102 protein-coding genes and 1 pseudogene (1 of these 103 running past the window's edge) are annotated in these 115,343 nt (G+C 47.7%); 78 read left to right on the top strand and 25 right to left on the bottom strand.

Translation table 11 applies throughout. The features are described 5' to 3' along the window. The first annotated feature begins 108 nt into the window (after positions 1 to 108). Positions 109 to 243: a hypothetical protein gene (locus GON05_RS39785; protein ID WP_258567530.1), complete on the top strand. Its 135-nt coding sequence runs from the start codon at positions 109 to 111 to the stop codon at positions 241 to 243. Further along, positions 194 to 1,426: a polysaccharide lyase family 7 protein gene (locus GON05_RS39935; protein WP_157322078.1), complete on the top strand. Its 1,233-nt coding sequence runs from the start codon at positions 194 to 196 to the stop codon at positions 1,424 to 1,426. Before GON05_RS39785 ends, GON05_RS39935 begins: the two co-directional genes overlap by 50 nt. 4 nt (positions 1,427 to 1,430) lie before the next feature. On the opposite strand, the gene GON05_RS22915 is transcribed toward GON05_RS39935, so the two are convergent. After that, positions 1,431 to 2,315: a helix-turn-helix domain-containing protein gene (locus GON05_RS22915; RefSeq protein WP_157322076.1), complete on the bottom strand. Its 885-nt coding sequence runs from the start codon at positions 2,313 to 2,315 to the stop codon at positions 1,431 to 1,433. Between the two features lie 167 nt (positions 2,316 to 2,482). On the opposite strand from GON05_RS22915, the gene GON05_RS22910 reads away from it, so the two are divergent. The 5 genes from GON05_RS22910 (at position 2,483) to GON05_RS22890 (ending at position 7,381) form a co-directional block, all read left to right on the top strand. Continuing rightward, on the top strand, positions 2,483 to 3,622 hold the full coding sequence (locus tag GON05_RS22910; RefSeq protein WP_157322074.1) for a fatty acid desaturase family protein: 1,140 nt from the start codon (positions 2,483 to 2,485) through the stop codon (positions 3,620 to 3,622). Next, complete coding sequence (locus tag GON05_RS22905; RefSeq protein WP_157322072.1) at positions 3,612 to 3,929, top strand: MocE family 2Fe-2S type ferredoxin; 318 nt, start codon at positions 3,612 to 3,614, stop codon at positions 3,927 to 3,929. The genes GON05_RS22910 and GON05_RS22905 overlap by 11 nt, the downstream gene beginning before the upstream one ends. A 39-nt stretch (positions 3,930 to 3,968) precedes the next feature. Beyond that, positions 3,969 to 4,916 carry an aldose epimerase family protein gene (locus GON05_RS22900; protein WP_157322070.1) on the top strand — a complete coding sequence of 316 codons (948 nt, stop codon included), beginning with the start codon at positions 3,969 to 3,971 and terminating at the stop codon, positions 4,914 to 4,916. Between the two features lie 233 nt (positions 4,917 to 5,149). Continuing rightward, a complete protein-coding gene (fdhA, locus tag GON05_RS22895) occupies positions 5,150 to 6,364 on the top strand; it encodes a formaldehyde dehydrogenase, glutathione-independent (protein ID WP_157322068.1) in 1,215 nt (404 codons plus the stop codon). A 138-nt stretch (positions 6,365 to 6,502) separates the two neighbouring features. Next, positions 6,503 to 7,381 carry a TolB family protein gene (locus GON05_RS22890; RefSeq protein WP_157322067.1) on the top strand — a complete coding sequence of 293 codons (879 nt, stop codon included), beginning with the start codon at positions 6,503 to 6,505 and terminating at the stop codon, positions 7,379 to 7,381. Here GON05_RS22890 and GON05_RS22885 read toward each other — a convergent pair. Next, positions 7,362 to 8,174, bottom strand: coding sequence for a CPBP family intramembrane glutamic endopeptidase (locus GON05_RS22885; RefSeq protein ID WP_157322066.1), 813 nt, complete (start codon positions 8,172 to 8,174; stop codon positions 7,362 to 7,364). The genes GON05_RS22890 and GON05_RS22885 overlap by 20 nt on opposite strands. A gap of 226 nt (positions 8,175 to 8,400) precedes the next feature. Here GON05_RS22885 and iolD point away from each other — a divergent pair, with 226 nt between their 5' ends. From iolD to GON05_RS22830, 11 genes are all read left to right on the top strand, one after another. Beyond that, on the top strand, positions 8,401 to 10,266 hold the full coding sequence (gene iolD, locus GON05_RS22880) for a 3D-(3,5/4)-trihydroxycyclohexane-1,2-dione acylhydrolase (decyclizing) (RefSeq protein WP_157322065.1): 1,866 nt from the start codon (positions 8,401 to 8,403) through the stop codon (positions 10,264 to 10,266). A gap of 18 nt (positions 10,267 to 10,284) precedes the next feature. Then, positions 10,285 to 11,193, top strand: coding sequence for a myo-inosose-2 dehydratase (gene iolE, locus GON05_RS22875; RefSeq protein WP_157322064.1), 909 nt, complete (start codon positions 10,285 to 10,287; stop codon positions 11,191 to 11,193). Between the two features lie 7 nt (positions 11,194 to 11,200). Then, positions 11,201 to 12,211, top strand: a complete 1,011-nt coding sequence (gene iolC / locus GON05_RS22870; RefSeq protein WP_157322063.1) for a 5-dehydro-2-deoxygluconokinase — start codon at positions 11,201 to 11,203, stop codon at positions 12,209 to 12,211. 42 nt (positions 12,212 to 12,253) lie between these two features. Then, entirely contained in the window at positions 12,254 to 13,699 is a 1,446-nt protein-coding gene (locus tag GON05_RS22865) for a CoA-acylating methylmalonate-semialdehyde dehydrogenase (protein WP_157322062.1), read from the top strand. A gap of 43 nt (positions 13,700 to 13,742) precedes the next feature. After that, entirely contained in the window at positions 13,743 to 14,621 is an 879-nt protein-coding gene (fba, locus tag GON05_RS22860) for a class II fructose-1,6-bisphosphate aldolase (RefSeq protein ID WP_157322061.1), read from the top strand. Beyond that, a complete protein-coding gene (gene iolG / locus GON05_RS22855; RefSeq protein WP_157322060.1) occupies positions 14,618 to 15,661 on the top strand; it encodes an inositol 2-dehydrogenase in 1,044 nt (347 codons plus the stop codon). Before fba ends, iolG begins: the two co-directional genes overlap by 4 nt. A 23-nt stretch (positions 15,662 to 15,684) precedes the next feature. Then, positions 15,685 to 16,503, top strand: a complete 819-nt coding sequence (gene iolB / locus GON05_RS22850) for a 5-deoxy-glucuronate isomerase (protein WP_157322058.1) — start codon at positions 15,685 to 15,687, stop codon at positions 16,501 to 16,503. Positions 16,504 to 16,586: 83 nt separating this feature from the next. Continuing rightward, positions 16,587 to 17,597, top strand: a complete 1,011-nt coding sequence (locus GON05_RS22845; protein WP_157322056.1) for a LacI family DNA-binding transcriptional regulator — start codon at positions 16,587 to 16,589, stop codon at positions 17,595 to 17,597. A 116-nt stretch (positions 17,598 to 17,713) separates the two neighbouring features. Next, positions 17,714 to 18,697, top strand: coding sequence for a formylglycine-generating enzyme family protein (locus GON05_RS22840; RefSeq protein WP_157322055.1), 984 nt, complete (start codon positions 17,714 to 17,716; stop codon positions 18,695 to 18,697). Positions 18,698 to 18,731: 34 nt separating this feature from the next. Next, positions 18,732 to 18,902, top strand: a complete 171-nt coding sequence (locus GON05_RS22835) for a hypothetical protein (protein WP_157322049.1) — start codon at positions 18,732 to 18,734, stop codon at positions 18,900 to 18,902. 186 nt (positions 18,903 to 19,088) lie between these two features. After that, positions 19,089 to 20,240, top strand: coding sequence for a Gfo/Idh/MocA family protein (locus tag GON05_RS22830; protein WP_157322047.1), 1,152 nt, complete (start codon positions 19,089 to 19,091; stop codon positions 20,238 to 20,240). Positions 20,241 to 20,261: 21 nt separating this feature from the next. Here the strand turns inward: GON05_RS22830 and GON05_RS22825 are convergent, their stop codons facing one another. The 5 genes from GON05_RS22825 to GON05_RS22810 all read right to left on the bottom strand — a co-directional run bounded on the left by GON05_RS22825 (position 20,262) and on the right by GON05_RS22810 (position 23,393). Continuing rightward, entirely contained in the window at positions 20,262 to 21,137 is an 876-nt protein-coding gene (locus GON05_RS22825; RefSeq protein ID WP_157322045.1) for a helix-turn-helix transcriptional regulator, read from the bottom strand. A gap of 89 nt (positions 21,138 to 21,226) precedes the next feature. Beyond that, a complete protein-coding gene (locus GON05_RS22820) occupies positions 21,227 to 21,976 on the bottom strand; it encodes a hypothetical protein (protein WP_127450214.1) in 750 nt (249 codons plus the stop codon). A 41-nt stretch (positions 21,977 to 22,017) separates the two neighbouring features. Then, positions 22,018 to 22,194 (bottom strand): hypothetical protein, encoded by a 177-nt coding sequence (locus GON05_RS38870; RefSeq protein ID WP_164819425.1) that lies wholly within the window; start codon positions 22,192 to 22,194, stop codon positions 22,018 to 22,020. Between the two features lie 168 nt (positions 22,195 to 22,362). Further along, the gene (locus tag GON05_RS22815; protein ID WP_127450213.1) at positions 22,363 to 22,695 is read right to left on the bottom strand and encodes an S-Ena type endospore appendage; all 333 of its coding nucleotides are present in this window, start codon (positions 22,693 to 22,695) and stop codon (positions 22,363 to 22,365) included. Between the two features lie 131 nt (positions 22,696 to 22,826). Further along, positions 22,827 to 23,393, bottom strand: a complete 567-nt coding sequence (locus tag GON05_RS22810; protein ID WP_338114150.1) for an S-Ena type endospore appendage — start codon at positions 23,391 to 23,393, stop codon at positions 22,827 to 22,829. Positions 23,394 to 23,605: 212 nt separating this feature from the next. On the opposite strand from GON05_RS22810, the gene GON05_RS22805 reads away from it, so the two are divergent. The 3 genes from GON05_RS22805 to trhA all read left to right on the top strand — a co-directional run bounded on the left by GON05_RS22805 (position 23,606) and on the right by trhA (position 26,086). Further along, positions 23,606 to 24,700 carry a glycosyltransferase family 2 protein gene (locus tag GON05_RS22805; protein ID WP_157322040.1) on the top strand — a complete coding sequence of 365 codons (1,095 nt, stop codon included), beginning with the start codon at positions 23,606 to 23,608 and terminating at the stop codon, positions 24,698 to 24,700. Continuing rightward, complete coding sequence (locus tag GON05_RS22800; RefSeq protein WP_157322038.1) at positions 24,697 to 25,329, top strand: glycerol-3-phosphate acyltransferase; 633 nt, start codon at positions 24,697 to 24,699, stop codon at positions 25,327 to 25,329. Before GON05_RS22805 ends, GON05_RS22800 begins: the two co-directional genes overlap by 4 nt. Positions 25,330 to 25,441: 112 nt before the next feature. Next, the gene (gene trhA / locus GON05_RS22795; RefSeq protein ID WP_157322036.1) at positions 25,442 to 26,086 is read left to right on the top strand and encodes a PAQR family membrane homeostasis protein TrhA; all 645 of its coding nucleotides are present in this window, start codon (positions 25,442 to 25,444) and stop codon (positions 26,084 to 26,086) included. A 25-nt stretch (positions 26,087 to 26,111) separates the two neighbouring features. Here the strand turns inward: trhA and GON05_RS22790 are convergent, their stop codons facing one another. Then, positions 26,112 to 27,005, bottom strand: coding sequence for an AraC family transcriptional regulator (locus GON05_RS22790; protein WP_157322034.1), 894 nt, complete (start codon positions 27,003 to 27,005; stop codon positions 26,112 to 26,114). A gap of 269 nt (positions 27,006 to 27,274) precedes the next feature. Here GON05_RS22790 and GON05_RS22785 point away from each other — a divergent pair, with 269 nt between their 5' ends. Both GON05_RS22785 and GON05_RS22780 read left to right on the top strand, forming a co-directional pair. Beyond that, a complete protein-coding gene (locus tag GON05_RS22785; RefSeq protein WP_157322032.1) occupies positions 27,275 to 27,943 on the top strand; it encodes an HAD family hydrolase in 669 nt (222 codons plus the stop codon). A 118-nt stretch (positions 27,944 to 28,061) separates the two neighbouring features. Next, positions 28,062 to 29,471: a HEAT repeat domain-containing protein gene (locus GON05_RS22780; protein ID WP_157322030.1), complete on the top strand. Its 1,410-nt coding sequence runs from the start codon at positions 28,062 to 28,064 to the stop codon at positions 29,469 to 29,471. Positions 29,472 to 29,559: 88 nt separating this feature from the next. Here GON05_RS22780 and GON05_RS22775 read toward each other — a convergent pair whose 3' ends face one another. The 4 genes from GON05_RS22775 to GON05_RS22760 all read right to left on the bottom strand — a co-directional run bounded on the left by GON05_RS22775 (position 29,560) and on the right by GON05_RS22760 (position 36,290). Further along, the gene (locus tag GON05_RS22775; RefSeq protein WP_157322028.1) at positions 29,560 to 30,417 is read right to left on the bottom strand and encodes an AraC family transcriptional regulator; all 858 of its coding nucleotides are present in this window, start codon (positions 30,415 to 30,417) and stop codon (positions 29,560 to 29,562) included. 59 nt (positions 30,418 to 30,476) lie between these two features. After that, on the bottom strand, positions 30,477 to 31,745 hold the full coding sequence (uraA, locus tag GON05_RS22770) for a uracil permease (RefSeq protein WP_309491768.1): 1,269 nt from the start codon (positions 31,743 to 31,745) through the stop codon (positions 30,477 to 30,479). Positions 31,746 to 31,812: 67 nt separating this feature from the next. Beyond that, positions 31,813 to 34,725, bottom strand: a complete 2,913-nt coding sequence (locus tag GON05_RS22765) for a DEAD/DEAH box helicase (RefSeq protein ID WP_157322026.1) — start codon at positions 34,723 to 34,725, stop codon at positions 31,813 to 31,815. Further along, positions 34,722 to 36,290 (bottom strand): SWIM zinc finger family protein, encoded by a 1,569-nt coding sequence (locus GON05_RS22760; protein WP_157322024.1) that lies wholly within the window; start codon positions 36,288 to 36,290, stop codon positions 34,722 to 34,724. Before GON05_RS22760 ends, GON05_RS22765 begins: the two co-directional genes overlap by 4 nt. A 127-nt stretch (positions 36,291 to 36,417) precedes the next feature. Here GON05_RS22760 and GON05_RS22755 point away from each other — a divergent pair, with 127 nt between their 5' ends. Beyond that, positions 36,418 to 37,110, top strand: coding sequence for a polysaccharide deacetylase family protein (locus GON05_RS22755; RefSeq protein WP_157322023.1), 693 nt, complete (start codon positions 36,418 to 36,420; stop codon positions 37,108 to 37,110). Between the two features lie 99 nt (positions 37,111 to 37,209). Then, positions 37,210 to 37,587, top strand: a complete 378-nt coding sequence (locus GON05_RS22750; RefSeq protein WP_127450193.1) for a hypothetical protein — start codon at positions 37,210 to 37,212, stop codon at positions 37,585 to 37,587. An 82-nt stretch (positions 37,588 to 37,669) separates the two neighbouring features. Here GON05_RS22750 and GON05_RS22745 read toward each other — a convergent pair whose 3' ends face one another. Next, positions 37,670 to 38,449 (bottom strand): 3'-5' exonuclease, encoded by a 780-nt coding sequence (locus GON05_RS22745; protein ID WP_157322021.1) that lies wholly within the window; start codon positions 38,447 to 38,449, stop codon positions 37,670 to 37,672. 48 nt (positions 38,450 to 38,497) lie between these two features. Beyond that, positions 38,498 to 39,649: an MFS transporter gene (locus GON05_RS22740; protein ID WP_157322019.1), complete on the bottom strand. Its 1,152-nt coding sequence runs from the start codon at positions 39,647 to 39,649 to the stop codon at positions 38,498 to 38,500. Between the two features lie 510 nt (positions 39,650 to 40,159). Here GON05_RS22740 and GON05_RS22735 point away from each other — a divergent pair. The 4 genes from GON05_RS22735 (at position 40,160) to GON05_RS22720 (ending at position 47,000) form a co-directional block, all read left to right on the top strand. Beyond that, positions 40,160 to 44,062, top strand: coding sequence for a polysaccharide lyase family 8 super-sandwich domain-containing protein (locus tag GON05_RS22735; protein ID WP_246239350.1), 3,903 nt, complete (start codon positions 40,160 to 40,162; stop codon positions 44,060 to 44,062). A gap of 136 nt (positions 44,063 to 44,198) precedes the next feature. Continuing rightward, positions 44,199 to 45,101, top strand: a complete 903-nt coding sequence (locus GON05_RS22730; protein WP_157322015.1) for an SMP-30/gluconolactonase/LRE family protein — start codon at positions 44,199 to 44,201, stop codon at positions 45,099 to 45,101. Positions 45,102 to 45,105: 4 nt separating this feature from the next. Further along, entirely contained in the window at positions 45,106 to 45,918 is an 813-nt protein-coding gene (locus GON05_RS22725) for an MBL fold metallo-hydrolase (protein WP_157322013.1), read from the top strand. A gap of 221 nt (positions 45,919 to 46,139) precedes the next feature. Next, a complete protein-coding gene (locus GON05_RS22720; protein WP_157322011.1) occupies positions 46,140 to 47,000 on the top strand; it encodes an AraC family transcriptional regulator in 861 nt (286 codons plus the stop codon). Positions 47,001 to 47,185: 185 nt separating this feature from the next. Here the strand turns inward: GON05_RS22720 and GON05_RS39780 are convergent, their stop codons facing one another. After that, the gene (locus GON05_RS39780) at positions 47,186 to 47,320 is read right to left on the bottom strand and encodes a hypothetical protein (RefSeq protein WP_258567529.1); all 135 of its coding nucleotides are present in this window, start codon (positions 47,318 to 47,320) and stop codon (positions 47,186 to 47,188) included. Between the two features lie 58 nt (positions 47,321 to 47,378). Further along, positions 47,379 to 47,558: a hypothetical protein gene (locus GON05_RS22715; protein WP_157322010.1), complete on the bottom strand. Its 180-nt coding sequence runs from the start codon at positions 47,556 to 47,558 to the stop codon at positions 47,379 to 47,381. A 264-nt stretch (positions 47,559 to 47,822) separates the two neighbouring features. Between GON05_RS22715 and GON05_RS22710 the strand changes: the two genes are divergently transcribed. The 17 genes from GON05_RS22710 (at position 47,823) to GON05_RS22630 (ending at position 65,305) form a co-directional block, all read left to right on the top strand. Continuing rightward, positions 47,823 to 49,784 carry an ABC transporter substrate-binding protein gene (locus GON05_RS22710; RefSeq protein ID WP_157322007.1) on the top strand — a complete coding sequence of 654 codons (1,962 nt, stop codon included), beginning with the start codon at positions 47,823 to 47,825 and terminating at the stop codon, positions 49,782 to 49,784. Between the two features lie 100 nt (positions 49,785 to 49,884). Continuing rightward, positions 49,885 to 50,883, top strand: coding sequence for an ABC transporter permease (locus GON05_RS22705; RefSeq protein WP_127450180.1), 999 nt, complete (start codon positions 49,885 to 49,887; stop codon positions 50,881 to 50,883). Beyond that, a complete protein-coding gene (locus GON05_RS22700) occupies positions 50,880 to 52,040 on the top strand; it encodes an ABC transporter permease (RefSeq protein ID WP_157322005.1) in 1,161 nt (386 codons plus the stop codon). The genes GON05_RS22705 and GON05_RS22700 overlap by 4 nt, the downstream gene beginning before the upstream one ends. A gap of 12 nt (positions 52,041 to 52,052) precedes the next feature. Beyond that, a complete protein-coding gene (locus GON05_RS22695; RefSeq protein ID WP_127450177.1) occupies positions 52,053 to 53,087 on the top strand; it encodes an ABC transporter ATP-binding protein in 1,035 nt (344 codons plus the stop codon). Further along, on the top strand, positions 53,084 to 54,109 hold the full coding sequence (locus GON05_RS22690; RefSeq protein WP_157322004.1) for an ABC transporter ATP-binding protein: 1,026 nt from the start codon (positions 53,084 to 53,086) through the stop codon (positions 54,107 to 54,109). The genes GON05_RS22695 and GON05_RS22690 overlap by 4 nt, the downstream gene beginning before the upstream one ends. Beyond that, the gene (locus GON05_RS22685) at positions 54,106 to 54,504 is read left to right on the top strand and encodes a hypothetical protein (RefSeq protein ID WP_127450172.1); all 399 of its coding nucleotides are present in this window, start codon (positions 54,106 to 54,108) and stop codon (positions 54,502 to 54,504) included. The genes GON05_RS22690 and GON05_RS22685 overlap by 4 nt, the downstream gene beginning before the upstream one ends. Then, positions 54,488 to 54,943, top strand: a complete 456-nt coding sequence (locus GON05_RS22680; RefSeq protein WP_157322002.1) for a hypothetical protein — start codon at positions 54,488 to 54,490, stop codon at positions 54,941 to 54,943. The genes GON05_RS22685 and GON05_RS22680 overlap by 17 nt, the downstream gene beginning before the upstream one ends. A gap of 27 nt (positions 54,944 to 54,970) precedes the next feature. Then, complete coding sequence (locus tag GON05_RS22675) at positions 54,971 to 55,792, top strand: sugar phosphate isomerase/epimerase family protein (RefSeq protein WP_157322000.1); 822 nt, start codon at positions 54,971 to 54,973, stop codon at positions 55,790 to 55,792. A gap of 50 nt (positions 55,793 to 55,842) precedes the next feature. Then, positions 55,843 to 56,601, top strand: a complete 759-nt coding sequence (locus tag GON05_RS22670; protein ID WP_157322331.1) for a DeoR/GlpR family DNA-binding transcription regulator — start codon at positions 55,843 to 55,845, stop codon at positions 56,599 to 56,601. A gap of 71 nt (positions 56,602 to 56,672) precedes the next feature. Then, positions 56,673 to 57,632 (top strand): AraC family transcriptional regulator, encoded by a 960-nt coding sequence (locus tag GON05_RS22665; RefSeq protein ID WP_157321998.1) that lies wholly within the window; start codon positions 56,673 to 56,675, stop codon positions 57,630 to 57,632. Positions 57,633 to 57,653: 21 nt separating this feature from the next. Further along, positions 57,654 to 58,643 carry a Gfo/Idh/MocA family protein gene (locus GON05_RS22660; protein WP_127450165.1) on the top strand — a complete coding sequence of 330 codons (990 nt, stop codon included), beginning with the start codon at positions 57,654 to 57,656 and terminating at the stop codon, positions 58,641 to 58,643. 19 nt (positions 58,644 to 58,662) lie between these two features. After that, positions 58,663 to 59,463, top strand: coding sequence for a sugar phosphate isomerase/epimerase family protein (locus GON05_RS22655; RefSeq protein ID WP_127450163.1), 801 nt, complete (start codon positions 58,663 to 58,665; stop codon positions 59,461 to 59,463). 31 nt (positions 59,464 to 59,494) lie between these two features. Further along, positions 59,495 to 60,943 carry a sulfatase family protein gene (locus tag GON05_RS22650; RefSeq protein ID WP_157321996.1) on the top strand — a complete coding sequence of 483 codons (1,449 nt, stop codon included), beginning with the start codon at positions 59,495 to 59,497 and terminating at the stop codon, positions 60,941 to 60,943. Then, a complete protein-coding gene (locus tag GON05_RS22645; RefSeq protein WP_157321994.1) occupies positions 60,937 to 61,932 on the top strand; it encodes a Gfo/Idh/MocA family protein in 996 nt (331 codons plus the stop codon). Before GON05_RS22650 ends, GON05_RS22645 begins: the two co-directional genes overlap by 7 nt. 24 nt (positions 61,933 to 61,956) lie before the next feature. Next, on the top strand, positions 61,957 to 62,496 hold the full coding sequence (gene cysC / locus GON05_RS22640; RefSeq protein ID WP_127450158.1) for an adenylyl-sulfate kinase: 540 nt from the start codon (positions 61,957 to 61,959) through the stop codon (positions 62,494 to 62,496). Beyond that, positions 62,493 to 63,884, top strand: coding sequence for a sulfatase family protein (locus GON05_RS22635; protein WP_157321992.1), 1,392 nt, complete (start codon positions 62,493 to 62,495; stop codon positions 63,882 to 63,884). Before cysC ends, GON05_RS22635 begins: the two co-directional genes overlap by 4 nt. A 14-nt stretch (positions 63,885 to 63,898) precedes the next feature. Beyond that, the gene (locus tag GON05_RS22630) at positions 63,899 to 65,305 is read left to right on the top strand and encodes a sulfatase family protein (RefSeq protein ID WP_246239345.1); all 1,407 of its coding nucleotides are present in this window, start codon (positions 63,899 to 63,901) and stop codon (positions 65,303 to 65,305) included. Between the two features lie 472 nt (positions 65,306 to 65,777). Here GON05_RS22630 and GON05_RS22625 read toward each other — a convergent pair whose 3' ends face one another. Then, positions 65,778 to 66,710 carry an NHL repeat-containing protein gene (locus GON05_RS22625; RefSeq protein ID WP_157321988.1) on the bottom strand — a complete coding sequence of 311 codons (933 nt, stop codon included), beginning with the start codon at positions 66,708 to 66,710 and terminating at the stop codon, positions 65,778 to 65,780. 185 nt (positions 66,711 to 66,895) lie between these two features. Between GON05_RS22625 and GON05_RS22620 the strand changes: the two genes are divergently transcribed. Further along, entirely contained in the window at positions 66,896 to 67,708 is an 813-nt protein-coding gene (locus GON05_RS22620) for a phytanoyl-CoA dioxygenase family protein (RefSeq protein ID WP_127450145.1), read from the top strand. 76 nt (positions 67,709 to 67,784) lie between these two features. Continuing rightward, entirely contained in the window at positions 67,785 to 68,519 is a 735-nt protein-coding gene (locus GON05_RS22615; RefSeq protein WP_181646176.1) for a nucleotidyltransferase domain-containing protein, read from the top strand. Positions 68,520 to 68,567: 48 nt separating this feature from the next. Here the strand turns inward: GON05_RS22615 and GON05_RS22610 are convergent, their stop codons facing one another. Further along, positions 68,568 to 70,298, bottom strand: a complete 1,731-nt coding sequence (locus GON05_RS22610; RefSeq protein WP_157321984.1) for a sigma-54 interaction domain-containing protein — start codon at positions 70,296 to 70,298, stop codon at positions 68,568 to 68,570. 230 nt (positions 70,299 to 70,528) lie between these two features. On the opposite strand from GON05_RS22610, the gene GON05_RS22605 reads away from it, so the two are divergent. Together GON05_RS22605 and pruA are read left to right on the top strand one after the other, a co-directional pair. Next, positions 70,529 to 71,443, top strand: a complete 915-nt coding sequence (locus GON05_RS22605; protein WP_157321982.1) for a proline dehydrogenase family protein — start codon at positions 70,529 to 70,531, stop codon at positions 71,441 to 71,443. A 27-nt stretch (positions 71,444 to 71,470) separates the two neighbouring features. Continuing rightward, positions 71,471 to 73,039, top strand: coding sequence for an L-glutamate gamma-semialdehyde dehydrogenase (gene pruA, locus GON05_RS22600; protein WP_157321980.1), 1,569 nt, complete (start codon positions 71,471 to 71,473; stop codon positions 73,037 to 73,039). Positions 73,040 to 74,218: 1,179 nt separating this feature from the next. Here the strand turns inward: pruA and GON05_RS22595 are convergent. Further along, positions 74,219 to 74,866: a transcriptional regulator gene (locus GON05_RS22595; RefSeq protein ID WP_157321978.1), complete on the bottom strand. Its 648-nt coding sequence runs from the start codon at positions 74,864 to 74,866 to the stop codon at positions 74,219 to 74,221. Positions 74,867 to 75,383: 517 nt separating this feature from the next. On the opposite strand from GON05_RS22595, the gene GON05_RS22590 reads away from it, so the two are divergent. The 6 genes from GON05_RS22590 (at position 75,384) to murI (ending at position 81,265) form a co-directional block, all read left to right on the top strand. Further along, positions 75,384 to 76,466 carry a lactonase family protein gene (locus GON05_RS22590; RefSeq protein ID WP_157321975.1) on the top strand — a complete coding sequence of 361 codons (1,083 nt, stop codon included), beginning with the start codon at positions 75,384 to 75,386 and terminating at the stop codon, positions 76,464 to 76,466. A 1-nt stretch (position 76,467) separates the two neighbouring features. Continuing rightward, complete coding sequence (locus GON05_RS22585; RefSeq protein ID WP_157321973.1) at positions 76,468 to 76,785, top strand: MGMT family protein; 318 nt, start codon at positions 76,468 to 76,470, stop codon at positions 76,783 to 76,785. A 94-nt stretch (positions 76,786 to 76,879) separates the two neighbouring features. Next, positions 76,880 to 78,880, top strand: a complete 2,001-nt coding sequence (locus tag GON05_RS22580) for an MASE4 domain-containing protein (protein ID WP_157321971.1) — start codon at positions 76,880 to 76,882, stop codon at positions 78,878 to 78,880. A 151-nt stretch (positions 78,881 to 79,031) separates the two neighbouring features. Beyond that, entirely contained in the window at positions 79,032 to 79,562 is a 531-nt protein-coding gene (locus GON05_RS22575; protein WP_157321969.1) for an ATP-dependent Clp protease proteolytic subunit, read from the top strand. Next, entirely contained in the window at positions 79,549 to 80,457 is a 909-nt protein-coding gene (locus tag GON05_RS22570) for a Cof-type HAD-IIB family hydrolase (RefSeq protein WP_246239287.1), read from the top strand. Before GON05_RS22575 ends, GON05_RS22570 begins: the two co-directional genes overlap by 14 nt. A 31-nt stretch (positions 80,458 to 80,488) precedes the next feature. Continuing rightward, positions 80,489 to 81,265 carry a glutamate racemase gene (gene murI, locus GON05_RS22565; RefSeq protein ID WP_157321967.1) on the top strand — a complete coding sequence of 259 codons (777 nt, stop codon included), beginning with the start codon at positions 80,489 to 80,491 and terminating at the stop codon, positions 81,263 to 81,265. Positions 81,266 to 81,347: 82 nt separating this feature from the next. Here the strand turns inward: murI and greA are convergent, their stop codons facing one another. Further along, a complete protein-coding gene (greA, locus tag GON05_RS22560; RefSeq protein WP_127450125.1) occupies positions 81,348 to 81,818 on the bottom strand; it encodes a transcription elongation factor GreA in 471 nt (156 codons plus the stop codon). 153 nt (positions 81,819 to 81,971) lie between these two features. Between greA and GON05_RS22555 the strand changes: the two genes are divergently transcribed. Both GON05_RS22555 and GON05_RS22550 read left to right on the top strand, forming a co-directional pair. Next, positions 81,972 to 83,957: a stalk domain-containing protein gene (locus tag GON05_RS22555; RefSeq protein WP_157321965.1), complete on the top strand. Its 1,986-nt coding sequence runs from the start codon at positions 81,972 to 81,974 to the stop codon at positions 83,955 to 83,957. A gap of 437 nt (positions 83,958 to 84,394) precedes the next feature. Further along, complete coding sequence (locus GON05_RS22550) at positions 84,395 to 86,146, top strand: sensor histidine kinase (RefSeq protein WP_157321963.1); 1,752 nt, start codon at positions 84,395 to 84,397, stop codon at positions 86,144 to 86,146. Positions 86,147 to 86,197: 51 nt separating this feature from the next. Here the strand turns inward: GON05_RS22550 and GON05_RS22545 are convergent, their stop codons facing one another. After that, positions 86,198 to 86,707: a metal-dependent hydrolase gene (locus GON05_RS22545; protein ID WP_157321961.1), complete on the bottom strand. Its 510-nt coding sequence runs from the start codon at positions 86,705 to 86,707 to the stop codon at positions 86,198 to 86,200. Positions 86,708 to 87,007: 300 nt separating this feature from the next. Here GON05_RS22545 and GON05_RS22540 point away from each other — a divergent pair, with 300 nt between their 5' ends. From GON05_RS22540 to GON05_RS22510, 7 genes are all read left to right on the top strand, one after another. Further along, a complete protein-coding gene (locus tag GON05_RS22540) occupies positions 87,008 to 87,277 on the top strand; it encodes a late competence development ComFB family protein (RefSeq protein WP_127450117.1) in 270 nt (89 codons plus the stop codon). Between the two features lie 227 nt (positions 87,278 to 87,504). After that, positions 87,505 to 88,536: a BMP family lipoprotein gene (locus tag GON05_RS22535; RefSeq protein WP_127450115.1), complete on the top strand. Its 1,032-nt coding sequence runs from the start codon at positions 87,505 to 87,507 to the stop codon at positions 88,534 to 88,536. A 90-nt stretch (positions 88,537 to 88,626) separates the two neighbouring features. Then, the gene (locus GON05_RS22530; RefSeq protein ID WP_157321959.1) at positions 88,627 to 90,126 is read left to right on the top strand and encodes an ABC transporter ATP-binding protein; all 1,500 of its coding nucleotides are present in this window, start codon (positions 88,627 to 88,629) and stop codon (positions 90,124 to 90,126) included. Then, positions 90,119 to 91,186 (top strand): ABC transporter permease, encoded by a 1,068-nt coding sequence (locus tag GON05_RS22525; RefSeq protein WP_157321957.1) that lies wholly within the window; start codon positions 90,119 to 90,121, stop codon positions 91,184 to 91,186. The genes GON05_RS22530 and GON05_RS22525 overlap by 8 nt, the downstream gene beginning before the upstream one ends. Continuing rightward, the gene (locus GON05_RS22520; protein ID WP_157321955.1) at positions 91,170 to 92,093 is read left to right on the top strand and encodes an ABC transporter permease; all 924 of its coding nucleotides are present in this window, start codon (positions 91,170 to 91,172) and stop codon (positions 92,091 to 92,093) included. The genes GON05_RS22525 and GON05_RS22520 overlap by 17 nt, the downstream gene beginning before the upstream one ends. Before the next feature lie 21 nt (positions 92,094 to 92,114). Then, the gene (locus tag GON05_RS22515) at positions 92,115 to 92,792 is read left to right on the top strand and encodes a sulfite oxidase-like oxidoreductase (RefSeq protein WP_157321953.1); all 678 of its coding nucleotides are present in this window, start codon (positions 92,115 to 92,117) and stop codon (positions 92,790 to 92,792) included. 1 nt (position 92,793) lies between these two features. Beyond that, positions 92,794 to 93,516: a nucleoside phosphorylase gene (locus GON05_RS22510; RefSeq protein WP_157321951.1), complete on the top strand. Its 723-nt coding sequence runs from the start codon at positions 92,794 to 92,796 to the stop codon at positions 93,514 to 93,516. Between the two features lie 131 nt (positions 93,517 to 93,647). Here the strand turns inward: GON05_RS22510 and GON05_RS22505 are convergent, their stop codons facing one another. Continuing rightward, positions 93,648 to 94,295 carry a response regulator transcription factor gene (locus GON05_RS22505; protein WP_127450103.1) on the bottom strand — a complete coding sequence of 216 codons (648 nt, stop codon included), beginning with the start codon at positions 94,293 to 94,295 and terminating at the stop codon, positions 93,648 to 93,650. Next, on the bottom strand, positions 94,292 to 96,616 hold the full coding sequence (locus tag GON05_RS22500; protein WP_157321949.1) for an ATP-binding protein: 2,325 nt from the start codon (positions 96,614 to 96,616) through the stop codon (positions 94,292 to 94,294). Before GON05_RS22500 ends, GON05_RS22505 begins: the two co-directional genes overlap by 4 nt. 74 nt (positions 96,617 to 96,690) lie before the next feature. Here GON05_RS22500 and GON05_RS22495 point away from each other — a divergent pair, with 74 nt between their 5' ends. From GON05_RS22495 to GON05_RS22480, 4 genes are all read left to right on the top strand, one after another. Beyond that, positions 96,691 to 96,876: a hypothetical protein gene (locus GON05_RS22495; protein WP_157321947.1), complete on the top strand. Its 186-nt coding sequence runs from the start codon at positions 96,691 to 96,693 to the stop codon at positions 96,874 to 96,876. 224 nt (positions 96,877 to 97,100) lie between these two features. After that, positions 97,101 to 97,271: a hypothetical protein gene (locus GON05_RS22490; protein ID WP_157321945.1), complete on the top strand. Its 171-nt coding sequence runs from the start codon at positions 97,101 to 97,103 to the stop codon at positions 97,269 to 97,271. Next, positions 97,261 to 97,635, top strand: coding sequence for a hypothetical protein (locus GON05_RS22485; RefSeq protein ID WP_157321943.1), 375 nt, complete (start codon positions 97,261 to 97,263; stop codon positions 97,633 to 97,635). Before GON05_RS22490 ends, GON05_RS22485 begins: the two co-directional genes overlap by 11 nt. 166 nt (positions 97,636 to 97,801) lie before the next feature. Next, complete coding sequence (locus tag GON05_RS22480) at positions 97,802 to 99,568, top strand: methyl-accepting chemotaxis protein (protein WP_157321941.1); 1,767 nt, start codon at positions 97,802 to 97,804, stop codon at positions 99,566 to 99,568. A gap of 55 nt (positions 99,569 to 99,623) precedes the next feature. Here GON05_RS22480 and GON05_RS22475 read toward each other — a convergent pair whose 3' ends face one another. After that, the gene (locus GON05_RS22475; RefSeq protein WP_157321938.1) at positions 99,624 to 100,841 is read right to left on the bottom strand and encodes a PASTA domain-containing protein; all 1,218 of its coding nucleotides are present in this window, start codon (positions 100,839 to 100,841) and stop codon (positions 99,624 to 99,626) included. Positions 100,842 to 101,307: 466 nt separating this feature from the next. On the opposite strand from GON05_RS22475, the gene GON05_RS22470 reads away from it, so the two are divergent. The 3 genes and pseudogenes from GON05_RS22470 (at position 101,308) to GON05_RS40120 (ending at position 108,259) form a co-directional block, all read left to right on the top strand. Then, positions 101,308 to 102,960 carry a hydroxysqualene dehydroxylase gene (locus GON05_RS22470; protein ID WP_157321936.1) on the top strand — a complete coding sequence of 551 codons (1,653 nt, stop codon included), beginning with the start codon at positions 101,308 to 101,310 and terminating at the stop codon, positions 102,958 to 102,960. A gap of 103 nt (positions 102,961 to 103,063) precedes the next feature. Next, positions 103,064 to 107,752, top strand: a pseudogene (locus tag GON05_RS22465) (AAA family ATPase); the annotation flags it as partial. Between the two features lie 54 nt (positions 107,753 to 107,806). Then, positions 107,807 to 108,259, top strand: a complete 453-nt coding sequence (locus tag GON05_RS40120) for a sensor histidine kinase (RefSeq protein ID WP_397369258.1) — start codon at positions 107,807 to 107,809, stop codon at positions 108,257 to 108,259. A 67-nt stretch (positions 108,260 to 108,326) separates the two neighbouring features. On the opposite strand, the gene GON05_RS22460 is transcribed toward GON05_RS40120, so the two are convergent. Continuing rightward, a complete protein-coding gene (locus GON05_RS22460) occupies positions 108,327 to 108,665 on the bottom strand; it encodes a L,D-transpeptidase (RefSeq protein WP_127450087.1) in 339 nt (112 codons plus the stop codon). Positions 108,666 to 108,803: 138 nt separating this feature from the next. On the opposite strand from GON05_RS22460, the gene GON05_RS22455 reads away from it, so the two are divergent. From GON05_RS22455 to GON05_RS22430, 6 genes are all read left to right on the top strand, one after another. Next, complete coding sequence (locus tag GON05_RS22455; protein ID WP_157321932.1) at positions 108,804 to 109,970, top strand: iron-containing alcohol dehydrogenase; 1,167 nt, start codon at positions 108,804 to 108,806, stop codon at positions 109,968 to 109,970. Then, positions 109,967 to 110,890: an EamA family transporter gene (locus GON05_RS22450; protein WP_157321930.1), complete on the top strand. Its 924-nt coding sequence runs from the start codon at positions 109,967 to 109,969 to the stop codon at positions 110,888 to 110,890. The genes GON05_RS22455 and GON05_RS22450 overlap by 4 nt, the downstream gene beginning before the upstream one ends. A gap of 190 nt (positions 110,891 to 111,080) precedes the next feature. Next, complete coding sequence (locus GON05_RS22445) at positions 111,081 to 112,001, top strand: ABC transporter permease (protein ID WP_246239286.1); 921 nt, start codon at positions 111,081 to 111,083, stop codon at positions 111,999 to 112,001. Positions 112,002 to 112,017: 16 nt separating this feature from the next. Further along, entirely contained in the window at positions 112,018 to 112,923 is a 906-nt protein-coding gene (locus GON05_RS22440) for a carbohydrate ABC transporter permease (RefSeq protein ID WP_157321926.1), read from the top strand. A 59-nt stretch (positions 112,924 to 112,982) separates the two neighbouring features. Next, positions 112,983 to 114,527 (top strand): ABC transporter substrate-binding protein, encoded by a 1,545-nt coding sequence (locus GON05_RS22435; protein WP_157321924.1) that lies wholly within the window; start codon positions 112,983 to 112,985, stop codon positions 114,525 to 114,527. A 26-nt stretch (positions 114,528 to 114,553) separates the two neighbouring features. Beyond that, positions 114,554 to 115,343 carry the beginning of an AraC family transcriptional regulator gene (locus GON05_RS22430; RefSeq protein WP_157321922.1) on the top strand. 1,436 nt of this gene lie beyond the right edge of the window, so only the first 790 of its 2,226 coding nucleotides appear in the window; it begins with the start codon at positions 114,554 to 114,556; the stop codon falls past the right edge of the window.

Below are 115,343 nucleotides of genomic sequence, written 5' to 3'. Positions count from 1 at the left end.
ATTCCGTTCACCTTCAGCACGCCTCACGCCTGTTTAACTGAATGAATCGCATTGCGTACTGCTTCGAACACAGAACACAAAAGTTAATCATTCACTAGGAGGATTATTATGCGAAAAAAGATCCTAAAACCCATTCATTACTTAGTCATGCTTTCCTTGCTGTTGTCGACCGCACTCATTTTCATTCAGCAATGTGACGTCGGTAACGGCCGCATCCATTGCGATCACCAATCCTGGCTTTGAAAGCGATGCAACCGGATGGACGAAAGTCGGCTCGGCTGCGATCTCAACGAGCGATCATCACTCGGGAACTCGTTCGGCGAAATCCACAGCTAACGGTGGCGGTTATAAGCAAACCATATCCGGTCTTACAGCAAACACCGATTATACGCTGAAAGCCTGGGTTCTCGGCCAAGGCGTGATTGGCGCTAATACCTTTGGCGGCAGTGAAGTTACGGTTGGCGGCAATACTTCAACTTGGACGCAATTTACTGTCAACTTTACGACAGGAGCGACGAATACCAGCGCCGTCATTTTCACTAGAAGCACGGGCTCTTCCGATGTACGCTTTGATGATTTTACCCTTGACAGCGGCACTAGCTCGACCCCAACGCCTACAGCAACGCCTACAGCAACGCCTACAGCAACGCCTACCGCAACGCCAACAACGACTCCAACACCAACGCCACCTACAACTCCAACACTTCCATCTGATGTCCTATACTTGAAAAATTGGAAAATCACTTTGCCGATTCCGAAGCAATCCGGCTCTACTAGCCCATTAGAAGTTTTACAACCAGCGTTAAATACGTATTCCATCGACCCTTGGTTTAAAGTTGTGCATGATGCGGATGGCTATGCCGTTCAATTTCGCGCGAACCATGGCGCTGTGTCAACATCAGGGTCCAGCAATCCTAGAAGTGAGCTGCGCGAGATGAAGGATAACTATACGACTGGAGACTCCAGCAATCAAATGTCTTGGGGCAGTAATGACGGGAAAACCCATACGATGTACATTAAGCAAAAAGTGACGCATCTGACAACGGTGAAACCGCAAACGGTCGTTGGCCAAATTCACGATGCCGATGATGATGTGACTGTCTTCCGTGTCGAAGGGAATAATCCTGGCGGGGTTTCCACGACGGCCAAAATTTACATTACAGACGGGGACAATACGCATGGTTATTTGCTCGACAGCAACTACACGCTGGGAACTTTATTTACGGTTAAAATCATTGTAGCCAATGGCGTTATTTCCTATGAATACAATGGTCAAACTGTGCCATACACGCAAACGAAAAATGTAACGGGCTGTTTCTTCAAAATAGGGAACTATACGCAATCCAATGATTCAACTGCGCCTGGCGAAAGTCCGGACGCCTACGCAGAGAACTGGGTGTACGACTATTCGGTCACACACCAATAAGCGGCTATTGATCCGGTGTGTCTTTGAAAAGCGTAGCGCAAAATTGACTAAGACTCATACCTGTTTTTCGCTTGAAAATTTTCCCGAATGCATGGATATTCGTGTAGCCGACCCTATTTGCGATTTCGCCAAATGATTGCCCGGATTGGAGCGCCAGTTCTTTGGCCTTCTCCAATCGGACCCAGACCAAATATTGCACGGGTGACATGCCGAATGCCGTGCGAAATTGCGTAATGATGTAGTTCCGGCTCCAGCCTGTCAGCTTCTCCAGATCTTGATGCGTAAATCCGGCCTGCAAGTGGTTGGAGATATAGTTGCGTATCAGAATGAGCTTCGCTTTGTTAGCATCTTCTTTTTTCGAAGGGCTGACAGCGAGCTCTTTTTTTTGTCTAGATATCTGAAGCAAAACCTGTGTCAGCAGACTTTGACAGAGGAAGTGGTCCGTTACCTCCGGCATCCGGTAATGATGTACAAGTTCAGTCAGCTTATGCTCGATAGTGTGATTTTGGTAATTCCCCATGTAATGAGGGCCGATTTCATTGGAGTTATCCAGGATTTGTTGGACGGGGAAACCCGATTCACCGAAATGGAAAACAAGCGAGATGCAGACATAAGGCTCATTCGGGCGGGTGGTGACATAATGGGTCTCGTTTGGTCTGTGAAAGATCAAATCTCCGCGTTCCGTCACATAATCATGCCCGCTAATATGATAATCTGCGATTCCTTCAACCACATACTGAAGTTGATATTGCTTCAATGAGCGCGGTTTCAATTTCCAGCCGTTAGGGGCATGGAACATATGCGCAAGCGTAATATACGGCGGGAAATAATACTGCTTTAACTGTTCAAGCGTTTCGCTTGGCTCCATAAAATAAAGCTTAGTCGTCATCGTTCGCCTCCGCATGATCCGTCCGAGTGCCTATTTCCATTATACAAATTTATGGGAATCTACCATAGTGTGATTTTGGTAACCATTTTGTTACTTTGGGATAAATACTTCCCTAGGGCGGGTCTGTACAATGAAAGCATAATCATCAAGGAGAAGGAGGCGCTCAGATGTCTTCAGCCAATGGAAGAAGAGATTACAGCCTTACAGGCAAGGAGAACCAGCGAGCTCAAGATCGAGGCCTTGTGACCACCGAATGGTACACATCTCCTATTCCTCGTCAGAGGATGAAGGAGTTAATGAAGCGTAAAGACGGGCCGGCCATACGGGATACCCTTATTTTATTCGCGCTTCTCATAGGCACTGGCATCCTTGCGTATTATTCGTGGGGAACGTGGTGGGCTGTTCCAGCATTTTTTATCTATGGCACCTTGTACGCATCTCCGGGAGACTCACGTTGGCATGAGTGCGGGCATGGGACGGCTTTTAAAACACCTTGGATGAATGAAGTGGTGTATCAGATTGCGTCCTTCATGGTGCTGCGGTCTGCAACACCTTGGCGCTGGAGCCACACGCGACATCATAGCGATACGTATATTGTGGGGCGTGATCCCGAGATTTTTATGGAAAGACCACCGATTTGGCGCATTCTTGTTATGGAAATTTTTCATCTGTATGGCGGACCAAAGGAAATAAAACGCTTTTTTCTGCATTGTGCAGGGAAAGTGGATCGTACCGAAAATGAATACATTCCCCTGTCAGAGCGCCCCAAAGCATATCTGGAAGCACGCATATACCTGCTTATTTTAGCCACTGTTATCGGACTTGCGATTTATAAAATGAGTTTTCTTCCGCTAATGTTTATCGGCCTGCCGACGTTCTACGGTACCTTGCTAATGCTGTTATTTGGATTATCGCAGCATTTGGGACTGCATGAAGATGTCTTGGATCATCGTTTGAATACCCGCACGGTATATCTGAATCCCGTGTTTAGATTTCTCTACTGGAATATGAATTATCACGTTGAGCATCATATGTTTCCCATGGTTCCTTATCATGCCCTTCCTGCGCTTCATAAAGAAATGCAGGGAGATTGTCCGAAGCCGTGCAGCAGTCTGGGCGCTGCGCTCAAAGAAGTCATGATCGCGCTCATCAAACAGGGCAAAGATCCATCGTATACGATTGTGAAGCCGCTGCCCAGCACGGCGCGTCCTTATTATTATGGACCGGGGACTACGTCCGACCCCAATGAACGGAAAAGCACGGACACAAAATCTGCAATGACCGGAGGAATGACACATGGCGCCTGAGGAGTGGATTGAAGCATGCAGAGCGGACGAGATTGAACAGGAAGACGTGATCCGGTTTGATTACAGCGAGCGTTCCTTCGCGATATACCGAACGGATCGAAATGACTACTATGCGACGGATGGTTTTTGTACTCATGGGAGGTTTCACCTGTCAGAGGGGCTTGTCATGGGTAACATCATTGAATGTCCGAAGCATAACGGGAGATTCGATGTTATTACCGGGCAAGCGAAGAGGGCGCCGGTATGTATTGATCTGAAAACATATCCCGTGAAAGTAGAAGCGGGGAAAGTTTTCATTAGGCTCTGAGAGCGTAAGGGAGCATCGGGTTTCGGGAGGAGAATGCGTGTGAAGGACAGGAATGCAGCGAAGGTTCAGACAGGAACATATAAAGGGAACCTCTCTTTTGTCATAGAAAATGAGCAGCTCAAAGTAGAACTCATCCCGCAGCTTGGAGGGAAGCTGGTCTCCATGATGTATAAGCCAACGGGAAAAGAGTGGCTGCTTGATTCAGGTACGCGTCCTCTCAAGCAGCCGGAGTTTGGCTCCACCTTTACGGATTGGGACATGAGCGGGTGGGACGAGTGTTTTCCAACCATTATTGCCTGTCCTGCGGGCGTAGATGAACCTATTCTTTTGCCGGATCATGGAGAGCTTTGGTCTCTTCCAGGGAGCTGCCAGATTGAAGAGGGGACGGTTAACTGTATCATTGAGAGTCCGCAGTTGCCCTACCGTTTTTCAAGACGAATATCAATGGCAGACAGAGACAAGGTCAAGCTGGCGTATCGTGTGGTGAATGAAGGAAATAAACCGCTCCCCTTCCTGTGGGTCCCGCATCCTCAGTTTGCAATTACAGAGCGGACACGCCTGCTTCTTCCAGACTCTATGGAGCGTATGTTGTGTGTTTTTGGAGGTGAAAAACTTACATCCGGAAATTCCTATTCCTGGAAGGGAGTCTCACGGCTTACACCCGAAGCAACTGGAGATGCGCGCAAGTTTTATTACGAAGGGAAAGTAACGGCTGGATGGTCAGGTTTGTATGAGGAAGTAAGCGGTAACTATTTCATTATGTCTGTATCGGCTGACCAAGTTCCCTATATCGGCATTTGGATCGACGAAGGGATGATAAATGATCGTGTGACGTGTGCCTTGGAGCCAAGCATCGGCTATTATGATTCACTGGAGAAAGCGATAAGCAATGGAACGGCGCAGGTCATTCCGGCAAAAGGTTGTTTCGAATGGGAAATGGAGCTTTCTCTCGGTGTCGGTGAGTGGTTAAGGGCAGTTCAACCGTAGATTTATGGACAAAATGCCTACAGAAGGAGCAGGTGTAAGTGTGGATACAACTTTGTTGCGCGAAGCTGTATACTTCACTGGGCTTGTCTCATATAATGGAAATAGATGGAATGGGTGTTTGGTCTGCCTATTTATACGTTTGTGAAAGCGTTTCCCCTATGCAAAAAATGATGAATGTTCCACGGATGTTCGAACGACGAAAGTGACATTTCAATTTTGGGAGGAATACGAAGATGACAGGAAACAGAGCAGTCGTTTATAACAAACCAGGCAGTGTAGAAATCCGGGATACGGCTTATCCGGATCTAATTTTACGTGATGGTCCAGGCGTGAATCCGTTGAACGTTGGACGTAAATGTGAGCATGGTGTCATTCTGAAAGTTGTCACGACGAACATTTGCGGCAGCGACCAGCATATGGTCAGGGGCAGGACGACGGCGCCGTCGGGGCTTATTTTGGGACATGAAATCACGGGTGAAGTTATTGAGGTTGGTCGGGATGTGGAATTTATCCGAAAAGGGGACCTGGTCTCTGTTCCGTTCAATATTGCGTGCGGACGCTGCCGCAATTGCAAAGAGCGCCATACGAATGTATGTCTGAATGTGAATCCGGATCGTCCAGGCTCTGCTTATGGCTATGTGGATATGGGCGGTTGGGTAGGCGGTCAGTCCGAATACGTCATGGTGCCCTACGCAGATTTTCAACTGCTGAAATTCCCAGACAAAGCGCAAGCGATGGAAAAAATTCTGGATCTAACGATGTTATCCGATATTTTCCCAACGGGCTACCATGGTGCAGTTAGCGCCGGTGTCCGTCCTGGCTCGACCGTATACGTTGCTGGTGCGGGTCCTGTCGGTTTGGCGGCAGCGCATTCCGCACAACTGCTGGGCGCAGCAGTCGTTATTGTCGGCGATTTGAACGCCGAGCGGTTAGCTCAAGCGAAAAGCTTCGGCTGCGAGACCGTCAATTTGCGTGAACATGCGAATTTGGCTGAGCAGATCGAGCAAATTTTGGGCACGCCGGAAGTGGATTGCGCGATTGACTGCGTTGGCTTCGAAGCCCACGGACATGGCAAGGCGCATGGCGAGGCGCCGGCGACTGTGCTCAACTCCATCATGGAGGTTACGCGTGCGGGCGGCAGTCTGGGTATTCCAGGGCTGTATGTGACAGGCGATCCTGGCGCTGTGGATGAAGACTCCAAGATCGGCACGCTAAAGATCCGGTTCGGGCTCGGCTGGGCCAAATCGCATACGTTTGTCACCGGCCAAACGCCGGTCATGAAATACCATCGTGACTTGATGATGGCGATCCTCAGCGGCAGAGCGCAAATCGCGAAAGCGGTGAACGCGACGAAAATCTCTTTAGAGGAAGCGCCTAGCGCGTACCAGGAATTTGATCGCGGTGTTTCGCGAAAATTCGTGATTGATCCGCATGGGCTTGTGAAGTAGATGGTTTTGTTAAAGACATCCTCAGTCGGTGGACTGGGGATGTCTTTTTGGGCTGCGGAAAAGCAGGCAGGTTTAAACATGCCTACATCGAAGTATTAAGAGATGAAATTGCATCCTATAGACTACGGAGGAAAGCAAATGAATACATTAAAAGAACCGCTGACGAATAAAGGCCGCAACGTGAGGAGCATCCTTGAGGTCGTCGATATCTATACGGGTGAGCGCACGCAGCTGGCTTATTACGATTACCTAATTGAGGCTCCGAATTGGACGAGTGACGGTAACCGACTTATTTTTAATAGTCTTGGCCGCCTCTATTCTTTTGATATCTTGGAAAGTGAAAGCACGCTAATCGATTCGGGATACATTGATCATTGCAATAACGATCATGTGCTATCGCCTGATCAAACGCAGATTGCAGTAAGTCATCATACGCAGGAAGACGGCCAGTCTCGCATTTACATCGTACCGCTGGAGGAAGGGCATCCGGTTCTCGTTACCCCCATGGCGCCGAGTTATTTGCACGGGTGGTCACCAGACGGCAGTGAGCTAGCCTACTGTGCAGAACGGAACGGACAATATGACATTTATACAATCCCTGCTGCCGGTGGTGTGGAGAAACAGCTGACGGATAGTCCTGGACTGAATGACGGTCCTGAATATTCGCCGGATGGCAAGCATATCTGGTTTAATTCCGTGCGATCGGGTCTGATGCAAGTATGGCGCATGAATGTAGATGGCAGCGAGCAGACGCAGATGACGTTTGATGAAAGTAACAACTGGTTTCCGCATGTGTCCCCCGACGGTGAGCTTGTTGCGTATATCGCTTACAAAAAAGGCGATGTTGAACCCGGCGATCATCCCCCGAACAAGCAGGTGGAAATACGCTTGATGCCAAGCGGTGGCGGCGAAGCTAGAACACTGGTTCAACTGTTTGGAGGACAAGGCACGATTAATGTCAACTCTTGGTCTCCGGATAGCAGCAAGCTGGCGTTTGTCAGCTACGCATTGATTTGACCCTGATTTTGTATAACCATAAACCAATTAATCCCGTAATCACCATGCTAAACACTCCATCGGGACTTGGCATCATCAGAAATGAATAACCCTCATGAATTACGATAAATTTTTTTGAAATTAAAGTATCGATAAAAGCATTACCTATGGTATGCATGACTACGGCTGGCCAGACACTATTCGTCAACAGCCGTATTTCGCCATATACAACGGACAAGATGACGACGCCAAGCACCAAACGCGGTAGCAAAGTGATCATGTTTTCTGTCGGTTCTACAAAAAGGAACAAGTAGGGAAAATGCCACACGGCCCAAATGAGGCCAACGTAAATATGAGAGAGCAGCATGTTCCAGCCAAGCGCATACACTTTTGGAGCTAAATAGCCTCTCCATGCAAATTCCTCAAATATGTTTTTGATGAAGCTGGGCAAGATCGCCATTCCAACTGCAGAGAAAAATAGGGGAGACAAGGGTGTTGTATCCAACAACGTGCCATGGCCAATTAGAAGGATTATGCATGCACAACAGGGGGAGAACAAGGCGCTGACCATGTACAGGAAACTATGTTTTTTGAAATCCGGGCGTACACCAAAGTCATGCCAGCCGTCTCCGCAAAAAACACGAAGTAGAGTCATCGCCAGAAGCGGTGTGACAATCCAGATGAGCTGCCCCAGGCTGCCGTTGGCATCCGTGCCTGTTTTTAAATCGACAAGCCGACCTACCCACCCGCAGCTGATTGCAAGGAATGAAAAAAGTAGAATGTTCCTGAACCTTTTATCGGAAATGAACTTCATCATCGCTTCCCCTTAGCTTGAATATATATGTAAAAAACTTATTTTCTCATGCAGATAAATAGACTTTTATTAGCTGTAAAAATGACGCTGGAAAATAAATGTTGAAGCATTTGAAATCCTGTAGTAATATCAAATTAAGCGCTTAACCTCGATGGGGATTAAGTGCTTAAAACAGGAGAGATTAAGCGCTTAATCCCTCGGGATAGCAAAGGAGATCGAGATACCCATGAGCACAATCCGTTTAACGATGGCACAGGCTTTGCTTCGATTCTTGGACAGTCAGTACATATCAGTTGATGGTAGAGAGCAGAAGTTTGTTGAAGGTGTTTTCGGTATTTTTGGGCATGGCAACGTGACGGGCATCGGCGAAGCGTTGGAACGAAGTGCGGGCAGTCTTACTTATCGGCAAGGTAAAAATGAGCAAGGCATGGTGCATTCTGCAATCGCTTTCGCCAAACAGCGGAATCGGCAGCAAATCTATGCCTGCACGAGCTCGATTGGCCCGGGCGCATTAAATATGGTCACAGCCGCAGCAACAGCAACGGTTAACCGCATTCCGGTGCTTCTGCTGCCGGGAGACAATTTTGCCTCCAGACAGCCGGACCCCGTGCTGCAGCAATTGGAATCTATTCAGGATTACACGATATCGGCTACGGATGCTTTCAAAACGGTAAGCAAATATTGGGACCGGATCGTCAGACCGGAACAATTGATGACAGCTGCCGTTCAGGCTATCCGCGTTTTAACGGATCCCGCTGAGACCGGAGCAGTAACTTTGGCTCTGCCACAGGATGTACAGGCGGAGGCGTATGATTATCCTTTAGCTTTCTTTGATAAGAAAGTTCATTATATCGATCGTCGGCCAGCCGCAGAGGGCGCGGTCAAACGCGCAGCGGAGCTGCTCAAAGGCAAGCGTAAGCCGCTCATCATCGCCGGCGGCGGCGTGCTGTACGCTTCCGCTTCGCAGGAGCTTGCTGCGTTCGCCGAAGCTTTCGGCATTCCCGTAGCCGAAACGCAAGCCGGCAAAAGCGCGCTGCCTTGGAACCATCCGCTGCAGGTTGGCGCAATCGGCGTCACAGGGTCGCTGGCAGCCAACCGGCTAGCGCAAGAGGCGGACGTCATTATCGGCGTCGGAACGCGATATTCCGATTTTACAACATCGTCGAAATCGGCTTTTACCCATCCTGACGTGCAATTCGTCAACATTAACGTCAGTGGATTTGATTCGGCGAAGTTAAATGGTGTGGGAGTTACCGCAGATGCGAAAGATGGTCTTATCGCCTTACGGGAAGCGCTTACACAGACCGCTTATAGAACCGCATACGAAAACGGGGAAATTGACGGGCTCAGACAGCAATGGACTTCTGAAGTGGACCGCTTATACGCAGCTGAGCATGAGGCTGGACTGGCACAAACGCGTGCATTGGGTGTCATTAACGCGGCGATTGACCCATCCTCGGTGATCGTTTGTGCGGCAGGCAGCCTGCCGGGTGATTTGCATCGATTGTGGCGGCCGGTCGAGCCCAAAACCTATCACATGGAGTATGGCTTCTCCTGTATGGGGTACGAAATTGCCGGAGCCTTCGGGGCTGCTCTGGCGGAACCTGAACGCGACGTATACGCCATGGTAGGCGACGGCAGTTACCTAATGATGCATTCCGAGATGGTCACCAGCCTGCAAGAAGGGCGCAAAATTACCGTGTTGCTATTTGATAACCACGGCTTTCAATGCATTCACAACCTCCAAAGAAGTCAAGGCAGTGACGGCTTCGGTAACGAATTCCGCTACCGTACTGAAGCAACAGGCGGTTTGACGGGTGTCTATATGCCAATTGATTTTGCCGCGCATGCTCGCAGCTTAGGGGCTAAGGCTTATAAGGCCAATACAGCTGAGGAGCTTCAGACAGCGCTGCAGCTGGCCAAACAGGAGAGTGTAACTACACTCATTGAAATTTCTGTTGTTCCAGGTACGAATACCGATGGATATGAATCCTGGTGGAATGTAGGCGTACCAGAGGTTTCCGTTTCAAGCAAGGTGGTTCAAGCGCACGAAAACATGAAGGCCCGCATTCAGGCGGTCACGATAATTTAGCGAGAGGGGATACGCTGCATGGGAAAACAACCTTTTAAACTTGGCATACATCCAATTAACTGGGTTGGCGAAGATGTGAGAGAGCACGGTGCTGACACCACATTTGAGCAAATTGTTGACGACATTCAGGCTTTAGGGTTGACGGGAACCGAGATGGGACGGAAATATCCGACAGATCCGACCGTTCTAAAGGCTGAGCTTGCGAAGCGCGGCATTCAGCTGACATCGCAGTGGAAATCGGTGCTTTTTTCCGACCCGGCTTACCGCGAGGCGGAACTTGAAGCATACCGCAAACATGTGGAGTTTCTTCATGAGATGGGAAGCACCGTCATCTCCACTTGTGAAGTGGGAGGTTCACTGCACTTTGATCCGCGGCGTACGCCTAACGAGAAGGAAGTGCTGCGTTTCGATGAAGCAGCCTGGCGTTCGCTGGCAGAAGGTCTGAACGCAGCCGGAGCCATCGCTCAGGAATATGGCCTGAAGCTGACGTATCATCATCACGGCGGAACGGCTGTAGAACAGCCGGAAGAAATCGATCGCTTAATGGAGCTGACCGATCCGAATCTGGTGTACTTATTGTTTGATACAGGCCACGCGTATTATGGCGGAGCCGACCCGCTTGCGGTTTTGCGTAAGCATTACGATCGTATCGCATATATTCATTTAAAGGACATTCGGCAAGAAATACTCGACCAAGCTCGCGCATCGAACGCCGATTTCGTGACGTGCATTCGGCAAGGCGTGTTCACGGTACCGGGTGACGGATGCCTGGATTTTGCTCCGATTTTCCGGGAACTGTTAGAACGTAACTACAGTGGTTGGGCGATGCTCGAAGGCGAGCAAGATCCTGCTGAACATCCAGCATACGAATACGCGAAGAAGTCACTTGATTTTATCCAAACGCTCATATCCCAAGAAAGCAGGTAGAGAAGCCATGACTTATGTATCTTTTCCGACGAATAAGCCGCTTGATTTTGTAGCTATTGGACGCTTGTGCATCGATTTGAATGCGAATGAAATTCATCGCCCCATGGAAGAAACGATGACGTTTACGAAATATGTCGGCGGATCGCCTGCGAATATCACGATTGGAATGTCGCGTTTAGGTCTGAATACGGCTTTCATCGGGAAAGTGGCTAACGATCAAATGGGCCGTTTTATTACCGATTATCTGCAGCGCAACAAAATTGACACTGCCGGTGTTGTAACGGATACAACTGGAGCCGTAACGGGGCTTGCTTTTACAGAGATTAAAAGTCCTACCGATTGCAGCATTCTGATGTACCGTGACAACGCAGCCGACCTGAAACTGACGCCTAACGAGGTGCAAGAAGAGCTGATCGCCCAGGCTAAGGTGCTGCTTATTTCCGGGACGGCGCTTGCCAAAAGCCCATCGCGAGAAGCCGTATTCCAAGCATTGAATTATGCCAAAAAGCACGGCGCCGTCATCGTCTTCGATCTGGATTATCGCCCTTATACATGGACATCACCGGAAGAAACGGCGGTTTATTACAACCTTGCCGCTGAAAAATGCGACATCATCCTCGGAACGCGTGAAGAGTTCGATATGATGGAATGTTTCGAAAATAACGAGTCCTCCGACGATAAAGTTACGGCTTCCAAGTGGTTTAACCATTCGGCGAAAATCGTCATTATCAAGCATGGGAAAGAAGGCTCTATCGCTTATACACAGGATGATGAGGGGCACCGGGCAAAAAGCTTCCCGGCCAAAGTCGTCAAAACCTTCGGAGCGGGAGATTCCTATGCTGCAGGATTCCTGTATGGCGTTATGCAAGGCTGGACGCTTGAAAAGAGCATGGAATTCGGAAGCGCGGCCGCATGTATCGTTATTTCCAGCCATAGCTGCTCGGATGCCATGCCGACCGTTAACCAAGTAGAAGATTATATCGAACGCTGCAATCGCAATGAAATTACTGCCTCATAGGCGATATTTAGAAACCAGGCAACTTTGAAAGGGGAAACCACAATGACACAAGTATTGAAAAACTTGATTGGCGGAGCATGGGTAGAATCCACTGCAACGCAGAATGAAGCCGTGATGAATCCGGCAACCGAAGAAATCATTGCTTATGTGCCGTTTTCAACAAAAGAGGATGTGAATCAAGCGGTTCAAGCGGCAAACACTGCTTTTAAAACATGGAGCGCTACACCTGTTCCGCGCAGAGCCCGCGTGCTGTTTAAGTACCAGCAGCTCCTGGTTGATCATTGGGAAGAACTGGCGCGCCTCGTAACCAAAGAAAACGGCAAAAGCTACACGGAAGCTTACGGTGAAGTGCTGCGCGGGATCGAGTGCGTCGAGTTCGCAGCGGGTGCGCCGAATCTGATGATGGGCAAGCAGCTTCCGGATATCGCAACGGGGCTGGAGTCCGGCATGTATCGCTATCCGGTTGGCGTTGTTGGCGGCATCACGCCTTTCAACTTCCCGATGATGGTGCCTTGCTGGATGTTCCCGCTGGCGATTGCTTGCGGCAATACGTTTGTTTTGAAGCCGTCCGAGCGGACGCCGCTGCTGGCTAATCGTTTGGCGGAGCTATTTATGGAAGCTGGCTTGCCGGAAGGTGTACTGAACATCGTTCATGGCGCGCATGATGTAGTGAACGGCATTTTGGAGCATAAAGACATTAAGGCGGTTTCATTCGTAGGGTCACAGCCTGTTGCAGAATATGTGTATAAAACGGCTTCCGCACACGGGAAGCGGGTACAGGCGCTGGCTGGCGCCAAAAACCATTCCATCGTTCTGCCGGATGCGAACCTGGACCTGACGGTTAAAGAAATTATCAATGCTTCCTTTGGTTCTGCAGGCGAGCGTTGTATGGCATGTTCGGTAGTTGTCGCGGTGGGAGACGTAGGCGATAAGCTTGTAGAGAAGCTAGTGGAAGCTGCGGATAAAATTACGATCGGCAACGGCAACGAAGAAGGCATCTTCCTTGGCCCTGTCATTCGTGGACCGCATAAGGATCGTACGCTGCAATATATTCAGATCGGAGAGCAAGAGGGGGCTTTGCTGCTGCGCGATGGACGTAAAGATGTGGCTGCGGGCGGTGAAGGCTATTTCGTTGGGCCAACAATTTTTGACAATGTGCAGTGTGATATGAAAATTTGGAAAGACGAAATTTTTGCCCCTGTGCTTTCTATTGTGCGGGTAGATTCCCTAGAAGAAGCGATCGATTTGGCTAATCGTTCGGATTTTGCGAATGGCGCTTGTATCTTCACGGATAGCGGAAGCGCTGTAAGACAATTCCGGGATACGATTGATGCCGGCATGCTCGGTGTTAACCTTGGCGTACCCGCGCCAATGGCGTTCTTCCCTTTCTCGGGATGGAAGAAATCTTTCTACGGGGATCTGCATGCGAACGGCACGGATGGCGTTGAATTTTATACACGGAAGAAAATGGTGACCGCACGCTGGTAATGTAGGAAGAAAACGTGATGGAGACAGAGAAGGAGTGGAAGGTATGGCGCTGGTTTCGATGAAAGACATGCTGCAAAAGGCGCTTGAAGAGCAGTATGCCGTTGGACAATTTAATTTGAACAACCTGGAATTTACTCAGGCAATTCTGCAAGCGGCCCAGGAAGAGAAGGCACCCGTCATTCTCGGTGTCAGCGAGCCTTATATTCCTTACATGGGCGGGCTTCCCTGCATTGTAGGAATGGTCAATGCGCTCATCGAGCATTACGGAATTACGGTGCCGGTTGCCCTTCACCTGGATCATGGCACAACTTATGAGGTGTGTGTACGGGCGATTCATGCCGGGTTTACCTCTGTGATGATCGATGCCTCGCACCACACATTGGAGGCGAACATTGAAGTGACACAGCGGGTCACTCAGATGGCTCATGTCCTTGGGGCAACCGTTGAAGCAGAGCTTGGAAGAATCACGGGACGCGAGGACGACTTGGTGGTTGATGAAGCCGAGGGGATGTATGCCGTGCCGGAGGATTGCGTCAAGCTGGTATACGAGACCGGGATTGACTGCTTGGCGCCTGCGCTAGGTTCCGTGCATGGGCCCTACCGGGGGCAGCCTAAATTAGGCTTTGACCGCATGGGCGAAATTCAGCGACTCACGGGTCTGCCGCTTGTTCTGCACGGCGGCAGCGGCCTGCCAGAGAGCGAAATTCGGCAAGCGATTGCTTTGGGGACTTCTAAAATCAATGTCAATACAGATAACCAATCGGCCTGTACAGCAGCGATTCGCAGCTATTTACAAGAGCATCCGGAAGCTTACGATCCGCGTAATTATTTGATCCCGGCGCGGGAAGCGATCAAGGCTTCTGTGAAGGCGAAAATTCGTTTGTTTGGCAGCGATGGAAAAGCGGGAGGACATGCACAATGAAGAAGATCAGAGTTGGCATCATCGGAGCGGGACGAATTGGAAAAATTCATACAGATAATTTGTTGAAATTGCCTCAGGTAGAAGTTATTGCGGTAAGTGATTTATTTGCCGGAGAGGAACTTACAGCTTGGGCAGCGGAAAGAGGCATCGACCAAGTCGTACAGGACAGCCAGGTGCTGATCGCCAATCCCGACATTGACGCTGTGTTTATTTGCTCGTCGACGGATACACACGTACCTTTGATTAAGCAGGCGGCGAAAGCAGGCAAACATATTTTCTGCGAGAAGCCGGTTTCCATGGACATTACGCAAACGGAAGAAGCGCTGGAAGTGGTGCGTCAAGCCGGCGTTCAGCTGCAAATCGGATTTAACCGCCGGTTCGATCATAACTTCAAACGTGTGCGCGAGCACGTGCAGAGCGGAACGATTGGAGATCCTCACATCGTGAAAATTACATCGCGCGATCCGAATCCTCCGCATCCGGATTACATTAAGGTTTCCGGCGGCATTTTCATGGATATGATGATCCATGACTTTGATATGGCCAGGTTCGTAACCGGCAGCGAAGTGGAAGAGGTGTATGCACAAGGGAATGTGCTGATCAATCCGGTTTTCGCTGAGCATGGCGATGTGGATACGGCGATTGTGACGCTTCGTTTCGCAAACGGTGCGCTTGGCGTCATCGATAACAGCCGCCAGGCTGTATACGGTTACGATCAGCGAGTAGAAGTATTCGGCTCCAAAGGCAGCGTCGCTGTGACCAATGATCATCCGAATACGGCGGAAATTGCCACAGCCGAAGGCATTATGCGGGATAAACCGCTGCATTTCTTCTTGGAACGCTACAATGCAGCCTATATCCTTGAGACACAGATGTTCATTGATAGCCTAGTGAACGGTCATCCCCTCCCGGTTGAAGGCTTTGACGGACTGCAAGCAGAACGCATCGCCTTGGCTGCGAAGTTCTCTCGAGAGTTGCAGCGTCCGGTAAAAATCAGTGAAATCAGCGAGCTGTTGTCGCAGCAGTCAGTAGCTCAATAATGCAGTAGGGAGGCAGGGATAACATGTCGGATTCCAATCTGATCGTTAAAGCCCATGAGGCAGATAAAGAGGGGGTCGTCCTCACGGTCACTCCCGAGTCTGCAGGGTGGGAGTATGTAGGGTTTCAAGTTGTTAAGCTGGCCGAAGGCCAGGTTCTGCGTCGTGAAACAGGCAGCAATGAAATCTGCCTGGTCCTTTTAAGCGGGAAAGCGGACGTTTCCACCAAGCTCCAATCGTGGCAAGGAATCGGGGAGCGGATGAGCGTTTTTGAGAAAATCGCTCCTTATTCGGTGTATGTGCCGAATGAAGATGCGTACGAAGTTAAGGCTCTTACAGACGTGGAGTTGGCGGTATGCGCCGCTCCCGGCTTTGGCACCTACCCGGCCCGTTTGATTGAACCGGCGCAGGTTGGCATCGAGGCTCGCGGATATGGCAATATCGAGCGTCGGATTCATAATATCCTCCCTGAACAGGAGTCAGCGGACAGCTTACTCGTTGTGGAGGTTTTTACCCCGGATGGACATTGGTCCAGCTACCCACCTCATAAGCATGACCGGGATTCGCTGCCCGATGAGTCACTGCTGGAGGAGACCTATTACTTCCATGTTCAGCCTGAGCAGGGCTTCGCCATTCAACGCGTGTATACGGATGACCGATCTTTGGATGAGACGCTCGTTGTTCGTGACGGTCAAACGGTGCTGGTGCCGAGAGGTTATCATCCGGTGTGTGCGCCGCCTGGGTACGAAGTGTATTACTTGAACGTCATGGCGGGGCCTACGCGGACGTGGAAGTTCCATAATGATCCCGATCATGCTTGGCTCATGACCAAACCTCGCGAATAACGGCTGTACGACCGGGTTGCAACTTGGATGCCTTCTAAGCATAATAGAGACTAATGTGGAAGAAACAACGATGGGAGAAGCAAATGAAGGCAACCATATATGATGTAGCCCGTGAAGCCGGTGTATCGATTGCGGCCGTTTCGCAGGTAATCAACGGAAAAGGTAAAATCAGCGAGGAGCGCCGCAACGAAATTTTTCTCGTGATGGAACGGTTAAATTATCGACCGAGCGTTATAGCCGCAGCTTTGACTGGCAAAAAGACATACACTCTCGGGCTGCTGGTCCCCGATATTTCAAATCCTTTTTTTGCTGAAATCGCGCATGCGGTTGAAGATCAAGGACATAAGCTTGGCTATAGCATTGTCATTTGTTCAACGCATAACGAAGACGAGCGAATTGAGCGGTATTTAACGCTGCTGCAGCAAAAAAGCGTGGACGGCATGATCATCGGTACCGGAATGGATAATTTGGAACTTTTATCGCCTTTGGTCGATAAGTCGATTCCCATTGTTTCCATAGCCAGGGAGATGGCAAGTCCCTATGTACAAACCGTGCATGTAGGTGACTTCGAAGGAGGCAAATTAGCTGCGCAGCATTTGCTTGAGCTTGGACATACCCGGATTGCTGTGTTAGCCGAGCATCTGAAGGTCAGTTCTTCCCGCGAGCGCATTCGCGGGTTCCGTGAAGCGCTGGCGGGCGCGGGGCTCGAACTGCCGGACGCCTCGGTGAAGTCCGGCGGCTACGATCTGCTTCGCGACGGCAAGCGCCAAACGATGGAGCTGCTCCAGCAGGAGGGGCGTCCTTCGGCGCTCTTCTGCTGTAACGATCTGCTCGCCATTGGCGCGCTGCAAGCGGCCAAAGCATTGGGTCTGCGCGTGCCGGAGGACGTGTCGATCGTCGGCTTCGACGATACGATTTTGGCTTCGGTCACAGACCCGCCTTTGACGACGATCGCCCAGCCGATCGAGGCGATGGGGAAGCTGGCGGTTGATCTTGTGATCGCGCAACTCGCGAACAAGGCGGACGCCAAGCCGGAGCAAGTGCTTAAACCGGAGCTCGTTGTGCGCAAATCTACCGGAGCGGTAAGCAAGTAAACACGCAGGGACCAGTCGACGATTGTCGAATGGTCCTTTCTTGTTTACTTGGAAGGTGATATTCTTGTCTTATAACGTTGTTTTGGCATTCATTATAAAATGGGGGGGAGATTTTTATGGAAGCTAATAAGTCCTGTTGTTCAGCAAGTCGAGATTCAGCTACACAAGCTCACTCCGACGCTCCGACACCTGTTCAGGCTCAGACTCAAGCAGTTGAACCTAACGATCGTCAAGTTTCGGACAAGTCCGGCATGATCTATCTGGAGGGGGGCACGTTCCTGATGGGGACGGACGACCAAGAGGGCTTCCCAGCCGATGGTGAAGGACCGGTACGAGAGGTGACCATCAAGCCTTTTTACATAGATCCATGTACGGTAAGCAATGCGGAATTCAAGCAATTTGTTGATCAAACGGGGTATCGCACCGAAGCGGAGTCGTTTGGTTGGTCGTTTGTTTTTCATCTGTTTGTCTCCGAAGCCACAGCTCAAAAGGTGAAATCCGCTGTGCAGCAAACACCGTGGTGGTGGGTTGTCGAGGGAGCCGATTGGCAGCATCCAGAAGGGCCGGACTCCAATGTGGAAGACAGATGGGATCATCCAGTCATTCATGTGTCCTATCAAGATGCGCTAGCTTATTGCAAATGGTCGGGCAAACGACTTCCTACAGAAGCTGAATGGGAGTATGCTGCTCGAGGCGGTTTGGTGCAAAAACGCTATCCCTGGGGCGATGAACTGAAGCCGGGCGGACAGCATAGATGCAACATTTGGCAGGGGAAATTCCCAATTAAGAATAACGCAAGCGACGGTTATGCAGGCACCGCGCCGGTTCGAGCATTCGAGCCTAATGGCTACGGATTGTATAATGTTTCGGGCAACGTTTGGGAATGGTGCTCGGACTGGTTCAGCCCGGATTATCATGTGAAAGCCAAACGAGTGAACCCGGCAGGGCCTCCGTCCGGTCAAGCCCGTGTGATGCGTGGAGGCTCCTATCTGTGCCACAAATCGTATTGCAACCGTTACCGGGTAGCTGCGCGAAGCAAGAACACACCGGACAGCTCGACAGGAAATATTGGATTCCGCTGCGCTTCGGATGCTGAATAGAGACGATGCTTCACGATAGGAGGTTCGGCTGACTGTGATCAAGTGTAGACATTGTTTCAAAATGACAGATCTTCAATTGCAGAAATGTACGCATTGCGGAGTGGTGCTCGGTTATTCCGTCGCTGAGAAATTCGATCTAATGGCTGAATCGGTTGAGCATGCACTGAAAAAGGAATTGGAAGCGAGAAGAAAGCTGAAGCATTGAAGCGTTTAAAGGAAATAGTCACATGAAAGGTCGCCTACAGGGCGGCCTTTTTGGCTTAGTAGATCATCACGTTAGAATTGTCCGCTGTCCAACCGCAAAATAGTCGTATTTTTGCACAAGATGTGTGCACATTTTGCAGGCGAATATTGGTAAGCTTGAACCAATAAGCTGAAGGAGGAAATAAGCATGCTCAAAGTAGCTATTATTGGTGCAGGAGCTATATCGAATGCACATATCGAAGCCTATTTGAAATTTCCGGAGCGCTGCCAAATTGTGGCGATTAGTGATATCTATGTGGACAAGGCGCAGGAACGTATTGACCAACATGGGCTGAATGCCAAGGCTGTCAAGGATTATAAAGAATTGCTCACGGGGGAGATTGACCTCGTTTCCATTTGTACACCACCGTATACGCATGCTTCATTGGCTGTTGAATTTATGGAGGCTAACACGCATGTCATGGTGGAGAAGCCGATGGCATCTTCGCTCGAAGAGTGCGATACGATGAATGAAGTGTCGCAGCGCACAGGCAAGCTGTTGTCCGTTGTGGCTCAAAATCGGTTCAAAACGCCGATGATGAAAATGAAGTCTGTCCTGGAAAGCGGACTCATGGGGAATATTTTGCACGTGCAGGTCGATTCGTTCTGGTGGCGCGGTCATTCGTATTATGATCTCTGGTGGCGGGGCACATGGGAAAAAGAAGGCGGCGGCCCGACACTGAACCACGCTGTGCATCATATCGATGCGCTGCTGTGGATGATGGGCAGCCCGAGTGAAGTGCAGGCATTCATGAGCAATGTTGCACATGATAATGCTGAAGTGGAGGATCTTTCGATCGGTATGCTGCGCTACGCAAATGGATCGCTCGGTCAATTGACCTCTTCTGTTGTTCATCACGGGGAGGAGCAGCAGTTGATTTTCCAAGGCGCTAAAGCACGCGTCTCCACACCTTGGAAGGTGAAAGCATCCAACTCGAAAGCGAACGGTTTCCCTGAGCCGAATCCAGCATTGGAGTCACAGCTGCAGGCTTTCTATGATGCCCTGCCAGACGTTGTGCATGAGGGCCATGCGGGCCAAATCGATAATGTGCTTACCGCCATTGAGACAGGAGCGCCTCTCTTAATTGATGGGAGCAGCGGCAGACAAACACTTGAATTAATTACAGCTATTTATAAATCGGCGAGCACTGGACAATTGGTAAAATTCCCGATCGGCCCTGAGGATGCTTTCTATACCCGTGAAGGTGTTCAGGCGAATGCAACCCATTTCTATGAAAAAAATAAGTCGATCGAGAATTTTGCAACGACTGGCATCTCGACAGGAAGCAGCTACAAATAAGAATGCTGCTTGCCATGGCTGTCAGCGCTGCTTCTGCCATTGCAGGCGAAATTGATGGGGCGTGCTGCCCATACGGCTTTTAAACATTTTACAGAAGTAGGAACTGTTTGTAATCCCGATGTTTTCGGCGATTTGTGCAATCGACTGCTCGGTTGAAGTTAACAGCATGACAGCTTGCTGCATTCTACGTGCGGTCACATAATCGGAAATGCTGCTGCCTGTACATTCCTTGAATAGATGAGAGAGATGGTAAGGGGACAGGTGGAGCTCGCTAGCCATGTGCTCAAGTCGAAGCGGTTCCGTGTAGTGCCCTTCGAGCCAGCCGAGAATGCGCTCAGCCTGATGCTTATGGCGCGTGTGGCCGGAGTCGAACTGGACATCGCTTCGTTCCCATATTTGCCGCAAAGCTCGGAAAAAAGCAACGAGGAATAACGAGAATTCCTCCAGCTCATCTTTTTTCGCTAACGTCGGTATTTTCTCTTCCAGACTTGGAAAAAGGGAAAGCAGCGGCTCCGGCTCGCCAATTTGGTAGATGCATGGCGCAGGCAGCTTGCTAGTGTGCATTTGCTTGAAAAATGTAAGCAGCTTCGGCCATCTCTCAAAATAAGATTCATAGAGATAGGGCTCGAAGTGCACAATCGAGCGGATGAAAGGCGTGTCGGGACTCACTTGGATATGGTGCAGCTGATAGGGCTGGAAAACGCAAAGCATGCCGGCGGTAACCTCATAGCTTTGTTGATCTACAATCAGCGTGCCTTGCCCTTCGTGTACAAACAAAATCTCTACGCCTTGATGAGCATGAAACGTGCCATGAAACTGTTCGTTGCCGATCGTTTGACGGCGGTACGCAAAGTAAAGCGGGCTTTCGCTGAAGCTAAGATTCTGAATATACGTCATCTGAAGCACGTCCCTCTGCTGCCGCGGCAGCGTTAAAAGAGCTTAATCCCAGCTTGCTGAAGCTGATGGATTAAGCTTTTTTGGTTTTCTTATTCCGCCGTTACCTTTTGCATTTTGGCAGGATTGTTGATTTTGTAAGCTACAGGATGCTTGCTAAGCTTCTTGGCTACGATTTTGCACTCGAAGGTGACGGTATCTCCGACTTCGAGCTCAAGCTTTTTGAGCGTGTTGCTGTGACTGGACCAGGCTGTGCCGATTTCCATGGCGGGATCCGTGATGGAAACAGCCTCATAAATAATAACTTCATCATCATTATCGGAGAAGTTGTTAGGGACGGTTGTAAATTCCTGCACCGTAGCGATCATTTTAACTTTATCTTCAGGCAGCTCCAGCTTCGGCGCCTTTTCTTTTTTTGGTGCTTTTTCTTTCGGCTGCTTTGCTTTCGGAGCTTTCGCTTGTTCAGCTTCCTGCTCGACAGGAGCGGCGTTGTCTTCTACAGCAACGGGAGCTTCGGCTTCAGACTCTGCCGCGTCAGTTCCAGTCGTCTCGTCTGCAGCAGTCGTCAATCTTTGGCTGTAATTGGCTGCCTGCATCTCCTTCAGATAGGAGGGGTGAATGCAGTGCAGCTGTTTATTGTCGAATGCAATGACAGCGGTCATTTTATCTACCAAGCCGACGATGTCGCAAGACAAGTTCATGCCATTGTTTTTGTAGTAAAAGGTTTTCGTTTTGGCCGCTTTCTCAGAAAGCAAGCCCCATTCTTTACACTGCTCCAATTGTTCGGTTTCGTCTTCGAAGGTTGTGTAGGTTTCGGGCTGAATGGTGAATGCATGTACCATGTTCGTGCCGCCTTTCTATGTATTTATGGTAGAAGGTTCTTTTATTGTTCTAATCGGAAGTCATCCGTTTTCTCGCCGTCTTCCCATATTTCCACAAACAGGGCTTCGCTATTATCGAAATCAGCGGGCGTGAACGACAGCGCTTTCTCCTCGTCTGTGCCTACATAAACATTTTCCATTTCTTCGCCGTCGAAAGAGAGGATGACGTAAATTTTCATGTCAAAATGCCTCCAAATAAGTTGATATGGCTTATTATAACACAATCGTCCAAAAGTTCGCATGAGGTGGCTTTTTTAGTTGGCATGAAAAAAACAAGCTGCCTTCATGCCTTCCGGCAGCTTGTTTTTTGGTCGCAGTTATCCGAAGAGATGAAGTGTATGGCGAAACTAGTAGTGAAGAGAAAGACCGTATTCTCCTGCAGCTGAAGACGTGTTATTCAGGAGAGCTACAAAACCAATGTCGCCGTAAGTTCTTGTAAATGTACTGCCCACTGGCACCGTAAATGAATCAATTGACGCTCCAATGGAGTTGCGAACGGTCACATCTACGTTCCCTCCACTTATGGCTCTCACAATAACAGAACCGCTAATTGGCAGTGGGGGAATTGCTGGAGCTGAAGAATCAATCGCGTAGACGGTTAATGACATGCCGGCAGTCAATAAAAACGTTCCGCAAATATCGTCATTGAAAGACTCCCTGTTGTTGCATAGACAAGGCATACAATCATCTCCTACGGGTCTGAGTTTTGAAAGTCATTACCTTACTATTAATGCAACAGGTTTATGGTTGGTATAGATACTAACATAGCAACTTGTCTATATTCAGAAATATGTTCATATACCTAGCAACTCTATGATGTACAGGTGATTTGTTCCGTTTCTTCTTTTACTAGATAAATTTCTTCTTTAGGCGGGGTGTCACAAATGATCTGCGGCCGAGGCTTAACGACGGTTATTTTCTTCTTAGGACGCTTACGTTTTTTTATCGTATAAAAATAATGTGCGGTGATAGAGTATTGGCCAACGCTTTTAATCTCTGCTGAACTTGAGGAGCTTATTTCTAGGCTTGCGACAGCACCCAATGTAATGGATTTCGTTTGATTAAGCTCCGTTAGTGTAAACAAGGTGCGATTGGAAATCCCATCCCCTTTTGTATCAGCTTTCACCGTTAACGTACAATGCGGACTCTGGTTCCGTACCGTAATCGTTCCAAAGGGAAGATTGCGCCCCGTATTGGCTGTCCGCCAATATTGCACGCTTTCGCCATTGCTTGCTTGTGAAATACTGCCGCAGATTTCATCCGTGACGAGTCGTTTTTGAAGTGGAGATGCTTTCCTCTTTCTACAGATGAATCTTTTCGTTCGGCAAATTTTGCATGATTTTCTAACATGTCTTTTATGACATGGCAAAGAAACCACCTCCTATCCTATACACCAATCTATGGATAAAGCCCCGGAGATGGTTGGACGACTTGACTAATGAATACATCCATGTTTGTTTCCAGTACCTATCGCACTGGCTTAAATTCACGCCAAAGTTCATATACTTCAATACAAGCTCGAACGCCAGAGTAGAGCAGGGAGTTACTTAGCAAACGGCTGCGGGGAATCGGATTGAGGGGGTTACTAGGATGTTGGTTGCAGTTATTTGCGTAGTCGGGTGTCTTTGCGGGTTTATACTGTTCAGGAAAAATGTGCTTCGGCCAGGTTATGTGCCAGGTGCAGATCAAGTGAAGCTGTCCGTCATTATTCCAGCTAGAAACGAAGCGTGCAATTTACCTCATCTGCTCCATGCGCTCAAAATACAAACCCTGGAACCCTTTGAAATTATCGTCGTAGACGATTTTTCGGAGGATGACACGAGGGAGATCGCGGAGAGTTACGGCGTTACCGTTATCTCCAATCCCAGCCTTCCAGAGGGGTGGACCGGCAAAAATTGGGCCGTATGGAACGGCTACTTACAGTCCTCTGGGAATATGATCGCCTTTCTTGACGCCGACATTCGATTAGTGCCACGCGCACTGGAAATATTAATCATGGCTAGGCAGCAAGCCGGAGGCGTTATCTCGGTCGTGCCATTTCACTACACGGTAAGTTTCGGTGAAAGGCTGGCTCTCATTTTTAACTTCTTAGGGGTGTTTGCTTTCACCTCACCCATTGAGAAAGACAGTCCGAATAAGGGGCTGTATGGTTCCTGTATTTTAACAACTAGAGCAGATTACGAAACCATTAAAGGTCACGAGAGCGTCAAAGGGGAAATGTTGGACGACTTGAACCTCGGAGCCGCCTTTCGCAAAGCAGGTATCCAAGTGACGAATTTCATTGGTTATGGTCTCGTATCCTTCCGTATGTATGCGCAGGGGATGAGAAGTCGAATTCAAGGCTTTGGTAAAGGGGCCGCTCTCGGAACATCCAAACTGAAAGGTGGGACTATCGCGCTTATTGCCCTGTGGGTAATCGGTCTCGTTGCCTCCGAAACATTCTTTTTATTTTTGAACACGTCCTGGTGGCTCCCTTTATTTATGGGCTATTTGATCTACATGATGCAGCTGTTTTATTTTGTCAGGTATGTGGGGAAGTTTGGTGTCATTATGCCCATTTTACATATTTTTTCAACGATTTTTATGATTGTTGTTATGCTGTATTCCGTTTATCAAGTGGTGTTTCTGGGCCATGTAGCGTGGAAAGGAAGAAATGTCAAAGTAGGAAGCAGGCGGGAGCTATGACCATCGTATGGACGGCTTGCGCTTTTTTATCAGGCGCTCTGATGTTTTCTTATTGGCTTGGACTCCTGGCCAGACATAATCTCAAACATGTTGGCGATGGCAATCCAGGGGCATTAAACTTGTGGAGAGCAGCGGGTTATCGGACCGGGCTTGTGGGCATTATTCTCGACTTTTTAAAAGGGTACCTGGTGCTGGTTTGGATCTTGGGATTTAACTTGGACAATACGCGTATTCAAGGTTACGCATTAATTCCTGTTGCGCTGGCACCGATCGTAGGGCATGCTTTTTCGCCATTTCTCAAAGGGAAAGGCGGCAAAGCGATTGCCGTTACCTTCGGTGTTTGGAGCGCGCTGACGAAGTTTGAGGCTTCCCTTGCATTAGCGATCATATTGGCAGTTAGCGTAGCAATAACGAAGCTGGCGACACGAGGAAAGTCTATTTCCTCCTCGGCGGATGGCTTACAAGTGGTAATAGGCATGCTGCTTTTAGGTGTGTATTTGTATATAGGTGGCTATGTGGGAGCCATATTGTGGGTGTGGCTGGGGAATGTTGTGCTGATTGCGTATAAGCATCGGAAGGAGCTTGCCTTTTATTTGACAAAAAAGCAGCCCAAGCCAGGCGGTGAGTAGATGCTGTCAGCAGGCAGCCGGTAAGGAAAAAGGGGTCACGACGATCTGATTACATACTAGTCCCGACTAAGGGTAAAACTAGGAAACAATCAGAGAGGAGTGACCCCTTCGCATGGATGAAAGCTTTCGTTTAAAAGAGGAACGCCTAAACGCTTTAAGCCACGGAATCGGCGCGGCGCTAAGCGCCTTCGGTCTTGTGCTGCTCCTTCAGCGAGCCGCCTTGTTCGAGGATTTTGCTTATACAATTAGCAATACGATTTACGGCTTATCCTTTTGCTTGGTGTACCTGTCCTCAACACTCCTGCATTGCTCACGTTCGCGCAAGTGGGGGGAGCGTTTCGAAATGCTGGATCATGCGGCTATTTTCATCGCCATTGCGGGTTCTTACACACCATTTTTGATGATTACTCTTCAGGGCACGTTAGGCTACTCTATGCTGCTGCTGGTCTGGGTCCTTGCTTTGGGAGGTGTTCGCTATATTAAGTTTATCATTCGGCGATTTATCCCTTGGGGTCTGCTCCTCTACTTGCTGCTGGCCGGTTTCATGGCTTCGTTGATTGCTCCACTACAGGAAAGGCTTCCTCTAATGGCTATTACTTGGATCGTCACTGGCGTTATTCTGTACAGTATCGGATTATTATTTTTTCTATGGCGGAAATTGCGCTATCATCATCTGGTCTGGCATGTGTTCGTTGTTGCGGGAAGCAGTTGCCATTTCATTGCCGTCTACGCGTACGTGATGCCCGCTGTACTTTAATTTACGGATGATATGCCTTGAAAAATCAAGTAGACAACAGTCTCCTCCGAACTTCTGAAGGCGGATAACTCTTATATTTTTTATAAAGCTTTGTAAAATAGTTCGCGTTCCCACAGCCGATGCTTTCGGCAATCTCGGTTACGGTCCATTCCGTTTCACGCAGCAAACGATCCGCTTCGTTAATGCGCAGCCAATTGACAAAATCTACAAAAGTTCGTCCGGTCAGCTTCTTAAACGTTTTGCAAAAATGGTACGGATTGAGGTTGACCATCCTCGCAGCTTGATCAACGGAGAGCGGCTCTGCAAGATGAGCCTCAATGTGCTGAATTAACGGCTTAAATGACTCGGAATGCCGCAGAGGAGCGGGTTTATCCACGAACTTGTCCGGCAGAAATTGTCTGGAGAGCAACGCGAAAAGCAGATGAAAATTATGCTTAATGATAAGCTCGTAGGCCGCGGCCGCGTGCTCAAACTCATAGGTTGATTCACGAAGGAGCCTCCGGAATGGGGCTCCTTGTTCGTCGTTTGCGCCAATTTTAGCAGGCAGTTGCGCGCGTCCATCCAAGAAAGGCAGCATGTACCGCTCGTAGACAGGATCGGGATGCAGCATGCGGAGCAGAGAAGCGTTGAAGACAACGGCTACGAACTCCACATCTTCGTCGGAGGCATTATAGCCGACATGCAGCGCCCCGGCAGGGACGAACAGCAGGTCGCCGGCGCTCGCCTCGTAAGGGCGGCTATCGATATGAAATTGTGCTTTGCCTGCCTGCATATCAATGATTTCGAAGTGCTCATGCCAATGGAGATATAAAATATTGTCGTCCTTTTTGGCCGCCCGAGATCGATTTCGGTAAAACCGAATCGGATAGTTGCTGTCCCAGAGAGGTGTTTTCTCCCTTAAATCTTGGGGATAAGTCATGCGCAGCCTCGCTTTCTAGTTGTCGGAGAAATAAGGTTATTTGAGCAAGATCAGATAGATTTATAGAATAAATTGCTGATTGTGATAAGATTGTGCCTTCATTTTAGAGCAAGATTGGTGTGGTTTCAAGAGTAGAAAGGATTTGGGTCTATCTGAGAGAATAAGTACTCATCAAGGTACTTAGGAGGTAAATATGAACAATTTATTGGATGTTGAGAAACAGCTGGAGCTTTCTTGGCTGAATAAGCCAGAGCAGTGGGGGTTTACAGATGAAGGCTAAACCAGAGAGCCCCTTTGGCCTTAAAGCCATTATTTTTGACTTCGACGGTTTAATTATGGATACAGAAACTCCTTGGTACTACGCTTTTAAAGACATTTATCAGGAACACGGAGTTGAGCTTTCACTTGAACTTTGGTGTAAAAATGTAGGAACTACTTTTGATGAGTTTAATCCTTATGTTTATCTGGAGACCTCTATCCAAAAGCCTTTGGATCATGAGTTTATCAAACAGCTGTCTCACGAGAAGTATACTGTCTATTTAGGAGAAGCGAAGCTGCTTCCCGGTGTGCTTCATTTATTGGAAGCAGCCAAGTCGAGAAGTCTGCGAATCGGATTAGCGTCTAGTTCAACACGTGCTTGGGTTCACAAATACTTGAAGGAACAAGGAATCTTCTCTTATTTTGATGTGATTCATACAGCTGATGATGTCAAGCGGGTGAAGCCTGATCCTGAGTTGTATACATTGACGCTGGAAAAGCTTGGCGTAGCAGCCGGGGAGGCTCTCGTCTTTGAAGATTCACCTAATGGGTTGAAGGCCGCCAAGGCAGCTGGTATCCGATGCGTAATCGTGCCGAATGATGTTACACGGAACTTGGAATTTATCGCACATGATTTGAGAGTTGCTTCCCTGGATGAAATCGATTTGGGTGCATTTTAAGTGGCTATCTTAGTTTTGTGCTAGCTCTGATTAAGAATGTCTATTAAGTATCTCATTTGATTTTTCTATAATAAGGGTAAGGTTACAGCATTCAAAACACGCCAAGGAGGCAGGAACAATGCAGGAGAAACAACCTTTACTTTTGACAGATGAGCAAATGAGAGAATTTATTACGAATGGGTGTCTAATTCTTAAAACGGATTTTTCCCATGCGTTTCATGACAATCTGCTTGAGCAATTAAATACGGTGTATGCGGAAGAGGGGAATCCTGGAAATAACTTGCTGCCGCGTATCCGAGAGCTGCAAAAAGTATTTGACCATCCCGTTGTTACTGGCGCATTAACGAGTGTGTTAGGTCCAAATTATATGATGCATGCGCACAGACATGGGCATTTCAATGCGCTACCTACTGCTGGCGGCTGGCATAAAGACAGCTATTGGGGTTATGACCGCGTGCGCAATCATCACCCGAACTGGGCAATGATTATGTATTTCCCGCAGGATACACCGGTAGATTTGGGGCCGACAGGCATTATGCCAGGCACGCAAAATCACCAGAAGCGGGCATTCGAAGCGAATGAGCATCCGGCTGAAGTTTTGGCAAGCGGCGAGGCAGGCACTTTCGCGTTGATCCATTATGATATCTGGCACCGTTCCACTCCGAACATTCTTGGAAAACCGCGTTATATGTTGAAGTTTGAGTTCATGCGTACCGAGCTGCCTAAACAGCCAAGCTGGAATAATCAAGAGCGCGAATGGAAGAAGCCTGCGAACCTGCTTGCACCGCTTGCTGCGCACGACTTGATGTGGGAAGAGACTTGGAACTGGTTATCCGGCGAACTCTGCTCCTTGGCAGGAACGGCTTCGTCCGAACCGCAGGAAGTTCAGGAGTTGGCGGGGAAATTGAGCGGTGATGAAACGATCGCCATCAATGCTTCTTATGATCTTGCACGTAGAGGGCAGGCTGGCGTGAATGCTCTGCTGGATGGACTCCGCAGCGATGATGTTCATGTATCGCGAATCTCTGCGTATGGTTTAGCTGTTGCTGGAAGCGAAGCGGTTGACGGGTTGATCGCTGCCCTGAACCATGAGAATGTAAATACAGTAACACACGCTGTGTTTGCGCTGGGCGAATTGAGCGGGATAGCAGCCAAAGCGGTTCCGGCTCTTACAGAGCTGCTTGATCACCCGGAGGACAAAATCCGCAGCGCGGTTGTTGATGCGCTCGGTTTTATGAACTCGCCTGTAGAGGATGTCGTTGCCAGCTTAACCCGCGGTCTTCAAGATCAGAACGCGCAAGTGCGCTTCATGTCCAGCTTATCCTTGTCCCGTCTGGGCGCTTCGGCAGAATCGGCTGTTCCGCAATTGGAAATTGCGCTGGACGACGAGAACCGATACGTTCGTGCACATGCTGCGGAAACGCTCCATTACATCGGCACAGATCGGGCCAAAAATTCGCTGATCCGCTTCCTGCTGAACAACCGCTGGTGCTCCACGACGACAAAGGCGAATGCCTTTTATCCGTAAGCGGCAAGAAATTGCATAGGCACGTTGATATACGAAGAGGCCGTCTCTCAACCATATTTCATGGTTTGGAGACGGCCTCGTTTTTTATTTATGGGTTATTTTCAATCGTTTTTGGTCTCAAATCACGGAAAGCCGTAGGCTTAAACCCGGTCTGCTCTCGGAACATACGGGAAAAATACGATAATTCCATCCCTAACGCGTCAGCGATTTGCGAAACGTTCAATTCTGTCGTCATCAGCAAATCTTTGGCTTTTTCGGAACGCAGATGATTCATGTATTGGATAGGCGAGTAGCCCGTGAATTGCTTGAAAGCATTGATAAAATAATTAGGATGGTAATGCGCAATGCGAGAAAGTGTATCCACGGACACATTTTCGGCAATATGCTGTTCCATGTACAGCAAAACTTTGTTCATTTTTTCAAACGTAGGCGTGGAGGTCAGGTTCAGCTTGACGGATTGATTTTGCTCAATAAAATCGGCAATAAACGTCATCAGAATTGAGTACGCTCGAAACTCTGAGGTGATGCTGTCGCTCTGGCTGTAAGCAATCAATTGCTCGAAAGCTTTCACGAGCTCTTCCGGATTCTGAACTTTCAAGCAAGGCGAGGTTTGCAAAATTTGAAACAAATCCAAATCTCCGATTTTGGCCGAAAAATGGCACCAATACTTGCCGAACGTATTGTCGCTTATCGTGCCATAAGCCTGGTCGCTTCCGGCTGGCAGCAAATACAGCTCCCCGGGTTTCGGGTAGTAAGTCTGACCTCCGATCCTGACATAGCCTTCACCTTCGCGGATAAAATAAAGTCGGTTAAACGGACAGGCGGGATTCTCATCAGTCCAGGATTTTTGGACTTTGGTATAGGCCGCGTAGGATAGATCCAACTTCGCCTTGGCGAGATATTTCTTCCAGAACGTGCGTTCGCTATCGTTCATTGCGTTCTTCATAGCCTATATTCCTTTCACGAATATTCGGGCATTTTATGAAATCCTCTCATGAAGCTTAATTACTCGTTCGTTAATTTTAGCTTATCCAGCAGTTTGAAAAACAGGCTAAGCACAATAGCAACGATCGTGGCCAACGCCATACCCTTCAATTCAAAATTCCCCAGCTTCAACGTTGCACCGCTAAGGCCGATGACAAGAACCGTCGTTGTCAGAATCAGATTCATCGGTTTGGAATAATCCACTTTCGTCTCTACGAGCATCCGAATACCGGAAGCAGCGATAATACCGAACAGCAGCAAGGAAACGCCTCCCATGACAGCTGTAGGAATCGTTTGAATCAAGGCTGAGATTTTCCCCACAAAAGAAAGCACAATCGCCAGGATCGCAGCTCCGCCAATGACCCAAACCGAGTACACACGGCTGATCGCCATGACGCCGATGTTTTCACCGTACGTTGTATTTGGCGTGGAACCAACCAAGGAAGACAACATCGTTGAGATCCCGTTTCCGAGTAAAGATTTGCTTAGACCCGGGTCTTTGGATAAATCTTTGCCCACCATATTGCTGGTTACGATTAAGTGGCCGATATGCTCTGCAATGACAACAAGTGCCGCAGGGGCAATGATTAATATACTGGCTAAATCAAACGTTGGTGAGTAGAAAGTAGGAAGCTGAAGCCATTGAGCGGCATTTAAAGTTTCTTGAATATGTACTAAACCAAGCAATGCGGCAAGTACGTACCCCAAGATGATAGCTACAAGAATAGGGATAACCTTCAATAGTCCTCGAAATACGATGGAACCAACCACGCCTACTAAAAAAGTGAAAATAGAAACCGTGATCACGGTCATATCGGGAACCCAAGCTTCCTTGGCATCGGCAGGAGCGATAATGCCGGCCATTGACGCTGCTGTGGGCACTAACTCCAGCCCGATAACGGACACGATTGCGCCCATCGCGGCAGGCGGGAAGACAACGTCAATCCAGCGTGTTCCCACGAAGCGAATCAATAAAGCGATAATCGTAAAGATCAGTCCCACGACGAGAAAACCGCCGAGTGCCGCACTATAGCCTTTTTGACCTAGGACGACGAAAACAGGCGAAAGGAAAGCGAAGCTGGACCCCAGGAAAGCGGGAATTTTGCCTTTTGTGATAAAAATATAAAGCAGGGTGCCGATCCCATTCATCAACAATATCGTAGCCGGATCGACATGGAAGAGAATCGGTACAAGCACGGTGGAGCCAAACATCGCAAATAAATGCTGCAAACTAAGGGGAATGCTTTCGCCTATGGAGGGGCGTTCATCAACTTGAATGATACGAGACACGGTAGTAACTCCCTTTCTGTTTCTTCTCGTTCGATATCTTATCACAAAACGTGCTCGTAGGTAAGCCTTACCAATCTTTTCGCAGCGCAAATAAATCATGCAGCTCTTCATTCGAGAGCTCGGTAATCCAGGCTTCGGAGGTGGAAATTACATTTTCGCTCAGACTCATTTTACTTTCGAGCATTTCGTCGATTTTTTCCTCAAGCGTGCCCAAAGAAATAAACTTATGCACTTGTACATTCCGTTTCTGCCCCATCCGATAAGCACGGTCTGTCGCTTGGTTTTCTACGGCTGGATTCCACCATCGGTCAAAGTGGAACACGTGGTTGGCTGCTGTCAAGTTGAGACCGACGCCGCCTGCTTTGAGCGACAGAATAAAGATACCAGGTCCATCCGCCCCTTGGAACTTGTCAATCATCTTGTCGCGTTCCTGCTTCGGCGTGCTGCCGTTCAAGTACAACACGGGTTCGTTCCGTTGTGCCTGCAAAATATCGGCCAGCAGCTTGCCCATGCTGACATACTGCGTGAAGATCAGGCAGGAGTCGCCTTCATCCCGCAGCTCGCCAACCATCGCAACGAGCCGTTCCAGCTTGGCTGAACGCAAGACGAAGCCTTCCCGGCTGTCTTCGTTAAGCAGGCTCTCCTCGGAGATGGGAGCTTCCTTGGTCAGCAGAACGGGGTGGTCGCAAAGCTGCTTCAGCTGCGTTAACGCAGAGAGGATAGCGCCCTTGCGCTCCATACCTTCCAGCTTTTGCATACGCTCCATGAGGTTTTTGACCGCTTGCTCATATAGCGCGCCCTGCTCGGCAGTCAAGTTCAAGTAGACCTTCATCTCCTGCTTATCCGGCAAATCGAGCTGGATGGCGGGATCTTTCTTTTTCCGGCGCAGCATAAAAGGTTTCACGAGCTTCTGGAGCTGCATCGTCCGCTCCTCATCTTGGTGCTTCTCGATCGGATTCGAGAAACGATGCTGAAACCCGCGCTGATTTCCCAAATAGCCGGGATTCAGGAAGTCATAGATCGACCACAGCTCGGATAACCGATTTTCGATCGGTGTGCCGGTCAGGGCGATACGATGTTTGGCTTGCAGTGAACGCACGGCGGCGGACTGCTTGTTTTGGGCGTTTTTAATATTTTGCGCTTCGTCCAGACATAGGGAGCTCCAAACCGTCTCCTGCAGCGTTTCTTGCTCCATAAGAGCGGTTGTGTAGGAGGTCAGCACAATATCAGTGTCCTTCAGAGCCTCGGCAAGCGCTTCGCCGCTTAGACGGCCTTTGCCGTAATAAAGCAGAACCTTGAGATCCGGGGCAAAACGGACGAGTTCCTTCTGCCAATTGCCGAGTACAGAGGTGGGGCAAATCAGCAGAGCAGGCTGCTCGGATTCAGCTTGGTGATGCAGCAAATAGGTGATGAATTGAATGGTTTTCCCAAGGCCCATATCATCGGCAAGGCAAGCGCCAAGGCCGAATTTTCTTAAATACGTTAACCACGTAAAACCTTCATGTTGATAGCTTCTCAATTCAGCACGCAAGCCAGTTGGAATAGGAATCTCCTGCAGTTCCGACGGCTGTGCAAGCTGACGCAAAAGGCCCATCAAATGTGCGTTTAGCTCAACTTCCAGTTTGATGCGTTCTTCGTTCTCAGCGTCATCCTCAGGCGATGAACCTCCCTTAGGGGCGTTCTCTTTCTCTGCTTCATTCAGCAGGTGAAGCTGGAAAATATCCAGCAAGGATAGACCTTCTTGCGGGTCAACGCTGGCCATCAGCCTGCGAATTTGCTCCAGCAGCGCCGGGTCCAGGTAGACCCACTGGCCGCGGAAGCGGATGAGGCGCTCATTGCGCGAAAGCAGCGCAGCGAATTCGGCTTCGCTTAGATCCGCTTCGCCAATGGCAATCCGCCAGTCGAAGTTGACCAAGGCGTTCAGCCCGAAGAGCGACTGCCTTTTGCCGCCAGCTTCGGAGGATACCTTCGCGCGCAGCCGCGGCTTTCGCTTGGAGGCAGCTTCCCACCAGCCGGGAAGCATCACATTCCAACCGCCGTCCAGCAGATGCCGGCTGTCTGTCGTTAAAAACGTCCAGGCCGATTCATCGCTTAGCGGCCTGGATAAGAGCGCCAAGCCGCTGCTCCCGCTGGGCAGGCTTTCGGCCAGGCTGGCTGCCCAGCCGGGCGACCGTTCCAGCACGTAGGGACTCCAGCTGCTGTCCCAAGTTCCTGCTGCGGTTCCGTCCGCAGCAAGACGAATCGGGGCGAGCACGGATCGATCCTGCTTGTCCTGCAGGACAAGACGTAGTCTCCACGTGTCGTCCTCTTCATCAGGTTCCAGCAGCTGCAGCGCAGGTCTGAACGGAGCCGTGTCAGGCCGCCAGCCTAAGGAAGCGAGCCATTCTTCCTCCGTCAAGGTGACTGGCGAAGCTGAGCGTTGGAACAACGCGGGGTAGTCGCGGCGAAGATCGGAAATTGCCGCTTCGCTTGCATAGTGCTCCGCGGTGACAACGGCGGAGAACGCTGCGCGCAGCCCGGCCAGACCTTGACCAAGGGCATCGAGGCTTTGAGCTGCTGCCCAATTAAACGATTTCAGCGCATCGGATTCGGCATCCCAAGTCCAACCCAGCGTCCCTTTGCGGAAATCGTGCAAGCTTGGTACATAACGGCCAGCTTGTGCTTCTTGGTAAAGAAGTGGCGCTAGCTCGCGCATGGCCTTCATACCTTCATTTCCATCCTCAAAGTGCAGGATTTCCATGAAATCTGGTTCCGTGAAGTAGGGAAGCACCATATCCGCAGGGAGCACGACGACCGAGATGTCACCAGCCTGCTGCAGGTCCAACACAGTGCCGTAATAGGAGGATTCGTGCCAAGCGAACATGAGATTTCGCAGCTTCTCGCCAGGCACATCGCGGTCGTCCAGAAATCCCCAGAATAAAGCGTCACCGCTTTCTGTTAAGGTCATGCTCACTTGTAAATTGTGCAATATTGCGTTCATCCGAGCAGCTTTCCTTTCCTAAGTTCCTCTTGCAGCGCCCGCAGTCTGCTATGCCGTTCAACGAAACCTACAAAAAATGCTTCCCAACGACCGGATTGCTTCATTTTCTTGTACACTTTTTCAAGTCTTTTCAAAAGTCTAACAGCAGCTTTATAGTCGTGGCGGTTTTTTAAAGCAACGTAATGGTTCACGGCTTGATGATAATAGGGTAAAAGCAGCTGTGGCGCTTCTTTTTCGATTGGCTGAAGCACGCTGACCCGGTGAAAAAGCGGGTCATGGCCTTGAAGGATCTGCATTTCGAGCCAAGCCTTCCATTTGCCTTGCTCGTAGAGGACATTTTCAATGAGAAAGTAGGAACGCGGCAGAAGACTCTCAAATGCTTGCCACATCAGCTCCTCGGCTTCAGGAAAATGAGCGACGGCTTTTTGCCAATAATTCGCGTAGGTATCGAGTTCACGGGTTCGCGGATTGTTGAAGAAGATGGCCGTTTCGGTCAGCCAGTCTACAAGCTCCTTCCAGTTTGCGTTATCCTGCAGATGGTCGAAGAACGTAACGAAAAGGTAGGGAGGTGTGTCTTTGAAGGTTGGCCCCTCTGCGAGTGCTGCCCAAGCGATCTTCGGTTGTGACATCAGCAGGTGCAGGTAGGCTTTCGCGGCTGAAACCGATGGCGTAGCGGCAGAGTCATCTGTTATCGATGTCTTAAGAGCTTCAATTTCCTTCGGGGCGTAGGATAAAGCCGCTGTGATTCCTGAAGCCATCCATTCGTCCCAAAGCGCGCAGTAGACTCCAAAATCTTGATAACTGTGCCCTTTCTGAGCGGCCATCTGCGTTCTGATATAAGCGAACGTTGTCTCAAGGCGCTCGCTGGACTCAGAAAGAGCTAGTCGGCTACCCTTCTCTTTTAGCCAGTCCATAATCTCATCGTAAATCTTGTAGGCTGCTGATGACGTAAAGAAGCTCGTCACGCCCTGTGTGTTTTGCCCTTTTACTTTCCTTAGAAGGAATAATGCTTGATGCAGCTCGAAAAAGCTCCGATCCTGGTCAGAAAAAGGAATGGCAACGTTCATTAAGGTGCTTAAATGGCTACGCAACTGCTGAGCGTAAATGCCTTGATCGTAGGTCGGTTTTATGGAGAGGGTGTATTGATCCAGAAACTGCTGCCAATCACTAACAGACATTGTAGGCAATTTCATCATGGCGGATTCCGATGTTGCTTGCGAAGCCGCGCGTTTGAGCTGCATTTTTGCATTCATAATCTGGGTCGCCGGGTATCCGAGACGGTCCGCTAGTTCCATCATGACAGCAGCTTGGTGCTTGCAAGCGCCATGAACGGGGCATGTGCAGCTGCCTTCTTTCAACTTATTTAGGTTAAGCGAAACGCGATAGGCTTCAGATCCATCGACTTTGGCCTGCACTAAACGAGCGTCGGATATGCTAAGGGAGATAACTTGTCCTTGTTTAAAATAGGTAAACCCTCTGGAAAGGGTTACGTCCGTATAGGTTTCAGCCACATATTCGAGCAGCTTCAACCACTCTTCATCATTTAAAACAGTAGAAGTGCTCATAGGAAGGCTCCTTGCTAATGAATAGAGTATCTAATAACCTTATTAGTATAAATAGTGCAGCTAATATTGTAAATTTTGTTTCTTATTTAAATGGTTTTTTTGAAATTTGGGAAGGTAAGGTGAATAAATGAGAAAAAGAATAGTCATAATTGGAATAGGACTATTTATTGTCTTTGTTCTATTGTTTTGTACAAGGAAATGGATGAATGCTAGAAGTTTCCAAGTTTTCGGCGGGTTAACCAGTCATGTGCAGACGAATGAAAAAATTGTGGCGTTAACGTTTGATGATGGACCGTCGGAACAAACAGCTTCAATTGTAGCCCTATTGGGTAAGTATCAAGCAAAGGCTACTTTTTTTCTAATAGGAAGCGAGCTTGAGAAAAATAGAGAAGCCGGGCAGTTGATTACGAAAGCGGGGCATCAGATTGGGAATCATACCTTTTCACATCAGCGAATGGTTTTCAAAAAGCCGTCTTTTATCCGGGAAGAAATTGAAAAAACGAATCAATTAATCCGCGAGACGGGTTATGAAGGTGAAATTGATTTTCGGCCGCCAAACGGTAAAAAGTTGATTGGCTTACCTTATTATTTACATAAGCAGCAAATTCAAACGATTATGTGGAGTTTGGAGCCGGACACGAATTTTCGTACGCCTTCCGACAAGGTAAATGAAGTCGTTCAGCATGTGAAGCCAGGCTCTATCATTTTGCTTCATCCTATGTACGATAAGACGGAGCTTCTTGCGATAGAAGGCATTCTGGATGCTTTGACGAAAGAGGGCTACACCTTTGTGACTGTCAATGACCTACAAAATAGATAATGTTCATTCAGCATGAGCCACATTGACAAAAGATACTGTAACATTTATAATTACAGTATAGCTAGTGAGTGATAAAAATAACGCTAAAGGCGGTGCTGGATGATGAACTATCAAATCAGTGATTGGGTTACAGCCACTACGAATCAAGATGAAATGTTGCATGGGTATGTAGAATCCATGGATGTGCTTGGAGGTTTGACTCGCATTTACGTGATTGCATCCGACCGTGAATCGACGATTGGGAAAGTCATGGAAGTCAGCAACCAAGACGTTAAAAAATTGCCGCCAAGTTCCTTGGATATAGAAGAGCAAGTGAGAAGCTTGATCGATGTCTCCCTCGCGGTGAGAGACGAAATGTGGTTCCTTGAATTGACGGGCAAACTGCTGGCGATTCAACAAAATGAATCCAAGCGCAGCGAGCGCGATCAACTTCCGTCCCTAACTTTCAAAAACCGCTTAGGCGTTGATCAGCTATAATGAAAAGCCAATCCATGACATGTGAAACATGTCGAGTGGATTGGCTTTTTTTGGTTGATGGAGAGTGAGTGCCCCCGTACATTTACTGTACAGGTGCCTTTTTCACAACCTGCGGCCCTTTTACCATTTCCGCCTCAAACAGGGCTTGCAGCTCGGTAATTTTCCTTGGATCGGTAAGAGCCATTTTATCTTTAAAATACTGTTCCACAACGAGTTCCCAAGTAGGCACGATTTTCTGGGCCGTAATGGAACGGATGGCTGTCTTCAGAAGCCGGCGTTCCTTTGCATTGCTGTAGACATCTACGTATTGCTGCGTCCGTTCAAAATCCAGCTCCTGAAAGATCGCTTTGAACACAAGCGATGTCATCCGCGCATCATCCAGCGCTCTGTGGGCGGAGCCTTCCGCCTCGATCTGCAAATCAAGCAGGGCGGCCTCGACGCTGACGTCATTCGTTACATTTTTATAGCGGATAAACCCTTTCAATAAGTCAAAATAGTTGGCATTCATCCAGTACGCATCATCCAATTTGTGCATTCTTGTATCGAATACAATGCGTTTCAAATCTTCCCCGCCCCATGTAACAAGCAGAAAAGCTTCACTCCGATTCAGCCAGCTGATGAAATCCGCAATGACACTGCGAAAGCCGGCGGCGCCGTCAATGTCTTCTTGCGGAATGCCTGTTTTCTTTTTAATAAAACTGTTCAATTTAGAAAAATAAACCGGCTTGATCAGAGAGGAGAACTCATCGACCGGCTGAAGGGAGTCATTAAGGCGCACTGCCCCAATCTCGATGACCTCCATGGGTAAATCGCTCGCAAATTTGCGGCCGTTAAATTCGATATCCAAAATAATGTAGTCCATGCTGCTTGCCCCCGTTCTTTCTATTCCTATCATTTTAGCAGAAAATGTTTAGGCTGCCATCTTGGCTTTTCCGTAGATTGCGCTTAGTACTAGGCTGAACAACAGTCCGATAAAGGACATACCGGAAATCCACAAGTAAAGTGATTTACCGCCAAAGCTTTCATAGAACCACCCGCCCAGATAAGAGGCAACAATGCCGGATACGCCGAAGAACAGCAAAGCAAGAACGGTTTGACCGGTCGCTCTCCACTCCTCAGGTACAATACGGTATAAATATTGAATCGCCGCGGAATAAAAGATTGGAAACGTGAAGGTTTGCAGAAGCTGTAAGTAAACAAGTACATGAGGTTCTGTTATCCACGAGGACAATAAAAAGCGAATGAAGTAAAAGAACGCAGAAAATGCGATGATTTGGAGTTCCTTCCCTTTACGCAGCCACCAGAAACTTAGCGCAAAAACAAGAATTTCACTGCCTGCGGCTAAAAACCATGCTTGTCCGACCAGCTCAGGACTGCCGCCTAATTTTCGTATATATACGCCTAAAAAAGTATCATTAATTCGTTGCGGAACGGCAACAATAAAGATTAACACCATAAACCAAATTGTCTCTTTATTTCCTAGGAAATTACGCAAGCTTTTTAATGTGATGGGTTTGCCAGTCACTGGTGCATCTGGAAGTGCTAGACAAATGATGAGGCTGATGACGCCGATCCCTCCGAAAAGGTAACCCAAGCTGTTCAAGCCCAAATATTGAATCGCGTATCCAACGGCCAACGACATGACGGCATAGCCAATCGCACCGAAAGTCCTTATGGAACCATAGCTAACTCCATTCACTTCCGCTGTTTGAAAGTTCAAGCTTTCCGTTAACGGATCAAGCGGCATAAGGAAAAAGTACAAAAACATCGTAAACAGAAGCAGTACAATGAAACTATTGGAGGTATATAAAAAATATCCAACAATACTTGAACACACTAATAGAAGCAACATGACTTTCTTAATGGTTCTGGTCCTGTCACTAATCATGCCCCAGAGCGGCTGTGAGAAGATCGTAATGATTCCTCCTGTACCGATGATCAGGCCGATTTTGGTCGCTGGAAGCCCTTGGGCATCCAGATAAACAGGGAGAAAAGAAACGAACATGGCAAGCAGGGCAAAGTACAAAAAATTAAATGAACGTAAAAGATTTGAAGAGCTCATTATGACCGTAACCTTCCTAGTTGAAATAACTTATGTTTGTTGTAAAACTACATTCTAACACGATGCACGAAAGATTCCAAAAAGAAAAATGTCTCAGTTGCAAAAGAGGGACGAACTTGTTACGGACTCAGGAGCCGTTATTTTGCCAAATTCAGCGGAATTTGAGGTGCTAACGGACTGAGTGGACGTTTTTTATGGATTTTTCGCAATCTGAGGTGTTTCCATGACTAATAGCGACTCTGGAGTCCGTTAGATGCGAATCTTAACTCAAAAACAGCAAATAGCGTCATCTCAGTCCGTTAAGCGTCGTTAGGCGACGAAATAGGCTTTTTTTGCTGAGTCGGCTTTTTTTATTATCATGAATCGGCGTTTTTTATATAACCAATTGCAAGAATTGAAGATTGCTTAGGGAGAGACCTGTCTTTTATGCTAGAAAAGCTGGTATTAAGCATTCTCCAGAACTTCTTTTCTCGCATGAAAAAATGTCGATGAGGTGATCGTTTGGGAAAAATGACAAAACTGCTATCTGTCAGTATGGTGTCGAGTCTTCTAGTATCTTTTGTGCCCTTTTATGAAAGCGCTTATCCTAAAGCAGAGGCCGCCGCAGTCAACCTGCTCAGCAACGGCGGCTTCGAACAAACAACGACGACGCTGGATGCGAGCTGGAACGGCATTACAAGTCTTGCACCGGTCGGGTGGGGCTTATGGATTCCGACTGGAAGCGGCAAAGCACCCAATCAAACGGTGAATGTCTCCCTAGATTCAACTGTTTTTCATGAAGGGAGCAAATCGATTTTGTTTGACGCTTATGCAACAAGCAGAGTTTCTGTCAATCAAAGCGTGTTGACGGTTACGCCAGGCAAATCCTATCGGTTGAAAGTATGGGTGAAAACCGATAATGTCACGGGGACTGGTGCTTATTTTAGAACACAGTACTATAATACAAGCAAAGTAGGTGACGGCCCTGCATCCGCGAAATTGCTCGGTACGAAGGATTGGACGATGCAGCAAGTTTTTATGACAATTCCGGCAAATGTGACGAAGCTGGTGATCGAGCCGTTTCTGGAAACAGGCAAAGGGAAGGTATGGTTTGATGATATGAGTTTGGAGGAATATAACGGAGTTACAGGTATTACCTTGAATCAAAGTGCGTTTTCTATGGCTCAGGGGGCGTCAGTGGCGTTAGCACCAACGTTTGTTCCAGCGAATGCGGCGGACAAAACGGTGATTTGGAGTTCATCGAACCCCAATGCGGCAGTTGTAGATAATAACGGAAATGTAACCGGTGTAGGGCTAGGCTCCACGACGATAACGGTGTCGACACCAGATGGCACAATCAAGGCAGAATGTCTCGTAAACGTTGAATCTGCAGAGCTTTTTCAATCCTATGCGCAGATGCGGGCCAAATGGTTCAACAAGCTGACAGGCGGTACAAATTATGATGCCGCTGATCCAGATATTTCAGCTAACTTGGCCAAAATTGCCGATAGCGTTACGAATGCCGATTCGACCGGTATCTGGGATACGCTTAATAAATCCGCAGATCGAACGCTGGTCTGGAATGATTTGGCCAGCACGACAGATTCGGCGCAAGTCACGACTTCGTACAGCAGATTGAGGACGATGGCGCTCGCCTATACGCTCAAGGGATCGAGCTTATATCATAATGAGGCGCTTAAAATCGACATTTTGAACACGTTGGATTGGCTGAACGCTAACCGTTACAACGAGTCCAAAACCGAGTACGGCAATTGGTGGGACTGGGAAATCGGCGCTCCGCAAATTATGAATGATATCCTCGTGCTGATGTATGAACATTTGACACCTGCTCAAATTATGAAACATATGAAAGCGATCGATCGATTTGTCCCTGATCCGAAAAAGCGCACGTTGAATAACGTCGTTGAAACCGGCGCCAATCTGCTGGACAAAGCGCTTGTTGTTACGATGCGGGGCATCATCGGCAATAACAGTGCGAAAATTACGCAAGGCCGCGACCCGATTGGTCCCGAATTTGTTTATGCCATTCATGGAGACGGCGTATACGTAGATGGTTCATTAGTGCAGCATACGAATATTGCGTATACAGCTGGTTATGGCGCTGTTTGGTTAAGCCGAGCGGCTGACATGACATATGTCCTTAATGGCTCTCCATGGCCTGTAACGGATCCTAACGTTAACAACGTCTACAAATGGGTTATGGACACGTTTGAACCTGTTATTTACAAAGGACTTTACATGGATATGGTGAATGGCCGGGGTATTTCCAGACAAGCTACAGGCAGCGCTAGAAGTACAATTACCACTTTGCTTCGATTAGCGGAAGGAGCGCCTGCAGACGTTGCGCTTTCGATTAAGCGGATGGCGAAGGAATGGATTTTGAGCGATACGACCTACGCTAATTATGTGGATGGGCTGCCGATTTATGAGTTGGCGCTGATTAAAGAGCTAATGAGCGACTCCACGATTCAGCGCAGAGGAGAATTAGAGCGGAATCAAGTATTTGCCGGCATGGATCGTGTCGTTCATTTGCGTGACGGATATGGCTTTGGATTAAGCCTTTTCTCGAACCGGATTTCTGCTTTTGAAAAAGGAAATAACGAAAATCTCAAAGGCTGGTACACGGGAATCGGCATGACGTTCCTGTATGATCAGGATCTTAACCAGTACCGCAATGACTTCTGGCCGACTGTGGATTCCTTCCGTTTGCCAGGCACAACGACGGATCAGTCGGGGAAAGGCGTGACCCCAGGCGAGTGGACTTCGTACATGAACGCTAAAAATTGGGTGGGCGGCTCCACCATCGACGGCTTATATGGTGCCGCAGGCATGGATTTTTCGATGGATAAAGTGACGGGCAGCACGCTGCAAGGCAAAAAATCGTGGTTCATGTTCGATGATGAAATCGTCGCTTTAGGAGCAGGAATTTCGAAAAGCTCAGCGGCGAACACGCCGGTTGAAACGATCATCGATAACCGGAAACTGAATGACGCGGGAGACAATGTGCTAACGATTAACGGTTCAGCGCAACCGAATCAATTGGGCTGGTCAGGAACGCTAAATCAAGTGAACTGGGCTCACATAGCCGCTAATGTGGCGAATTCGGATATCGGTTATTATTTCCCAGGGTCAGCAACCGTCTATGGCTTGCGTGAAGCGAGAACGGGGAGTTGGCAAGAGATTAACAGCGGCCAATCGAATACGCCGATTACGCGTAATTATGTAAGCTTGGCTTTCGAACACGGGCAAAATCCGACGAATGCCTCCTATGCTTATGTCATGCTGCCACACAAGGATGCTGCGGCAACAGCGGCGTACAGCCAATCGCCGAACGTTGAGATTTTAAGTAATACAGCCGATGTGCATGCCGTGAAAGAAAAGCAGTTGGGCATTACAGCGGCAAACTTCTGGAACCCGGGTTCCGTGGCTGGCATTACCTCCAGCAATCCGGCGTCTGTGATGGTGAAGGAATCAGAGACGGAGCTTTCCATCGCGGTATCCGATCCAACTCAAGCGCAGAGCATGATTTCACTTGAACTGAATAAAACGGGGTTGCAGCTCGTTAGCAGTGACAGCACAATTTCTGTGCAGCAAACATCACCTGCTTTAAAGCTTGATATTCAGGTTGCAGGTTCATATGGTAAAACGCATGTCATTACCTTCAAGAAAGACAGCGCAGCTCCGGTAACGACAGATGACGCGAAATCCGGGTGGCAGCGCACGGCGCAAACGGTGACATTAACGGCAAGCGACGCTGGCAGCGGCATACAAACAACGATGTACAGCCTAGATAATGGTGCCTTCGCAGAAGGAAACACGGTATCCGTTACGGAGGATGGCGTCCATCAAATTCGTTATTACAGTGTCGATCAAGCCGGCAACCAAGAGTCAGTCAAAACGGTTGAAGTCAAAATCGATACCAAGGCGCCGGTCATTTCTCCTTCCGTCACGATGGATGTTTATTGGACGGATGGCGGCAGTCTAACCTTCAACACGAGCGATGAAGTAAGCGGAGTGGTTGCCAAGTCAGTTAGCATTGACGGCGCTAACGTTAGCGATCCTTATACGTACAAACCTTTTTCGCTTCGTATTGGTGAGCATCAAGTTAACGTAACGGCAACGGATGCTGCCGGGAATGAAGCGGACGTGAGCTATGTACTTAAGGTGCATATGGACGTCATGCATTTGGATGAAGCGGTTCGTTATGCTTACCAACAAGGCTGGATTACGAACCAAGGCATTTATAACAGCTTGCTAATGATGGTTGAGGCGTTGCAAAAGCACTTGGATGACAAAGGTGTCAAGACGGCATTGAACGCTCTCGAACAGCATGTTCGAGCGCAATCAGGCAAAAAAATCGACAGCAATTTTGCAGCATTTTTACTGGATGCCATTTCATTTCTGAAGGCATAAACAAGATCATCGGGTTTTCCTGAAAGTCATGAAGATGACAGAGGGAAAGCCCTTTCTTTTTTTGTGGAAAGGCATTCCTGCTTCTTCCAATTCGTACGAGGACGGTTTACAATAACGGAAGAGGAGTTGATGTCTAATGGATTCGAAGAACGTACAGCTGGTTCTGGACGCTAAAGCCACTCTAGGTGAAGGCCCGAGCTGGAATGAGGAAGAGAAAGCGCTTTATTGGGTTGATATCATAGGAGAGAAGTTTTGCAGGTTCGATCCGGAGACCGGTCAAAATGAGTCCTTTCCTATTGGCGAATTTGTAGGTGCAGTTGTTTGCGCCGGGAAAGATGAGGTCGTTTTGGCGACACAATCCGGTTTCCAATCCTATCACATGAAGCAGCGTACTTTAACACCTCTCGTTGATCCAGAAGATCACTTGCCTTCCAATCGGTTTAACGATGGAAAATGTGATAGCCATGGCCGGTTCTGGGCGGGAACGATGGAAATCATTGAAAAAGGGGCGACAGGCTCCCTCTATGTACTTGAACCAGATGGCAGCTGCCGCAAAGTTCACGAAGACGTCGGTGTATCGAACGGGATCGCCTGGAGTCAAGACGAAAAAGAGATGTATTATATTGATTCGATGAGAAAACATGTGTTAGCTTTTGATTTTGACGCGGAAAAAGGAGAAATTAGCCGTCCAAGAACATTAATCGATTTCGCTGACGAGCAAGGATTTCCAGACGGTATGACGATTGATGCAGAAGGGATGCTTTGGATTGCTCACTGGGATGGCTGGCAGGTGTCGCGCTGGAATCCCCGCACAGGCATGAAACTGGAGAGCATCGCGGTCCCAGCAGCGAAAGTGACCTCGTGTATTTTTGGCGGAGATGAGCTGGACACTTTATACATAACGAGTGCGCGAAAAGGGCTGGAGGACGATAACGCAGGAGATCAGCCTCACGCTGGCGGCATTTTTACAGTCAAACCTGGTGTTAAAGGAACAAAGACGCATGCATTTGGAACATCATATATCCAACAAAAGGAGTAGTTTTATGTCAGTAGAATCTAATCAGCTAACTATTCAGTATATTGGACAGGTTGGCGTTATTTTGCGGAAAAACGACATTGCCATCGCCATTGACCCGTATTTGACGGATTCTGTCGATCAACTCGGAGGATCTCCCGATGGGTTCTGGGTGAGAAGATATGCACCACCGGTGAAGCCCGAAACATTGACGGATCTGGATCTGGTCCTTTGTACGCACGAACATATGGATCATATGGATCCGGCGACGCTGCGGGTTATTGCGGAGGCATCTCCGGATTGCCGCTTCGGTGCTCCCAAGGTTTGCTTGCCGGCATTGGAGGCAATGGGAATTGCGCCTAATCGACTTCAGGCGCTTGGAGTTCAAGAGGCTTGGCCGTTCGCTGAAGGGCTGAACATTCAGCCGATACCGGCGTGGCATGAAGAGCGTGTGCAGGATGAAGCGGGCTGGGACCATTATTTGGGCTACATGCTCGAATGGGACAACTTATGTCTCTACCATGCAGGAGATACGCTTTTGACGGATGAATTGGTGAAAACACTGTCGGGTTACACCATTGATGTAGGCTTCCTGCCGATTAATGGCCGGGATATTTTCCGCAACAGAGTTGGCGTCGTGGGCAATATGAATGCTTTGGAAGCTGCGGATCTGGCGGCGCATCTTCGTTTTGACATTGTGGTGCCGGTTCACTTTGATATGTATCCTAATAACAGTGAAGGCATTGCGCCGTTCGTTGACCGGCTGTATCAGAAGCATCTGGGGCAAAAATTTCATATTTTTCAACCGGGTGAGACGCTTTTGTATAATAAAGTTAGATAGATTTCGATCAGTAATTAAGGCCTCTTAGTGTCCGAGTTCAGCGCGAAGGGGCCTTGGTTTCGGATCATTCGACAATTCCGTGCGTTGAAAATAGGCCATTAGGCTATTGCAATTAAGCACATCTTCATCTTCAGGTGTCCCATGTGATGTGATATGCTGAAGAGGCTGGTACGCACCTAAACAGCTGCTAACATGACCATTATGAATGGAGTGTTGTTCAGATGAAAATGTACCAATCCGTTGACTATATCCAGCAGGCTGAGAAAATCGCGCTTTACAAGCTTCATCAACAGGCAAATGAGCCGGAGCATACGCATAATTTCATCGAGCTGGTTTATATCTGTCAGGGAGCCGGTTACCATCAAGTGAATGGCAAGTCATTTGCCGTGCAGCGCGGGGATTTTTTGTTCATGAATGTTGGGGATCGGCATGCGTTTGAAATTCAAAAGAACATGCAGTATATGAACATTTTGCTGGATCCTGAGTTTCTAAGCAATCGATTGCAGGCTACCGAAAGCGCTTCCGATTTTCTTCCGCTCAAGTTGTTTCAGGAGTTCAAGTCTTCACTTGCGAATCCTTCGCCTCACGTCACGTTCAGAGGGAAAAACATGATTGAGGTCGAGCAGCTGCTCGAAACGATGTATGCGGAATATTGCGGCAAAAAGAGCGGTTATTTAGCTATGCTTCACGGCTATGCGACACTGTTATTAACGCGTATGCTCAGATCGATGCAAGAAAATCTACATAACTCCGAATTGCGCACGGCTTATCACATGCTTCCTCAGCTGCTGTCCTATATCGAGGAGCATTATGCGGGGCATATTACGCTGAATGATTTGGCGCGCGAGAGCTTTTATTCCCCCTATTATTTGAGCAAAATGTTCAAAGATTGCCTGGGGTTCACCTTCACGGAATACGTTCACGATGTCAGGCTGCGCGAAGCGAAGCGAATGCTGCTGGAAACGAAGGATTCTGTCGAATCCATCGGACGAAGCGTCGGTTATGAGGATAAAACGCAGTTTTTCCGTCTGTTTAAGCAGACCATAGGGATGACGCCTCAGCAGCTTAGGAAACAGATGTGAAAGTATGCTTGAAGAGCGGCTTTGAGGGATAAGTGTGCAAAAGCATTTACAAGCAATTAGATTTGTAAACGCTTAATATGGATGGTAGGCCTGCTCCGCTTTTGGGGGCGGGCTTTTTGTGTTTGGGGTTAGAGGCTAAGCACGCAGGTACGAGCACCCCGGCGAGAGTTAGCGCGTTTAAAACGTTAGAAGCTGTGCAGCCTCATTGGACGAAATCCAATGAAAACCCCTTTAGCGCCTCTAAATTGCTCATTACATTGGACCAAATCCAATAGAACCGCAATATCCAGCGCTATAGCTGCACGATTATCCAATGTCATTGGATTTCATCCAATAGAATTGGCAATCGAGCCGGCAAATCATTAGGTTCATTGGATTTCATCCAACGAACCAACGAACCCGTTCAAAAGCTCCGTTGGCATCGCGCACTGTCCATGCATTCGGCCACAGGCTTGAACCTCGTAGCTTCACGGCCAGCCTGTCGTCAAATCCCAAGTCCTGTTGTGACTTTGTGGGACTTTCTTTGCGTTTGCCTGACTGAACCTTTGAGTCCAGCATGTGTGTCTCAGGCCGGCTTCTTGATGAGGCCCCATTATTTCATTTTCATAGCCGTAAATGATGTCGAGAAGGTGTTGGTAGCGGTTACATTTTATGCATAAAGAGCCGAATCGGTCTAATCTTGTCGAATCTTAACGATGAGTAGTGTGTTTAGTGAAGATAGTGAATTTTCAGAAAATAAGGTTGATTATTAGGGGCAATCTCCATAACAATGAGGATGAGTCCACAAACTCAAAAACATTTTAGGAAATCGGAGGGTTGCAAATGAAGTCAAGGAGGAAGTCGATTATTTTACTCCTGGTTTCAGCACTCATGTTGACGCTTGTACTTGGGGGGTGTCAAGACAGTCCAGCTTCGACGACTCCAGCGCCAACGACAGCTGCTGTACAAGCAACAAAAGCGCCGGATCCAACAAAAGCACCTGACGGTGGAGGCGCACAACCTGCGCAATTGACAACGTTCAAGGATTCGCCGGTTTTGGCGTCAAAAGGACTGCCACCCGTGAAAGATCGCTTGCCGAGCGATTATAAATTCACGAATGAATTACCGGAGAGCCAAATGAAATACGAAATCGGTACGTATGGCGGTGTTTTGAGAACGGTTACATCCGCTCCGGACTGGGATGCTGACGTTTTCGTTATGAACAACGAACCGCTGCTGAACACGCCGGGTATTCTCGGTGATCAAATCACTGGTAACGTGCTCAAAGATTACAAAGTCAGCGATGATCAAAAAACATTCACATTCTCCATGCGCAAAGGGCTGAAATGGTCTGACGGTCAGCCGGTTACAACGGAAGACGTCAGATTTACGGTTGAGGATATTTTGAACAATACGGAGCTGACGCCAATCTTCCCTGTATGGCTGCGTGGCGGCGGTGAAGCCGATGCCGCTCCGATGAAGCTGGAAGTGATCGACGATTTGAACTTCAAGCTGACGTTCGACCGTCCGTACGGCGGTATCTTGATCCGCTTCGCTATTCAGGGCTGGCGCGGATATACAGAGCTCATCCGTCCTGCGCACTATCTCAAACAGTTCCACAAAAAATACACGCCACTGGATAAACTGGAACCGCTGATTAAACAAGCAGGCTTCCAACCTGGCGAATGGTTCAATCTTTTTAACGATAAAGATATTACGAACTGGGAACTTGCGAATAAGAAAGCTGTTGGTTTCCCCGTGCTTTACCCATGGATGATGACCAAATCGACGGAATCTGTAACGACGTATGAGCGCAACCCGTACTATTTCAAAGTTGATACTGCAGGCAATCAATTGCCTTATATCGACAGCATTCAGAGTACGCTCGTACAGGACATTGAGATGGTTGGTTTGAAAACGATTGCTGGTGAAGTTGACTTCTCCAGGGAATCAGCAGCTCTGATCAAAATGCCGCTTTATCGTGAAAATGAGAAAAACGGCTACAAAGCATTGCTGGCCAACATGCACGTGACGCCAACGGATATTTTCTTGAACGAAACGTTCAACGACCCGAACTGGCAAAAAGTTGTTCAGGATGTGCGCTTCCGCAAGGCGCTCAGCTTGGCACTGAACCGCAAAGAGATCATTGACACGATCTACTATGGCTTTGCGAAGCCGGGCAGCATTGAAGATCCGACGTTTGATCTGGCTGCTGCGAACAAATTGCTGGATGAAATGGGCCTCACCAAAGGGGCTGACGGCAAACGTCTTGGACCGGATGGTAAGGTGTTCACGATTCCGTTCGAAGTCGGAGCACAAGCGCCGGATATCGTACCACTAACCCAATTAATCGTGGAGATGTGGAAGCAGCTTGGTCTGAACGTCACCATGAAAACAATCGACCAAACGCTTTGGACGACGCGGAATACGAACAATGAGCTGCAAGCGACCATGATCTGGACGCATACACCGCTCTGGTACATGGGTGATTGGGGCACGCAGCTTTGGGGAGCGCAATGGGATCTCTGGCGTACTTCAGGCGGTAAGAACGGTCAAGAACCTCCTGCAGACATCAAGAATCTATACAAAATGATTAATGACGCTGCAGCTGCGAACCCAGAGGATGCGAAGAAAAAAGTAGCTGAAATTAAACAAGTCATGAAAGACAAGGTCTACTATTTCATTCCGATTTCGGAAGTGAAGCAGCCTCTAATCGTCAATGCGAAGCTGCACAACATTCCGAATGACACCAGCTTTGCGATTGGCGCGAACTTCAGCGGCGAGCAGTTCTTTTATAGCAAATAATTGAACAGGAACCAGTTGGAGCCCGGACGGCGGCAGGTCGTTTGATCCGGGCTCCACGGTTCGTTCAGAGACAGGGTACATTTTTGGAAGGAGGAATTACATGCTGAATTATATCTCCTATCGGCTTTTACAGCTAATCCCGCTGTTGATTGCCATCAGTATTATTGTTTTTGTGATCATTCAGCTTCCACCTGGGGATTTCCTAACACAATATATTGCCACATTAAAGCAATCCGGATCTGCGGTTTCAGAAAGTACGGTCATAAATCTTCAACAGCTTTACGGGTTGGATAAATCATTAATCGTTCAATACATCATTTGGATCAAAAATATTATTCTTCACGGTGACCTAGGTCGTTCCTTTCAATGGAATCAACCTGTGACAGAAGTTATTGGTCCAAGACTGGCGTTGACAGTTATCATATCGCTCATTTGCTTAGTTTTTGTGTGGCTGATCGCGATTCCAATCGGCATTTATTCAGCGACTCATCAATATTCGGCACTTGACTATGTGTTTACGTTTATAGGCTTTATTGGTCTGGCCATGCCCGGATTTCTCATTGCTTTGATTATCGTGTATGTCATTTTCGCGCAAACAGGCGTTTCGATCACAGGCTTGTTTTCAGCACAATATGTAGATGCACCTTGGACGATGGACAAAATCTTGAATATGCTGCCAAGGCTCATTATTCCTGTTGTGGTTATCGGTATGTCGGGGACTGCATCGCTGATTCGGATTACACGTGGGATGCTGCTGGATGAGTTGTCGAAGCAGTACGTCATTACCGCTAGAGCCAAAGGCGTTCCTGAGGGTAAGCTGCTGTTCAAATATCCGGTTCGATTAGCCATTAATCCGCTGATTTCGACCATCGGTTGGACACTTCCGGCGCTTATTTCAGGGGAAGCTATCGTTTCGATTGTGCTCAATTTGCAGACAACGGGGCCGATGCTGCTCAAAGCTTTGATGTTCCAGGACGTGTACTTAACGGGAAGCTTCCTGTTGATTCTAAGCGTGATGACGGTTATCGGGACGCTGTTATCCGATATTTTGCTAGCGTTCGTTGACCCGAGAATACGCTTCGGGGGTGTTGCGGAATGAGTGCGATAACGACGATTGCGAATCGATTTCGGAGGACCAAGGTGAATAGCCGAAACCGAGTCGGTGCCGATAATCAATACGAAGTCGCTTCCCAGTGGCAGCTGATGTGGTGGAAATTCATCAAGCATAAAATGGCTGTATTTTCTGCGGTTGTATTGATTTTATTTTATCTGGTGGCGGTTTTCTGTGAATTTCTGGCGCCCACGCTGCAGGATGCGAGGTACTCCGATTATAAGAACGCAGCACCGCAAAAAATTCATTTTGTCGATCCGAATAACGGATTTCAGCTTCGACCTTTTGTTTACGGGATGAGCGAGAAAGTCGATCCACAAACGTTTAAACGCACGTTCTCTGAAGATCCGGCGAAGAAGTATGAGATTTATTTTTTCACTAAAGGCGAGCCGTATAAGCTGTGGGGGCTCATTCCCATGGAACGCCACTTGTTTGGTTTGAAAAATCCAAAGGATGCGCTCATTTTGATGGGGACGGATAAGCTGGGGCATGACCTGTTGTCCAGAATCATTTACGGAGCCAGAATTTCGCTCTCCTTCGGACTGCTGGGCATCGTTGTAACCCTTATTTTAGGATTAGTACTAGGCGGAATATCAGGTTATCTGGGCGGTGTTTCGGACACCATTATTCAACGAACCATTGATTTGCTCATCTGTATTCCAACGATTCCGCTTTGGATGGCGCTTACAGCTGCGTTGCCCAGAGATTGGACGGCGCTGCAAACGTACTTCGGGCTGATTCTCATCTTCTCCATCATTGGCTGGACGGGGCTTGCTCGCGTTGTGCGGGGGAAAATATTGTCTCTTCGTGAAGAGGATTTCACGATGGCAGCAAGACTTGCGGGGGCAAGTGATTTCCGTATCATTCGCAAGCATTTGCTGCCATCTTTCGCAAGCTACATCATCGTAAACGTGACGCTTTCGATTCCCGGCACGATTCTGGGAGAGACGGCATTAAGCTTCCTTGGGATCGGGCTTCAGGCGCCGGTTGTCAGCTGGGGAGTGCTGCTGCAGGATGCGCAAAATCTGGAAACACTGGCCCATCACCCTTGGCTGCTGTGGCCGGCGGCATTCATTATCTTGACGGTCTTAATGTTTAATTTCCTTGGGGACGGATTGCGCGATGCGGCAGATCCATACAAATAGGAGGTGAAGTGAATGTCAAATAGGGATAACGTCATATTGGAAATGAAGGACGTGAAAGTTCACTTCCATCTGGATGAAGGCGTATTGAAAGCGGTGGACGGCGTTGATCTGCAAATCAAACGGGGCATGACGCTGGGCATCGTCGGCGAAAGCGGCTGCGGCAAAAGCGTCACCTCGCAAGCACTCTTGCGCATTGTGCCCAAGCCGGGCCAAGTGGAAGGCGAGATTAAGCTGCAGCGAAACGGTGCCGGTAGCAAGGAATCGGTGGATCTGGTGAAGCTGGATCCGAGAGGGAAGGAAATTCGGGATATCCGGGGCGATGAAATCGCGATGATTTTCCAGGAGCCCATGAAGGCATTTTCTCCGATTCATACCGTAGGCAATCAAATTATGGAAGCAATCTTATTGCATGTGACACAGGATAAAAAAGAAGCTTACCGCTTGGCGGTGGACATCCTGCGCAAGGTCGGCATGTCCAATCCCGAGCAGCGGCTTGCCGAATACCCGCATCAGCTGTCGGGCGGGATGAGGCAACGGGCCATGATTGCCATGGCACTGTCCTGCAACCCCTCGATTCTCATCGCAGATGAGCCGACCACGGCCTTGGATGTTACGGTCCAAGCGCAAGTGCTGCAGCTGATTAATGAACTGAAAGCGAATCATGATACTTCCGTCATTTTCATCACGCATGACCTTGGCGTTATTGCCGAAATGTCGGACGAAGTAGCGGTCATGTATCTGGGCAAAGTCGTCGAATACACTGATGTTGATTCCTTATTTCATAATCCGAAACATCCGTATACGAAGGCGCTGTTGAATTCAATACCTGCGATCGGCAGGGAGAACAAGAGGCTGGAATCCATTGAGGGGACCGTGCCGTTCCCGATGAATTTGCCGAAGGGCTGCGGCTTTTATACGCGCTGCAAAATGGCCATTGACGGCGTGTGCAACGTAGCGGACGTGCCGCTTGTCGAGGTGAAAAAAGATCATAAAGTTCGCTGCTTATTGGTTGAAACGGAGCTTAAAGAAGCCGAGGTGGTCTCATGACGGTACAAACGGACGAACTCATTCTTGATGTGAGCTATATGCGGAAATATTTCCCGATTAAAAAGGGATTCTTGCAAAAAAATGTCGGGTATGTCAAGGCGGTCGACGATGTCCAGTTTCATATCCGTCCCGGAGAAACGTTCGGTCTTGTCGGCGAATCCGGCTGCGGCAAAACAACACTTGGACGTTGTATTCTGCGCGCTATCGAACCGACCTCGGGCTCAGTGCGCTTTCGCGACCGCCAAGGCCAGATGCAGGAAGTGCTGCAGCTCGACGCCAAGGAACTGCGATCGATTCGGCGTGACATGCAGCTCATCTTCCAAGACCCGTACTCCTCGCTCAATCCTCGGATGACGGTGCTCAATATTATTGCCGAGCCGCTTGTCTGCAACGGCATGGCGCACGGCGCCGAGCTCAAAGAGCGCGTAGCTGAGCTCATGGAGATGGTAGGCCTGAACAGCCGCCATCTGGAGCGGTATCCGCATGCATTCAGCGGGGGGCAACGCCAACGGATTGGTATTGCGCGAGCTTTGGCGACGAATCCCAAGTTCATCGTTTGCGATGAAGCCGTGTCGGCTCTAGACGTGTCCGTACAGGCGCAAATTATTAACCTGCTGCAGGATTTGCAGGAAAAACTGAACTTGTCCTATCTGTTTATCTCTCATGATCTCGGGGTTATCCAGCATATATCTAACCGAGTCGGCGTTATGTATGTTGGCAAAATGGTAGAGACAGCGGCAACGAAGGATTTGTTTGCAGCACCCAAACACCCTTACACCGAAGCGCTGCTCTCTGCGAAGCCGGTTCCTGACCCTCGGAAGAAGTCGAACCGCATTATTTTGCAAGGGGAAGTCGCCAACCCGGCGAATCCGCCTTCCGGCTGCTATTTCCATCCGAGATGTGCCTACGCCCAAGACATTTGCAAAAAGCAGGCTCCAGAAATGAAGCAGGTTGGCGATGGGCATTACGCAGCCTGTCATTTTGCCGGAGAGCTTGACCTTAGGGGGGCCACGTCGATATGACGTATATTCTGCTTACGCTGCTTGTTTTCTTCGTCTGCCTCAGTCTCATTATGGTGGGCTCGTTATGGTATATGAGGGTGCTATTGGAGAAAATGGTCGGAGGCAAGCTGCGCGACTTGGAGACGTTGACAGCGACGGGCACAATCCCAGAAGCATGGTCGGTCAAGTTTAACGAGCGCATGATTCAACATCAAAAGCAGGGCAATACCAAACAAGTGGACCGTATTGAACGATTGGCACGGAAGTCCTATTTAAATAAAATCGGTAAACTGATTGCCTTTGTAAAAAAATCGACATTGGTAGAAAGTGAAGAAGCGCGAAAAGCTACGCTGCGTATCCTGCAAAGAGTGGAGCGGGAATGGAGGGACGCTAACTCCTATGGATCCTTTTCTTGAATTAAAACAGCGTGACCCGTCGGCGGGGTATAAATCGGTGGGGATTACCGTCATTACTGCGGCGCTAGGCATTATAAATTGGTTCGAATTAAGGAGCTTACTGCTGGTTTTGCTGACCTTTTTTGGCGTTAAACGTTCCTCGTGGCAGGGCATTGATAATCTCTCATTTCTGTTCATGGGTGTCGTTTGGCTCGCTTATGTATTCTACTGCCAATATTATTTGAAAAAGAAGGCGGAAGCCAAGCAGGTGCTGCAAGCTTCAGCGATGCTGCTGGCCATACAGCTGGGGATTTTATTTGTATGTAATTTCCTGTCGCATGTCTTGCTGAGTGTACCGTTTGAAACGTACATGTTGCTTTTTTTAATTATTGAAGGCGTTTTGACTGTCATACTGGGCTGGTTTGCCAGACGTGCGGCTCGCAAGAGAGTCTTACAATAATTTGTAGATAAAGGTGGGTAATCTCTTATGGATGTAGGTGTGGTTTCGCGCAGTTTTCCGCAATTATCAAATGAAGAAGTGGCGGCGCTGCTGGCTGAGCGCGGGTTCAGATGGACAGAGCTTTGCTTCTCCCAAACGGATTCTAACTATTGGCGTTACAACGGGCGAAGTGATCTTAGTGATCTAACGGATAAAAGAAGTCAAGAAATCGTAGAGACCTATCGCAAACATGGCATTGAAGTTGCCTCGATTGGCGTATTTACGAATTTGTTGGAAACCGATGAGCAGGAAATGGAAGCGAATTTGCAATATTTTGAACGGCATATGCAAATTGCTGCCGGAACCGGCGTGCCGATTGTTGCAACGGAGTGCGGGTTCATTCCGGGAAAACGAGGCATTCAAGCGGATTCGTACGAGAAGGACTTTGAACGTCTCAAACAACAAATAAGCTGGCTTGGCGAACGTGCAGGACACTACGGCATTAAGCTTGCCCTTGAACCCTGCGTCTTGGATGTTGTACCCAGCGCTAAACGCACAGCGGATTTCCTGGCGCAGGTCGGATCGCCGCACATTCAAGTGCTCCTGGATCCGGCGAATTTAATCGCGAACAGCTCAGAAGAGGAAATGTTCCAGTATTTAGCGCCGCATCTGGCTTACTTTCACGGGAAAGACCGCAAAGTCAATGATACCTACGGGCGCTGTGTTGGAGACGGGGATATTGACTGGAGAAAGCTGCTCAATTTGTATCATGAGCAAGCGGAAGGTGTTCCTTTTATTTTGGAATATGTCAATATCCATAATTTCTGTGAAATTCGTGATCGGGTGATCGCGTTTGACCAAGCCCGCTAATAGTCCTCTACAACGAATCGGAAATCTGAAGCTCAGGGAGGTGTTTGATGATGCTAGTCGCGGAGAGGGTTCAGCACATTCTACGGCTGGTTAACGAGCGGGGAAGCATGCGCGTCACTGAACTTAGCCAGATATGCCGGGTTACGGAAGAAACGATCCGCCGGGACTTGGACCGTTTGGAGAACGAAGGCCGGCTGCTGCGTAGCTACGGCGGGGCGATTCGTCTGCAGCCGCAAACGTCCGAAACGTCGTATGAGCTGCGGGAAACGGTGCATGTGACGGAAAAGCAGCGTATTTCGGCTCAAGCTGCCAAATTTGTGGAACCGCATGATCGCATTGTCCTCGATGCGAGCTCCACGACATGGCATTTGGCAGAGCTGCTGCCCGACATTCCACTCACCGTCATCACCAACTCCTTGAAGGTGGCTCTGGTTCTAAGCGAGAAAAAGAATATCAGCGTCATCAGCACAGGAGGCATCCTTGTGCCAAATTCACTTTCTTTCGTTGGACCGCTGACGGAGCAGGCCTTGGAAGAGTATCATGTAAATAAAGCGTTCGTTTCTTGCAAAGGCGTACATATGGAGCGGGGCATCAGCGAGTCGAATGAAATGCAAGCCAGGGTGAAACGGAAAATGATCGGCATGGCCGAACAAGTGTTTGTCCTTGCGGATTATAGCAAATTTGATATGCAGGCTTTTACGATGATCGGGGTCTGGAACCAGATTCATCATCTCATTACGGATGAACAAACGCCTCTTGATCACGTTCAGCTGCTCCAGCGGAAGTTTATTAATGTCATTCAAGTCTAAGACAAATCGAAATGGCGCAATCCCCTTGTAAGATGGCTGAAACCGCAATGAAAGCGTGAGTTGGATGCCTTATGATGAAGACAGAAGCAAAGAAAGGAATTGTACATATGGTTAATCTCCTGCGACAAAGTCAATTCATGAAAGACAAGCAAATTCCGTTCTACATTAACCGCTGCTTCCATCATCAAGATAATACGCCGTTGGTTCATTCACATGATTTTATTGAACTTGTTTATGTGGTTAGCGGTCAAGCGGATCATGTATTTGAAGGAGAGTCTTACCAGATCCAAACGGGCGATGTTTTTATTATTAACCCGGGGGAAGTTCATACATATCGTACGAAGCCGGGAGAAAGCATCGAGATCATTAATTGTCTCTTCACGCCAGAATTAATTCATGAGTCTCTGCTGAAGGAATTGGGCGTGTCACAGTCCATGGATTACTATTATGTGCATCCTTTCTTAAATCCAAGAGAACGCTTTCATCATAGGTTGAATTTGATGGGGCAAGCATCAAACCATGTTCTTATATTGCTTGAAACGATGATTTCAGAATGGGAGCATCACCGGCCGGGCTATCTAACGCTCATTAAACTGCAAATGCTCCAGCTGCTCATCCTGTTATCTCGCTGCTATGCGGATTCCGCAAGCAAGGAGAAAAAGAGCTCAAGATCCGCGAATCATACGATACTTGTGCGCCGGATCACCGGGTTCCTGGAGCGTCATTTTGATAAAAAAATGACCATCCCCGATTTGTGCGAGTTGTTTAATGTGAGCAGCAGGCAGCTAAACAGGGTGTTTAAGCAGGAAACGAATCAAACCGTAACGGAGCGTATTCATGACATTCGAATTGAACGGGCGAAGCAGTATTTAATAGAAGGCGATGACAAAGTGATTCATGTCGCCCAGCGTGTTGGCTATGAAGACCCGGCCTTTTTCACACAATTGTTTAGACGGAGGGTCGGATGCTCGCCAGGGCAGTATCGTGATTTGCATGGGGAAGTGTTGGAGAACGCGCAGGAAATTCAGTAGAAGAAACGGGAGGAATAGGCGATGACGTTAAAGGTTGCGGTTGTAGGAGTTGGCAATATCGGCTCAATCCATGCGGGTGTGTACCATGAACATGCGAAAACAGAGCTTGTTGCTGTATGTGACATCAATAAAGAGAAAGCAGATGCGGCTGCGGCCAAATTCGGTTGCAGAGCTTTCTATAGCGTGCAGGAAATGCTGGCTAGCGGCATTCATTTGGATGCTTGCTCGATGGCGACCAAAGGGGAAGAAAATGGCGGCGAGCATTATCAGCCTACGATGGAGCTGCTCGAGGCGGGTATTCCTGTTCTCGGGGAAAAGCCGATTTCCAATCGGATTGACGAAGGGGAGCGGATGGTGGCGCTTGCCAAAGAGAAGCAGATTCCTTATGCCGTCAACTTGAATCATCGTTTTACACCTGCAGCGCTTCGTGCCAAAGAATGGGTAGAGGAAGGCCGTCTTGGCCAATTACATATGATTAATATGAAAATGTGGATCAACAACCCGGTCGAAACTTCGCCTTGGTTCCATTTGCGCGCGCTTCATCCGCACTCCTTCGATGTGATTCGTTACTTCTGCGGGGATGTGAAACGGGTAGCGGCCTTCATGATGAAAGGCGAAAACAGGAAAATTTGGTCCAATACGCAGGTGATGCTTGAGTTTGAAAATGGCGCTATCGGCAACCTCGTTGGCAGCTATGATGCTGGAGCCAGCTACGGTTTGGAGCGCTGTGAGGTTGTCGGCTCCAAAGGCCGATTCGTGCTGGACGACGCTTGTGAGCACTTAACCTTCTATCCCCGTCATAGCATTGCAACGGAAAGCTACAGCTATTTGGGCGGCATGCGCCATTTCAACGAAACGTTTAAAAGCCGCATCAGCGACTGGATTGAGCAGCTGGATGCGAAAGTGCCTTACGATCAAATCAATGGCTCGGGCCAAGAGGCGCTGAAGGCGCAGACGATTATTGAAGCTGCTATTCGTTCATTTGAAACATCAAGCATTGTTGAACTTTAACTTGGGGAGGCAGTAAACCATGATGCAATTAGGGATAAATTCAGTGTTGTTCAAAGATTTCGATTTCGCTACGGCGGCGCAGCATATTAAGCTTTGCGGCTATGACGGTGTGGAGCTCTCGGCAATCAAAGGCATGTGCGAGCACCTCGAGCTTGACAACTGGCGGGAGCAGGCGCCGGAGATTCGTAGAATCGCTGAGGAGGTTGGGCTGAAGCTTCTGTCGATGGAAGTGGCTGAGCTGAATGAGACGAGGCTTCCGCTTGCTTTTGAAGCGGCGGCAGAACTTGGGATCCCGGTTGTCAATGTGGGACCAGGGGGGAAATCGGACGTTGAAGAGGATTTGCAATTCACGATTGAAAAGCTGACCAGAATGTCAAAGCTCGCTAGTGAATACGGGGTTACGCTTTGTGTGAAAGCGCATGTCGGCGGTTCGATTTATAATACGCCTACTTCATTAAGAGCGATCGAGGCTATTGAGAATCCATCTTTTGGTATCGATATGGATCCTAGTCATATTTATCGGGCTGGCGAGAATCCGGAAGCGGCTTTGCCAGCTGTGATTTCGCGCGTGAAGCATATTCATATTCGCGACTGCAGCGGCAGACAAGCGGGGCCAGGCACGATCGACAAGCAGGCATGCGGGCGTGGAGATATTGATTTGATCGGCTACTGCAAAGTACTTGCGGATAATGGTTATGAAGGTCCTGTGTGTCTAGAAGTTATTGGCGCCAATGGGCATTCCCTCGCACAGGTTTCTATTGTAGCGGCTGAAAGCTATGGCTATTTGAATGCGGTACTGCGCTCTTTTGGAGCCAGATAACTCGATTATAAACGGAGAAGGAGTAATTCCCATGACATCTAAAATGCCGAATTTACTGCTGCTTGGTATAGATAGCTTACGTCGAGATCATATGAGCGGTTATGGTTATCACCGGCTGACAACACCGCATATTGACCAATATAGCCAAGGGGGCGTGCTGTTTGAACAGCATTTCTCCCCGAGTATTCCAACGACGCCAGGATATGCCTCCATGCTCTCGGGTATGGATTGCTTCGGGACGGACGTTGTCGCGCTGCGGCACGGCGGACCTGTTGGCGACCACGTCAAGATGCTCTCTGAGCTGCTGGAAGAGAACGGTTACAATACAACGTGTATCGGCTTCACAGGCAACCCCTCGGCACGCGGCTTTCAGAAATATATCGATTTCGAAGGGTGGGGACCTGACGAAACGGGAAGAAGCCCGAAAGCGGACAACTTGAACCGTGTCGCCATCCCGGAAATGAAGCGCCTTAAGGAAGAGGGTAAGCCATTTTTCCTCTTTTTGCGCCACATGGATCCGCATTCGCCTTATTTGCCGCCTAAGCCGTTTGAGCGGATGTTTTATGACGGCAATGAGTGCGATCCCGACAATCACTCTTTGGATGAGCTGTATGATTTTAAACCATTCGCTGACTACTTCAGCTCCTGGTTCCCTGAGGGATGTACAGACAGCAAATATATTGACGCGCAGTATGATGGCGCAATTGCCTATATGGATGCGGGTATCCAGTCCATTTTTACGGCGCTCGAGTCTCTTGGCATCGAAGATGAAACGCTAGTGGTCATCACCTCCGATCACGGTGAAACTTTAAATGAGCATGACTGTTATTATGACCATCATGGGCTGTATGAAACGAATTTGCGTATCCCGCTTATTCTGCGTTTCCCGGGTAAGCTCCCGGCAGGTAAGCGAGTATCCAGTTCCTCGCAAATTAAAGATGTGATGCCGACCATTGTGGAACTTTTGGGTATACCATGTGAGATTCCATTCGATGGCCGCAGCTTGATTCCGCTTGTGAAAGGCGAGGAGCGGGTGCCGGAAAGCGAAATGTACATTACGGAATGTACATGGATGCGCAAACATGGTTGGCGGACACCGGAATGGAAGCTGATTGTAGCGCTTGAGCCGGATCTGCATTTCAAACCTCCGGTGGAGCTGTACAATTTGGTTCGCGATCCTGAGGAGCTGCATAACCTGATTGATGAAGAGCCGGAAGTAGCGGCACATCTGATGAGCCGGTTAAATGCGCATATTGCGAAGCGGGAGCAAGAAACAGGGCGAGAGAATCCGATCTATACGAACTTGAATTGGCATGGATTAGGCTGCGGTCCGTTCAAAACCTCGCAGCAGGCCTTTGACTCTATGCACATCGGTTCGCCGAGGACGGCACGATCGCTGCAAACGAAAGAGAAGGAAGCCGAGCCAGTGGCAGCAGCGGAAGGGGAACCTGCAGAAGTGGAAGCCGACACGACATGCTGAGAATAGCCGTTGTAGGAGTTAATCACATTGGACGTATCCATTGCCGTTGTTACAAGGAACACGCAGATAGCGAACTCATCGCTATCTGCGATTTGAACAAAGAGCTGGCGGATTCCGTTGCTGCACAGTTTGGCGTGAAAGCCTATTATGATCTGGATACAATGCTTGAAGCGGAACAGCTGGATATTATCAGCGTGGCTACCGGAGGAATCGATAACGGATCTCATCACCGAGAGCCTGTTATGAAAGCCATTGCGGCTGGCAAGGATGTACTGGTCGAAAAACCCATTTCCAATTCGCTGGAAGAAGCCCGGGAAATGGTTCAATTTGCGAAAGAAAAAGGCGTTCGTTTCGCTTGTAATCTTAATCATCGTTTCACTCCGGCTGCCAAGAAGGCGAAGCAGTGGATGATGAATGGCGATATCGGCCACCCGCTTTTTGTCAATATGAAGCTGACAATCGGCAATCCGAATGAATCCAGTCCCTGGATCCATTTGCGCGCACTGCATCCGCATTCGCTCGATGTGATGCGTTATTTTGCAGGCGAGGTTCGCCGTGTTCAAGCTTTTTTGACGAAGGCTCCTGGTCGTACGGTGTGGTCAACGGCTTCCATTAATTTGGAATTTGCCTCTGGTGCGGTAGGCCATCTGCTGGGCAGCTACGATATGTTCGGCATTCATCCCATTGAGGCTTGTGAGGTCGCAGGCGATCAAGGCAGATTTGTGTTGGATAATGTTTATGAATCGCTTACGTACTATCCGCATCGTCAGGAAGACCTGCGGGTTTACCGGAATTCCATCATGAGCGGCATGCGCGGTTTCGAGGATACGTTTCGTCTTCGGCTGGATGCCTTCATACAGGAAGTGAAGGAGGGAGTTCCTCCTGAGCAAATCACTGCTTCCGGTGCGGACGCCTTGGCTGTTCAAGAAATCATTGAAGCGGCGATCCGTTCCCATTTGGCAAATGGTGCTGTAATCCCGATTTCCTAAAGACCGATCCGAAGGAGGAAGGTTATGAGTAAAGATGGAGAGGTACTGTGGTTCACCGGTCTCTCAGGCTCAGGAAAATCAACGACGGCTCGTGCCTTGGTTGAGCCACTTCGCGTCAGCGGCAGGAAAGTAGAGCTGCTCGATGGAGACGAGCTTAGGCAGACGATTTCCCAGGGGCTTGGCTTTAGCAGGAAGGACCGCATCACGAACGTTGAGCGTATCGTTTTCCTATGCAAGCTGTTATCGCGTAACGGTGTTACGGTTATCGTATCCGCTATTACGCCCTATGAAGAAATGAGAGCGCATGCCCGTGCCGAGCTGCCTGGTTATGTTGAAATTTTTGTGGATTGCCCCCTTGAAGAATGTGAGCGACGAGATGTGAAAGGGCTGTATGCCAAGGCCAGAAACGATGAGATTAAGCAATTTACAGGCATTGGAGATCCGTATGAAATGCCGGAGCAGCCGGACATCGTGATTCAAACGCATGTGGACGAAGTAGAGAGCAATGTCGCTTTAATCATGGACTATCTGATGACAAAAACAGGACGGAGTGAGGCCGTATGAACATTGTTTTCATCTCCATGGACACGATGCGCGCCTCCCGGCTGGGCTGTTATGGTTATCAGAAGCCGACTTCGCCTTACATGGATCAAATCGCGGAGCAAGGGGTTCTGTTCGAAAGAGCATATGCAGCAGATATACCAACGGAAGTGGCCCATACCGGTATATTTACGGGAAAAGTAGGGCTGCGAACAGGTGTCGTTTCACATGGTTCACCGCTCACCCAGCTGCCCAAGAAAGAGTCGTGGCTGCCTTCTCTTTTGCAAAATCAAGGATTTACAACGGCTGCAGTCGATAATTTGTATCAGTTAAAAGAATGGTTCGCGAGAGGTTACCGGTATTACATCAACTCGGTTCAAAAGACGCGCAGCATCGACGGCAAGTCGGTGAATGAGCTTGCTTTCAAGTGGATTCGCGAGCATAAAGAAGATGATTTCTTCCTGTTCCTGCATTATTGGGATCCGCATACGCCATACCAGCCTCCGTCAAGTTATGTGCCGGCTTTCTATGATCAGGGCCGAGACCCTTACGATCCGGCCAATCGCAGTATGGATGCCGCATATAATCATGCGGCTTATCCGTTTTTTAAGCATCATCATTATGACTTGCTTGGCCCTATTACGGATGCGGCGTACGTCAATGCGCTTTATGATGCGGAAGTGCGTTATCTCGATGATCGTCTGCGTGAGCTTGATGAGCTGCTTATTGCGGAAGGGGTCTATGACGACACCTTGTTGATTTTGTTCGGCGATCATGGAGAAAGCTTGACGGAGCACGATATTTACTGGGATCATTGCGGTTTGTACGAAACTTCGGTGCAAGTGCCGATGATCATGAGATGGCCTGGACGAATTCCGGAAGGACGCCGAGTTAAGGGCTTAGTTCAGCAGGTTGATATGCTGCCGACCATCTTGGAAGCAGCCGGTATCATGACACCGACGAATATTGATGGGCGCAGCTTGTGGCCGAGTATACGCGGGGAAGCGGATGGGACGCATGATGCCATCTATTTAAGCGAATGCGCTTGGCAAGCGAGCAGAGGGATTGTGACGAAGGATTATAAATTTATTCGCACACTGGATGCAGGACCTTTTGTCCGTCCGCCAAGGGAACTGTTCGATTTGCGTGTTGATCCGGATGAAACAGTGAATATCGCCGAAAGTTCTCCGGCCATTGCTGATGAGCTGGCTTATCAGTTAGACGAGTGGACGGAAAAAATGTTGAATGGGCGGGCGGATCCCATGCTGAAACAGATCGAAGTAGGCCTTCCATTTCGCAATCGGATCCATGAGATTTTGCTGCAGTATGGCTTGACATGGGATGAATGGATACAGGATCCTCGGCGAGACAGGTTCGACGAAGCTTCCGCAGCCAGGCATGCGGGGAGGTAATTATTTTGACGGAGATGGTTCAAAAGCCTAATATGCTTATCATTATGGTCGATCAACTGCGCTATGATTGCCTTGGCTATAGTAATCAGGCGCCTGTTTTGACACCTCATCTCGATAAGCTTGCGTCTGAGGGCATGTGGTTCGACCGTGCCTATAATCATATTCCCATCTGTGGTCCCGCGAGGCAGTCTTTCGTCTGTGGCAGGAGGGCTGAAGCCTTCGGCGGACTTTGGAACTTCTCTTTGGGGATGCAGATCGGCGCACTCGAGCCCACGAGCTACTCGTGGGCCCGTTCTTTGCAAGGGGCGGGGTACAGGAACGGCTATATTGGCAAATGGGATGTCCATCCGACCTATGATCCGACACATTATGGGTATGATCTATTCGTTTCCAGTGATGAGAAGTACCGGGAGCGGACAAAGGCGCAGTACCCGGAGCTGGCGTATACGGAAGGGTTCTTTGGCGAAATCGACCCTTTGCCGCTGGAGGATACGCGCACACACCAGACAGCCGCAATGGCCACGGCTTTGATGAAGCAGCTGTCGGAGGAGAGTGCGGGTTCACCTTGGCAGCTGCGGGTTAATTTCCAGGAGCCTCATCTGCCCTGCCGCCCGGTTGCCGAATTCGCCGCCATGTATCCGCCGGAGAGTATTCCTGAATGGGGAAGCTTCCGTGAAACGTTCGCGAATAAACCGTATATCCAGAGCCAGCAACTTAGGAATTGGGAGATCGAGCATTACGACTGGGCGGATTGGGCGCCGATCGTAGCTCGTTATTATGCGATCATTTCGCAGTTAGATGATGCGGTTGGGAAGCTGCTCGCGGGGTTAGACGCGCTCGGACAAAGTGAGAATACGGTTGTCATTTTCACAACCGACCATGGCGACATGTGCGGCGGGCACCGCATGCTGGATAAACATTACGTCCTGTACGAGGACGTCGTAAAGGTTCCACTCATTGTTAGATGGCCTGGAGTTATTGCCCCAGGCAGCCGCTGCGAGCAATTCGTCCAGACCTTGCTGGATTTGCCGCCGACACTGCTGGCCATCAGCGAAGCGGAGCCGTTAGTGGATCACCGGCTTCATGGGGAATCCTTACTGCCGCTGCTTCTGGGCGCTGAACCGGCGGGGTGGCGCGAAGAAGTTGTTGCCTCTTTCAATGGCGCACAATTCGGCCTCTACACGCAGCGAATGATTCGCACCCGGGAGTGGAAATACATCTGGAATTGTACGGATGTCGATGAACTTTACGATATGTATCATGACCCGCATGAGCTTCATAACGTGATTCATCATCCGGCTAACAAGACGGTTCTGGCCGAGCTGCGGAAGCGACTCTATCATATTTTGTACGAGGATGGTGATGGCATCGTGCAAAATGATTGGATGCGGGATCAGCTGCTGGAGGGGCGGAAGGGGTAGCGGGGAGGATATGCCCAGCTTGCTTATCTTTCATGGGTCTTATGGAGTTTTCATTGGACGAAATCCAATGAGGATGCCCTCCGTCGAGGGAAATTTTACTTGTCATTGGACGAAATCCAATGACATAACGAAGAAATCGCTTTATTTAACTCGAATGCCAGCCTCTCGTTGGATTTACTCCAACGAAAAGTACATTTGCACGTCCAATTTTGACATCTCGTTGGATTTCATCCAATGAATTGCCCAGGTTCATCTCTAAGATGAACCTATTTCGTCATGTTAACAGAGCTTAATCCCCTTTTGCGACAAAAAAGCGAAGTTTCGGTTCCCGAGCTGATTTCGGCAAAATAGCTGCCCTTTATATCCTTTTGCAAAAGGAATAGAGCGTTGCAGCCAGATTGTGTGCTTGCGTCAATAAAGAAGGACTATCCACAAAGTCATCAATGATGACCTTGTAGATAGTCCTTTTTGTTTACCGCTGTCTGGCCAGCTTCGTTACCCGGCCATCGGATATCCACTCAGCCAAGTAGACGTTGCCCTCGGAATCTACACAGATGCCGTGCGGGGAGCTGAATCGATCCGGTCGGTAATAGCTTTTGGGAAGATTCGGCCAACCTTGCTGTTTGTAGGCTTGTTGATCCTCGCCCAAGTGCGTGATCAAACGATCGTTTGCGTCCAAAATGGTCACCCGACTATGTAGATCGGGCAGATAGACCTCATCGCCGAAGAAATAAAAAGAGCAAGGAAGATCCAGATTATGCTCAACGAAACGTAGATGCTCCCCCTCTAGAGTGAAGACTTGAATACGGTTGTTACTGCGGTCAGCTATGTAGATTTCCGGTTGTTCTCCGCGCAGATTGATGGAGATGCCATGAGGCGAATTAAGCTTGCCTGGCTCAGATCCTTTTCCGCCCCACGAACGGATGTATGTGCCCTCTGCATTGTAATGATGGACGTAGGATTGGCCATAACCATCGGAAACATAAATGTCACCGTTAGGAGCGACACAAACATCGGTTGGCACATATTTGCGCTCGGCATCATACAAATCAGGCCGATCTGGCGGCGTAATCCGCAGGAGTACTTCACCGGATAACGTCGTTTTGACAATCATGGAGCGTTTGGTGTCTGCAAAATAAAGATACTGCTGTCCATCCGGGTCGCGATGCAAGTAAAAGCCATGGGCCCCGCCTTCAAATTCACTTCCCCAGGAGGTGAGAAAGGTGCCATTTTTGTCAAATACAACAACGGATTCTTTGCCAGTGTGATGAACATACACACGATCTTCATCGTCTACGACGATCCCATGGGTGTAACCATACTGGATATCTGGCGGCAGTTGGCCCCAGCCCTCTTGTACGGCATAAAGATGTGAAGCGTTTCCAATAATAAGCTGTTCAGACATATGAAACCTCCTTAGTGGTTGACAAGCTTCTTTACCATCATACATCATGCCCTTACAAAATAGGGCGGTTAATTTCTGATCGTTGAATTTTCTGTGAAAAGTGCAATTTCAGGTTGGAAATATCTAACGACTCGGAGGCTTGCTGACCTTACAATAAAGATATATCAAGCGAGGAGGAATCAATCATGCTAACACAAGAGCAGATCAAACAATTCGATGAATTGGGATTTCTGAAAGGCGATGTGGTTTTATCCGATGAAGAAGTGGAGCAACTGCGTGAAGAACTGGAAAACGTGATGGAAGGGAAATCTGTCAAAAAGCCAATCCTCAACCGAAATATGCTCGATAACTCCCATTACGGGATGACGATAACGAAGAAGGAAACGGTTGTCCAAATCGTGAATATATGGATGGCAAGCGACGTGTATTTACAGCATGCGTCCAACCGTAGAATATGCGAAGATGTGGCGCAGTTATGCCGTACGGATACGCTTCGGATCTGGCACGATCAAATTCAGTACAAACCGCCCGTCATGGGAGGACCGACACACTGGCATCAAGATCATCCGCTATGGCCTGTGATTCAACCCGCTGATCTCATCAGCGCCTGGGTTGCGTTGGATGATGCCGTCATAGAAAACGGCTGTATGTGGATGGTGCCGGGCAGTCACAAATGGGGCAACCATCAAAAATATTTAGGCTCGAACGATGAGTTCATGCCGGTTCACAAACAACCGGATTTGCTTCCTGAAGGGGCAAAGGTGGAAGCGGTCCCTTTTGAAATTAAAAAAGGTCAAGTCGGCTATCACCACTCTCTGACATGGCACGGCAGTCCGAATAACCGTTCAGAATTGAAACGCAGGGCGATTGCGGTTCACTATATGCCAGGTCATACGTATTATGCTCCGACAGGCGGCCATCCAATGGAACCTCATATTCATGTGGCGCCAGGCGAGATCATGTCAGGAGAAAGTTTCCCGGCGGTGTACCAAAGATAGAGGTAGCCCTTCGTTAAGAAAGGGGAACTGTTTTATCCCTCACCCGAAACTTACGCCTTTTCCAGAAATCAATGAAATGTTAGCGCAACTTGTTCTTGGCATCCTGCGTGTACTCGACCAGGACGTTGTTGGTGTCTATGTCCACGGTTCCTTGGCGCTGGGGGACTTCAATCGTGAAACGAGCGACGTTGATTTTCTAGTGGCAACTCGAACCGAACTGTCTGCGGAAAAGCTTCCAGCTTTGGAACAGATGCATGCCGAACTGCGGGACCAGGGGTTCAAATGGGCTTGCAACATGGAAGGCTCTTACATTTCGCAGAAATTGCTTAAGCGCTATGATCCTGAGCGGTGTTGGCATCCTGCATTACGCTGTGACGGCAGCTTTGGCGTAGACGGACATGGGAGCGATTGGATCATTCAGCGAGCCATCCTTCGTGAATATGGCCTTACGCTGCATGGCCCAGCGCCAGATATTCTGATTGATCCTGTAGCGCCGGCTGAACTTAAAAAAGCAGCGCAGGCGATTTTAACCGAATGGTGGAGCCCGTTATTCAAGGATGCGTCACGTCTTAATTCGAGTGAATATCAGGCGTATGCAATTCTTACGATGTGCAGATGCTTGTACACGATAGAAGAGGGGCTTGTCGCTTCCAAACCTGCCGCAGCCCAGTGGGTGCTAGACACATCACATGGAAGCAAGTGGGAGCTGCTGATTCGGCAAGCCCTGGCATGGCGCAATGGAGATGGGCTGAACGCAATCGATCAAACATTGGCTTTTGTCAGGTATACCCTTGAACGGGCTGGTAAGTAAAAAATCCCTTTTCCATCTGGCTATGGAAGGGGATTTTTACTTTTATTTTTACTCCATATGAAATTCTTTCATTTTGTTATAAAGGGTGCCTCGGGAAATGCCGAGCAGCTTGGCGGCTGCGCTTTTATTTCCTGCTGTCTTGGCTAGCGCTTCCTCAATGAGCATGATTTCTTCCTCGTCCGATACTTTCGTTTTCAACAACACGGCAGCGGAATCTCCTTCAAAAGAGGCGAGACTAGGCTGACCTTCTTGCAGGGCTGTAGGCAGGTGCTCAAGCTGGATGATATCCTCATCACTTAAAATGACGCAGCGCTCAATGACATTTTTTAATTCCTGGATATTTCCTGGCCAAGCATAGTTCGTGAGCGCCAAAATAACTTCCGGCGAAAGCACGGGAACGGGCTTTTGATAATTCAAAGAAAACTGCTTCAGATACATATGGACCATGGCGGGAATGTCTTCCGTTCGATCGCGTAAAGGCGGAATCCGGATGGAAATTACATTAAGCGCATAGTACAGATCAGAGCGGAATTCCTGGGTAGCCAGTTTAGCTGCCAAATCCTGCGTAGTTGCAATAATAATCCGCGTCCGAATCCGGATAGGCTGGCTTCCGCCCGAACGGATTATGGTGTGCTGCGTGATAGAGTGGTAGAGCTTGGCTTGAAGATCCAATGGAAGCTTTTCGATTTCATTAATGAATAAAGTACCGTCTTTGGCTTGTTCCAGCTTCCCGGCTTCCCCTGTTTCACTTCCTGTAAAAGCTCCACCTTGGTAGCCGAATAATTCGGCCTCTAGCAGTCCCGCGGGCACAATGCCGCAATTGAGTGTCAAAAAAGGATGCTCGGATCGCGCACTAGACTGATGAATAATATGAGCAAGCTGCTCTTTGCCAACGCCCGATTCTCCGATGAGGAGGACGGGTGTTTCTGTTGCGGCCACTTTTTTGGCCCACTGAATGACTTTGCCGATGGCAGGACCTTTGCCTTTGATTAACGTAAATAAATCTTCCGTTTGTTCTTTATTAGGAAGTCCGAAAGAGTCCGCTGCCGTCAACTGTTCATTTAACCTCACCAACTGTGTAATATCCTGTTCAGTCGCAATACCGCCAATGATCAGCCCTTGGGCGTCCCGAATCGGCGAGGCGTTGATAAGGACATGTGTGTCTGGGCGAGGTCGGTGATACGTATTTCGAATCATACGGCCTTCGTCCAAAATTTTGAGCACCATCAGCGTTTCCACGTCAAAATGCTCACCAATCCGCTTCCCTAAAATGTCTGCGCTCGGAAGCTGATAGAGCTCTTCGGCCACTGTATTCCAGTAGATTACAGAACCGTCTCTATCAACAACCGTGACTGCATCGGTAACGGTGTCAGCAAGGGCAGCGAAATAAGATGCTGATTTTTGCTGTTCAAGTGTTGCAGCATGCAGAAGATCTGATAAGGAGGAGTATCCCCGTATGTTTCCTTCTTTATCCTTGATCAGAAGAGGCCGGTTCGATGACAACGTCAGTGGAATGAGGCTTGCCAGGTTCCCGTTGTCGTCCCATTGCACAGATTCAGCAAGGAAAAAAGAACTCTTTTCCAACAGATCCTGGATGTTCGCAGCTGATAATGCAGGTAGAAGCGCGGCGTCCTCCGGTGTAAATAAACAGGTATGGCTGTCCGAATGCGCAATAACACCCGTGCCTTTATTTAAATAGAAGGAAACTTGCTCAAGCGTTGTTTCTATTGAAACAGTAACAATCGCGGTGTTTAACAGAAAGTGTTCATTTTTGAACATAGTCGACCTCATTTATGGAGCGTTGATTTGCTATAAATTTACCATGAAGCTAATGGCGATTCAACACGTTCTGGAAGGGCGGCGAGTATGATAGGAGTATAGTTGATAATGTGTTCAAAATTATGAAAAATATACACATAAACAAATAGTGTTCAAAATATAATTTATAGTGTACAATTAAAACATAAATTAAACACTATTGTACAAATTCCTTTGGAGGAATAACACAGATGGAACTCATGATGAGAAACATGTTTCAATCTTTAGGGAAGAGCCGCACCGCGAATCGCTTAGCGAAGCGATATGGTTTACGCTTTGGCGCCGCACGTTTCGTTGCCGGGGAAACCATTCAGCAATCAATCGAAGCTGTGCGCGGACTTAATCAGGATGGCAGAATTGCCACATTGGATCATTTAGGGGAGTTTGTTTTCAGTGAAGCGGAAGCCGTGGAATCGGCGGATATGTGTATCCAAACGTTAGATGCCATCGCTCAAGCAGGCGTCACCTCCAATCTATCTCTCAAAATGACCTCACTTGGTCTGGACATAAGCAGAGAATTGTGTGTAAGCAATATGAGACGAATTCTTGACCGCGCTCGGATGCACGGCAATTTTGTCCGGATTGATATGGAAGACTATGCGCACTGCCAAGTATCGCTTGACATCTACCGCGAACTTCGAAAAGACTACGACAATGTAGGAATCGTGATTCAAGCTTATTTGTTCCGTACGATGCAGGATATCGATGATTTGCATGAGCTTGGCGCCAACTTGCGTCTTGTGAAAGGGGCTTATAAGGAATCCCCACAGGTAGCTTTTCCAGAAAAAAGCGCTGTTGATGATAACTACAAAAAGATTATTCAAAAACATTTGTTAAACGGCCATTATACGGCGATCGCCAGTCATGATGAAGCGATTATCAATTTTACGAAGCATTTTGTTAAGGCAAACGGGATCTCGGGCGATCAGTTTGAGTTCCAGATGCTGTATGGGATTTGTGAAGACTTGCAGAAGCAATTAGTGAAAGAAGGATACCGGGTACGCATCTATGTTCCTTATGGTGTGGATTGGTTCGGTTATTTCATGAGAAGGCTAGCAGAACGTCCAGCTAATGTCTGGTTTGTTCTTAAAAATATGTTCAAATAAACTTCCCATTCGGAGAGGAGAAATAACATGACAACATTTACAAAGGTGAGCCCTTACGCGAACGAGCCGTTTACGGATTTTAACTTAGAGGAAAATAAAAAGGCCATGCAGGCAGCTATTTCGAAAGTGAAAGAGGAATTGGGCAGCGAGTATCCGCTTTACATTGGGACAGAGAAAGTAACGACAGAAGCGAAAATTACGTCCATTAACCCAGGTAATGTGGATGAAATTATCGGGTACGTCAGCAAAGCGGACCAAGCACTTGCTGAGAAAGCAATGAACGTTGCGCTTGACACTTTTGAGTCTTGGAAAAAAGTCCCGGCTAGAGAGCGTGCCGAGTACTTGTTCAAAGCTGCGGCACTGATGCGTGCTCGCAAGCATGAATTCTCAGCGCTGATGCTGCTGGAATCCGGCAAAAACTACGTGGAAGCCGATGTCGATACGGCAGAAGCGATCGATTTCATCGAGTTCTATGCGCGTGAAATGATTCGCCTGAGTGAAATCAACGAGACGCAGCCACTGGTCAAAATTCCTGGCGAAAACAACAAGCTTACGTATATCCCGCTAGGCGTTGGCGTTATTATTCCTCCATGGAATTTTCCGCTTGCAATTTGTGTTGGGATGACGATGGCGGCCGTTGTTTCCGGTAACACCGTTTTGCTTAAACCAGCTTCCACGACGCCGGTCATTGCGCATAAATTTGTAGCCCTCATGGAAGAAGTGGGTCTGCCAGCAGGCGTTATCAACTTTATTCCAGGCAGCGGTGCTGAGGTTGGGGACTACTTAACGACGCATCCGAAAACGCGGTTTATCTCCTTCACAGGCTCCAAAGAAGTAGGATTGCGCATCAACAAGCTTGCTGCTGACACCGTTCCAGGGCAAATTTGGATCAAGCGTGTCGTAGCTGAAATGGGTGGAAAAGACGGGATCGTCGTGGACGAAACAGCTGATCTTAACGCGGCTGCAGCGGCAATCGTGGCTTCGGCTTTCGGCTTCCAAGGGCAAAAGTGCTCCGCGGGTTCCCGGGCCATCATTGTAGAGTCCGTATATGACGAAGTGGTTGAAAAAGTAGTTGCCTTAACGAACCAGCTGCAAAGCGGTTTGCCGGAGCTTAATTATGCGGCAGGTCCGGTGATCGATAAAACTTCCTACGAGCGGATTCTTGACTACATCGAAGTTGGCAAAAGCGAAGGCACACTTCTTGCTGGCGGCGGCAAAGCGGAAGGCAACGGCTATTACATTCAGCCTACCGTATTCGGCGATGTGAGCGGTAAAGCACGCATTATGCAGGAAGAAATCTTCGGGCCGGTACTCGCCATCGCTAAAGCGAAGGATTGGAAAGAAGCTATCGCGATGTACAACGATACGGAGTTTGGTTTGACGGGTTCATACTTCTCGACAAACGAAGAGCGTATCTCCGAAGCGCTTGACACTGTACATTGCGGCAACTTGTACATCAACCGCAAGTGCACGGGTGCGCTGGTCGGCGTTCATCCTTTCGGCGGCTTTAACATGTCGGGAACGGACTCCAAAGCAGGCGGCTATGATTACCTGCTGCTCTTCACGCAAGCGAAGCTGACATCTCGCAAGGTTTAATAATGGGAAAGACGGACGATGTGTCCGTCTTTTTTTGTTTTTTGGGCGGTGTTTTCCCGCCCAGCGACTCCAGGGTGCCCTTTTACGAGGGGAGGGGAAGTTCCCCTCCGGTTCGCCAACTCCCACTATTCGCCGAAATAGTGGACTGTAGTTCCGCTCGTTGGCTCCGCAGCCAACTTAGCTCAATTGGTGATGTCGCACCAACCACTAGCCCCCTAATAAAGCCGAATTCAAAGCGGCGCTATGCATTCTCACCCACGAATATTCGCTTACCGCGCTCTTGAACAAGCTTAACTATGGGGGCTGGGATCCCCTCCCGTCGCCAATCCCCTCACTATTCAGCGAAATAGTGGACTGTAAATCCGCTATGTTGGCAGCACGGCCAACTTGGTGCTGGTGGTGAGGTTGCACACGTCTCCACCAAGCCCATCAGTAACACTGAATTCACAGCGCGTTGCGCATTCTCATTCAGCGAAGGGAACCCCGGGGCACTATTTCATCGAAAAGCGCCCTTTTACGCGCGGAGGGGAACTGGGGGCTCTTATTTCTTCATATTTGGCTAAAAACCAGCCAAATGTGAAGAAATAAAGCCCTGTAGTTCCCCTCCGACCACATAATCCCACTATTCCGTAGAATAGTGGACTGTAGATCCGCTAAGTTGGCCGCGCAGCCAACTTAGCTCAATTGGTGATGTCGCACCAACCGCTAGCCCCTAATAAAGCCGAATTCAAAGCGGCATTGTGCATTCTCACCCACGAATATTCGCTGATACCGCGCTCTTGAACAAGCTCAACTGTGGGAGGGGAATCCCCTCCGTTCGCAACCCCCCACTATTCAGCGAAATAGTGGACTGTAAATCCGCTATGTTGGCAGCACGGCCAACTTGGTGCTGGTGGTGAGGTTGCACACGTCTCCACCAAGCCCATCAGTAACACTGAATTCGAAGCGCGTTGCGCATTCTCATTCAGCGAAGGGAACCCCGGGGCGCTATTTCATCGAAAAGCGCCCTTTTACGCGCGGAGGGGAACTGGGGGCTCTTATTTCTTCATATTTGGCTAAAAACCAGCCAAATGTGAAGAAATAAAGCCCTGTAGTTCCCCTCCGCTGTCCGGTCGCCAACTCCCCACTATTCAGCGAAATAGTGGACTGTAGTTCCGCTATGTTGGCAGCTTCCTCCCACTAATCATTCAACCGATACGTGCGAGCGCGAGATTGCCCGCTCGAGACAACTAAAAGCTGCTTATCACACAAGTCATGCAAAATTTTTCTGGCATATTTGCTGCTTACTTGAAGATGAGAGGCAAGGTCGGAGGGGGAGAGGGGGCGCATCATTCGTCTTGCGAATCGAATTGCTTCGCTTTCTGCCCATGTGAGGGGTACCGAAGTATGGGCAGAAGAGATGAATATCCCCACTAAAGAAAGTATTAGCTGCTGACACAACTTTGGCGAATCCACAATCGACGGGTAAGCGATAGGCATGACCAACCAGCCGTCTAAGGCAAGATGGCAATGCCGCTGGCAGAGATCCTTGAACCGCCAAAGTTCAATATCTCGCGCATGCGTGCTGTAGCCTTGGACTTCGATCACTCCTCTGGCATCTCCTGGCATGTACGCAAAGTCCAAATACCGGTATCCGTTCGCCAGGTCACGCACTTCCCATTCCGGATACAAATGGTCAAAGTGTCCAATGATCGGAAACCATACCGCACGCAAAAATTCCATTTCCGCGTGTCCCAGTCCCTGCTCCAAGCGCTCTCGCCTGCGTTTATTGGTCTCCGCTGCAATTTGTAAGGCCATGAAATCTTCAAATGCTTGTTCAAATCTCATTATGAATTCCTGCTTTCTCCATTAGATTTTGGCTGTGATAAAACACAAAACGCCGCCTCCACCTGTTCGTACAGGAGAGAACTCCTGCGAACCAGATGAAAGCGGCGTGTGCTTCACGACCAGCTAGTACTATAAGTTTTAGTATAATGAAAACCCGGCCATTTCGCCAGTCTTTTTAAAGGAACTACAGGGCACTATTTCATCGAAATACGCCCTTTCCGCGATGAGTGGGAACTACAGTCCGTTATTTCCTCGCATTTTGACAGAAACCAGCCAAATGTGAAGGAATAAGGCCCTAAAGTTCCCCTCCGGTCACACATTCCCCGCTGTTCGATGGAATAACGGCCCGTAATTCCTCACCATGATTATGTATATGCAGTCGAGGAAAAGGTCCAAGCGTTTTCCTATGAACCAGCCCCACCACCCAACCAACGTATCCTAATCCCCGACATATTGCTCCCGAGGACGGGATTTGAGATAATGCACATAGGAAATTCATAGATAGGAGATGGTTATTATGTCTAAGTCCCAAAAAACGTTAGCATTTATTGGTTCCTATGCGGATTCAAGCAATCCAGGCGTGTATACCTGCCAATTTGGAGAAGGGAATGGAAGTCTGGAAGTCCTTCATGAAGTGGATGGCTTGCAAAATCCAACGTTTCTCTCTGTTGATAAAGAAAATTGGAGGCTTTACGCGATATCGGAAGGAACGGGTGCAAACGGTCAACGCTGCGGAGCGGCAAGCTCCTATGACATTGACACGGTCTCGGGGAAATTAACCTTTTTGAATAATGAGATTACGCTTCCAGCAACAACTTGTCATATCCAGCTTGATCATTCGAATCAAGTCGTTATGGTTTCGAGCTATCACGGGGGCATGGTGGGCTTGTCGCCTGTTCTGGCGGACGGACGAATTGGCGAGAATGCAGATATTCAGCAGCATGAAGGCTCCAGTCTTTTGGAGGTGCAGGATAGACCGCGTGCTCATTCCGTTTTCTTGGATCGTACGAATACTTATGTAGGCGTTTGTGATTTAGGATTGGATAAAATAAAGCTGTACAAGCTGGATATTGCTGCGAAAAAGCTGCATCCTCATAGTGAAGTGTCTGTCGCTCCAGGGTCAGGCCCGCGGCATTTTGCCTTTCACCCATCCTATACATATGGTTATGTCATCAATGAGTTAGGCTCAACTGTGACAGCTTTCAGCTACAAAGAGGAGCAGGGCGAACTTACTGAAATTCAAACGATTTCTACGCTGCCAGAGGCGTTCGAAGGTGAAAATGCTTGCGCGGATATTCACGTTTCTCCGGACGGCAAATATCTTTACGGCTCGAATCGCGGGCATGACAGCATAGTTGTGTATGCCATTGATGCGGATACAGGCAAATTGACTCCTGTTGAATATGCACCTACGCTAGGGAAGCATCCGCGCAATTTTGCCCTTTCACCGGACGGGGCGCATCTTTTAGTCGCAAACAAAGACTCCGATAACATCGTATCGTTCGCAAGAGATGCAGCAACTGGGAAGCTGTTGCCAACTGGAAGCGTGCTGACGCTGTCCAAACCGGTATGCATCAAATTTGCCACCATTGTAGGCTAACATGACACCGTACACGGAGCGTGTGATCGAAATTATCCGTTCTATTCCTGAAGGGAAAGTGATGACTTACGGGCAGATTTCGCGCCTTGCAGGAAGTCCGCGAGGAGCCCGGCAGGTCGTGCGAATCTTGCATGCCATGGGCAAGAAGTATAAGCTGCCTTGGCATAGAGTCGTGAATGCGAAAGGTGAAATTGCGATTCCAGATGATGAAGGAGCGGAGCTGCAAAGCTTTCTGCTTCAATCAGAGGGCATTGAGCTCATTGAGGATCGTTTAATCTCGCTGGAGCGCTATCAGGCACACATGGAAGAAAATACGTAATCTGTAACATAAGAAGCCTCATTTCTTGCCACAATAAGAAGTGAGGCTTTCGTACCGTGTAAAGCACAAAGCTTGGCATTATCGGGGGTTTATCATGAGTCAACATCAAGCGCTGCCTGTGGCGGTATACAATTTATTAACGATGCCGTCCAATCGTGCGCAGCGGCGGTTTGCATATATCATTGGGGTCCTAGTAACCCTTATCTCTTTGTTCTCAGTACCTTTTGGCCGCATTCAGCTAGGAGAAATGCCGGCTTTCCAGCCGGCTATTTTTTCTACGGTCGTTTGCTTTGAACTCATTACGGCTTACGTGATCTATAGTCAGTTTAAAATTTCCCGCCAACCCGCCGTGCTTGCTCTTTTTGCGGGTTATTTGTTCTCGGCGGGCATGAGCTTAGTTTACATCCTCGCGTTCCCCCGTGTTTTTGCTGACGATGGGTTGTTCAACTCGGGACCACAAACGTCCGTGTGGATGTATGCGCTTTGGCACATCGGCTTTCCACTAGCAATCCTGATTTATTTGCGGCTTGACGCCAAACCTCGAAATGTACGGTACAGTGCTCGCAAGGCAAAGATAGCCGGCTGGTGTACATTTATCGGTACAATCGTTTTGATGGCCGTATGCACGTTGTTTACAACGCATTTCGTCGAGCGGCTGCCAACCGTTTTGTCACAAGGACAGCTGTCTCCCACATTTGTTAAGCTTGTCGGGATACCAATCGTCGTGCTTACGTTCATCACATTGCTTGTCTTTTACATTCGGACTAAAGCTAGAACGGTAACCTCAACTTGGCTGTGCGTTGCAATCCTTGCGATGATGCTGGATGTGATCATTGTTCTTTGCGGAGGCGGACGGTTCAGTCTGGGTTGGTATGTGGCGAAGTGGAATTCCTTTGTATGCTCGAATGTTGTGCTGGCCGGCATGATCTATGAATTTACGAAAATGTACCTGAACATGGCGGACCTTTATAGAAAAGTCAAAGATAGCGAGTTTAGCTATAAAGTGCTCCTTGGGGAAAGCCAGCAAGCGGAAAGGACGATCTCCGAACAGAACACGATTATCGAGCAAATGCTGGAGTCCAGTCATGAAGCTATCATCATGTGTGATACCGTTGGCAGGGTTATTTTTGCAAACCGCCGTGTGGAGCTGTTTTTTGAAAATTCGATTCACAAAGGAGACTGTTTGTCCACGTATTGCGAAGGCATGCGAACGTCAGACACTGCTTTTAAATCCCTCGTTGAGGCCTATTTCAACCAAAGTATACCGCCTTTTTTGAAAAGGATCTCAAGAGTATCGCTTTCCGGTGAAATGAAGCATTATGAATGTTATGTCAATCCCATTATGAACGAGGGGGCTGACACGCTAAGGGGGCATTTGTTCGGATTCAGGGACCGGACCGAAGAGGAGCGGATCGATGAAATGAAAAATGAATTTGTCTCCATCATTTCCCATGAAATCCGAACTCCGCTATCTTCCATTATGGGATTTAGTGAGATTTTGGCGACTCGGAACGTCACGGAGGACAAGCGAGTCAAGTACGTAGAGACGATTCATAAGGAATCTATGCGGCTGTCCAATCTAATCAACGATTTTTTGGACTTGCAGCGATTGGATTCAGGACGGCAGGTCTTTCATTTTCAACCGCTCAACGCAGCTCATTTGGTAGGTGAAATCGTGGAGCAATGGCAGGGGAAAGACAATCATGAGATTGACCTGCATGTCCTTGATGATTTCCCTTTTATTCACGGGGACGAAGAACGTCTCAAACAGGTTTTTCATAATTTGATCTCCAATAGCATCAAGTACTCTCCTGATCGATCGAAAATAGATGTGTATGTGGAACGTGAGAATGGCCGTGTGCTCATCAAAATTCAAGACTATGGACTCGGCATTCCGGCCGATGCGTTGGATAAATTGTTTGCGAGATTTTACAGGGTAGACAATTCGGATCGCAGGAAAATCGGGGGAACGGGACTCGGGCTGTCTATTGTTAAAGAGATTGTAGAAGCTCATCACGGTAAGGTGTTGGTGGAGTCCGAGTTAGGCAGGGGTTCGATTTTTACGGTTCAATTCGATGAGCACATAGATAGGTAGCCTGCTTATAAAAACCTAAATGAATCTGGCCCCGTGCCAGGTTCTTCTCTTTTTCGCCCAAAAATAAGCAAAAACAAACAAAAGTGTTACAAAGTCCAACTGTCAGGAATAGACTAACTGTATCATAGGCCATAGGACAGGAGGCATTTCGATGAATGAAAGAACCTTATATCTATTCGATGGCATTAATAAAAGCTCTGTGAAAATGATTGTCGAGCAAATTATGAAAATAAACCAATTTGATGATGACAAAGATAAGAAGGAAAAAGATTTTAAACGCGTTCCCATCGATGTCATTATTAATAGCAACGGGGGTAGCGTCTACGACGGTCTAGGCCTCATTAATGTGATCGAAAATAGCAAGACACCTGTACACACCTACGTGTATGGACTAGCTGCCAGCATGAGCTTGCTGATCGCTGTGAGTGGCCACAAAAGGTATGCCGGCAGGCTCAGCACCTTTATGTATCATGCCGTTTCTACGCATATTGACGGTCATCTGGAGTATTTGAAGAATAGGGTGGATGAAACGCAGAGGCTGCAAAATATTTATGATGAATACCTTTTATCTAAAACAAAGCTAACCCAAGATGAGATCCTTCGTGTTCAGGAGCATCAACGAAATTGGTATCTGAGTCCTGAGGAGGCTTTATCCTACGGTGTGATTGATGAAATTGTATAGAAATTGGGGAGAGAAGCCTGGGGGATTCTCTTTTTCTTTGTTTTTTATCTCTTTTTGGTGTTTAATGAGAGAAAGAGAGAAGGTGGCAGCGACAGCTGCCGCCAAGTGCAAAGGAGACCCAACTGTGTATAAAATTGTGTTTTTTGATATCGACGGTACGCTTGTCAATGAGGAAAAACAGGTTCCAGCTTCCACAGTAACCGCTATTCACCAATTAAAGCAGCAAGGCATTGAACCGGTGATTGCTACCGGACGAGCCCCATACTTCATTAAGCCCTTGGCTGAGCAGCTCGGGATCGATTCCTATGTTTGTTTGAACGGCGGATATGCCGTGTATCGTGGGGAGCCCCTGTACAGACGCATCATTGCCAAAAGCAGCATTGAAGCTTTGGTCAAACTTGCCGCGAAGTATAAACATTCTCTCGTATTCGAGGGGGAGCATCAGTTTTTTACGGACACGGAAGATCATCCATTCGTAACAGGATCCGTTTCGTCGTTGAAGGTGGATTTGCCAGGGTATGACCCGGATTTCTGGAAAACGAACGATATTTATCAGATTTTCCTGCACTGTGAAGATACGGATGAACATTTGTATGAAGAGCTTCAAACGGAATTTAAGCTGATTCGCTGGCATCAGCATGCGATTGATGTTTTACCGGCTGGAGGTTCCAAAGCCCAGGGGATTGCAGCACTGCTTGAGCTTGTAGATATTAAACCGGAAGAAGCGGTTGCATTTGGCGATGGCTTGAATGATATGGAAATGCTTTCCTTTGTTGGGATGGGCATTGCCATGGGGAACTCCCACAAGGATTTGCTTCCTTATGCCGATCATGTGACGACGCATGTGGATGAAGATGGCGTTCGCAATGGACTTATAACAGCAGGATTGCTCTAACATCGAAAGAACAAGATCAGGGTGAAAACAAATGAGAATAGCTTTTTTTGATTCAGGAATAGGCGGAATTTCCGTCTTACACGAAGCCATGAAGCAATTGCCTCATGAAGACTTTCTTTATTTTGCAGATACGCTGCATGTGCCATACGGAACAAAATCGAAAGATGAAGTCCTTTCTTTTGTGAAACAAGCGGTGGAAACCATCAGCAAGGAAGAGGTTAATGCACTCGTTATTGCTTGTAACACGGCAACGAGCATTGCGATCTCAGAACTTCGCAACATCTACGAAATGCCGATTATCGGCATGGAACCTGCGGTGAAGCCGGCGCTTGCTATGAACCGTTCTTCGGGAAAAAGAGTGCTTGTGCTCGCTACGCCATTAACGCTCAAAGAGTCCAAATACCGGGAGCTTGTTTCCCGTATCGATGACATGCACATGGTGGATTCGCTGCCAATGCCGGAATTAGTTCAATTCTGTGAGCAATTAAACGTGGATAGCCAGCTAATTATTGATTATTTTCATACCCAGTTAGCTTCGTTCGACCTGAGTATGTATGGTACGTTAGTCCTTGGATGTACGCATTTTCCCTTTTTCCGAAGCGTATTGAAAAAGATTCTACCGGATCATATCCAAATTGTTGATGGAAGCGCAGGGACAGTGAACCGGCTGACTCAGCTGCTAAGTGATCGAGACCAGCTTCTTGGCAAAGGACATTCCGATCTGAAATGGATGTGCTCGGATGGTAATCCTGAGTACTTGGAGAAGATGCGGAAAGCACTGGAGCTTTTTGAAGTCGTTGGGGTATAAGAGTTGAATAGGAGAATAGCAAAAAAGGGCTGTCGTCCAGTAGATATATCTACAGGGAGACAGCCCTTTCGTGTTAACTAGACTATACGCGAATCTCAAGCAGTTCGTAGGAGATAACACCCATTGGGGCATTGACGCTGATTGTATCGCCAACTTTTTTGCCCATGAGCGAGACGCCAAGCGGGCTTTCGTAGGAGATTTTATTTTCATTGACATTTGCTTCAGAGGTACCTACGATCTTGTATTCAATTTTCTCGGCGAATTCTACATCATTAAGGACTACAGTCGATCCTACTTGAACGGTAGATGTATCCAGATTCGTTACAACGCGCGCCTTTTTTAACATTCTTTCGATGGTTAAAACTCTCGTTTCCATGAAGCCCTGCTCTTCTTTGGCTGAATGGTATTCGCTGTTCTCTTTCAAGTCACCGTAGCTAATGGCTGTCTTAATCCGGCTTGCCAATTCTTTGCGTTTAACGGTTTTCAGTTCCTCAAGCTCGAGTTCTAAACTGCGTAATCCTTCGGGAGTTAGGATGATTTCATCATTGGACATTTTTACAGCTCCTCATGTATTCGATACTTGTTATAGTACTAAAGTAGCGAGGTCAAGTAAAGTAATCGTAAAAAAGCAACTTATTAACCAGGAGAACGTCTAAGTTATGGAAGTATTTTCCTTTAAATCGAGTGCGGAAGCGGTGAGTTTACGATGATGAAAATAAAGCTGTTCACATTCACGGTTGTTGCAGCAGCAATGGGTTTGGCTGGCTATGTGTCCCAAGCAGCTGCGGATACAATTTATGGAGGTTCTTTTGCTCCAGAGGGGCTTCGATTCCCGGCCGAGATAGAGCTGCTGGCTGACACACCTTATTACGCTGCGGCGGATACGTACAACACGGATCCTGAAGGAACATTTGCTCCGCAGACCGTGCATGTACTGAAAACCGAAAGCGCCTGGTCGATCGGCGAGGCGACTTGGAAAATCGAAACCATGTTCGGACCCCGTTGGATCAGGCCAAAACCTTGGGAAATCGAGATTGCACCGCCTAAGCGGATCACGCTTTTAGATGAAACACCGCTTTATCGCAGTCCAAGCACGAAAAATGATTCTGTTGCCGCTTTATCCCCCCAAGAGGTGGAAGTGACAGATGCTGAAAAGATGTGGTTCTATACCAACGATCCCAACCGCAAATCTTGGATTAAGGTGCATACAAATTGGTTAGGCGATCTATGGGCGTTTATTCCAATTAATCAAATTGGCACTGTTCACGACGTTCATCGCAAAGCACATTATAATAATCTTCCCGTAAAAAGCGACCTTGGCGCGGCAATGGGCATAGGTCAGCAGCAGATGGACTGGTCTTCGACGACAGCTGGAGATTTCACGATTCTCCATGAATTTACAACGATATATGATCGCGCTTTCGAAGTTCAAACCAATCAAGGGACAGTCTGGACGCGGGACAAAGGAGTGACCATTCTTCCGGCAGATGAAACACTGAAAATTGTGCGAGAGACACCGTTATTCCCTACTGTTTTCGCGGGGGTGGCCAAAGAAGATGCGGTGCTTAAAGACGAGATGGTCACTGTTTTTGAGAAAATCGCAGAACCCTTATGGACGGGGAGAGGTCCATACGAAATTTGGCATAACAGCACCTGGTATCATGTACGTTCCTCGAAGGGAACAGGATGGATTAACAAGCTGGTCGGAGAACCGGAGTCTGCCGTACCTGTTCACTGGAAGATGTTGGTTAGGGATGCAAGAGAACTGTCGCAATATCCGGAAGTGCCGTTTACCGACACGACATTGCTGCTGCGTAATCAGACAGTGGAAGTGACAGAAGCTTGGAATCCGCCGAATGGCGGATCTATGTGGCTGAAAATACACGTTGATAACCGAACGGGGTGGATTCCATTCTGGAACGGTACGCAGGATACACTGTGGGATGAGGATTCTCAAACGATAGCTCATGTTGCCAAGACGGAGACGAATGGTGTGAATATTCGACCGACTGGCACAGGAGATTTACAGCTTAACACGGGTGTAAGGATAGGCTACACGGACAAAGGCGAATCTTATTTAAACGTGAACGAGCTGGCCGATCTGTATCACTATGAAGTAAGCACCGCTTCGGGTAAGAATGAGATTACGCTTACCAAGGGCGATTACTCCTTTGATTTGCAAGCAAATCAAGCCAGTGCTGCTGTGCATTGGCAAGAAGAGGCAGGTGGGAACGTGCCTCTGGATAAGCCTGCTCAGCTTATAGAGGGAGGCTGGTATTTAAATTTAACAGATGTGCTGGAACTCTTTGGGTTAACGCAAGTAGTTGCCGGAAACGAGTACAGTTTGTTTGAAAAAAACTATACCGTAATGGCCGAAAACATTCCGACAAGTGTAAAGAGCGGACGGCTGGAACTACAGGCATTCGTGAATGACTGGACCAGCAGGGAAGATTACGATGCCGGGCAAATGCCGCTTCAACTGAGCATCGAAGAGGGAGAAGACCGCGGAGGAATCGAGCATAATTCCGTGAACAAAGGAATTGTGAATCAGCCGGATCAAAGTTCAGGTGTTGCATTGTTTAGCTTGAAAGCATCACGTCCGTTAGCAGTTGGGACACATCAACTCGATGTTGTCTTGCGCATAGGCGAAAGAATCATTTGGAAGAAAAGTGTTGAGATAGCGGCTAAGTAACCTAAACATGCAACCCAGTTCCTGCGGGTTGCATTCTCTTTTTGGAGGCATGAGAGGAACCACAGTCCGCTATTTCAGAGAAAAGCGGTGTTTTGGCGGCACCGCGTGGAACTACAGGGTACTATTTCTTTGCGTTTTGCTGGTTTATAGCCAAAAGCGAAGAAATAGCGTCCCCTGGTTCCCCTGCGCGCGCAAAAGGGCGTATTTCTAAGAAATAGCGCCCTGTAGTTCCCATCCTGTTTTTTGGTAATTTTCCCTATCTTACCAACGGTTTATAAACCGTAATATTAATTGATAGACAAGGCTTTCCTATCCTACTATACTACTGAAAGGGACAACTAATTTCGGATAGTGTCGAAAAAAGTTTTACATAAGTTTTACATAGTGTCGAATTTGTAATATTCATTTTACAAAATATAGAAAGTGTGAACATCTTCATGAGAATAAACTCCAAAGTCATCTACATCACCTTAATTATCGTTATTCTGTTGCTGGTGACGAATAATACCTCTTATTACTGGTATACGAAATCACTGTTAACGGAAGCCTTATCGATGAGGATGGAGTCGACGGCCAACCAAATCCGCACATCCATTGAACTGTCAGAGGAAGGATCCTTCTTCGTGGAAGATTTAGTTGGAGAAAAGCTGCGAGCTGTTGCACTTTTCGCCGCGAGCAAGCTTGATCCGGATGCCGATAAAGTATCCAATGAACAATTGGTTCAACTCGCCAAACAAGCAGGGGTCGACGGCTTCTCGCTGATGAAGCGCAGTGGTGTTGGAAACGATATCATGGTCGCCAAGTCATCGGAACCCAAAGAACTTCAAATCAAAAGCACAATTCCTTTCGGCTATTGGTTCACGGCCTTTGATCAGTTGATGACGAATCACCAGGTCTCGATTCCTGAAGGTCAGAAACTGCCGAATTTCTGGTCCGGCATTTACGAGGTTCCAGCTTCAGGCTCCAGCAATGTCAGTAAATTTGGGTACTATTACGACGGTTCGACCAATTATATTATTTGTGTGTTTGTGAACGCCGATAAAATTCAGCGGTTTAAAGAAATCGTCGGTGCAGACACCGTTGTAAAGAAAACGCTTGCGGCTAATCAGGATATTTTGGAGATTTCTGGCCTGCATGGGGTTACGTTCGGTTCTAAGCCAATTGAGTACAAAGGCAATGACGGCTCATCTTTCATTTCGGTGTATGATCGGCCGCTGCTGTTCGGTTCGTACAACATTACGAATGACAAAGATTTGAAGTATTACAAAGAGTCCATCGAAAATAATAAACCGGTTAGCGTTGTAGAAAGTTGGAATGGGAAACCGATTCTCAAAACGTTCATGTACGTCCCGGTCAAGAACAAACTGACCGAAATCCAGCGAGAAGTTCCCTATGTCATTTCCATCACGTCGGATTATCAATCGATTCAAGAGACTTTAAACAAACAGCTCGTTCAGCTTATGCTTGTCGTTGTTCTGTTTACGGTTTGCAGCTGCATCTTTATATATTTTGTCTTCCGATTTATTACCAAAAGCCGTGAAACCGCGGTTCAATCCACACAAGAAATGTACATTCAAAATGTGGATTTGATGTTTGCTACGATTCGCAGCCAGCGGCATGACTTCTTAAATCATGTGCAGACCATGTATGCGCTGCTTGCAAATGGCAAAAAAGAAGACCAGATGAAGTACATGAAAGAGTTGCTGGAAGAAATCAATGAAGTGAATGATATTATTCGTATCGGACATCCGGCGATCGCCGCTTTAATTCAAGCGAAGTTTGCGCTTGCTATGCGGACGAAAATTGATTTTACTTATGAATTTACAGGCCTTGATGGCTTAGCTTTAGGGGTAAAATCCGTTGATCTCGTGAAAATTATCGGAAATCTGATTGATAATGCTTTTGACGAGGTGAATAAATTCCCGGCAGGTGAACGGGAGGTCATTGTGAACGGATGGTCGGAGTCGAATCAAGTGACGATCTCTGTTTCCAACCCCGTGCTGCCGGATTTCCAAGTAGAGGACTACAATCAAATGTTTTCGATCGGCTACAGCACCAAAGGTGACGGTGAGCATCAAGGATTAGGCCTGTCGGTCGTGAAGGAGCGGATTGAGCACTACAAAGGGACAATCGAAGTATGTGTGGAGGATGGCTGGATTTGCTTTAAAATATCCATTCCAATGCAATAAATGTAAAGCCCCTTCCTTTTCTGTTTAAGACAGAGAAGAAGGGGCTTTTATTTATTTTTGCAGCATGGGATATACATAAAGCATAAAAGGGATCAGTAAGGTGACGGCCAAAAGCAGCCAACGGAATACGGTTTCGCTTGTAGATCCGGTATCAATTGCGATGAATTTCGGCAATAAACGAATTTTCATCGGGAGCGGCCAGAAGAGCTGAATGCCTCGTTCGTTGAGCAAATCAATAAGTGGATGCGATGCATAAGCGACTATGAAAACCCAGAAGTACAAGGGCGACATCGGCAATGAGATCATCATTAGCAGGAGGATAAAGACAATCGAATGGGTTAGCGTCCGATGCTTGACCTTCAGAATGCGAAGCAGGGCAGATAACGGGAATAGAACCTTGGCCATCGTCGAGCCTGGCTTGTCGACATCGGCCAGCGTTCCTGCCAAGCAGCCCAGAAGAAGAGCTCCGGCTGTGTCCCATGAGAAAAAGCTTACATCTTGATAAGCGAGTACGAGTTCTGCCGAGATGAATCCGGCAATACTGTGTGTTTTTTGCAGCATAAGTTAACCCCTAAGTCTAATTTATTTATAACTGTATAGCATTCGAAGCAGAAACGTATTTTCAGTCGGAATCCGCTCACACCAAGCATATGCAACAAACAGCGTATCACATTCTAGTGAATGTTGTGGTCATTTCTTTGAAATTGGGATGAGAAATAGGCGATTAGGGTGCTTGGAACTAGGAGAAGTTACCTACCATGAGTCAATAATGATGGGTTAACTAGTCTATGAGCACTTTTTGAATATAGGTTTATACGTTATAATAGACATATAGTTGAAATAGTGAAGGAGCTAACTCCGATGCCAGTCTTTAATGCGATGGAAACGATCGTCGTCAATATGTTTGATGAGTTTCAGAAAAATTACGAATTGAAATGTGATTGTAATAAGTGTAAAGATGATATGCTAGCGCTTGCTTTAAACAAAATCCCGCCTAGATATACGTCAAGTGAAAAGGGCGCATTGTTTGTTAAAGGCATATACATTAACCCGCAGCTGCAATCCGATGTTATGCGTGAATTAATGGAAGCTGCGAATATTGTGGCTGATCATCAGCATCACGAAGTCTAGTTACATACAAAATTTGAACAGAGCTAGTCTCCATCTGAGGAGGCTGGCTTTTTTATATAGCATGTCATTCGACAATATAGTATAATTATCGACGAGTTTCGTATATTTCGAACATAATTCGTTAACATTTGTCGAGCTAAAAAATACTTTGACTAAATCCGAGTTATTTAGTAGGATATACAAAAGAATGTTGTACATAAATATAATCACCAAGGGGAGAGATACACATGAAAAAAGCTTTAATTTCTATGTTTGCTGTTACAATATTGCTAACTGGCTGCGCAACTGCAAAAACAGACACAGCAGCACCGGCTGCGGAAGCAACAAAAGCTGCTACAGCTAAGTCAGATAAGAAAGTCATTCTGATTACGCCGGAGAAAATTGGTTTGAACCCATTTTTCGCACAAGAGGATGAAGGGGTTAAGAAAGCTGGACAAGAGTTTGGCATTACGGTTAAAACAGTAGAATCCACTGATGCAAGCGCCATTGAACAAAATTTACGCGCTGCTGTTGCCGATAACTATGATCTCATCATCACCAGCTCTTTCGAGTCCGAAGATGCTCTTAAGAAAGTAGCTGCTGAGAATCCGAAGAAATCCTTTGCCATTATTGATACGGTTGTCGATCTTCCGAACGTTCGCAGTGTAGTTTTCCGTGAGCATGAAGCTTCCTACTTGCTGGGTGCGGCAGCTGGTCTTGCTACTAAGAAAAATGTCGTAGGTATGGTTGCGGCACTTGATATCCCGCTGATCAAGAAGTACACCGTTGGCTTCCAAGAAGGTTTGAAAGCAACGAATCCTAATGCTAAATTCATCGTTAACTACGTAGGCAGCTTCACGGATCCAGCCAAAGCGAAAGAATTAGCATTAACGCAATTCTCACAAGGTGCTGATTTCATCGCTGCCGCTTCTGCTGTTGGTGATCTGGGCGTATTCGAGGCTGCAAAAGAAAAAGGCTTCTTCACATCCGGACAAGATATTGACCGTACAGTAACGGATCCACAGCATATCGTCCTTTCTCAACTAAAAGGAACAGATGCCGTAGCTTACCAAACGGTGAAAGACTTTGTAAACGGCTCGTTTAAATTTGGTTCCGTCGATTACGGTTTGAAAGAAGACGGCGTTGGTCTTACTTTCGTAACCAAAGACAGCAAATCTACGCTTAGTCCTTTTATTGGACAAGACGTAGTTACGAAAGTTAAAGCGATCCGCGATGATATCGTTTCCGGCAAAGTGAAAGTTGAAAATCCAGTTAAATAATTAGCACAATCATTTCATATCGACCTTGGGAACTGTTTACGGAGACGTAAACAGTTTCCTCATGTCTAGACAGAGGAGCGAAAAACCGTTATGCTGCTTCAAATGCGTCAAATTACGAAAACATATGGCAATTTAACAGCGAATTCAAATGTTGATTTTTCGCTGCGTCAAGGTGAGATTCATGCATTAGTCGGGGAAAATGGAGCTGGAAAAACAACGCTAATGCGTATTTTGTACGGCATGGAGCAGCCAACGGCAGGCGACATTCTCTTGAATGGCAAAGAAGTGGCCTTCACGAATCCTACGGATGCGATCCGTCATCGAGTTGGCATGGTGCACCAACATTTCATGCTGTTTCCCTCTTTTACAGTGGCTGAAAATATTGTGATCGGGAATGAACCTAAGTCAGGGCTCAAATTTGACCGTAAAAAGGCCGTCAAGCAAGTTGAGGCATTGTGCGCGCAATATCGCCTGCCGATTGACCCGAACAAGAAAGTAGCGGATATTCCGCTTGGCATGCAGCAGCGTGTGGAAATTTTGAAAGTGCTGTATCAGGGTGCGGACATTATTATTTTGGATGAGCCTACGGGGGTATTGACGCCGCTTGAAGCGAAGGAACTCCTCGTTATTATGAGAAACTTGGCCAACCAAGGGAAAAGCTTTATTATCATCACGCACAAGCTTCATGAAGTGATGGAAATTGCTGACCGGGTTACCGTTCTACGTGATGGGAAAGTAACAGGAGAGCTGGATGCAGGGGCAACCAATGTCGAGGAACTATCCAAGCTAATGGTGGGCAGAGATCTGCTTCCTACGAACAAAAGTGATGTGAGACTTGGTGAAACCGTTCTACAGGTCAAGGACGTCTCGATCATGGGGGGCAAAGGCAAACCTGTCTTGGATAAAGTCAGCTTTCATGTCAAAGCTGGAGAAATCGTGGGTATCGCAGGTATTTCAGGGAACGGTCAATCCGAGCTCATTCAAGCTATTTCCGGTCTGCAATTTATTGACCATGGGGAGATTCGATTGCTTGGCGACAATCTGAAAGGACGTTCAGTGCGGGAAATCAGAGACATTGGTCTTTCCCATGTTCCGGAGGATCGTTATCAGTGGGGAGCGGCGAAAGAGGGCACCGTCTTAGAAAATGGGACGATGGGTCATCACAGAACCACCAGCCGTAAAGGGTTTTTACAGGGGAAAGAATTGCGGCAAATGGTGGACGGCTTCATTAAGCAATTTCAGATTAAAGCAGGCTCACAGGATGCGAAGGTGAAGTATCTGTCTGGCGGTAATCTGCAGAAGCTGATTGTAGCCAGAGAAATTGCGCAGAAGCAACCCTTTCTGATTGCAGCAGAGCCTACTCGTGGCGTCGATATTGGCGCGATGGAGCTTATTCACGAAGAATTGCTTCGCAAACGTGACGAGCAAGGCGCGATATTATTAGTTTCCTCGGAGCTAACAGAAATTCTCAAGCTTTCAGATCGTATCATCGTTATGTATGAAGGACGAATCGCTGGTGAGATTTCTGCCGAGAACGCAACGGAGGAGCAGATTAGCTTGTGGATGGCGGGAGGAGTTTCTCATGCTTAAAAGTCGTTTCCCTATAAGCGCTTGGGTCCAACCGCTGCTTGCCGTCATCATCGGCTTAATCGGCGGTGCGATTGCCATCTCATTGATTGGCGGATCCGTTATTGATACTTATGCACAGATGTGGAAGGGTGCTTTCGGCAATTTCTTTTTCATAACGAATACGCTGACCCGAGCCACACCGCTAATTCTCGTAGGTTTAGGCGTATCGATCGCTTTCCGTGCCGGTTTTTTCAACATGGGATCGGAAGGTCAAATGATTCTGGGCGCATTATCTAGCGCAATGATCGCTATTTATTTGCCTGGGCCAGCTTTATTTAAATTGTTAGCGGCTATACTCGGCGGAATTATTGCCGGCGGCATTTGGTCGGCTTTTGCAGGTTGGCTGGACGCCAAGTTCAGAATGAACTTGATCATTACAACACTGCTGATGAATTACATAGCTGCTTTATTTGCAGGCTATATGGTTGCCTATCCTTTTAAGGATAAAACAGGATCCGCCGCTCTCGCTCAAACGATGATGATTGAGAAAGGGGTCTGGCTGCCCAAACTATTTCAAGGGATGAGCATTCACGGTGGATTTATTATTGCGATTGCACTCGCGGTACTCCTGTATCTGTTTATTAAATATACGGTTGCTGGTTATGAAATTCGGATGTTAGGATATAATCCGCTTTTTGCTGGATACGGAGGCGTAAACAGAGGGAAAGTCATGTTGGCCAGTATGTTTGCCAGTGGCGGGTTTGCCGGGTTAGCCGGTGCAATCGAAGTTCTTGGCATGCAGTATCGATACACAGATGGCATGATAACGAACCCTGGTTATGCCTGGTCCGGCATTATGGCGACACTGCTTTCAGGCGCTCATCCGCTAGGTACTGCAATTGCGGCCGTTCTACTTGCAGCTTTGCAAACCGGAGGTATGGGGGTTGAACGGAACACGAGCATTCCTTTAGAGATTTCAAGTGTTATTCAGTCTTTGCTCATCTTGTTCGTTACAGCGAAGTTCAGTTACACCCTTTGGAAACGACGGAAAGGAGGCAAGGGCGATGCAGCATCTTCTTGATGTATCCTTATTCAGTTCAATGATTCGGATGGTGGCTCCGATTCTGCTTGCGGCACTCGGCGGGGCGATTTGTTCCAGAGTCGGCTTGTTTAACGTAGGTTTGGAAGGGTTCGTGTTAGTCGGCGCATTCTCAGCGATTGTGGGCAATTTTTACACAGGAAATGTACTGGCTGCTGTTCTTATTGCCGTTGCGGTTACGATGCTCTTTTCCTTGATATTTGCTTATATCAGTATTCATTTGCAAGCGAATGTCATCGTTGTCGGTATCTCGTTTAACTTCCTGGCGCTGGGTTTGACTGCGTTTAGCTTGCGAGCGATTTTTCATGTCAAAGGCGCTTTCTATGATAAAAATATGATCGGATTGCCGAAATGGGATATTCCGTTCATTAAAGATATTCCCGTCATCGGCGACATTATTTCCGGGCATTCACCGCTTGTATACTTGGCCTTTATCCTTGTATTTGTCCTTCAGTATTTTCTGTTCAAGTCTGTTCTCGGATTCCGATTGGTTGCGGTTGGCGAAAATCCGGTTGCCAGCAAAAGCATCGGAATCAAGGTAAATCGGATGCAGTACTTGGCGGTTCTTATCTGCGGAGTGCTCTGTGGACTCGCTGGCGCCCAGCTTTCACTGGGGCAAGTGACAATGTTTACGGAAGGCATGACGGCCGGAAGAGGATTTATTGCTCTGGTCGCAACGATGTTAGGCCAAGCGAATCCGATTGGTGTCATGGCATCCAGTTTGCTTTTTGGATTAATGGATGCTTTCAGTATTCGATTGCAGGGCTTCTCCCTGCCTACTCATTTTACACAAATGCTGCCTTACGTCGTGACATTGCTGGCAATGCTTTTCTTCCGGAGAAGCAATTATTTGGCTGATGCACAGAAAGCGAATGGCAGTTCCCGATAAGGAAGAAACGGAGGATGACAGATGCACAAAGATAGCAAAGCAGAGCGCATCAAGCGAATGAATATTCCCGCTGTTGATGTTCCGCAGGAGATTGCAGACAGAGTTCCACCTGGACAGGCTGTCACGGAGAGATTTCCAATTCTTCACGAAGGTGAAGTGCCGAAATACGATATGTCCACATGGTCGCTGCGTGTGTTCGGTGAGGTTGCGGAGGAGAAGTCGTTTAGCTATGAAGAATTGCTTGCGCTACCTCGGACACAAATCGTCTGTGACATTCATTGCGTGACGCGATGGTCTAAGCTGGATACGGTTTGGGAAGGCGTGCTCTTCCGAGATTTCCTCAAGCTTATCAACGTTAAGCCAGAGGGCAAATATGTTATGCTGCATGCTGATAATGAGTATGAAACGAATGTTCCGCTCACAGACCTTATGGGAGATCACATTTTGCTGGCCATGAGCTATGACGGCAAACCGCTTACGCCTAAGCATGGTTGGCCGCTTCGTTTGCTCGTACCGCATTTATATTTCTGGAAAAGCGCCAAATGGATTCAGGGTATCGAATTCATGAAAGAAGACCGTGAAGGATTCTGGGAGCGCAATGGGTTCCATAATGTCGCAGACCCGTTTCAAGAGCAGCGATTCTCTGGGGAAGCGATTCCGATTCCGGAAGACGAGTGGGTTAGAAAGGAGTTCGATTAAATTGAAATTATCCATTTTACAGGTAAACACAGAGGATTTGAGTCCATACGCGATTGTTTGCGGGGATCCTTTCCGAGCAGAAGCCATCGCGCGCAAGCTGGACAATGTTCGTGAGCTGGCCTTCAGCAGAGAATACCGAACTTTCGTTGGTGAAGTGTCTGGCGTAGCGATCACCGTTGTCAGCCATGGCGTTGGGTCGCCAGGAGCTGCGGTTTGCTTTGAAGAGTTGATCAAAGGCGGCGTAAAGACGTTGATTCGTGTTGGAACCGCAGGCTCTTACTCGGCAGAAGTTCCTCCGGGGAGCTTGGTCGTGAGCACGGCGGCGGTTCGGGAAGATGGTTTGACCCGTCAGTTAGTACCGGTAGGCTTCCCGGCAGTAGCCGATTCAGACGTTGTACGGGCACTGTTTGAAGCTGCAAGCGAGACAGACGGTCTTGTGAAAAAGGGAATTACTGTCACGTTGGATGCCTTCTTCCAAGGCGTAGAGGAATTCCCTCATCGGAAATACAAGCAGGCGGGCGCCTTGGCTGTTGAGATGGAAATCTCTGCGTTATACGTTATTGCAGCACTCCGCGGAGTGCGAGCAGGCGCGATAGTCGCATTGGATGGTTACGCAGATGCGGATCTGAGAGAAGTATATGATCCACATACAGATGTGGTTTCTGGTGCTGTTGAGCGGGAAATTGATGCTGCTATACGTGCTATAGTCAAATTGAACCAGTAAGATGTACAAAATCGAAAAGAGGTCAATCAGCGTAAGCTGGTTGACCTCTTTTTGCTACTGCATCTGACTTATCTGTGGTGCCATCCGCTCGTTCATCCAGTTCCCGTCACCCGGCTGAAGCATCCCTTTCCTTACCTGCGGTTAACATCAAAAATGTGCTTGAACTGATTGAATTTATCCACCGCTTGCGCACGGGATTTGACGCCTAATTTCTCGTAAATTTTGCGAACATAATTATCGACCGTACGTTTGCTCATATGTACTTCATCCGCCATCTGTTCATTGGTTAAGCCTTGAACAATCATCGTCATCATATTCACTTCATCATCGTCCAATAAATCCGTCTGGTGCAAATTCCCGCTCGATACTCTCATCTTGTGGAAAACAGGAACAGGTACAACTGTAAAGTTCTCCATCAACAGAGTGACCAAGCTCTTGATGAGCGTCCCGCTGGACTCCTTAGAGATGACCGCGCTAACCTCCAGCCCAATCAAGTGGTTATAGAGATGTGATAATTCAATACCTGAGAAGATAACGAGATGTGTCGTTGGATATTTACCTTTAATAATTTTGGCAACTTCATCTCCGTACTGATCCGGCAAATTAAAGTCCAGAAATACAATATCGGGCACATGCAAGTCCACAAGTTCTAGACATTGTTTGGCATTGCCTGCAATCCCGACAATTTGCACGCCGTCAATTTGTTTGAGCGTACTGGAAGTTGCCTCAGCCATTAATGGGTGATCATCTACGATTAAAATTTTTGATTGCTTGTTCATGCAGTACTTCCTTCCTGAGTAGGTATGGGAATCCGAATGGTGAGTTCAACGCCGCTTCCCCGATCTGAGAGAAGCTCTAGATGTCCACTCAAATGTAAGACACGGCTTTTCATCTGCTCTAGTCCAAAGCTGGTGTTGGCAATAGTTCGGAGTCTTTTGTCCTTAGCGAGGGCGTGCGGGTCAATGCCAACCCCATCATCCCGATAAAATAAACACAAGTTATCATCAGCGACAGCCAATTTAATGATGACTTTGGAGGCGTTTGAGTGTTTCTTGGCATTGTGCATAAGTTCTTGAAAGATACGGAAAATATGCTTTTTAATATCAATATCGAGCTTTTCAATGATCAACGCGCCATCCACGTGGAATTGCGTTTCATATTCGTTTAAGCCAATATCCAGATCCAATGTTGCTTGTATAGTTTGAATTAATCCAATATTTTGAAGCAAATGAGGATTTAATTCAAAGCAGCTTTGACGCAAGCTTTCATTAACCAGATCCAGGTGTTTGATCGCTTGAACCACTTGCTGTTGATCCTCGTTATTATTGATAAAAGAAATTAATCTTCTACGTACTAATAAAATGTCCTGCATCGTCGTGTCATGCAGATCCGTAGCAAGCCTATATCGTTCTTGTTCCTGTAGTTCAAAAAGCGATTTGCGAAGCCAAACAACGTCCTGCCCGGCCTCCTCATTCGGAATTTGCGAAGCCAGATCATGCAATTTAACCGTTAATTTACGGATCAGATAGATATTTTCCAAGCTTACTGCCAAATAAGAAATGATCAGGCTTAACCACTGGCGTTCCTCCAGACTTAGCAGTGTGTTGGTTTTTTTCCTTGCTGTCACTAAGTAGCAGGAGTACTCTTCGTTTTGATTAATAACAAAAATAGAATATTTCGAGTCATCCAATCGATTTTCACGCAAGTACTGTTCGATTTCGTTTAAATCCAAAACGCCTTCGCCAATGGTTTCCATGGAATGCGGGTATTGAAAAACGATGGCCCCACCGTAGACGTTGAGGGTACTTACGATATCTACCAGAATAATATCTTTTAATTCGCGAAAACTCGTAATGGTCCGCAAGTTTCTTGCAATTTTCTTAAGGGCAAGCTGCAAGTAAAACTTTTTGGGAAACATGATGGCATCCAGCTTTGTGACAAAATATTCAAGAACATAAAGCAAGAAGGAAATGGTTGTTAAAATAAATAAAAAGCTTAACGACATGTTTTTCACAGTGACTTCATTACTAAAGATCAGAGCGATCATGAGCACGATTAATGTGGTTGGTACCATCGAAATAAGCGACGTGTACAGAATGCGGCGAAGCAAGATATGAATATCAAACAATTGCTTGGTGACGATGATATACGTAAACGATAATGGAAAAAACACGACAAAGTATCCCGTATAAAGCGACTTAACAAGCGGCGCTCCTGTGAACAAAATGGGCAGGAAGGATAGAAAAGCTAACGGCGCAGTCGAAATAAAGAGGGCGAACCAGACAAGCTTGATAATGGCCTGTATGGAAGAATTCTCCCGCCGGTATTTGAAAAACACATAAAATAATAATCCGATATTCAGTAAGAATCCGCACAAAAATAAAAGTAGGACACAGCGATAGTCTAATATATAAAACTTATATGTGTCCAGCGGCGTGAAATAGATGCATCTTCCAATAAAAGTGAGAAACATGAAGCTATAGACATATTTCAAATAGGCGGTTGGCAGTGAGACACCGCTTTTTTCTTTGAAAAATAAAGTAAGAAAATGAACGAAGACAAATGGCATGATCATTACAAGATTGCTGATCAACACTTTCGCCAAACTATCTCCGCGAGCGGAAGGGGGAATGCACATGAAAATGATGCCTACAATGAGAAAAACAAGCGATAGCAAACGAGCTGATTTGGAGTGGGGAATTTTCCACAAGATCATAAAGGAAACACAAAGACAAATAATTTCTCCGAACAAAGAGATAAAGTCGAAAGCAGGTTGAACGACCTGTTCTAATGAAATCGTTATTTGCCGGTCATTCCTGGCGATGGTAATCGTATCCGCTTGCTCGATGGTGGCCCATTTTTGGACAATATTGTTTTCGTTAGGGGCTTTTCCGTTTACAGCAACAATTTTGTCGCCAACTTGGAGTCCCAGCTCCAATCGGATGTTGTCATCTTGAAACGATTTGATATGCCATTCCATAAGTTCATTTCGCTGTAATTGAATTCCGAAGAATGTGTATTGAAAGGTGACGAATAAAAACCAGATCTGCAAGCCTACTAAACAAAAAGATAGAAGAATTTTATATAATTTGTGATTCAATCACTATATCTTCCTCTCATTCACTGCTATAATAGCAGTTGTTACTTAATTTGGGTGAATTAGGGGGTATGTGTATGATCAGTGCAACATGGTCACCGGATTTATCAACAACCATTGCTTCTTTGAAAAAGTTGGGTTTGAACGAAAGATTGTCCGCACTTCAAGGTCTGACAGGTGTTTCGGGTAGCGAAAAACAGGCAATTATGAAAACGTTTACCATTTCTAGAAAGAACGAACCGAAAGAAGAATTTTGGTTCTAGTTCATGAACACCGTTACTTAATTTTACCAAATCTCTCAAAAAGATTGCAATTAGATTTTTAAAATCTAGCTGCTATCTTTTTTTTTGCGCAAAAAAATGTGCGTTTATTTGAGAATCGGAGGTGTATTTACGAAAATAATTATTGCGCTGATATTTAGAGCGCTTCGATATATGATATAAGTAGGCAATTTTCCAAAATCATGTAAATAAGGAGGGATTTCATAATGAATAACGAACAGTTTGAATTTATGTTTGATACGGTGTTAACGGATGTTGTTAAACAAACCTACAGCACGCTTTCCCTGCCCTCAAAAGAACAAATCCAAATTTCCATGAAAAAGATGATGGATATGATCGAAGCGAATCACCGGTGGAATACTGGGAATGAGCGATAAGAAGATGAATCGGTGGAGTACTTACGAACCTTTGGCTGCTGAGCTGGGCGGTAAACAAATCGCCGACCTCGTCGTAACCGGTCATGCTCATTCCCGATTTGGCGAGCGCGTTACACATGAAAAAGCGAATCTCGAAGAGGTTAACTTATTTGTACGGAAGAAGCTTGAAGATGAGCGAATTAAGCCCAGTAATCGCAACGAACCGACGATGTTTATCATTGATGATGATGTAGAGATGGTGGCTGAATTTGAGCTGATGGAAGAAAATGAGCTTCGGACGGGCCATTCGCGGTATAAAATGATCGTCGTTACCTTCCTGGGACGCTTGTCTGATAACAGTGAATATACGGATTTACAATCTTAATATAAATTTCAAAATGGTTGGACAGAGCAATTCTGTCTGATCATTTTTATTTTATAAGGACCTTTGAACTAAATTCGTGTTCGTAGAAGAAGGATTTTCCATATCATTGTCGAAAACAGTTGTCGAAAACAATCGAAATAGATGTTGAGGATAAGGGGAATATCATATGTTACATAGTGTTCGATGGTTCAGAAAACACTTGGTAGTTCGTATTGTAGCCGCTGTTATGATTGTTGTTTTGGCACTGTCCGCTGGCTATATCACCATGGAATTCCGCAATGCCAAACATGCGGGGAAGGAAGCCATATCCAGTTACGGTATTCGGCTTTCAGATAGCTATACCAAAGGAATGGATATTGGCCAAATCGAACAATTTTTGAAAGACCCCAAGGAAAATGATCTCTATTGGCAAATAAGACAGCAGCTGGATACATACCGTACGCAAATCGGTGCGCTATATGTCTATTTAGTTCGTTTCGATGACCAGCACAAACCTCTCATTATGATCGATGGACAGCCTAAAGGGTCGGACGTCGCATCTCCCATCAATGAGGAGACGGACATCGCGGCCACGGAAGTTGAAACATTGTTGAAAGGCGTTTCGGCAAGCTCGGCGATTATCGATAATCCGAAATACGGGAAATACATTTCAACCTATACCCCTGTGAAGAATGCCGAGGGCAAAGTGATTGCTGTTCTTGGCATTGATACGGAGGCGGGCGTGACGGAGCAAATTTCCGCCAGTGTCATCAAAAGCAATCTGCCGATTTATGGATTGATGCTTGTTCTCACCATACTTGGACTTGGACTTGTTACGCTCGTAGTAACCCGCGCCCTTCGTCCTTTGCAGTGGATTGGGGCAGGTGCGGAGAGCATAGCAAAAGGAGACTTCTTAAGCGCAAGGAAGCAATTAGCTGCTAATCCGGTTCGTTCTATTGATGAAATCGGAACCGTATACCGCGCGATGATGAAGATGTCCAACGACATCAATGATATGCTGCGAACGATTGTATCGCAGGTCTCGCATACGTCGGAGCAGTTTGTAGTGACGACGCAGCATTTCAATGTGCAAGCTCACCGTTTGCTGGAGATGAATACGAATGTGAATACATCCCTCCAAGTGGTGGCTGACGGCGCTAATACCGTGCAGTTCAGCACCAACGAGAGTGCTCGCTCCATGGAAGAAATGGCGACGGCTATTCACCGCATATCCGAAGCTTCCTTGACCGTTGCCGATGCATCCAACAACGCGCTGCAAAGCGCGCAATCGGGGCAATCGATCGTTCAGAACATGAACGGGCAATTCGTGACGATTACGACAGCTACGCAAGAAGCACTGGATCGTGCGGCCTCCCTTCGCGGCCACTCGAAGGAGATCGGTATTGCCTTATCCGCCATTTCCGATATCTCGGAGCAAACGAAATTGTTGGCCTTGAACGCGTCGATCGAAGCCGCAAGAGCTGGCGAACATGGAGCGGGCTTCGCGGTCGTAGCCGGAGAAGTGCGTAAGCTGGCGGATCATGCTGCGGAGTCGGCGAAGCTGATCGCGTCCTTATTGCAAAATATTCATCGCGAGACTGAGCGTATGGGAGAGGCGATGGAAGCAGGTCGGAGCGAAATTCAAACGGGCGCTGATCTTTCCAGAAAAGCCGAAGACTTTTTTCGTCACATTGTGGAACAATTCCGCTTTGTTTCCCACCAGATCCAGGAGATATCTTCGGTAACGGAAGAAATGTCTGCTGGTTCTGAGGAAGTTGCAGCTTCCGTTGTCGATATTGCGCATATTGCGAAATCATCATCGGACGGCACAACGAACATCCATAAGCTGACCCATGAGCAGCTTAAAATAGCGCAAGAAATCGCTGATTCGGCAGATGCGTTAAGCGGGCTTACAGATGAAATGCGTAAATCAATCGATCAAATCAAGGTATAGTTGAATGAGAAACAGCCTCTCTGGATGAGAGGCTGTTTTTATTTCTTCCTACCTTTTACTGGCTTTGCTTGCTCACCCAGAACGTTACACTATCGCCCTGGAATCCTTTGGTCCCAGGCTGAGGGTCTTGCTTAAAGACCGTGCCATCGGGGGAAGTGCTTGCTTCAATGACAAAATTATAACGCAGTCTTAAAGCTAGGGCTTCTTGTTCAGCATCAGCAAGAGCTTTCCCAAGCAGATTGGGGATCTCTACCTCCACTGGCTGCTTATTGGCATCCCCAACAGTTTTCGTTGGTACAGGCGTGGGGGTTGGGGTACTTGCCTGTGGAGTTGGCGTAGCGGTCTGCACAGGCGTATTAACAACAGGCTGCTTCTTCTCTGAAGAAGGCCAAAGGATCCAACTGGCAATAGCCACAACGAACACGGCAGATGCTCCGATACCAACTTTACGTAGCCGGTTCTTTGTGTAACTTTGCTCGGTTTCTTCTTCTTCCTCGACATCCTCTTCCTCGTGGGCGACCACCTGCGCCTTCTGGGATCGGGAGGGGCGATGAATGGGCGCAGCGAAAGCTTCTTCCTTGAAGCTGGAAGGATGTAAGCTGCGCAAACCAAATACGAAGGAGGATAGGGAAGCTTGGCCTTGACAGATGAGCTTCACTAGCTTGATGAGCGCAGCTTTCTGCTCGGGAGTAGCCGAAGGGATAGGTGTACGCTCTAACTGCGTATGGATCACTTCAAACGGGGTTGTACTCGGCTGCGTGCCGCTAAAGAGCTGAAGCATCAAGCGGCAGAGCCCAATCGCCCCTTGTGCCTGCTCATCCCCCTCGTCCCAATAATTGATAACAGTAAGCTTATGATGATCATCTAGCCACAGGTTTTCGGCGGCTACGGAGAATCCGGTAATCCGTTCCTCCAAAGCATCAAGCAAGGAGACTCCCAGATCTGCGATCATCGTGATGATTTGATGGAATGTCCACGGTTGTTTATGGATGACGCGAGAAAATAATGCTCCTGGCTTAGCTTGTAAAATAATGGTTACAGAATCTTCTTCTACGGAAGTGTCCAGAATATGCTGAAAACCGTCATGGATGAAAGCTGCCTTGTGATGAAGAGTTCGCATATAATCTGCGCCAATCTGTCCGGGAACAAGCTTTATGTTATAAAGAAGAACTTTACGAGTCAGAAATACATCTTCTCCATCATGAAGAGTGCCCTGAGGTAAACTGATGATCCGGGTTCCCGGTATGTATCGTGTACCCATCTTGTTATGCATGGAATATCCATCCTCTCTTGATGGCATCATATGAGCATTGCCTATATTATATATGATTCGGTGAGATATAGGAATTTTGGTATCTTGTTTGTTGCAATAACAATAGAAAAGCGAATTTTTTAGTTAAAGATTATGATGATCGTTCGGAATAGGCGGGGTGAAAATAGGAGTAAAGTCGAGTTAAGATCCAGAGGTGAAGCTAATTCCTTCATAGACTTTACTGTACACCTTTTTGCCTGGTTTTGGAACAAGGCTTTAGCAAATTAAACGAGAATTTTATATTTCATAGCTTATCTAGGCTACAATACATGCGAAAATAATAACAAGACCCAATTTTGCTGAAAAACGGTAACGTTTTTCAGTTTTTTTCTGTTTCTATTGAACTAAAAGTCTATGATTCGAATTGCCTAGATGGTATGATAGTTTACAGATAATTTTACAATATGATCCAAATCGAGGGGGAATTATGGTGAAAAAAGTCGCAATTTTGGGTGGCGGCGTCGCTGGAATGAGCGCAGCGCATGAATTAATCACAAGAGGTTATGAGGTATCGGTCTATGAATTTAAGACTATACCCGGCGGGAAAGCAAGAAGCATGCCTTATGTAGGAAGCGGAACTGACGGGAGAAGAGATCTCCCAGGCGAACATGGCTTCCGATTGTTTCCACGTTTTTACAGACATGTGATTGATACTTTACAACATATTCCCTATGAAAATGGAACCGTGTATGATAATTTAATGGAAGTGACGAGACTCGATATTGCGACTTTCACGGCACCTTTGCTCCCATTGCTCGCAAAGATTGAGTTCAGCCTTGATAACTTCCTTGTTGTTATCCGAGATCTTTTCGATAATAATCTGGGTTTGACGATGGACGACATGGAGCAGTATGGACGTAAGTTATGGCAAGTTATGACCTCCTGCGAGGAGCGTATCCGCGAGGAATATAACCTGATCGATTGGTGGACATTCATCGAGGCCGAGCAGCAATCCCCTGCTTTCCAGAAAATATTTGCAGGTTTCACCAAAACTCTTGTGGCCTGCCAGTCCAAGATTGCCAACACGCAAACCGTAGGTCCAGTAGCTACTCAGATGACACTGGACATTACAACGCCAGGAACGAGTTTTGTCCGACTTCTGAACGGTCCCACGAATGACAAATGGGTGAACCCGTGGTTATCCTTTTTAACAGAAAAAGGCGTTGACTATCACTTGGCTGCAAAAGTAGAGAGCATAGAGTGTGTTGAAGGAGTCATTCGCAGCGCGAAGGTGACGGAGAACGGACAAACGTTTGACGTTGAAGCGGATTACTACATCGCTGCATTCCCGGTAGAGGTGATGGGGAAATTCATCACTGGCGCTATGCTAGAAGCAGATCCAAAACTTGCCGGCGTTCAAAAGTTGGTTGATTCTGTGGCGTGGATGAACGGGATCCAGTATTATTTGAAAGAGGATGTTACAATTACGCACGGCCATGTCATTTACTTGGATGCACCTTGGTCGCTCACATCCGTTTCGCAGAAACAATTCTGGCCAGATGTTCATCTGAGCGAGTATGGCGATGGTACGGTTAAAGGCATACTGTCCGTTGATATTTCCGATTGGGATACACCAGGAATTTTATATGGTAAGCCAGCTACACATTGTACCGCTGAAGAAATCAAAGAGGAAGTCTGGGAACAGATGAAGAAAAGCTTGAATGTGGACGGCGCCGTCATTTTGGAGGACGAAGTTCTGCATTCCTGGTTCCTGGATACCGATATCCAATTTGATAACCCTGATCACGCCTGCACAAATATGGAGCCGCTGCTGATTAACCGCGTAGGAACTTGGGATTACCGTCCAGAAGCTTATACGGCTATTCCGAATTTATTCCTGGCGGCAGACTACGTTCGTACGAATACGAACCTTGCCACGATGGAAGGCGCCAATGAAGCGGCGCGCCGTGCGGTGAATGCAATTCTTGAACGAGACGGTTCGAAGGAAAAGCCATGTAAGATATGGGAAATGTACACCTTTGAGCTGGGGCACCTCGACATATTGAAGCCGTATCATATCCATGATAAGCACCGTTTTGAGAAGGGACTTCCTTGGGACGGCAAGATTTTAGGTTGGTAATACATAGCAGATCACATATCATTCCAGGCCAACACGCTCCTTGATTGTTAAGGGGCGTTTGTCTGTGAAAGTACCTGGCAGCAAGTTTTACTAGGAGGATTTTATGTTAATTTTGCCGGAATATGAATTGATCAGACAGATTTATCAGGGCGACCGGACCGTGCTGTTCCGAGCCATCCATAAGCCGACTATGGAAAAAGTCATTATCAAAACCCTTCGGTCGGATTTTCCGGTTTCTGCGGATGTAGCACGACTGAAGCGAGAATACGAAATTGGCAAAATGCTCGACATCACCGGCATTGTGAAACCGCTGGGGCTGCCTAAATATCAGAACAGCATCGCGCTTGTTTTGGAGGACTTTGACGGCGACACCTTATCCGCTTACTTTCCATTGTTTCGCCAGTCACTTCAGGCTTTCTTAACGGCTGCGATTCAGTTGGTCAAAATCGTCGGGAATATTCATCAGCGATATGTGATACACAAAGATATTAAGCCAAGCAACATCATTACTAATCCTGATAAAAAGATTATGAAACTGGCGGATTTCAGCATCTCCTCCTTTACCAGAGAGCGTCAGGAAATGTTAGAGCCACATCAGCTTGAAGGAACACTGAGTTATATGTCCCCCGAACAAACAGGCCGCATGAATCGGATTATCGATTATCGCTCGGACTATTATTCGCTAGGGGTTACTTTTTACGAAATGCTCACGGGCCGCCTTCCTTTTCAAACAGAAGATCCAGTGGAGCTTATTCATTGTCACTTTGCCGTGACGCCGATTTCTCCTGACAACATCAGGATGGACATTCCGAAGCCGCTTGCCGAGATTGTCATGAAACTCTTGGCGAAAAACGCCGAAGACCGTTATCAAAGTGCTTACGGGATCATTCAGGACCTTGAGCATTGTCTGATGATGGTCAATGCGCCGGACGAAATCCAAGACTTCACCATTGGTCTCTACGATATGACCGATATGTTTCAAATCCCGCAAGGGTTATACGGGCGTTCCCAGGAAATTGAAAAGCTGCTGCATGTCTATTCGCGCGCTATTCATGGTTCTGTAGAAGCCGTGTGGGTGACGGGGGAGTCCGGTTACGGCAAATCGTTCCTCATCGCGGAGACGATGAAGACGGTGATGAAGGACAATAGCTGGTTCTTGGCCGGGCGTTTTGAACCCGGCAAACAACATGTCTCCTACCACGCGCTATCGAGAGCGCTTCGGCAGCTGGTCCGTCAGCTTTTGACGGAGAAGGACCAACAAATCGAAGAGTACCGAGGACAGCTGCTCAAAGTGCTGGGAACGAGCGGTAAAGTATTAACCGATCTCATTCCTGAGCTGGATCTGCTGATCGGCGAACAACCTAATGCAAAGCAGCTCCCGCCGCAAGAAACGCAAAACCGGTTGCATTTCTTATTACAGCAATTTTTGCTTATCTTTTGCTCGAAAGACAGGCCTATCGTCTTGTTCCTTGATGACTTGCAATGGGCGGATGCGGCCTCCTTGCAGTTTATCGATCTGCTTTTAAACGATTCACAGATGAGGCATTTCCTATTTATTGGGGCCTACCGAAGTGAACATGATACCAATTGGTTATCCTCCACACATGTTCAACTGCTCGATAAGCTGCCGGAACGGCTTGTTGCGGAACGCATTGTGCTGAAAGCTCTGGAAATCGGTGATGTCAAGCAGCTGGTTGCGGAGTCATTAAAGACGGAAAACCATCAAGTAGCTGAATTGGCACAGTTGATCCTGCAGAAAACGGGAGGCAATCCCTTCTTCGTCAAACAATTCCTAACGGCCTTATACGAGCAAAATCTGCTTACCTACAGTTACGAAGCCAATCGGTGGATTTGGGATATGAATGAAATTCAAAAGTTGCGAATTACAGACAATCTCATGTTCCTTTTGGAGGAAAAATTGCTTCGCATGCCGTCCAGAACGCAATATTTATTGCGTCAGGCAGCCTGTTTAGGTGCAACCTTTGATCTAGAGGCGCTTGGCATCATTGCGATGACGTCGTTTGAGGAAGTTTTACAGGAACTGGAGGTTTCTATTCAGACGGGCTTGATCATCCCTGTGGGTACGGATTATAAATTTTATACGGATTCGCAAGGCAATTCCGCCGCTCAAGACATTCGCTTTATGTTCGTGCATGATTCCATTCAGGAAGCTGTATACGGTTCGATCGAACAAGCCGATCTGGCTGAAACGCATTTGCATATTGCGCGCAAGCTGCTGGAGTTTTTGCCTGAAGCACAAATTGAGCAGCGGTTATTCGATATCATCAACCATATGAACTTAGGTTCCGAGTTGTTGAAAGAACGCCAGGAGCTTGTCAATCTGCTTGAGTTTAACTTGCGAGCTGGCCGTAAAGCCAAATCTTCGAATGCCTATCGCTCTGCGCTGCAATATTACAACAAAGCTCTGACGCTATTGAATCTGGTAGAAAATAAGGAGCTGGAGGATCTCAGCTTCTCGATTCGACTGGAAAAGTCCGAAGTCCTGTATTTGAACGGACAAGCGGATGAAGCGGAAACTTCCTACGAGCAGCTGCTCCTGGATGCCCGAACGAATGAGTTGAAGCTGGAAGTGTATAACTTACAGGTTATTTTGTACACGAACGTCGGAAAGCAGCGTAAAAGTGTCGAGGTTGGCTTAAAAGCCTTGGCGGAACAAGGGATTCGGATTCCGAGCGAACCGACGAGTGCGAATATTTTTCTGGCTTATCTCAACCTCAAAGCAAAGATTGGGCGCAAAAATACGCTGCAGCTGTATGATCTGCCTATCATGGAGGATGAATACCGTTACAAATTGATGAGTTTGATGATGAGTATTGCGGTTTCGGCTTATTTTGTTAATACGAACTTATTCGTACTTTTCATGTTCATCATGACCAAACACGCACTAAAATACGGCAATACACCGGTAATGGCCTACGTATACGGTTCCTATGGATTAATCCTTGGCTCAGGTTTCGGTGATTATCAGTTAGGCTACCAGTACGGTCAGCTTGGCGAAAGATTAAATGCCCGTTTCCAATCCCATGAATACCGCAGTAAAAGCCACTTTTCCTTCGGGTTGTTTGTTACACCGTGGGTCAAACCGCTGCAAGTTAGCTTGGAGCATTTGAATGAATCGTTCAAAAGCGGAATTGAAGACGGAGATCTGGTTTTCGCAGGTTACGCACTGACCTACCAGGTGTTGGCTAAGGATTTTCAAGGCGTGGCGCTTCCGGAAGTGCAAGAAGATCTGAATAAGCACTATCGTATCCTGGAGCAAACCAACCATCATGACACTTTGCTTATGTTAGAAATGCTGCGCATGGTGATTCAGAATCTGGAAGGAAAAGCCGGGAATCCCCTGATCGTCGGTACGGACGAAGCAGCAGAGGAGCGGTTTGTCCAAAAGCTGATTATCCACCCGAATCAAGTCATTTTACATGAGTATAAGGTTAAAAAAATGATGCTGTATTTTTTGTTCGGTCAATACGACGCTGCTCTAAAGACCGGCAAAGAAGCAGAACCGATGCAGTCTGTCTCTTTCGGATTGTTCCACATTCCCGAGAACTATTTCTATTATGTTTTATCCATTGCCGCTGTGTATAAAGATGCAACCATCTTTGAGCAAAAGCTTTACGCCAAGCAAATAAGTAAAATGCTGCGCAAAATGGACAAGTGGGCGGCCCACTGTCCGGAAAACTTCCTGCATCTCAGCTCCTTGATGCGTGCCGAGTGGAGCCGTGTCACGGGGAATTTCCAGAAAGCCGAGCAGGACTATGAGCTGTCCATCCGGCAAGCAAGGGAGCAGGGCTTCATCCAGCATGAAGCGATCGCCTGCGAGTTGGCGGGGAGGCTCTACAAAGATGCCGGCCGCGAGAAAATCGCTAAGACCTACTTCATTGATGCTTATTATGGCTATTTAAGCTGGGGAGCTAAAGCGAAAGCCGATGAGTTGAAGCTGCGTTATCCGAATTATCTGACCTCGCTGAAGGAGCAGCAGGACTGGAGTACGACGAATATCAGCGACTATTCGCTGCAGGCGTTGGATTTTATGACGATTATGAATACATCAAGGTCCTTATCCAGTGAAGTCAATTTGGAGCAGCTCATTAAACGGTTGATGGAAATCGTTACTTATTCATCAGGCGCAGAGCGAAGCATCCTTGTTCTGAAGGAAAAAGAAAGCCTGTATGTCGAGGCGGAAATGCTAGCGACGGAAGGCAAAGATTCCTGCACGGTGAGCTCGGTTGCTCTGGAAACACGGGAAGATCTTCCGGCCGCTGTGATTCATTTCGTTGCCCGGACCAAGGAAGGCGTCGTGCTCGATGATGCTGCGAATAAAGGAATCTTCACGCATGATCCTTACATTCGCGCCGCTGAGGGCAAATCGATTTTCTGTGAACCGATTCTGCATCAGGGCAATCTCGTCGGCGTCTTTTATCTGGAAAATAATTTGATTCGCAATGCGTTTACGTCGGACCGCCTTGATATTATCAAGCTGCTGTCCGCACAGGCGGCGATTTCCATTGAAAATGCCAGACTGTATAACGACTTGGAGTCCAAAGTAAAAGAGCGTACGAATGAATTGATCCTGATGGAGACTTCGCGACGCGATTTGCTTTCGAATATTTCTCACGATTTGGGTACGCCGCTGACGTCCATTCAAGGCTACGTCGAGGCGATTCTGGACGGGGTGATTCAGGAGCCCGAAGAACAAAGAAAGTACCTTTCGGTTGTGCATATGCGCATTGTCGGTATCCAACGATTGATTACTGATCTTTACCAGCTGAGCCGCTTGGAAACCAAGCAGTTCCATTTCCAGCTAGCGCCTACTTCCTGTCAGACCATGGTGCGCCAGCTTTTTGCCAAATATGAGCTGGACTGCGCTAATGCAGGTATCACCTACACGCTCGATATGGCGAAGTCGGAAGATGAAGAGATGCTGTTAACCGTTGATACGGATCGGATCGAGCAGGTGTATGCCAATATTATTTACAATGCCATTAAGTTTTCCGCCAAAGGCGGCTTCATTCATGTGCATGTGGACATCAAAGGTGATCCGCGCCAGCTTGTGATTCGGGTGACCGACACAGGCGTGGGGATCAGCGAAGAGGATCTGCCGCACATTTTTGAACGGTTCTATAAGGTTTCCAAATCACGCAGCACATCTGGCGGAAGCGGGCTTGGCCTTGCGATTGCCAAAGAAATTGTCCAATATCATGGCGGACAGATCTGGGCGGAGAGCCGTCTAGGCAAAGGCTGCAGTATCTCGTTCTCTTTACCGGTACACCGAATTTAATGTGGCTAATGTTCCAAAAATTAAGAGGCTGTCCCTTGGTCATTCTGATGACTGCCGGGACAGCCTCTTAGGGTCGTATCGTCACACGGGTATGAATGGGCACGAGCGCGGCCAGCTCAAGCACGTCTTCGTTGTACATTCGGATACATCCGTGAGAGGTACGTTTGCCAATGGAGGAGGGGTCGTTGGTGCCATGAATACCGTAATGCGGCCTGCTCAGCCCCATCCAGAAAACGCCAAAGGGTCCGCCGGGATCTGGCTGCTTATTGATAATCGTATATTCGCCTACGGGTGTTCGGGTGACCATTTTGCCGATCCCTACGGGGAAACCGCGCACAACGCGATTAACATCAAGCAAATATAATTGGAAATCGGACAAGTCTATAATAATGCGGTAATTAGGCATGGATATTCACCTCGGTCTATCTTATGTAGGTGCATGAGAAAGGAACAGGGCGCCAAACCTTTTTCGAAATTAAATCGGACTTGTGGTATACTGCTTTAGTTAGTTATCAGATATCAGTCATCCAAGGGAGCTACAATCATGCAATCTTTTTTACAATTTAATCCAACGAAATTATGGTTCGGCAAAGGGCAAATTGAGCAGCTGGCACACGAATTAGGCACTCATGGCAAGAAGGTTCTGCTCATATTTGGCGGCGGAAGCATTAAGAAAAATGGCGTTTACGAGGCTGTTAAACAGCAGCTTGACCATATGCAAGCGGACGTGTATGAAATGTCAGGCGTTGAGCCGAACCCACGGCTTACGACAGTGAAGAAAGGGATCGAGCAATGTCGGGAGCACGGTATTGAGCTGATTCTAGCGGTAGGCGGGGGCAGTGTGATTGACTGTGCCAAGGCGATTTCAGTTGGCGTTTATTATGAGGGAGATGTTTGGGATATTATTACACGCAAGGCTGTCCCTGCTAAAGCACTGCCGTTCGGAACGGTGCTAACGCTGGCGGCTACGGGTTCCGAGATGAACAACATTTCAGTCATTACTCACTGGGACAAAAACGAGAAGCGCGGCTGGAGCAGCCCATTGGCCTATCCGGCTTTCTCCATTCTGGACCCGGAGTTTACGTATTCAGTGCCTTTGGACCAAACGGTATACGGCATTGTGGATATGATGTCTCATGTGCTTGAACAGTATTTCCATCTTACCGAAAATACGCCAATGATGGATCGTTTCATGGAATCGGTTCTCTTGACGATCATCGAAGCTGCGCCTAAATTGCTTGAGAACCTGCACAGTTATGAGCATCGCGCAACGATCATGTATGCGGGAACTACTGCTTTTAACGGGTTATTATCAAGCGGAACCGATGGCGGAGATTGGGCATCTCACCAGATCGAGCACGGCTTGTCCGCAGTGTATGATATTCCGCACGGCGGAGGTCTCGCCATCATTTATCCGAACTGGATGAGACATTGTGCTGAAGATGATCCTTCACGGATGACCAAGCTGGCGCTGGCTGTGTTTGGTGTTGATCCCACAGGCAAAACCGATCACGAGATTGCGTATGAAGGCATTGAAGCGCTGCGTCAATTCTGGAATTCCCTGGGCGCTCCGAACTGTTTAGCGGACTATGACATTAGTGATGCCAGACTTGAGGAATTAATTCATAAGTCCTTCATGAAGGAGCAAGTGGGAAGTTACAAAATCATGACGCGTGATACGGTCAGAGATATTCTGACGAAATCACTATGATGAAATATTATTTATTCGTGCTGGCTGGCGCATGCAGCTTCGGATTGTTATCCACATTTGTCAAAAAAGCGTATGAGTCGGGCTTCCATGTGGGGGAAGTCGTTGGCAGCCAAAATTTGTTCGGCGTGCTGATGATTTGGACCCTGGTTCTTGTTACTGCTAAATCCAATCGAGGCGGCAGCGCCGAAACTAAGAAGTATAAAGTGGCGCCGCGCCAAGCCTTGTCGCTTATGGCCGTCGGAACAACCTCAGGCTTAACGGGCATTTTTTATTACGCAGCTTTGCAGTATATCTCGGCTTCCTTTGCCATTATTCTTTTGTTTCAATTTACCTGGATCGGTATTTTACTTGAGGCGATAACAGAGCGGAAACGGCCTGGGAAAGATAAAATATTTGCGCTCATCATCCTGTTTGTCGGAATTATTATGGCAAGCGGATATTTGGGTGGCGGGCAAGAAGCGCCGTCATGGATTGGCATCAGTCTGGGGCTTCTCTCTGCGCTAACTTATGCCTTATTCATTATGTTTAGCGGCAAAGTTTCAAACGAGGTTGCGCCAATTACTCGCAGTGCGATCATGCAGTCAGGATCGTTAATCCTGGTTATGCTGGTGTATCCGCCGCATTTTCTGTTTAACGGCTCTTTACATGAAGAACTTCTGCCTTGGGCGCTGCTGCTTGCATTCTTCGGCGTCGTCATACCGCCGTTGTTTTTCGCGATTGGCGTTCCGCGGATCGGCGGCGGCATCGCGACAATTATGAGCGCGGCTGAATTACCGACCGCCGTCATCATGTCCTTTGTCGTGCTTCATGAAACCGTCCATAGCATACAATGGATCGGTGTTATTATTACAATGGTTGGTATTGCTTTGCCAGAATTGATGAAGCTGCGAAAGCGGCGGAGTCAAATGGGTGTAAACTAGAATCAGGTGAACTCTGCATCGTGATGATGAGGGGGTTCACCTTTTTGTTATGCGTCAAAGTATGATTTTTTCTAAAATGTATGATTTTTTACATGGGCAATCGTAGGAAAAGTGCGATCTTGTTACGTTATTTACGATTTACCCCCGGGAGCTGCGGATGCTACGCTTTGAGTAGTCAGGAGGAATGAAAATGAAGAAACGAAGCAGCAACCCCGCATTGCTTGTTATGACATTGCCCGGACTCATTTTATTGGTCGCTTTCCATTACTTGCCGATCGGGGGCATCTTGATTGCGTTCAAAGATTTCAGCTATTCGGGTGGCAGCTTTCTAAAAAATTTCGAGAACAGCCCGTGGGTCGGGTTGAAAAACTTCGAGTTTTTTATCCAAACACCGGATGCGTTCATTATCACCCGCAATACCATTTTGTATAATCTGGTGTTTATTGCGCTTGGGACGGCGGTGAGTGTATTTCTCGCAATTGCTCTTAATGAACTGAGGAATCGCCGGGCGGCAAAAATGTATCAGACGTTCATTTTACTTCCTTATTTTTTATCGTGGATTGCTGTCAGCTACTTATTTTTTGGATTTCTCAGCGCAGATAAAGGCATCATGAACAGCATTATTGTTGAGCTGCTAGGTACAAAACCTGTGGAATGGTACAGTCAGCAGGCGTACTGGCCTTACATTCTTGTCTTCGCGAACCTGTGGAAGTACGCAGGTTATAACGCGATCGTTTACCTCGCCGCCATCACGGGTATCGATCCGGATTACTATGAAGCGGCATCTCTCGACGGAGCTTCCAAATGGCAGCAAATCCGCCATATTACGATTCCATCCATTTCAACGGTGATCACGCTTATGGTACTGCTGGGGATTGGTCGCATGTTTTTTGCGGACTTTGGTCTTTTTTACCAAGTTCCTCTTAATTCCGGGGCACTTTTTGAGGTCACGAATGTGATTGACACCTATGTGTATCGTGCCTTGATGAACAGCGGGGACATCGGAATGTCCGCGGCAGCCAGCACCTTCCAAGCGTTCGTCGGATTCGTGCTTGTCGTATTGTCCAATTGGGTTGTCCGCAGAATCGACAAGGAAAAAGCAATTTTCTAGAAAGGGGAAGAAACGAATGAAGTCGTCAGCAAGCAACATCAACGCCATTCCGAAGTCCGTCAACGTTGCTTTTCATCTCGTATTTATACTGATGAGTCTAACCTGCATCATACCGCTTTTCCTTGTGGCCGTTGTTTCCATCACAGATGAAAAGAGTGTAGCTGCAAACGGGTATCGTTTTATACCGGATTATATCTCGCTTGAAGCTTACCGGTATTTGTGGCAGCAAGGGAATGTGATCCTTCATGCGTATGGAGTCACGCTTTTCGTTACGGTGGTTGGGACGATACTAAGCTTGCTCATCACCGCAATGTTTGCCTACCCGCTTTCGCGGAAAGATTTTGCCTATCGGAAGTTGTTCGCTTTTTTGGTGGTATTTACTTTATTATTCCATGGTGGCATGGTCTCCTGGTATTTGGTTACGACGCAAATTCTTCATTTGAAAAATAATATCTGGGCGTTAATCGTGCCCTATTTATTTAATGGTTGGTACGTGATGATTTTGCGAACGTATTTTGCAACAACGATTCCTGACGCCATTGTGGAATCAGCCAAAATCGATGGGGCCGGCGAGTACCGCATTTTCTTTTCCATCATCTTGAGGCTCTCACTGCCGGGGCTTGCCACAGTAGGTTTGTTCAGCGCTATCGTCTATTGGAACGATTGGTGGCTCCCGCTTATGCTCATTCACGACGACAAAATCATGAATATGCAGTATCTCATGTACAAAGCGCAGAGCATGTCGGACTTCCTGTCCTCAGCCAACGCACAAAATTATGGCGCTACGGTAGGGATCGCGCCGCCTTCCTTAACGCTGCGAATGGCACTTGCCGTCATTGGCATCGGTCCAATTGTGCTGGCATACCCCTTTTTCCAAAAATATTTCGTTCAGGGTTTGACCATTGGGGCAGTAAAAGGCTAATCTAAGGCTAATCCCAGGGAACTGGATAGCATATAAATGACTCAGGGAGGTTTTTGAGCATGTTAAAGGGGATAAAAGTGAGGCAGTTCTCGGTAACCGCGATTGTGCTGTTGTCCATGTTAGCAGCGGGATGTACGAATGGCAGTAAGCCGACAGGCGAAAAGAGTAATGCGAACGCTCCGAGCACTTCGAGCACGAGTACGACCGCACCTGCGAAAGCGCTTGCACCGTATCAGATTGATTGGTATATCATTGGACCTGGACCGCAGCCGGACGGCGAGCTGGTGGAAGCGGAAATCAACAAAATCACGCAACCCAAGATCAATGCGACGGTTAAAATGCATATTATCCCATTTGCCGATTATGATGCCAAAATGACTGCGCTGCTTGCCACAGGCGAGAAGGTTGATCTCATGTTCACGTCTAATGGGAATATGAATTACAATACGCTTGTCGGTAAAGGCGGGCTAGTCGATATCACGGATAAATTAGATACGTTGGCTCCTGACGCCAAAAAGCTGCTCTCTGACGGATTCCTGCAAGCAAGTGCAATTAAAGGGCGCACCTACACGATGGCGGCTAATAAAGAGAAGGGCTCCTGGCTCGGTTTTCTTGCTAACAAGACCATGATGGAGAAATATAAGATTGATATTAGCACAATCAACTCGCTGGAAGAGCTGGAGCCTGCGCTCAAAACGATTAAAGAAAATGAGGCTGGCGCCATCCCCCTCCTGGCAGCAGGTGCAAGCCGCATACCGAATTTCGTTAATCGAAATCTATGGAACGTTTCGCCAGTACAATCGATAGTGCTGAAAAAAGACGCGAGCGGCTACACTTTAGAGCTGGACGAACCGGAGTATTTGAAAACGCTTAAAACGTTGAATAAATTTTACCAAGCCGGCTATATTCCGAAGGATGCGGCCGTCATGAAGGCGACGAACGGCGATCGCGCCAAGTCTGCTTTTATTTTCGGACAATTGAAGCCGTATGTCGATGTACAGGTATCCAACGCTTATGGAGCGTCGTTTATTTACCATAACTTCGGCAAGCCGATTACAACGACGAATGATTTGGTAGGTTCCATGATGGGCATTCCGACAAACTCCAAAGATCCGGATCGCGTGTTGATGTTCTACAATATGATGTACACCGACAAGCAGTTGATCAATCTCGTGGGCCGTGGGATCGAAGGCAAGCACATTGTCAAGACAGCCGACAATAGGATTGAATATGCGCCGGGAACGGAAAATGGGAAAAAGTCCGGCTACAATCCGAACGAGACCTGGGCATACGGGAATCAATTCCTTACGTATTTAATGCCCGGCGAACCGGATGATATTTGGGAGCAGTTCAAAAAGTTCAACAGTGAATCCGAAATTATGCCGGATCTTGGTTTCAACTTCGACAGTTCTGCGTTAAAAACAGAAGTTGCCGCCATTAAGAATGTTGAAAGTGAGTTCCGTCCGATTCTGGAAACGGGCTCTGTTGACCCAGACTCGACGATTCCGAAGTTTAAAGAGAAGCTCAAAGCGGCAGGAATCGAGAAGGTCCTCGAAGAAATGAATAAGCAATATGCACAGTGGAAAACCGCTAACAAGAAGTAAAAATCAGGGAACAAGAGGGAGAACGAATGAAACTGCCTAATCGCAAGTCGGAAAGCCGTTATTTCTCCAGCTTGTTCCTTTATTCTTCGACGCTAACTGCTGTGATCGTGCTTGCCGTGACCTATATGTTGTACGTCAATTTCGTCCATATTGAACAAAAGAAGATTTTTTCGTATTCCGAGGAATCCTTATCCCAAATAAGTTCATCAGCCGATGCCATGCTGGAAAATGCAAAAATGGCCATTGCACAGATTTTGCTCGATCGGGATATGCCCAAAGTGTTTTATCAGTCGGAGACGGACCCTGTGGAAACGAAAACGATTACAGACCGGATTAATTTAATCGGGTCTATGCCTTTTCTGCATTCCGTGTATCTCTATAACGGCAAGCTTGATTTATATTACACTTCGACCATCGGACTGCAAAAGAGTGCCTATTTCGGCGATCAAGGCATCGTTGAAATCATGAAAGATTATAAGAGTGACATGAATTTGAAACCGATTACACGAACGATTAAAAATGCGTCAACCGTCGGTAACATGGACTATAATGTGTACTCTTTTATTTATTACGAAACTTCCGGTTCAGGGAGGGGCAGCGCCATCATTCTGAATATTTCAGACACATGGATGAAAAAGGCGATAGCCACCATGGATAAAAGCCAAAGCGGCGGCATCATCATCCTTGATTCGGATGGTGTGCTGGTAAGCAGCATCTATAAGGAGCAAATGCTCAGCGACTTGTCGCATCAGGCATTCGTGCAGGATATTTTGCATGCGGGGGAGAAATCGGGCCATTTTACCGGAGATGTGGATG

Source organism: Paenibacillus anseongensis, from assembly GCF_009757995.1.
In the GTDB taxonomy this organism is placed as follows: Bacteria; Bacillota; Bacilli; order Paenibacillales; family NBRC-103111; genus Paenibacillus_E; species Paenibacillus_E chondroitinus.
This window is presented reverse-complemented; position numbering and strand designations above follow the sequence as displayed.

What these genes read in the sequence shown, in the direction of transcription:
- GON05_RS39785 (WP_258567530.1), top strand. Translation starts at nt 109, where the DNA reads ATGCGAAAAAAGATCCTAAAACCCATTCATTACTTAGTCATGCTTTCC.
- GON05_RS22915 (WP_157322076.1), bottom strand. Translation starts at nt 2,315, where the DNA reads ATGACGACTAAGCTTTATTTTATGGAGCCAAGCGAAACGCTTGAACAG.
- GON05_RS22910 (WP_157322074.1), top strand. Translation starts at nt 2,483, where the DNA reads ATGTCTTCAGCCAATGGAAGAAGAGATTACAGCCTTACAGGCAAGGAG.
- GON05_RS22905 (WP_157322072.1), top strand. Translation starts at nt 3,612, where the DNA reads ATGGCGCCTGAGGAGTGGATTGAAGCATGCAGAGCGGACGAGATTGAA.
- fdhA (WP_157322068.1), top strand. Translation starts at nt 5,150, where the DNA reads ATGACAGGAAACAGAGCAGTCGTTTATAACAAACCAGGCAGTGTAGAA.
- GON05_RS22890 (WP_157322067.1), top strand. Translation starts at nt 6,503, where the DNA reads ATGAATACATTAAAAGAACCGCTGACGAATAAAGGCCGCAACGTGAGG.
- GON05_RS22885 (WP_157322066.1), bottom strand. Translation starts at nt 8,174, where the DNA reads ATGAAGTTCATTTCCGATAAAAGGTTCAGGAACATTCTACTTTTTTCA.
- iolD (WP_157322065.1), top strand. Translation starts at nt 8,401, where the DNA reads ATGAGCACAATCCGTTTAACGATGGCACAGGCTTTGCTTCGATTCTTG.
- iolE (WP_157322064.1), top strand. Translation starts at nt 10,285, where the DNA reads ATGGGAAAACAACCTTTTAAACTTGGCATACATCCAATTAACTGGGTT.
- iolC (WP_157322063.1), top strand. Translation starts at nt 11,201, where the DNA reads ATGACTTATGTATCTTTTCCGACGAATAAGCCGCTTGATTTTGTAGCT.
- GON05_RS22865 (WP_157322062.1), top strand. Translation starts at nt 12,254, where the DNA reads ATGACACAAGTATTGAAAAACTTGATTGGCGGAGCATGGGTAGAATCC.
- fba (WP_157322061.1), top strand. Translation starts at nt 13,743, where the DNA reads ATGGCGCTGGTTTCGATGAAAGACATGCTGCAAAAGGCGCTTGAAGAG.
- iolG (WP_157322060.1), top strand. Translation starts at nt 14,618, where the DNA reads ATGAAGAAGATCAGAGTTGGCATCATCGGAGCGGGACGAATTGGAAAA.
- iolB (WP_157322058.1), top strand. Translation starts at nt 15,685, where the DNA reads ATGTCGGATTCCAATCTGATCGTTAAAGCCCATGAGGCAGATAAAGAG.
- GON05_RS22845 (WP_157322056.1), top strand. Translation starts at nt 16,587, where the DNA reads ATGAAGGCAACCATATATGATGTAGCCCGTGAAGCCGGTGTATCGATT.
- GON05_RS22840 (WP_157322055.1), top strand. Translation starts at nt 17,714, where the DNA reads ATGGAAGCTAATAAGTCCTGTTGTTCAGCAAGTCGAGATTCAGCTACA.
- GON05_RS22830 (WP_157322047.1), top strand. Translation starts at nt 19,089, where the DNA reads ATGCTCAAAGTAGCTATTATTGGTGCAGGAGCTATATCGAATGCACAT.
- GON05_RS22825 (WP_157322045.1), bottom strand. Translation starts at nt 21,137, where the DNA reads ATGACGTATATTCAGAATCTTAGCTTCAGCGAAAGCCCGCTTTACTTT.
- GON05_RS22820 (WP_127450214.1), bottom strand. Translation starts at nt 21,976, where the DNA reads ATGGTACATGCATTCACCATTCAGCCCGAAACCTACACAACCTTCGAA.
- GON05_RS38870 (WP_164819425.1), bottom strand. Translation starts at nt 22,194, where the DNA reads ATGAAAATTTACGTCATCCTCTCTTTCGACGGCGAAGAAATGGAAAAT.
- GON05_RS22815 (WP_127450213.1), bottom strand. Translation starts at nt 22,695, where the DNA reads ATGCCTTGTCTATGCAACAACAGGGAGTCTTTCAATGACGATATTTGC.
- GON05_RS22805 (WP_157322040.1), top strand. Translation starts at nt 23,606, where the DNA reads ATGTTGGTTGCAGTTATTTGCGTAGTCGGGTGTCTTTGCGGGTTTATA.
- GON05_RS22800 (WP_157322038.1), top strand. Translation starts at nt 24,697, where the DNA reads ATGACCATCGTATGGACGGCTTGCGCTTTTTTATCAGGCGCTCTGATG.
- trhA (WP_157322036.1), top strand. Translation starts at nt 25,442, where the DNA reads ATGGATGAAAGCTTTCGTTTAAAAGAGGAACGCCTAAACGCTTTAAGC.
- GON05_RS22790 (WP_157322034.1), bottom strand. Translation starts at nt 27,005, where the DNA reads ATGACTTATCCCCAAGATTTAAGGGAGAAAACACCTCTCTGGGACAGC.
- GON05_RS22785 (WP_157322032.1), top strand. Translation starts at nt 27,275, where the DNA reads ATGAAGGCTAAACCAGAGAGCCCCTTTGGCCTTAAAGCCATTATTTTT.
- GON05_RS22780 (WP_157322030.1), top strand. Translation starts at nt 28,062, where the DNA reads ATGCAGGAGAAACAACCTTTACTTTTGACAGATGAGCAAATGAGAGAA.
- GON05_RS22775 (WP_157322028.1), bottom strand. Translation starts at nt 30,417, where the DNA reads ATGAAGAACGCAATGAACGATAGCGAACGCACGTTCTGGAAGAAATAT.
- GON05_RS22765 (WP_157322026.1), bottom strand. Translation starts at nt 34,725, where the DNA reads ATGAACGCAATATTGCACAATTTACAAGTGAGCATGACCTTAACAGAA.
- GON05_RS22760 (WP_157322024.1), bottom strand. Translation starts at nt 36,290, where the DNA reads ATGAGCACTTCTACTGTTTTAAATGATGAAGAGTGGTTGAAGCTGCTC.
- GON05_RS22755 (WP_157322023.1), top strand. Translation starts at nt 36,418, where the DNA reads ATGAGAAAAAGAATAGTCATAATTGGAATAGGACTATTTATTGTCTTT.
- GON05_RS22750 (WP_127450193.1), top strand. Translation starts at nt 37,210, where the DNA reads ATGATGAACTATCAAATCAGTGATTGGGTTACAGCCACTACGAATCAA.
- GON05_RS22745 (WP_157322021.1), bottom strand. Translation starts at nt 38,449, where the DNA reads ATGGACTACATTATTTTGGATATCGAATTTAACGGCCGCAAATTTGCG.
- GON05_RS22740 (WP_157322019.1), bottom strand. Translation starts at nt 39,649, where the DNA reads ATGAGCTCTTCAAATCTTTTACGTTCATTTAATTTTTTGTACTTTGCC.
- GON05_RS22735 (WP_246239350.1), top strand. Translation starts at nt 40,160, where the DNA reads ATGACAAAACTGCTATCTGTCAGTATGGTGTCGAGTCTTCTAGTATCT.
- GON05_RS22730 (WP_157322015.1), top strand. Translation starts at nt 44,199, where the DNA reads ATGGATTCGAAGAACGTACAGCTGGTTCTGGACGCTAAAGCCACTCTA.
- GON05_RS22725 (WP_157322013.1), top strand. Translation starts at nt 45,106, where the DNA reads ATGTCAGTAGAATCTAATCAGCTAACTATTCAGTATATTGGACAGGTT.
- GON05_RS22720 (WP_157322011.1), top strand. Translation starts at nt 46,140, where the DNA reads ATGAAAATGTACCAATCCGTTGACTATATCCAGCAGGCTGAGAAAATC.
- GON05_RS39780 (WP_258567529.1), bottom strand. Translation starts at nt 47,320, where the DNA reads ATGACATTGGATAATCGTGCAGCTATAGCGCTGGATATTGCGGTTCTA.
- GON05_RS22715 (WP_157322010.1), bottom strand. Translation starts at nt 47,558, where the DNA reads ATGCTGGACTCAAAGGTTCAGTCAGGCAAACGCAAAGAAAGTCCCACA.
- GON05_RS22710 (WP_157322007.1), top strand. Translation starts at nt 47,823, where the DNA reads ATGAAGTCAAGGAGGAAGTCGATTATTTTACTCCTGGTTTCAGCACTC.
- GON05_RS22705 (WP_127450180.1), top strand. Translation starts at nt 49,885, where the DNA reads ATGCTGAATTATATCTCCTATCGGCTTTTACAGCTAATCCCGCTGTTG.
- GON05_RS22700 (WP_157322005.1), top strand. Translation starts at nt 50,880, where the DNA reads ATGAGTGCGATAACGACGATTGCGAATCGATTTCGGAGGACCAAGGTG.
- GON05_RS22695 (WP_127450177.1), top strand. Translation starts at nt 52,053, where the DNA reads ATGTCAAATAGGGATAACGTCATATTGGAAATGAAGGACGTGAAAGTT.
- GON05_RS22690 (WP_157322004.1), top strand. Translation starts at nt 53,084, where the DNA reads ATGACGGTACAAACGGACGAACTCATTCTTGATGTGAGCTATATGCGG.
- GON05_RS22685 (WP_127450172.1), top strand. Translation starts at nt 54,106, where the DNA reads ATGACGTATATTCTGCTTACGCTGCTTGTTTTCTTCGTCTGCCTCAGT.
- GON05_RS22680 (WP_157322002.1), top strand. Translation starts at nt 54,488, where the DNA reads ATGGATCCTTTTCTTGAATTAAAACAGCGTGACCCGTCGGCGGGGTAT.
- GON05_RS22675 (WP_157322000.1), top strand. Translation starts at nt 54,971, where the DNA reads ATGGATGTAGGTGTGGTTTCGCGCAGTTTTCCGCAATTATCAAATGAA.
- GON05_RS22670 (WP_157322331.1), top strand. Translation starts at nt 55,843, where the DNA reads ATGCTAGTCGCGGAGAGGGTTCAGCACATTCTACGGCTGGTTAACGAG.
- GON05_RS22665 (WP_157321998.1), top strand. Translation starts at nt 56,673, where the DNA reads ATGATGAAGACAGAAGCAAAGAAAGGAATTGTACATATGGTTAATCTC.
- GON05_RS22660 (WP_127450165.1), top strand. Translation starts at nt 57,654, where the DNA reads ATGACGTTAAAGGTTGCGGTTGTAGGAGTTGGCAATATCGGCTCAATC.
- GON05_RS22655 (WP_127450163.1), top strand. Translation starts at nt 58,663, where the DNA reads ATGATGCAATTAGGGATAAATTCAGTGTTGTTCAAAGATTTCGATTTC.
- GON05_RS22650 (WP_157321996.1), top strand. Translation starts at nt 59,495, where the DNA reads ATGACATCTAAAATGCCGAATTTACTGCTGCTTGGTATAGATAGCTTA.
- GON05_RS22645 (WP_157321994.1), top strand. Translation starts at nt 60,937, where the DNA reads ATGCTGAGAATAGCCGTTGTAGGAGTTAATCACATTGGACGTATCCAT.
- cysC (WP_127450158.1), top strand. Translation starts at nt 61,957, where the DNA reads ATGAGTAAAGATGGAGAGGTACTGTGGTTCACCGGTCTCTCAGGCTCA.
- GON05_RS22635 (WP_157321992.1), top strand. Translation starts at nt 62,493, where the DNA reads ATGAACATTGTTTTCATCTCCATGGACACGATGCGCGCCTCCCGGCTG.
- GON05_RS22630 (WP_246239345.1), top strand. Translation starts at nt 63,899, where the DNA reads ATGGTTCAAAAGCCTAATATGCTTATCATTATGGTCGATCAACTGCGC.
- GON05_RS22625 (WP_157321988.1), bottom strand. Translation starts at nt 66,710, where the DNA reads ATGTCTGAACAGCTTATTATTGGAAACGCTTCACATCTTTATGCCGTA.
- GON05_RS22620 (WP_127450145.1), top strand. Translation starts at nt 66,896, where the DNA reads ATGCTAACACAAGAGCAGATCAAACAATTCGATGAATTGGGATTTCTG.
- GON05_RS22615 (WP_181646176.1), top strand. Translation starts at nt 67,785, where the DNA reads ATGTTAGCGCAACTTGTTCTTGGCATCCTGCGTGTACTCGACCAGGAC.
- GON05_RS22610 (WP_157321984.1), bottom strand. Translation starts at nt 70,298, where the DNA reads ATGTTCAAAAATGAACACTTTCTGTTAAACACCGCGATTGTTACTGTT.
- GON05_RS22605 (WP_157321982.1), top strand. Translation starts at nt 70,529, where the DNA reads ATGGAACTCATGATGAGAAACATGTTTCAATCTTTAGGGAAGAGCCGC.
- pruA (WP_157321980.1), top strand. Translation starts at nt 71,471, where the DNA reads ATGACAACATTTACAAAGGTGAGCCCTTACGCGAACGAGCCGTTTACG.
- GON05_RS22595 (WP_157321978.1), bottom strand. Translation starts at nt 74,866, where the DNA reads ATGAGATTTGAACAAGCATTTGAAGATTTCATGGCCTTACAAATTGCA.
- GON05_RS22590 (WP_157321975.1), top strand. Translation starts at nt 75,384, where the DNA reads ATGTCTAAGTCCCAAAAAACGTTAGCATTTATTGGTTCCTATGCGGAT.
- GON05_RS22585 (WP_157321973.1), top strand. Translation starts at nt 76,468, where the DNA reads ATGACACCGTACACGGAGCGTGTGATCGAAATTATCCGTTCTATTCCT.
- GON05_RS22580 (WP_157321971.1), top strand. Translation starts at nt 76,880, where the DNA reads ATGAGTCAACATCAAGCGCTGCCTGTGGCGGTATACAATTTATTAACG.
- GON05_RS22575 (WP_157321969.1), top strand. Translation starts at nt 79,032, where the DNA reads ATGAATGAAAGAACCTTATATCTATTCGATGGCATTAATAAAAGCTCT.
- GON05_RS22570 (WP_246239287.1), top strand. Translation starts at nt 79,549, where the DNA reads ATGAAATTGTATAGAAATTGGGGAGAGAAGCCTGGGGGATTCTCTTTT.
- murI (WP_157321967.1), top strand. Translation starts at nt 80,489, where the DNA reads ATGAGAATAGCTTTTTTTGATTCAGGAATAGGCGGAATTTCCGTCTTA.
- greA (WP_127450125.1), bottom strand. Translation starts at nt 81,818, where the DNA reads ATGTCCAATGATGAAATCATCCTAACTCCCGAAGGATTACGCAGTTTA.
- GON05_RS22555 (WP_157321965.1), top strand. Translation starts at nt 81,972, where the DNA reads ATGATGAAAATAAAGCTGTTCACATTCACGGTTGTTGCAGCAGCAATG.
- GON05_RS22550 (WP_157321963.1), top strand. Translation starts at nt 84,395, where the DNA reads ATGAGAATAAACTCCAAAGTCATCTACATCACCTTAATTATCGTTATT.
- GON05_RS22545 (WP_157321961.1), bottom strand. Translation starts at nt 86,707, where the DNA reads ATGCTGCAAAAAACACACAGTATTGCCGGATTCATCTCGGCAGAACTC.
- GON05_RS22540 (WP_127450117.1), top strand. Translation starts at nt 87,008, where the DNA reads ATGCCAGTCTTTAATGCGATGGAAACGATCGTCGTCAATATGTTTGAT.
- GON05_RS22535 (WP_127450115.1), top strand. Translation starts at nt 87,505, where the DNA reads ATGAAAAAAGCTTTAATTTCTATGTTTGCTGTTACAATATTGCTAACT.
- GON05_RS22530 (WP_157321959.1), top strand. Translation starts at nt 88,627, where the DNA reads ATGCTGCTTCAAATGCGTCAAATTACGAAAACATATGGCAATTTAACA.
- GON05_RS22525 (WP_157321957.1), top strand. Translation starts at nt 90,119, where the DNA reads ATGCTTAAAAGTCGTTTCCCTATAAGCGCTTGGGTCCAACCGCTGCTT.
- GON05_RS22520 (WP_157321955.1), top strand. Translation starts at nt 91,170, where the DNA reads ATGCAGCATCTTCTTGATGTATCCTTATTCAGTTCAATGATTCGGATG.
- GON05_RS22515 (WP_157321953.1), top strand. Translation starts at nt 92,115, where the DNA reads ATGCACAAAGATAGCAAAGCAGAGCGCATCAAGCGAATGAATATTCCC.
- GON05_RS22505 (WP_127450103.1), bottom strand. Translation starts at nt 94,295, where the DNA reads ATGAACAAGCAATCAAAAATTTTAATCGTAGATGATCACCCATTAATG.
- GON05_RS22495 (WP_157321947.1), top strand. Translation starts at nt 96,691, where the DNA reads ATGATCAGTGCAACATGGTCACCGGATTTATCAACAACCATTGCTTCT.
- GON05_RS22490 (WP_157321945.1), top strand. Translation starts at nt 97,101, where the DNA reads ATGAATAACGAACAGTTTGAATTTATGTTTGATACGGTGTTAACGGAT.
- GON05_RS22485 (WP_157321943.1), top strand. Translation starts at nt 97,261, where the DNA reads ATGAGCGATAAGAAGATGAATCGGTGGAGTACTTACGAACCTTTGGCT.
- GON05_RS22480 (WP_157321941.1), top strand. Translation starts at nt 97,802, where the DNA reads ATGTTACATAGTGTTCGATGGTTCAGAAAACACTTGGTAGTTCGTATT.
- GON05_RS22475 (WP_157321938.1), bottom strand. Translation starts at nt 100,841, where the DNA reads ATGCATAACAAGATGGGTACACGATACATACCGGGAACCCGGATCATC.
- GON05_RS22470 (WP_157321936.1), top strand. Translation starts at nt 101,308, where the DNA reads ATGGTGAAAAAAGTCGCAATTTTGGGTGGCGGCGTCGCTGGAATGAGC.
- GON05_RS40120 (WP_397369258.1), top strand. Translation starts at nt 107,807, where the DNA reads ATGGTGCGCCAGCTTTTTGCCAAATATGAGCTGGACTGCGCTAATGCA.
- GON05_RS22460 (WP_127450087.1), bottom strand. Translation starts at nt 108,665, where the DNA reads ATGCCTAATTACCGCATTATTATAGACTTGTCCGATTTCCAATTATAT.
- GON05_RS22455 (WP_157321932.1), top strand. Translation starts at nt 108,804, where the DNA reads ATGCAATCTTTTTTACAATTTAATCCAACGAAATTATGGTTCGGCAAA.
- GON05_RS22450 (WP_157321930.1), top strand. Translation starts at nt 109,967, where the DNA reads ATGATGAAATATTATTTATTCGTGCTGGCTGGCGCATGCAGCTTCGGA.
- GON05_RS22445 (WP_246239286.1), top strand. Translation starts at nt 111,081, where the DNA reads ATGAAGAAACGAAGCAGCAACCCCGCATTGCTTGTTATGACATTGCCC.
- GON05_RS22440 (WP_157321926.1), top strand. Translation starts at nt 112,018, where the DNA reads ATGAAGTCGTCAGCAAGCAACATCAACGCCATTCCGAAGTCCGTCAAC.
- GON05_RS22435 (WP_157321924.1), top strand. Translation starts at nt 112,983, where the DNA reads ATGTTAAAGGGGATAAAAGTGAGGCAGTTCTCGGTAACCGCGATTGTG.